103 protein-coding genes and 2 riboswitches (1 of these 105 only partly in view) are annotated in these 115,343 nt (G+C 42.9%); of the genes, 41 read left to right on the top strand and 62 right to left on the bottom strand.

Annotated elements, in window-relative coordinates; all coding sequences use genetic code 11:
• Positions 1-81: 81 nt before the first annotated feature.
• Entirely contained in the window at positions 82-2,919 is a 2,838-nt protein-coding gene (locus KXQ82_RS05390; RefSeq protein ID WP_219487135.1) for a glycosyl hydrolase, read from the bottom strand.
• Positions 2,920-3,015: 96 nt separating this feature from the next.
• On the opposite strand from KXQ82_RS05390, the gene KXQ82_RS05385 reads away from it, so the two are divergent.
• Positions 3,016-3,219, top strand: a complete 204-nt coding sequence (locus tag KXQ82_RS05385; RefSeq protein WP_219487134.1) for a hypothetical protein — start codon at positions 3,016-3,018, stop codon at positions 3,217-3,219.
• Between the two features lie 3 nt (positions 3,220-3,222).
• Here KXQ82_RS05385 and KXQ82_RS05380 read toward each other — a convergent pair whose 3' ends face one another.
• The 6 genes from KXQ82_RS05380 to KXQ82_RS05355 all read right to left on the bottom strand — a co-directional run bounded on the left by KXQ82_RS05380 (position 3,223) and on the right by KXQ82_RS05355 (position 12,217).
• Complete coding sequence (locus KXQ82_RS05380) at positions 3,223-4,452, bottom strand: oligogalacturonate lyase family protein (protein ID WP_219487133.1); 1,230 nt, start codon at positions 4,450-4,452, stop codon at positions 3,223-3,225.
• Between the two features lie 3 nt (positions 4,453-4,455).
• On the bottom strand, positions 4,456-5,268 hold the full coding sequence (locus KXQ82_RS05375) for a polysaccharide deacetylase family protein (RefSeq protein WP_219487132.1): 813 nt from the start codon (positions 5,266-5,268) through the stop codon (positions 4,456-4,458).
• Positions 5,269-5,332: 64 nt separating this feature from the next.
• On the bottom strand, positions 5,333-6,685 hold the full coding sequence (locus KXQ82_RS05370) for a rhamnogalacturonan acetylesterase (protein ID WP_219487131.1): 1,353 nt from the start codon (positions 6,683-6,685) through the stop codon (positions 5,333-5,335).
• Positions 6,686-6,706: 21 nt separating this feature from the next.
• Positions 6,707-7,975 (bottom strand): glycoside hydrolase family 28 protein, encoded by a 1,269-nt coding sequence (locus KXQ82_RS05365; RefSeq protein ID WP_219487130.1) that lies wholly within the window; start codon positions 7,973-7,975, stop codon positions 6,707-6,709.
• A 6-nt stretch (positions 7,976-7,981) separates the two neighbouring features.
• Positions 7,982-9,970 (bottom strand): alpha-L-arabinofuranosidase family protein, encoded by a 1,989-nt coding sequence (locus KXQ82_RS05360; RefSeq protein ID WP_219487129.1) that lies wholly within the window; start codon positions 9,968-9,970, stop codon positions 7,982-7,984.
• Between the two features lie 63 nt (positions 9,971-10,033).
• Entirely contained in the window at positions 10,034-12,217 is a 2,184-nt protein-coding gene (locus KXQ82_RS05355) for a glycosyl hydrolase (RefSeq protein WP_219487128.1), read from the bottom strand.
• 596 nt (positions 12,218-12,813) lie between these two features.
• Between KXQ82_RS05355 and thrS the strand changes: the two genes are divergently transcribed.
• The 4 genes from thrS (at position 12,814) to rplT (ending at position 15,975) form a co-directional block, all read left to right on the top strand.
• The gene (gene thrS, locus KXQ82_RS05350) at positions 12,814-14,745 is read left to right on the top strand and encodes a threonine--tRNA ligase (protein WP_219487127.1); all 1,932 of its coding nucleotides are present in this window, start codon (positions 12,814-12,816) and stop codon (positions 14,743-14,745) included.
• 1 nt (position 14,746) lies between these two features.
• Complete coding sequence (gene infC, locus KXQ82_RS05345) at positions 14,747-15,316, top strand: translation initiation factor IF-3 (RefSeq protein WP_219487126.1); 570 nt, start codon at positions 14,747-14,749, stop codon at positions 15,314-15,316.
• A gap of 33 nt (positions 15,317-15,349) precedes the next feature.
• A complete protein-coding gene (rpmI, locus tag KXQ82_RS05340; RefSeq protein ID WP_219487125.1) occupies positions 15,350-15,550 on the top strand; it encodes a 50S ribosomal protein L35 in 201 nt (66 codons plus the stop codon).
• An 80-nt stretch (positions 15,551-15,630) separates the two neighbouring features.
• A complete protein-coding gene (gene rplT / locus KXQ82_RS05335; RefSeq protein WP_219487124.1) occupies positions 15,631-15,975 on the top strand; it encodes a 50S ribosomal protein L20 in 345 nt (114 codons plus the stop codon).
• A 256-nt stretch (positions 15,976-16,231) separates the two neighbouring features.
• Here rplT and KXQ82_RS05330 read toward each other — a convergent pair whose 3' ends face one another.
• Both KXQ82_RS05330 and KXQ82_RS05325 read right to left on the bottom strand, forming a co-directional pair.
• Positions 16,232-19,177 carry a TonB-dependent receptor gene (locus KXQ82_RS05330; RefSeq protein ID WP_219487123.1) on the bottom strand — a complete coding sequence of 982 codons (2,946 nt, stop codon included), beginning with the start codon at positions 19,175-19,177 and terminating at the stop codon, positions 16,232-16,234.
• 37 nt (positions 19,178-19,214) lie between these two features.
• The gene (locus KXQ82_RS05325) at positions 19,215-20,129 is read right to left on the bottom strand and encodes a hypothetical protein (protein ID WP_219487122.1); all 915 of its coding nucleotides are present in this window, start codon (positions 20,127-20,129) and stop codon (positions 19,215-19,217) included.
• 450 nt (positions 20,130-20,579) lie between these two features.
• On the opposite strand from KXQ82_RS05325, the gene KXQ82_RS05320 reads away from it, so the two are divergent.
• Both KXQ82_RS05320 and KXQ82_RS05315 read left to right on the top strand, forming a co-directional pair.
• Positions 20,580-21,143 carry an acyl-CoA thioesterase gene (locus KXQ82_RS05320; protein WP_219487121.1) on the top strand — a complete coding sequence of 188 codons (564 nt, stop codon included), beginning with the start codon at positions 20,580-20,582 and terminating at the stop codon, positions 21,141-21,143.
• A gap of 135 nt (positions 21,144-21,278) precedes the next feature.
• Positions 21,279-23,195, top strand: coding sequence for a sensor histidine kinase (locus KXQ82_RS05315; protein ID WP_219487120.1), 1,917 nt, complete (start codon positions 21,279-21,281; stop codon positions 23,193-23,195).
• On the opposite strand, the gene KXQ82_RS05310 is transcribed toward KXQ82_RS05315, so the two are convergent.
• A complete protein-coding gene (locus tag KXQ82_RS05310) occupies positions 23,196-23,591 on the bottom strand; it encodes a hypothetical protein (RefSeq protein ID WP_219487119.1) in 396 nt (131 codons plus the stop codon).
• A gap of 194 nt (positions 23,592-23,785) precedes the next feature.
• Here KXQ82_RS05310 and KXQ82_RS05305 point away from each other — a divergent pair, with 194 nt between their 5' ends.
• The 3 genes from KXQ82_RS05305 to KXQ82_RS05295 are packed head-to-tail and all read left to right on the top strand — an operon-like array spanning position 23,786 to position 26,773.
• On the top strand, positions 23,786-24,520 hold the full coding sequence (locus KXQ82_RS05305; RefSeq protein WP_219487118.1) for a (Fe-S)-binding protein: 735 nt from the start codon (positions 23,786-23,788) through the stop codon (positions 24,518-24,520).
• Positions 24,521-24,575: 55 nt separating this feature from the next.
• A complete protein-coding gene (locus tag KXQ82_RS05300; RefSeq protein WP_219487117.1) occupies positions 24,576-25,958 on the top strand; it encodes a lactate utilization protein B in 1,383 nt (460 codons plus the stop codon).
• A 26-nt stretch (positions 25,959-25,984) separates the two neighbouring features.
• On the top strand, positions 25,985-26,773 hold the full coding sequence (locus KXQ82_RS05295) for a TIR domain-containing protein (RefSeq protein WP_219487116.1): 789 nt from the start codon (positions 25,985-25,987) through the stop codon (positions 26,771-26,773).
• A gap of 2 nt (positions 26,774-26,775) precedes the next feature.
• Here KXQ82_RS05295 and KXQ82_RS05290 read toward each other — a convergent pair whose 3' ends face one another.
• The 5 genes from KXQ82_RS05290 to KXQ82_RS05270 form a co-directional block, all read right to left on the bottom strand.
• Entirely contained in the window at positions 26,776-27,555 is a 780-nt protein-coding gene (locus tag KXQ82_RS05290) for a nucleoside/nucleotide kinase family protein (RefSeq protein ID WP_219487115.1), read from the bottom strand.
• Positions 27,556-27,574: 19 nt separating this feature from the next.
• Positions 27,575-29,476: a M56 family metallopeptidase gene (locus tag KXQ82_RS05285; RefSeq protein WP_219487114.1), complete on the bottom strand. Its 1,902-nt coding sequence runs from the start codon at positions 29,474-29,476 to the stop codon at positions 27,575-27,577.
• 11 nt (positions 29,477-29,487) lie between these two features.
• The gene (locus KXQ82_RS05280; protein WP_219487113.1) at positions 29,488-29,844 is read right to left on the bottom strand and encodes a BlaI/MecI/CopY family transcriptional regulator; all 357 of its coding nucleotides are present in this window, start codon (positions 29,842-29,844) and stop codon (positions 29,488-29,490) included.
• Positions 29,845-30,121: 277 nt separating this feature from the next.
• Complete coding sequence (locus KXQ82_RS05275) at positions 30,122-30,850, bottom strand: (Fe-S)-binding protein (protein ID WP_219487112.1); 729 nt, start codon at positions 30,848-30,850, stop codon at positions 30,122-30,124.
• A complete protein-coding gene (locus KXQ82_RS05270) occupies positions 30,847-32,181 on the bottom strand; it encodes an MFS transporter (protein WP_219487111.1) in 1,335 nt (444 codons plus the stop codon). The genes KXQ82_RS05275 and KXQ82_RS05270 overlap by 4 nt, the downstream gene beginning before the upstream one ends.
• 178 nt (positions 32,182-32,359) lie before the next feature.
• On the opposite strand from KXQ82_RS05270, the gene KXQ82_RS05265 reads away from it, so the two are divergent.
• The 5 genes from KXQ82_RS05265 to KXQ82_RS05245 all read left to right on the top strand — a co-directional run bounded on the left by KXQ82_RS05265 (position 32,360) and on the right by KXQ82_RS05245 (position 35,798).
• Positions 32,360-32,527, top strand: a complete 168-nt coding sequence (locus KXQ82_RS05265; protein WP_219487110.1) for a hypothetical protein — start codon at positions 32,360-32,362, stop codon at positions 32,525-32,527.
• 74 nt (positions 32,528-32,601) lie between these two features.
• Positions 32,602-32,961, top strand: a complete 360-nt coding sequence (locus tag KXQ82_RS05260) for a hypothetical protein (protein ID WP_219487109.1) — start codon at positions 32,602-32,604, stop codon at positions 32,959-32,961.
• A gap of 178 nt (positions 32,962-33,139) precedes the next feature.
• On the top strand, positions 33,140-34,156 hold the full coding sequence (porN, locus tag KXQ82_RS05255) for a type IX secretion system ring subunit PorN/GldN (RefSeq protein ID WP_219487108.1): 1,017 nt from the start codon (positions 33,140-33,142) through the stop codon (positions 34,154-34,156).
• A 70-nt stretch (positions 34,157-34,226) separates the two neighbouring features.
• Complete coding sequence (locus KXQ82_RS05250; RefSeq protein WP_219487107.1) at positions 34,227-34,544, top strand: hypothetical protein; 318 nt, start codon at positions 34,227-34,229, stop codon at positions 34,542-34,544.
• Positions 34,545-34,658: 114 nt separating this feature from the next.
• Positions 34,659-35,798 carry a putative sensor domain DACNV-containing protein gene (locus KXQ82_RS05245; protein WP_219487106.1) on the top strand — a complete coding sequence of 380 codons (1,140 nt, stop codon included), beginning with the start codon at positions 34,659-34,661 and terminating at the stop codon, positions 35,796-35,798.
• A 70-nt stretch (positions 35,799-35,868) separates the two neighbouring features.
• On the opposite strand, the gene KXQ82_RS05240 is transcribed toward KXQ82_RS05245, so the two are convergent.
• The 9 genes from KXQ82_RS05240 to KXQ82_RS05200 form a co-directional block, all read right to left on the bottom strand.
• On the bottom strand, positions 35,869-36,297 hold the full coding sequence (locus KXQ82_RS05240) for an SPW repeat domain-containing protein (RefSeq protein WP_219487105.1): 429 nt from the start codon (positions 36,295-36,297) through the stop codon (positions 35,869-35,871).
• 121 nt (positions 36,298-36,418) lie between these two features.
• Positions 36,419-37,462 (bottom strand): DUF6588 family protein, encoded by a 1,044-nt coding sequence (locus KXQ82_RS05235; RefSeq protein WP_219487104.1) that lies wholly within the window; start codon positions 37,460-37,462, stop codon positions 36,419-36,421.
• Positions 37,463-37,586: 124 nt separating this feature from the next.
• Complete coding sequence (ccsA, locus tag KXQ82_RS05230; RefSeq protein ID WP_219487103.1) at positions 37,587-40,037, bottom strand: cytochrome c biogenesis protein CcsA; 2,451 nt, start codon at positions 40,035-40,037, stop codon at positions 37,587-37,589.
• A 5-nt stretch (positions 40,038-40,042) separates the two neighbouring features.
• The gene (locus tag KXQ82_RS05225) at positions 40,043-40,453 is read right to left on the bottom strand and encodes a cytochrome c maturation protein CcmE domain-containing protein (protein WP_219487102.1); all 411 of its coding nucleotides are present in this window, start codon (positions 40,451-40,453) and stop codon (positions 40,043-40,045) included.
• 253 nt (positions 40,454-40,706) lie between these two features.
• On the bottom strand, positions 40,707-42,140 hold the full coding sequence (locus KXQ82_RS05220) for a Glu/Leu/Phe/Val family dehydrogenase (protein WP_219487101.1): 1,434 nt from the start codon (positions 42,138-42,140) through the stop codon (positions 40,707-40,709).
• A gap of 238 nt (positions 42,141-42,378) precedes the next feature.
• On the bottom strand, positions 42,379-42,588 hold the full coding sequence (locus tag KXQ82_RS05215; protein ID WP_219487100.1) for a CcmD family protein: 210 nt from the start codon (positions 42,586-42,588) through the stop codon (positions 42,379-42,381).
• Positions 42,588-43,253, bottom strand: coding sequence for a cytochrome c biogenesis protein CcsA (gene ccsA, locus KXQ82_RS05210; RefSeq protein WP_219487502.1), 666 nt, complete (start codon positions 43,251-43,253; stop codon positions 42,588-42,590). The genes KXQ82_RS05215 and ccsA (KXQ82_RS05210) overlap by 1 nt, the downstream gene beginning before the upstream one ends.
• A gap of 133 nt (positions 43,254-43,386) precedes the next feature.
• On the bottom strand, positions 43,387-44,577 hold the full coding sequence (locus KXQ82_RS05205; RefSeq protein ID WP_219487099.1) for a carboxypeptidase-like regulatory domain-containing protein: 1,191 nt from the start codon (positions 44,575-44,577) through the stop codon (positions 43,387-43,389).
• Between the two features lie 58 nt (positions 44,578-44,635).
• Positions 44,636-45,319: a heme exporter protein CcmB gene (locus KXQ82_RS05200; RefSeq protein ID WP_219487098.1), complete on the bottom strand. Its 684-nt coding sequence runs from the start codon at positions 45,317-45,319 to the stop codon at positions 44,636-44,638.
• Between the two features lie 91 nt (positions 45,320-45,410).
• On the opposite strand from KXQ82_RS05200, the gene KXQ82_RS05195 reads away from it, so the two are divergent.
• Positions 45,411-45,620, top strand: coding sequence for a hypothetical protein (locus tag KXQ82_RS05195; RefSeq protein ID WP_219487097.1), 210 nt, complete (start codon positions 45,411-45,413; stop codon positions 45,618-45,620).
• Positions 45,621-45,656: 36 nt separating this feature from the next.
• Complete coding sequence (locus tag KXQ82_RS05190; RefSeq protein WP_219487096.1) at positions 45,657-46,139, top strand: methylated-DNA--[protein]-cysteine S-methyltransferase; 483 nt, start codon at positions 45,657-45,659, stop codon at positions 46,137-46,139.
• On the opposite strand, the gene KXQ82_RS05185 is transcribed toward KXQ82_RS05190, so the two are convergent.
• From KXQ82_RS05185 to KXQ82_RS05165, 5 genes are all read right to left on the bottom strand, one after another.
• Entirely contained in the window at positions 46,136-46,561 is a 426-nt protein-coding gene (locus KXQ82_RS05185) for a hypothetical protein (RefSeq protein ID WP_219487095.1), read from the bottom strand. The genes KXQ82_RS05190 and KXQ82_RS05185 overlap by 4 nt on opposite strands.
• Positions 46,562-46,570: 9 nt before the next feature.
• A complete protein-coding gene (gene gldC / locus KXQ82_RS05180) occupies positions 46,571-46,900 on the bottom strand; it encodes a gliding motility protein GldC (protein WP_219487094.1) in 330 nt (109 codons plus the stop codon).
• A gap of 15 nt (positions 46,901-46,915) precedes the next feature.
• Positions 46,916-47,182: a hypothetical protein gene (locus KXQ82_RS05175; protein ID WP_219487093.1), complete on the bottom strand. Its 267-nt coding sequence runs from the start codon at positions 47,180-47,182 to the stop codon at positions 46,916-46,918.
• Between the two features lie 5 nt (positions 47,183-47,187).
• Entirely contained in the window at positions 47,188-48,555 is a 1,368-nt protein-coding gene (locus tag KXQ82_RS05170) for a DEAD/DEAH box helicase (RefSeq protein ID WP_219487092.1), read from the bottom strand.
• A 116-nt stretch (positions 48,556-48,671) separates the two neighbouring features.
• A complete protein-coding gene (locus KXQ82_RS05165) occupies positions 48,672-49,469 on the bottom strand; it encodes a hypothetical protein (protein ID WP_219487091.1) in 798 nt (265 codons plus the stop codon).
• Between the two features lie 530 nt (positions 49,470-49,999).
• On the opposite strand from KXQ82_RS05165, the gene KXQ82_RS05160 reads away from it, so the two are divergent.
• Entirely contained in the window at positions 50,000-51,331 is a 1,332-nt protein-coding gene (locus KXQ82_RS05160) for a dihydroorotase (protein ID WP_219487090.1), read from the top strand.
• Between the two features lies 1 nt (position 51,332).
• Here the strand turns inward: KXQ82_RS05160 and KXQ82_RS05155 are convergent, their stop codons facing one another.
• Positions 51,333-52,478 (bottom strand): hypothetical protein, encoded by a 1,146-nt coding sequence (locus tag KXQ82_RS05155; protein WP_219487089.1) that lies wholly within the window; start codon positions 52,476-52,478, stop codon positions 51,333-51,335.
• Positions 52,479-52,540: 62 nt separating this feature from the next.
• Positions 52,541-54,718 carry a penicillin acylase family protein gene (locus KXQ82_RS05150; protein WP_219487088.1) on the bottom strand — a complete coding sequence of 726 codons (2,178 nt, stop codon included), beginning with the start codon at positions 54,716-54,718 and terminating at the stop codon, positions 52,541-52,543.
• Positions 54,719-54,773: 55 nt separating this feature from the next.
• On the opposite strand from KXQ82_RS05150, the gene KXQ82_RS05145 reads away from it, so the two are divergent.
• Complete coding sequence (locus KXQ82_RS05145) at positions 54,774-55,472, top strand: TMEM175 family protein (protein WP_219487087.1); 699 nt, start codon at positions 54,774-54,776, stop codon at positions 55,470-55,472.
• A gap of 67 nt (positions 55,473-55,539) precedes the next feature.
• The gene (locus KXQ82_RS05140; RefSeq protein WP_219487086.1) at positions 55,540-55,872 is read left to right on the top strand and encodes a hypothetical protein; all 333 of its coding nucleotides are present in this window, start codon (positions 55,540-55,542) and stop codon (positions 55,870-55,872) included.
• A gap of 86 nt (positions 55,873-55,958) precedes the next feature.
• Here the strand turns inward: KXQ82_RS05140 and KXQ82_RS05135 are convergent, their stop codons facing one another.
• From KXQ82_RS05135 to KXQ82_RS05110, 6 genes are all read right to left on the bottom strand, one after another.
• Entirely contained in the window at positions 55,959-56,573 is a 615-nt protein-coding gene (locus KXQ82_RS05135; RefSeq protein WP_219487085.1) for a thioredoxin family protein, read from the bottom strand.
• A gap of 5 nt (positions 56,574-56,578) precedes the next feature.
• Positions 56,579-57,058, bottom strand: coding sequence for a TlpA family protein disulfide reductase (locus KXQ82_RS05130; protein WP_439650936.1), 480 nt, complete (start codon positions 57,056-57,058; stop codon positions 56,579-56,581).
• Between the two features lie 57 nt (positions 57,059-57,115).
• Positions 57,116-57,847, bottom strand: coding sequence for an SIR2 family NAD-dependent protein deacylase (locus tag KXQ82_RS05125; protein ID WP_219487501.1), 732 nt, complete (start codon positions 57,845-57,847; stop codon positions 57,116-57,118).
• Between the two features lie 70 nt (positions 57,848-57,917).
• Positions 57,918-58,487, bottom strand: coding sequence for a DUF6580 family putative transport protein (locus tag KXQ82_RS05120; RefSeq protein WP_219487083.1), 570 nt, complete (start codon positions 58,485-58,487; stop codon positions 57,918-57,920).
• A 47-nt stretch (positions 58,488-58,534) separates the two neighbouring features.
• A complete protein-coding gene (locus tag KXQ82_RS05115) occupies positions 58,535-59,623 on the bottom strand; it encodes a YncE family protein (RefSeq protein ID WP_219487082.1) in 1,089 nt (362 codons plus the stop codon).
• Between the two features lie 16 nt (positions 59,624-59,639).
• Positions 59,640-61,673, bottom strand: coding sequence for a TonB-dependent receptor plug domain-containing protein (locus KXQ82_RS05110; protein ID WP_219487081.1), 2,034 nt, complete (start codon positions 61,671-61,673; stop codon positions 59,640-59,642).
• A gap of 95 nt (positions 61,674-61,768) precedes the next feature.
• Positions 61,769-61,979: riboswitch (cobalamin riboswitch) on the bottom strand.
• A gap of 139 nt (positions 61,980-62,118) precedes the next feature.
• On the opposite strand from KXQ82_RS05110, the gene KXQ82_RS05105 reads away from it, so the two are divergent.
• Positions 62,119-63,003: an SRPBCC family protein gene (locus KXQ82_RS05105; protein ID WP_219487080.1), complete on the top strand. Its 885-nt coding sequence runs from the start codon at positions 62,119-62,121 to the stop codon at positions 63,001-63,003.
• A 20-nt stretch (positions 63,004-63,023) separates the two neighbouring features.
• On the opposite strand, the gene KXQ82_RS05100 is transcribed toward KXQ82_RS05105, so the two are convergent.
• Genes KXQ82_RS05100 through KXQ82_RS05090 form a run of 3 tightly spaced genes read right to left on the bottom strand, consistent with a single transcriptional unit; the run spans position 63,024 to position 65,891 of the window.
• Positions 63,024-64,127, bottom strand: a complete 1,104-nt coding sequence (locus tag KXQ82_RS05100; protein ID WP_219487079.1) for a DUF3810 domain-containing protein — start codon at positions 64,125-64,127, stop codon at positions 63,024-63,026.
• Positions 64,124-65,329 (bottom strand): energy transducer TonB, encoded by a 1,206-nt coding sequence (locus tag KXQ82_RS05095; RefSeq protein ID WP_219487078.1) that lies wholly within the window; start codon positions 65,327-65,329, stop codon positions 64,124-64,126. The genes KXQ82_RS05100 and KXQ82_RS05095 overlap by 4 nt, the downstream gene beginning before the upstream one ends.
• On the bottom strand, positions 65,319-65,891 hold the full coding sequence (locus KXQ82_RS05090; protein ID WP_219487077.1) for an RNA polymerase sigma factor: 573 nt from the start codon (positions 65,889-65,891) through the stop codon (positions 65,319-65,321). The genes KXQ82_RS05095 and KXQ82_RS05090 overlap by 11 nt, the downstream gene beginning before the upstream one ends.
• Positions 65,892-66,079: 188 nt before the next feature.
• Between KXQ82_RS05090 and KXQ82_RS05085 the strand changes: the two genes are divergently transcribed.
• The gene (locus tag KXQ82_RS05085; RefSeq protein ID WP_219487076.1) at positions 66,080-66,922 is read left to right on the top strand and encodes an energy transducer TonB; all 843 of its coding nucleotides are present in this window, start codon (positions 66,080-66,082) and stop codon (positions 66,920-66,922) included.
• A gap of 39 nt (positions 66,923-66,961) precedes the next feature.
• The gene (locus tag KXQ82_RS05080; protein WP_219487075.1) at positions 66,962-67,792 is read left to right on the top strand and encodes an energy transducer TonB; all 831 of its coding nucleotides are present in this window, start codon (positions 66,962-66,964) and stop codon (positions 67,790-67,792) included.
• Positions 67,793-67,835: 43 nt separating this feature from the next.
• Here the strand turns inward: KXQ82_RS05080 and KXQ82_RS05075 are convergent, their stop codons facing one another.
• On the bottom strand, positions 67,836-68,372 hold the full coding sequence (locus KXQ82_RS05075; protein ID WP_219487074.1) for a pyridoxamine 5'-phosphate oxidase family protein: 537 nt from the start codon (positions 68,370-68,372) through the stop codon (positions 67,836-67,838).
• A gap of 153 nt (positions 68,373-68,525) precedes the next feature.
• On the opposite strand from KXQ82_RS05075, the gene KXQ82_RS05070 reads away from it, so the two are divergent.
• From KXQ82_RS05070 to KXQ82_RS05035, 8 genes are all read left to right on the top strand, one after another.
• Positions 68,526-69,521 (top strand): Gfo/Idh/MocA family protein, encoded by a 996-nt coding sequence (locus KXQ82_RS05070; protein WP_219487073.1) that lies wholly within the window; start codon positions 68,526-68,528, stop codon positions 69,519-69,521.
• Positions 69,522-69,540: 19 nt separating this feature from the next.
• A complete protein-coding gene (locus KXQ82_RS05065) occupies positions 69,541-70,668 on the top strand; it encodes an XdhC family protein (protein WP_219487072.1) in 1,128 nt (375 codons plus the stop codon).
• Positions 70,665-71,240, top strand: coding sequence for a nucleotidyltransferase family protein (locus KXQ82_RS05060; protein ID WP_219487071.1), 576 nt, complete (start codon positions 70,665-70,667; stop codon positions 71,238-71,240). The genes KXQ82_RS05065 and KXQ82_RS05060 overlap by 4 nt, the downstream gene beginning before the upstream one ends.
• An 82-nt stretch (positions 71,241-71,322) precedes the next feature.
• Complete coding sequence (locus KXQ82_RS05055; RefSeq protein ID WP_219487070.1) at positions 71,323-71,730, top strand: response regulator; 408 nt, start codon at positions 71,323-71,325, stop codon at positions 71,728-71,730.
• 110 nt (positions 71,731-71,840) lie between these two features.
• Positions 71,841-72,899, top strand: coding sequence for a type III polyketide synthase (locus KXQ82_RS05050; protein ID WP_219487069.1), 1,059 nt, complete (start codon positions 71,841-71,843; stop codon positions 72,897-72,899).
• A gap of 1 nt (position 72,900) precedes the next feature.
• Complete coding sequence (locus KXQ82_RS05045; protein ID WP_219487068.1) at positions 72,901-73,395, top strand: isoprenylcysteine carboxyl methyltransferase family protein; 495 nt, start codon at positions 72,901-72,903, stop codon at positions 73,393-73,395.
• A gap of 84 nt (positions 73,396-73,479) precedes the next feature.
• Positions 73,480-74,619: a glycoside hydrolase family 88/105 protein gene (locus KXQ82_RS05040; RefSeq protein ID WP_219487067.1), complete on the top strand. Its 1,140-nt coding sequence runs from the start codon at positions 73,480-73,482 to the stop codon at positions 74,617-74,619.
• 89 nt (positions 74,620-74,708) lie between these two features.
• Positions 74,709-76,241 (top strand): malate:quinone oxidoreductase, encoded by a 1,533-nt coding sequence (locus KXQ82_RS05035; RefSeq protein ID WP_369412429.1) that lies wholly within the window; start codon positions 74,709-74,711, stop codon positions 76,239-76,241.
• 102 nt (positions 76,242-76,343) lie between these two features.
• Here the strand turns inward: KXQ82_RS05035 and KXQ82_RS05030 are convergent, their stop codons facing one another.
• The gene (locus KXQ82_RS05030; protein WP_219487065.1) at positions 76,344-77,033 is read right to left on the bottom strand and encodes a pseudouridine synthase; all 690 of its coding nucleotides are present in this window, start codon (positions 77,031-77,033) and stop codon (positions 76,344-76,346) included.
• A gap of 116 nt (positions 77,034-77,149) precedes the next feature.
• On the opposite strand from KXQ82_RS05030, the gene KXQ82_RS05025 reads away from it, so the two are divergent.
• Together KXQ82_RS05025 and KXQ82_RS05020 are read left to right on the top strand one after the other, a co-directional pair.
• Positions 77,150-77,749 carry a porin family protein gene (locus KXQ82_RS05025; protein ID WP_219487064.1) on the top strand — a complete coding sequence of 200 codons (600 nt, stop codon included), beginning with the start codon at positions 77,150-77,152 and terminating at the stop codon, positions 77,747-77,749.
• Between the two features lie 4 nt (positions 77,750-77,753).
• The gene (locus tag KXQ82_RS05020) at positions 77,754-78,110 is read left to right on the top strand and encodes a TfoX/Sxy family protein (protein WP_219487063.1); all 357 of its coding nucleotides are present in this window, start codon (positions 77,754-77,756) and stop codon (positions 78,108-78,110) included.
• Between the two features lie 5 nt (positions 78,111-78,115).
• Here KXQ82_RS05020 and KXQ82_RS05015 read toward each other — a convergent pair whose 3' ends face one another.
• The 3 genes from KXQ82_RS05015 to KXQ82_RS05005 all read right to left on the bottom strand — a co-directional run bounded on the left by KXQ82_RS05015 (position 78,116) and on the right by KXQ82_RS05005 (position 80,638).
• Positions 78,116-78,370: a YtxH domain-containing protein gene (locus KXQ82_RS05015; RefSeq protein ID WP_219487062.1), complete on the bottom strand. Its 255-nt coding sequence runs from the start codon at positions 78,368-78,370 to the stop codon at positions 78,116-78,118.
• A 322-nt stretch (positions 78,371-78,692) separates the two neighbouring features.
• Positions 78,693-79,652, bottom strand: a complete 960-nt coding sequence (locus KXQ82_RS05010) for an MBL fold metallo-hydrolase (protein WP_219487061.1) — start codon at positions 79,650-79,652, stop codon at positions 78,693-78,695.
• A gap of 2 nt (positions 79,653-79,654) precedes the next feature.
• Complete coding sequence (locus KXQ82_RS05005; protein ID WP_219487060.1) at positions 79,655-80,638, bottom strand: hypothetical protein; 984 nt, start codon at positions 80,636-80,638, stop codon at positions 79,655-79,657.
• A 138-nt stretch (positions 80,639-80,776) separates the two neighbouring features.
• Here KXQ82_RS05005 and KXQ82_RS05000 point away from each other — a divergent pair, with 138 nt between their 5' ends.
• Together KXQ82_RS05000 and metE are read left to right on the top strand one after the other, a co-directional pair.
• Positions 80,777-82,369, top strand: coding sequence for a peptide chain release factor 3 (locus tag KXQ82_RS05000; RefSeq protein WP_219487059.1), 1,593 nt, complete (start codon positions 80,777-80,779; stop codon positions 82,367-82,369).
• 71 nt (positions 82,370-82,440) lie between these two features.
• Positions 82,441-82,629, top strand: a riboswitch (cobalamin riboswitch).
• A gap of 188 nt (positions 82,630-82,817) precedes the next feature.
• A complete protein-coding gene (gene metE / locus KXQ82_RS04995; RefSeq protein WP_219487058.1) occupies positions 82,818-85,142 on the top strand; it encodes a 5-methyltetrahydropteroyltriglutamate--homocysteine S-methyltransferase in 2,325 nt (774 codons plus the stop codon).
• 53 nt (positions 85,143-85,195) lie between these two features.
• On the opposite strand, the gene KXQ82_RS04990 is transcribed toward metE, so the two are convergent.
• Positions 85,196-85,705, bottom strand: coding sequence for a DinB family protein (locus KXQ82_RS04990; RefSeq protein ID WP_219487057.1), 510 nt, complete (start codon positions 85,703-85,705; stop codon positions 85,196-85,198).
• An 80-nt stretch (positions 85,706-85,785) separates the two neighbouring features.
• Here KXQ82_RS04990 and KXQ82_RS04985 point away from each other — a divergent pair, with 80 nt between their 5' ends.
• Entirely contained in the window at positions 85,786-86,364 is a 579-nt protein-coding gene (locus tag KXQ82_RS04985) for a DUF4202 domain-containing protein (RefSeq protein ID WP_219487056.1), read from the top strand.
• Here the strand turns inward: KXQ82_RS04985 and KXQ82_RS04980 are convergent.
• Positions 86,361-86,600 carry a DUF1456 family protein gene (locus KXQ82_RS04980; protein WP_219487055.1) on the bottom strand — a complete coding sequence of 80 codons (240 nt, stop codon included), beginning with the start codon at positions 86,598-86,600 and terminating at the stop codon, positions 86,361-86,363. The genes KXQ82_RS04985 and KXQ82_RS04980 overlap by 4 nt on opposite strands.
• 12 nt (positions 86,601-86,612) lie before the next feature.
• Positions 86,613-87,914: a DEAD/DEAH box helicase gene (locus KXQ82_RS04975; protein ID WP_219487054.1), complete on the bottom strand. Its 1,302-nt coding sequence runs from the start codon at positions 87,912-87,914 to the stop codon at positions 86,613-86,615.
• On the opposite strand from KXQ82_RS04975, the gene KXQ82_RS04970 reads away from it, so the two are divergent.
• The 3 genes from KXQ82_RS04970 to KXQ82_RS04960 are packed head-to-tail and all read left to right on the top strand — an operon-like array spanning position 87,913 to position 89,573.
• Positions 87,913-88,050: a hypothetical protein gene (locus KXQ82_RS04970; protein ID WP_219487053.1), complete on the top strand. Its 138-nt coding sequence runs from the start codon at positions 87,913-87,915 to the stop codon at positions 88,048-88,050. The genes KXQ82_RS04975 and KXQ82_RS04970 overlap by 2 nt on opposite strands.
• Positions 88,041-89,330, top strand: a complete 1,290-nt coding sequence (locus KXQ82_RS04965) for a DEAD/DEAH box helicase (RefSeq protein WP_219487052.1) — start codon at positions 88,041-88,043, stop codon at positions 89,328-89,330. The genes KXQ82_RS04970 and KXQ82_RS04965 overlap by 10 nt, the downstream gene beginning before the upstream one ends.
• Before the next feature lie 3 nt (positions 89,331-89,333).
• Positions 89,334-89,573 (top strand): hypothetical protein, encoded by a 240-nt coding sequence (locus tag KXQ82_RS04960; protein WP_369412426.1) that lies wholly within the window; start codon positions 89,334-89,336, stop codon positions 89,571-89,573.
• Here KXQ82_RS04960 and rlmF read toward each other — a convergent pair.
• The 7 genes from rlmF to KXQ82_RS04925 form a co-directional block, all read right to left on the bottom strand.
• Positions 89,570-90,544, bottom strand: coding sequence for a 23S rRNA (adenine(1618)-N(6))-methyltransferase RlmF (gene rlmF, locus KXQ82_RS04955; RefSeq protein WP_219487051.1), 975 nt, complete (start codon positions 90,542-90,544; stop codon positions 89,570-89,572). The genes KXQ82_RS04960 and rlmF overlap by 4 nt on opposite strands.
• A gap of 9 nt (positions 90,545-90,553) precedes the next feature.
• Complete coding sequence (locus KXQ82_RS04950; RefSeq protein ID WP_219487050.1) at positions 90,554-90,937, bottom strand: DUF3037 domain-containing protein; 384 nt, start codon at positions 90,935-90,937, stop codon at positions 90,554-90,556.
• Positions 90,915-91,709 carry a HipA family kinase gene (locus KXQ82_RS04945; protein ID WP_219487049.1) on the bottom strand — a complete coding sequence of 265 codons (795 nt, stop codon included), beginning with the start codon at positions 91,707-91,709 and terminating at the stop codon, positions 90,915-90,917. Before KXQ82_RS04945 ends, KXQ82_RS04950 begins: the two co-directional genes overlap by 23 nt.
• A gap of 56 nt (positions 91,710-91,765) precedes the next feature.
• Positions 91,766-92,965, bottom strand: coding sequence for a threonine synthase (locus tag KXQ82_RS04940; protein WP_219487048.1), 1,200 nt, complete (start codon positions 92,963-92,965; stop codon positions 91,766-91,768).
• Between the two features lie 118 nt (positions 92,966-93,083).
• Positions 93,084-94,730, bottom strand: coding sequence for a M28 family peptidase (locus KXQ82_RS04935; protein WP_219487047.1), 1,647 nt, complete (start codon positions 94,728-94,730; stop codon positions 93,084-93,086).
• Positions 94,731-94,742: 12 nt separating this feature from the next.
• A complete protein-coding gene (locus KXQ82_RS04930; RefSeq protein WP_219487046.1) occupies positions 94,743-95,924 on the bottom strand; it encodes a TlpA disulfide reductase family protein in 1,182 nt (393 codons plus the stop codon).
• Positions 95,925-96,033: 109 nt separating this feature from the next.
• A complete protein-coding gene (locus KXQ82_RS04925; RefSeq protein WP_219487045.1) occupies positions 96,034-96,729 on the bottom strand; it encodes a DUF3826 domain-containing protein in 696 nt (231 codons plus the stop codon).
• A gap of 184 nt (positions 96,730-96,913) precedes the next feature.
• On the opposite strand from KXQ82_RS04925, the gene KXQ82_RS04920 reads away from it, so the two are divergent.
• Together KXQ82_RS04920 and KXQ82_RS04915 are read left to right on the top strand one after the other, a co-directional pair.
• Positions 96,914-98,374, top strand: coding sequence for a sialate O-acetylesterase (locus KXQ82_RS04920; RefSeq protein ID WP_219487044.1), 1,461 nt, complete (start codon positions 96,914-96,916; stop codon positions 98,372-98,374).
• Complete coding sequence (locus KXQ82_RS04915; protein WP_219487043.1) at positions 98,364-100,685, top strand: DUF5703 domain-containing protein; 2,322 nt, start codon at positions 98,364-98,366, stop codon at positions 100,683-100,685. Before KXQ82_RS04920 ends, KXQ82_RS04915 begins: the two co-directional genes overlap by 11 nt.
• Before the next feature lie 497 nt (positions 100,686-101,182).
• Here the strand turns inward: KXQ82_RS04915 and KXQ82_RS04910 are convergent, their stop codons facing one another.
• The 7 genes in view from KXQ82_RS04910 to KXQ82_RS04880 are tightly spaced (at most 58 nt apart) and all read right to left on the bottom strand, a layout consistent with a single transcriptional unit that may run on beyond the window.
• The gene (locus KXQ82_RS04910; protein WP_219487042.1) at positions 101,183-103,225 is read right to left on the bottom strand and encodes an aceric acid hydrolase; all 2,043 of its coding nucleotides are present in this window, start codon (positions 103,223-103,225) and stop codon (positions 101,183-101,185) included.
• A 1-nt stretch (position 103,226) separates the two neighbouring features.
• A complete protein-coding gene (locus tag KXQ82_RS04905) occupies positions 103,227-106,850 on the bottom strand; it encodes a glycosyl hydrolase (RefSeq protein WP_219487041.1) in 3,624 nt (1,207 codons plus the stop codon).
• 1 nt (position 106,851) lies between these two features.
• On the bottom strand, positions 106,852-110,175 hold the full coding sequence (locus KXQ82_RS04900; RefSeq protein WP_255563446.1) for a glycoside hydrolase family 2 TIM barrel-domain containing protein: 3,324 nt from the start codon (positions 110,173-110,175) through the stop codon (positions 106,852-106,854).
• The gene (locus KXQ82_RS04895) at positions 110,165-111,238 is read right to left on the bottom strand and encodes a mandelate racemase/muconate lactonizing enzyme family protein (RefSeq protein WP_219487040.1); all 1,074 of its coding nucleotides are present in this window, start codon (positions 111,236-111,238) and stop codon (positions 110,165-110,167) included. The genes KXQ82_RS04900 and KXQ82_RS04895 overlap by 11 nt, the downstream gene beginning before the upstream one ends.
• Positions 111,238-113,412 carry an alpha-L-rhamnosidase-related protein gene (locus tag KXQ82_RS04890; RefSeq protein ID WP_219487039.1) on the bottom strand — a complete coding sequence of 725 codons (2,175 nt, stop codon included), beginning with the start codon at positions 113,410-113,412 and terminating at the stop codon, positions 111,238-111,240. The genes KXQ82_RS04895 and KXQ82_RS04890 overlap by 1 nt, the downstream gene beginning before the upstream one ends.
• A gap of 48 nt (positions 113,413-113,460) precedes the next feature.
• A complete protein-coding gene (locus tag KXQ82_RS04885) occupies positions 113,461-115,041 on the bottom strand; it encodes a sodium:solute symporter family transporter (RefSeq protein ID WP_219487038.1) in 1,581 nt (526 codons plus the stop codon).
• 58 nt (positions 115,042-115,099) lie between these two features.
• Positions 115,100-115,343: the 3' end of a Gfo/Idh/MocA family protein gene (locus KXQ82_RS04880; RefSeq protein ID WP_219487037.1), read on the bottom strand. The gene runs 827 nt beyond the window's last position; only the last 244 of its 1,071 coding nucleotides appear in the window; the start codon falls outside the window, past its right edge; its stop codon occupies positions 115,100-115,102.

Genomic DNA, 115,343 nt, shown 5'->3' with positions numbered 1-115,343 from the left:
CTGTCCTGAACAGTCCTGTTTATTTATTAACAACAAAGCCCATGTTAACATGGGCTTTGTTGAATGCAGTATTATGGGCGGTTAAAATTTGAGGTATTCTACCGCTTCCAGCTTTACCGGGCCTAATAAGCCGGATGGTTTAGGTTCCCATCTTGCAGCATTAAACAGGCCATCCTCTCCTCTCGCATCGCGTGAGCGTGCGGGGAAGTTGGTATTGTAAAATATACGGTAAGGTATATTACGCCTGTCCATGTCTGATATACGGTTGGCCATCAGGTTTGATACGGTAACTTCAAGCTTATTATCAGTTTTTAATAAAGCGGCGGGTATAATAACAGAATAATCGGGGCCTATCAGCGTAGCCAGCTTTGTCCCGTTAAGGTAAACATCGGCGGTATGGTATACTTTGCCCAGATCAAGTTTAAAGGCTTTGGCCACATTAGCAGGCTTTGCGAATGAAATGGCATATTTGGCCGTGCCCGAAAAACGTTTCAACTCATCGCCACCAAAATCAGTCCACGATACCAGGTCTGTTTTTGTTACGGCGGCGGGCAATTCGGGACCGCCATTTACAAAGCTGACAGCCCAGTCGCCTTTAATTTCTGTTGCTTTTACAGATGGTTTATAGTAAGCATAAGCCTCTCCTTTTACCAGGGTTGACGATGTCTTCAAAATAGCGCTTTCACCGGGTGCTAATTGCAGGTAAACTTCGGTATCGCCTTGCGGTGATGTTTTGGTTTGCGCCAGGCCTGCGGTGGCCGTCATGGCGTTAAATACAGTAACCGATGTTGCCGATGCTGTTAAAGGCACCCATCCGTCAATTTTATTTATCCCTTTATTCACCACAAAATAACTGGTGCCGCCATCATATTTCCGGCGGTTAAATTGCAAGGCGCTTTCTACCATTTGCTCAGCGCGCACCTTGCTATAGCTTAACAGCTTAGCTGCATCTTCGCCTATTAAAAATGCACCTTTACCAATATCCGCTTTTTTGATACCTGCAGCAACATCTGTAAACTTCAGGGTAGCCAGCAGGTCTTTCAGCGCTTTGCGGTTAGCATCAAGGTTACCAAGCCCCGGCACATCCGCAGGAGCATTTTTATATATAATAATGTGCGCGCCGCTGCGGGCCAGATCTGCCAGTTTGCTAAAGGTTGCCAGCGGTATAAAATGGCAATCAGGTAATATTATGGTTTGATAGGCCGCGCCTCCGCTGGTTTTTATCTCTTTACCCGCGGCTGTAGTATTCAGTATTTGCTTATCGGATATATAATCAAACGTGTAACCTTTATCCAACATTAGTTGAGCGCAGGCTTCAAAACCCGAACCGATAAACTCGGGGCGCATAGCATCATAATGCTTTAACAGGCTGCGGCCCGGCTCGGAAAAGCTATCGAATATGGGGTAATATAACAGTACATCATTATTAGGTTTACCTTCCTGCAAAAACGACTGGCTGCGTGCAATATATTCGTTAAGGGCATGAAAATCGTTCCATTGCGGATCGGCAGGGGTTAAATGTACCGATGCGTAAAACAACCATCCCGGCCATGGCGCTGAAGGCGGCGAGTAAGCGATACCGTGATAAAACACATGGTTTACTCCACCCAGAAAATAGCGGTCGATAGAAGTTTTCACATCAGATAATGATGACGTAAAATGATCGCCCAACCATGTTGCCGACTCTGACGAGGCCAGCTGTTTCCCCGTTACGTGCGCTGCCGAAGTTGCAAACCTAAACCGGAGTGGCTCCACCCCTTCCGTTTCCGGGATATCAATAGCGCTGTACAGATCCAGTATATTTGATGGCGAACCATGCGATTGGTTGCGGATCAATGCGCCATGCCCTGCCGCCCAGGTATGCCATGGGATAGTGAAATTATCCAACAACATATCCGAAATGGTTTCGCGGTAATCGCATACTACACGACTGTAATCTTTATTTTCTTTGGAGAATAAAGCAGGTAAGTGTTCTAACAGATCGTACCCGCGACGCTTTTTAAATTCGGCAAACAGCTCGGGGGTGAAATTTGACTGGCCGCGGGCGTCATCAACTTCGTATGAATCATTAAAAAACGAACGGATACCCGTTACATTACCGGCCTTAAAAGCCTGGTCGAATTTATCGAGATATGTTTTTAATGCCGGTTGCGAAAAATGGTCGATAACAAAGCCCTCGCCACCCGGGGCGGCACGCTCAACCAATTTACCATGCCAGCCCATAAAAATACCGTACAGAGCCCAATCGCCGCCTTTGGGGGCTGTCCAGTTGAGTTTACCATTGGCATCAACTTTCGCGGTCAGGTTTACTATCTGTCCATCGGGGCCGTATCCCATTAAAGCCTGTAAGGGTAACAGTTTTGGGAAACGCACCTGGCCCAAAGCCCATGCCTGTAAGTTTTTGTTAGCGGCAAGTGGTTGCTGTATATCTGTGATGGCCGGAGCCTTACCCTCGGCAGTAACCATTGCTTGTTGCATGTGGATTATAGGCTGATTTAAAGATCCGCCACCTTTAACGGTGTATGCCTCCATTTCCATGTTCTTTGATGAACTTTCATCATCTATCCAGGGGCCGCCAAAAGGCCAGCCTGTAGCATTAGCCATATCAATACCCAGGCCTAAGCGTTTACCCTCTTGTATAGTAAAATTAAGCATGCTGATCCACTGGGGCGACAGGTATTGTATAAACTTACTCTCCTGCCCTTTTATACCATAAATTGGTGTTATTTCGAGGCCGCCTAAACCGGCATCATGGTATTTTTGCATGTTAGCGGTAAGGTCGGGCTGGTTAACCGCGCTGCCCTCCCACCACCAACGTGTCCAGGGTTTGGCTTCCCGCGAAATTACCGGCCATGATATTTGGGCAAAGCTTTGCATGCCGATGCCGCAACACAAAACAATTAATAAAGGTTTACGCATAATAATTTATGTAAAGGGTAATGTGATATTTTTATGATGATCAAAAAACTATAATTATCCGTGTATGTTATGAATGGGACTTAACTCATCAAAAAAATGAAAAAGCATATCATGTACACAGCCTTTGCAGTTGCATTATTTTTGACAGCCTGCCGTGGCAACCACGCCGCCAATGCCGGCAGGGATACTGCCGAAATGCATTTGCCCCAAACAAAATCGGTTGATACCACTAAGGCAACACAAACCGATCATAGCGGGAATGGGGGCAGCCAAACCGTACTGGATAGCGATAAAAAATAACAATTACTTTTTAGCTATCTCAACTGCATATATCTGTTCCATACCTTCAAAATTAGCGCGGAATATGATCCACTTTTCATCGGGCGAGAAATGTACATTTGGCTCCAGGTGATAGTTATGATTTTTCATCATCACCAATTTTTCCGATCTGAAACGTGTGCCATCAGGCTTAAACAGATAGATCCATTGGCCATCAGGTGCTTTAGCAACCTGACCCGGGTTTCCGCCATCGCCACAAAAAGTTTGTTCATCTTTTGATACATTAAAGTGGATAGACCACTCGTTACGGTCCATCTCATAAAGACGGTCTTCTTTACCTGTTTTCATATCAAAAGCAGCTAAAAAGAAAGTTTGGCCTTTAGGCTTCTGCAGATCGAACCATTCGCGGTTACCGCTAACACCAAAAAACTCGTGCCCGGCAATTTCATTAACCATGGTACGCACGTGCATCAAAGTGTTTTTGCCTGTTTTGATGTTGATGTTCCAGATACGGTCGTTCTTTTCCCAGGGGCCTTCGTGGCAATATGATAAAATATCCGGATCGGTAGGCGAAAACAACAGGTGGTTTGTCCATTCGTTCTCGCGGTGTATCTCTTTTATCTCTTTTGTTTTGATATTAACCGTATAGAGGGTATGCTCAATATGCGCCTCCCATATTCGGTTAAAGTAATCGTGCTTGGCAGGGTATTTAGCATATATCTCACGCTCCTGCTCGCCGGTTGCCTTTACGCAGGCTAAATAAGTACCATCGGCATTAATAGTACCTGCACGGCCCTTAAAAGCAGGATCGAACACGTATATTACCGAGTTTTTCTTTGTATCCACATTCACGGCAAAAACGGTATCGCCACCCTGGTAATATGCAGAGCGTGTTTTGGGACAAACCATTTCGCCGGCCATTTTACCTGTGTGGTGCGTTAGCTGCTCTACCTTGTTTGTTTTTAAATTAATGCTGAATAACTGGTTGCCCTGCTTTGTATTGCTGTAAAATACCATAAGGTCGCCTTCTGTATTTTTTTGCGGTACAAAACAATTGTTATTAAAGTAAAAGCTAGCCGCGCTGTCGCGTCCATTCACCAGGCGAACAACCTTATGGCCTGTAGCTTTATCGATCCATTCGGCAGGCATAATTTTGCCCCCCGTTTCCATTACCGGAATTTTTTGCGCTTTTACAGCGCCACCCAAGCACGTGATGCATGCTGTGGAGAGTAATAATTGGCTTAAAATTTTCATGACTTATTTTTTAAAAACAGGTGTAATATTCAATGCTTTTTCGGCATTGATATAGGTAGCAAGATCGCGCAGAGCGATCACTTTATAATGGTTATCTTTCAGGTACTTTAAATATTCTTCAAACAGTTCGGGTGGGGTATTTACCCAAACGTGGGCCTCATCCGGCACACCGTGAATGGTTAATACCACAATTTTACCATCTTTAGCCATATCGAGCGCATCAAACACCTGCTTGCGGTTTGTGGCCGACGTAGTGATACCCGGAACGAGATATGGATGATCTGCAGCAGGATCATAAGGCCTGTCAAAACCGGCCCGTGCAAACTGGTACCCTGCCGCCTTTAATACGCCAAAGGCTTTGGGACTTATATCATATCCGGGGTAGGCGAAACTTATTGGTTTTGGGATATGGTACTGGGCGCATTTATCTTCAATATATTTTAGTTCGGCTACAAAATGCAGGCTATCCATTTTATTAACATGCGTATGGTTTTGGGTGTGATTGCCTATCTCGAAACCCATTTTACTGAGCCCGGCTATTTGTTCCCAGCTCATGTATTTTGTTTTATCGCTAAAAGGCGGAGTAACAAACTCGCATACAAAGAAAGTGGCGCCAAAGCCGTACTTTTTCAATAATGGCCCCACATAAGTAGCATGGCTTAATACCGCGTCATCAAAAGTTAATACCACTACCTTATCGGGAATGAGCTTCTTTAGGACTTGCGCCTTAGCGGTTAGTTGCAGTAGCAGGGGCAGTAGCAGTAGTATACCGCTTGTCTTCTTTACAGATTTAAGTAAACTATTTGATACTGTCATAACTCTCCTATTTAAACTGCTACTGCTACTTAACACTGCTACTCTTTATTGCCATTTCTACTAATTAATTCCCATCCGGTTTAGCAAAGGTAGCAGCTCTTAATACAGCGCTTGGCGGACTAACAGGTACGCTGAAGGTATCCGGATCATCCGGGTGCGATGGATCGAAATGAGGTGCATCAATGATAAATTTCTCTAAGCCTAAGTGATTTGATTTAATGCCTTCTATCACCATTTTGGCAATTTCGTAAGCGCCGTATGGGTTAAAGTGGGTATTATCTGCTAAGGGTTTAGCACCTTGCCCCGGCCAGGTATTGGCAGGGTAATGCACCAACGCTTTTGTCGATCTTTCTTTACCCAAAGCGTTGTAAAAGTCGGCTGTCATGGCATTCACATCTATCATGGCTATGCCTTCATCCTGGGCTACTTTACGTGCAGCAGCAGGGAAATCGCCAAGGGTATTTACCACTTTGCCGGTAGTATCGCTAAAAGCACGGCGGCTGGTTGAGGTAACAACAACAGATATCATGCCTTTAGCCTTAGCCTGGGCGATGAAGTATTTAAAGCTTTCGGTATAGGCTTTCCATGCACCCGCGTTAGGGCCTTTTTCTTTCTGATCGTTATGGCCAAATTCAACAAAAAGGTAATCGCCCGCTTTGGCGGTGCTTAGCACCTTATCCAAACGGTGCGAGCCTTTAAAGCTGGCCAGGGTTAAACCCGATTCGGCATGGTCTGATATGGCTACGCCCGGTTTAAAAAAACGGGTAACCATTTGTCCCCATGATGCCCATGGCTCATCGTCCTGGTCAACCACAGTGCTGTTTCCCGCAAGGTAAACCGTGATCTGGTCATCAGCTTTAGCTATCTCAACAGCGCATACCGCTGGTTTTTTATTATTAAACTCAAGGGTAAGCTTATCGTCCCAATCCAGCTTTTTTAACTCACGGTCTTTTAAGCCAACTTTTACGCCCGCGCTGATCTCGGGTTTGCGGATATTTACTACAAAGGTTTTGGTAACAAACTCGCCCGGTTTGGTTTCTACTTTTTCGAGCATTAACCTGCGCGACTCGGCTTTTACCGTAGTTACGGTTGCTTCCTTAGCATCACCAAAGGTTACGGTAACTTTATAATTGCCTTCGGGTACATCAACCGAAAAAAAGAAGGGTTTATCATTGGTGATATAGCTTGCTTTTAGTGGGTCTTTACCGCCACGGTCAACCGCTTTAACGGTAGATTCGTTATCGAAACCATAGCCAAGTTCTTTGGTATAATTTGTTGATGGGGTAACCGAAGTATAGCCATCTTTCACCTTTCCTGACCCGAACTCGAACTTAAAACTGGTTTTCTGCGCGGATACCGAACCTGCCGCCAATAGTATTGCCGCTAACGCACCCGATAGTTTTGTGATGTGATTCATATATGCTGTTTTTCTCTTTTACTAATTCTGTTTCACTGTTTCAGGCTGATTGATGATCTGTTCGCCTTGCTTTATATTTAAGCTTAACCCGCTGTAATCCATATTGGTTACGTTGGTAACTTTTAAGCCTGTTTGAGCCTCAATATTGCAATCAATAAATTTGACATTGCTGATAGGGCTACCGTTTAATCCGGCCAATGAACCTGTTGATTTTGCCGTACCCGTTACGTTGATGAGTTGCACATCGCGCACAATAGGCAGTGGGTTTGATGGTGCTGATAAAGTACCGTGTGAGCTTGTCCAGTTCATGTTAAACTCGAACGCGCGGGTAACATCCTTTAGCTTGAAATTACGGAATACGATATGCTGTACCGTGCCTCCCCTGCTTTGCTGCGATTTAAACCTTACGGGAGCCCAGTTACCCTCGGCTACGCAATCGCGCACCTCAACGTTACGGATACCGCCCGATGTTTCGCTACCCATGGCAACGCCGCCATGGCCAAAGCCAAAGCGGGTATTCTGGATAACAATGTTTTGGCAAATGCGGTTAGGTACAGTATTGGTTTCGCGGCCCGCTTTTATGGATATGCAATCATCGTTCACATCAATGTCGCAGCGTGATACTGTTACACCATCGCAGGCATCAATATCAATACCATCGCTGCTGGGGATGTTATGCTCGGCGGTGATGGTGAGATCCTCAACCTTAACACCTTTGCAATACAATAAATGCAGGCACCAAACCGCCTGATTGTGGAGTTTTAATTTAGAAATGGTTACGTTATGGCAACCTTCTAAGCATATTAAACGCGGCTTGCCGGGTTTTGGAGTGGTTGTAATACCACGGTACACCGCGATATAATCCTCGCCCGAGCCGTCAATCATCCCTTCGCCCGTGATATCAAAATCAGCCAGGTATTGGGCGTTTACAAAGGCCGCGGTGAACATGCGTTCCACACCTTCAAAACTGGTGTGTATTTGTGGGTAATCAGCTGGGTTGAGCGAACCTTTTAATACGCCTTTGGCATCTATCAGCAGGTTAACGCCTTTTTTGAGGAATATGGAACCGCTGATAAAAGTCCCTTCGGGGATCTCAACAATACCGCCACCTTGTTCGGCCGAGGCCTGGTCTATGGTTTTTTGGATGGCGATGGTGTTCAGTGTTTTGCCATCGCCGATGGCGCCATTATCAGTAATTAGAAAGTGACGTTTGGCAGCAACATGAGGCTTATCGCCAAAAGGCAATAAAGAAACTATGGCGAGGCCCAATATGCTGAACGTTTTTATCATTGGTTATTAATTATAAGGGACGGTGATCACATTTACTGAACGTGGTGCCAACCTTACAAAAACCATATTGCCTGTTAAAGGCAAAGCTTCCATTACGGGTGCTATTTTTTTAGGTTCGGCAAGGGTGTTAAAATCCAACAAGTTTGCCGATGTTAAAGTTTCGCACGAACCTTTACCCTGCACAACAGTTTTACCACCGATATTTAGGTCAACATTCACCGATTGCGACGATGTATTTACCAGCTTTACTATAAGCTTATTGGTATTCTTGTCAATTACCGAGCTGGCATACAAACTATCCTTACCTGCCAATACTTTACCATCCATCAGCGTAGGCACCACGTCGGTACCTTTGTTGTTGGCGTATAGTTTTTGCACGTAGTAGTTAGGCGTAGCAACGCTGCGCAGGTTATCAAACCAAATAAGGTCGGGGCGCCATTGCCAAGCTTCAACGTGGGCCAATAGCGGGGCATAGCTTGCCATTTGTACCACATCGGCGTTGCGCTCCAGTCCGGTCATAAAAGCAGCTTCGGCCAGGGCGCTTACCCAGGTGTTCATTAATTCGCTTTCTTTGCCTTTTGGTTCTTTGATGTGCGCGGCGTATTCGCCGGCGAAAATTTTCGAGCTGTTACGGTCATAATTATCATAACGGGATGCGTTCTGGAAAAACCAATCCGGCGACTGGTAATAATGCTCATCTAAAAAGTTAGCTTTTTGCGCGCGCAGTTCGGTTTGCAGGTAATCAAATTTATCCCCGGAAGGTGATGGCCCGGAGCTGGTGACTAACTTAATACCCGGATATTTAGCATTAATGGCTTTGGCAAACAGCTTATAACGATCAAGGTATTGCACATCCCACTGCTCGTTACCAATACCCATCATTTTCAAATTAAATGGTTTTGGATGGCCCATTTTAGCGCGTAGTGCACCCCACTTAGTAGTAACGGCGCCATTGGCAAACTCCACCAGGTCGAGCGCGTCCTGGATAAAGGGGTTCAGTTCATCTAAAGTAGCTACCTCGCCGGTATTATACTGACAAGCCATACCGCAGTTAAGGATTGGTAGCGGCTCGGCGCCAATATCATCAGCTAACTGGAAATATTCGTAAAAGCCAAGGCCGTATGATTGGAAATAATCGGGAGCCGAACGGGCTGGGAACTCGGTGTTCCAACGGTTGATGATGAGTTCGCGGTCCTCAACATTACCTACAGTTTTTTTCCATTGGTAGCGGTTAGCCAGATCGCGGCCCTCAACGATACAACCTCCGGGAAAGCGTACAAAGCCCGGGTGCAGGTCGGAAAGCAGTTGCGCCAGGTCGGCACGTAAACCGTTAGGGCGGCCCTTGAATGTTTCCTGCGGGAACAGGGAAATCATGTCGATATCCAATACACCTTGTCCGGCGAAAGCCACACTTAACTGCCCTTTTGCCTCGGTACCTGTTGCCGTTATCGGGACGGTATATTTTGCCCATTTATTGGCAAAGCCCTGCAGGTCGGCCTCACCGAGACTGGTTTTGCCATCGGCAGCAAGCAACTTAATATGAATTTTCGTATTGCCTGTGCCTTTGCGTGCCAGTACAGAGAAGTTATAAGTTTTACCTTGCTGTATACCCACACCACGGAAACCTTCGTTAACAAGGCCATAGTAGCCTTTATCGCTTTTTACAGTCACCCTGTCAAAACGGGGGTTGTTAGCATTTTCGGTAGCGCGGTTGATGATGAGCGACGTGCCCTGACCGCCATCACCTTTAATTTCTTTCCATCCCATTAAGGGTTTGGCAAACTCGAATGAGCGGTTCTTTACCAGCTCGGCGTAAAGGCCGCCGTCGGCAGAGAAGTTAATGTCTTCGAAAAAGATGCCCCACATGGCGGGCGGTACTTTAACGGTGGGCTTATCAACGGCGATGTTGATGGTTTTGGTGTCTTGGGCCCTGGTTGAAAGTTGCAGTAGCAGAGGCAATAGCAGTAATAGCCGTGGTAATATTGTACGTTTCATAATTGGTGGTTATTAATTAGTGTCAATATTACGATTATTTTTCTTTTGTATCATTTTCAATTTTCAGTTAGTATCGATAGGTGGCATTTTTGTTTTTGAGATAATGATAAATTTTGTTTCCTGAGGCTTTAGCTTTAAGGTAACCGGCGTGTTGTAGTTGGTGTCTGTACCACTTTGTTGGGTCACTATATTTGTTTTTGGGTCCCATTCGTTTACCATACCTACGCCCCGTAAAGTGGCCGTAGTGTTTACCTCATCGGTCAAACTTTCGTTAAAGAAGAAGTATATATCGGCATCTTTAATAACGCGGTGGATGTATTTAAGGGCCGGGTTGGCGGTAGCGAGGCTAACATCAGAATATTTGATATATTTTGAGAACATCGACCTGTAATCATCTTTTCCAGACATGTCGGAATGGATCAACGAAAACATATCCGGCGAAACTTTTTGAGCATCCATAAAGCTTTTATCGTTCAGTAATTCAGGCGTTTTGCCAACAAACAATACGCGCCCTCCGTATGTGGTCATCGTTTTAATTTTTTCGATAACCGCATTTGAAAGCACAGTGACCGAAGGTATAACCAGTATTGAATACTTTGTACCGGATGCAGTTGTAAACGGACCATTGGTCACAGTCAGGTCTTTCGTTAAGGCCTCCTCACTCACAAAATCAAAATCGTACTGGTTATTTAACAGTTCCTCGCCTACCTTGATCAAACTTTCATTAGCGGCCTTATCGCCCATCCATAAACTTGTAGTGGGCATGTAAAGCGCCACCTGTGTTGCGGGGCGGCCCTGGCTAAGCACATAGCAAACGGTGTTGAGGTATTTTATTAATGCCGGGAAAGCCGCCTCACCCATATAACCGCGCAGGTTGGTTTGGCCGCTCCGTGCGGATGAGGATACGAACATCAACTCAAAAAGGTTGATACCGCGTACCATTTGCTGGTTGAGCACCCATTTGGCCTGCTCCACGTTTGGCGCTGGGCGGTATGCCGCGAAGCTTTCACTTAAGGCGCGCGGCTTATTATAAACGTGCGATACCGATGAAGCGAATTTTGAGAAGTTAGAAACAGTATCCGACCATATCTGGTGCCAAATGGCATCTACTCCGGGGATTTGCACGCCTTTCAGGTCTTTAAAGAAATCGCCGCCTGAACGTACAAACTGGGCCATGTTATCATCTTTATCCAAGTGTACCATGTACTCCATACCGTTGGCTTTGCACCAATCGCCTTGTAGTTTAAAGTAATTTTCGCCAAACATATCCGACCATACATCATAAAAATCCGCTTTGGCTTTTTGCTGTTCCGGGCTTGGATCGCGGAGGAAAAAGGTTGCTAAATAAGGTGTGATATCGTAACCTTTTTTGGCTTTAAATACTTCGGGCAGTTTGGGCGTCCATGGGGTATAGCTAAATGCGGGCTCATCTCCGCGGAAGCCTAAAACGGTTTTGCCAAACTCATCGCCAATGTATTTTTTGTATTCTTCTTCGGTCCAGTTTAAAAACTGTCTGGTGGCTTCGGGATTAAGGTAATCCATTAGCGATGCGCTACCATCTTTACCTTTGGTTGGATTATTTGCAGAGCGCGTTGGCGATGTTTTAAATTGAGACTGCGCAATGATGATCTCCCATTTGCCAGGCGGCGGCACAAAATCAATTTTTCCACCTTTTATCGCAACATTTTGCGTGACTTTAGTTTCGGGATTATAAGCAATGGCCGATAAGGCCGTGCCGTTAAGCGGTTCGCCGATAGTTAAACTGCCCCATACAAAACGTTGAGAGGTAAGCGCCTGCATTTTCAGTTCGGGTTTCAGCTCGCTGAATTTTCCGCCTGCAAAACCGCTGGGGTATTTACCCTCGTCGATGATCCAGATGTGCATGCCGCGCTTCTTGGCTTCTTCCACCGCCATTTTGATGGACTGGAACCATGCTTCGGAAAGGTATTTGCCAGCCATGCCATAACCCGCTTCGATGCTGACTGCGCGGAAACCTATTTCGTGGAATTTATCAAGGTCGCGGGCGATAACCTCGCGGGTCATGCTGCCATCCCAGCCCCAGGTAACGGCGGCGCTGTATTGCGATGGCGGGTTTAATAATTTACCGGATAGTTCGGCAACAGTCGGCATGTTGATCTTTTGCCATGGCGCCTGCGCCGATACCTGCGTTGCGAATAGCGAACAGCAAAAAGTAAATACTAATAACTTGCCCGTGGCTTTTAAGGAATATTTATACTGATGGGACATGGCAGCGTTAAATGTGGATTAGAAATTGCCGTTTCGCGGAGGAACACACAACCCCCGCGAAGGCAATTTTAATTCCGGGAAAAAGTTGAAACCTATCACAATACCACCTTTTTATTAACCCCGAAAAAAGACATTTACAATAATTAAGAACATACTATCCCCTATCAAAAAAAGGGCTATATCAATTTAAAAAAACTGGACTGATCGGTTTATTTTGTTGACGTCCCGATAACTATCGGGATTGGTTTATATAACAACAGGTTAAAAGTAGCAGATGCATTAAATATAGCCGTCCTGTTCCATCCTGATTGCACGGTTATGTAACTTTAATTTTACTTTGTTGCATTAATTAAACAAATGATGGAAAATGAGTGGTTAACTTGATTTTGTGTGGTCGGTTTTGCTGCCTGTCGCTTTAGGATTGCTTCGTTCCTCGCAATGACGTGATGGTGAGCATACCCATAATTACCTATCACATAAATCCGAAATCGAACATCCGAAATCCAAAATTCTACTGTATATTTGCACCTCAAAAAATCACCATTGTACGTGATTTGGTACTAACATATTATTAAACATTTAAATCATAGTTGTAGATGATTAACATTACACTTCCTGATGGTTCCGTTCGTGAGTATGAGCATGGAACTACCGCAATGCAGATCGCATTATCCATTTCTGAAGGTTTAGCCCGTAACGTTTTAGCCGCCGAAGTTAACGGCGAAGTTTGGGATGCCAGTCGCGCTATAGAGGCTGATAGCAACGTTAAATTATTGACCTGGAATGATGCTGATGGCAAAAACACCTTTTGGCACTCATCGGCACACTTATTAGCCGAGGCTTTGGAAGCCCTTTATCCCGGAACAAAATTCGGTATCGGTCCGCCGTTGAAAGAGCAGCCCGGCTTTTACTACGATGTTGATTTTGGCGACAGGGAGTTCTCGAGCGACGAGTTCAAAAAAATTGAAGATAAGATCATCGAGCTGGCTAAAACTAAGGAGGAATACGTACGTAAACCGATGAGTAAAGCCGACGCGATAGCTTATTTCACCGAAAAAGGCGACGAATATAAACTGGACCTGCTGAAGGACCTGCCCGATGGCGGCATCACTTTTTATACACAAGGTAACTTTACAGATCTGTGCCGCGGTCCGCATATCCCCAACACGGGTTTTATAAAGGCTGTTAAACTAACCAGCGTTGCAGGTGCCTACTGGCGCGGCGATGAAACCCGCAAACAGTTAACCCGTATTTACGCTGTTACCTTCCCTAAGGCAAGCGAGCTGACCGATTATTTGACTTTGATTGAAGAAGCCAAAAAACGTGATCACCGTAAGTTGGGTAAAGAGTTGGAGCTATTTGCTTTCAGTGAAAAAGTGGGTGCAGGTTTACCTTTGTGGTTGCCTAAGGGAGCTGCTTTACGCGAGCGTTTGGTGCAGTTTTTAACTAAAGCACAGGTAAAAGCCGGTTACGAACAGGTGATAACACCGCATATAGGCCATAAAAGTTTATATGTAACATCGGGCCACTACGAGAAATATGGGGCGGATTCGTTCCAGCCGATAAAAACCCCGCAGGAGGGCGAAGAGTTCTTTTTAAAACCTATGAACTGTCCGCACCATTGCGAGATCTATAAAACTAAGCCACGCAGCTACAAAGACCTTCCTGTGCGTTTTGCGGAGTTTGGTACCGTTTACCGTTATGAGCAAAGCGGCGAGCTGCACGGCTTAACCCGCGTACGTGGTTTTACACAGGATGATGCGCACTTGTTTTGCCGCCCCGACCAGGTGAAGGAAGAGTTTAAAAAAGTTATCGACTTAGTGTTATATGTTTTTGGAGCCCTGGGCTTTGAGGATTATACCGCGCAGGTATCCTTACGCGACCCGAACAACAAAACCAAATACATTGGCAGCGACGAGAACTGGGCCATTGCCGAAAGCGCTATTATTGAGGCTGCTGCCGAAAAGGGCTTAAGAACCATTGAAGTTGAAGGTGAAGCCGCGTTTTACGGCCCGAAACTTGACTTTATGGTAAAAGATGCGCTGGGCCGTAAATGGCAGTTAGGCACCATACAGGTTGATTATAACCTGCCTGAGCGCTTTGAATTAGAGTACACCGGCAGCGATAACCAAAAGCACCGCCCGGTAATGATACACCGCGCTCCGTTTGGATCGATGGAAAGGTTTGTGGCTGTGCTGATTGAGCACTGCGCGGGCAATTTCCCGCTGTGGTTATCGCCGGAGCAATTCACTATTTTGCCGATCTCGGAGAAATATGAAGATTATGCAAAAAAACTTTCAGAATCACTAAAAGATTCCGATATTTGCGGGCTTATTGATTTCAGGGACGAGAAAATTGGTCGTAAGATCAGGGATGCTGAAGTCAAGAAAATACCATACATGCTTATTGTAGGTGAAAAAGAAGCGGCTGAAGGGCTTGTTTCGGTAAGAAAACATGGCGAAGGCGACTTAGGCAGTATGACGATTGAAGAATTTACACAAAAAATAAAAAAAGAAATAACAGTATAACTTGGCTTTAAATAAACCTAATTTTAACAGAGGACCGAGGCTACCTTTCAAAAAGAAAGAAGCTGAACACAACATCAATCAATTTATCCGCTCACAGGAAGTTCGCTTAGTGGGTGATAACGTAGAAGTGGGTGTTTATTCATTAAAAGAAGCATTGGCATTTGCCGAAGAGCAAGAACTCGACCTGGTTGAAATATCTCCGAACGCAGTACCCCCTGTTTGTAAGATAGTTGACTATAACAAGTTCATCTACGAGCAAAAGAAAAAGCTGAAAGAGATAAAGAGTAACGCCAAGCAAACCGTTATTAAAGAGATCCGTTTTGGACCGAATACTGATGACCATGACTTTGAGTTTAAATTGAAGCATGCCATCAAATTTTTGGAAGCGGGCGAAAAGGTAAGGGCTTACGTACACTTTAAAGGCCGTGCAATTGTTTACAAAGAGCAAGGCGAAATATTGTTACTACGCTTTGCACAAGCATTAGAAGATGTGGGTAAAGTGGAGCAACTACCAAAACTGGAAGGCAAGCGGATGTTTTTAACCGTTACCCCTAAGGCTGCTAAAAAGTAATTGATTTACAATTAATATATATAAAACAGAGTTATGCCAAAAATGAAAACCAATTCCAGTGCTAAAAAGCGTTTTAAGCTTACTGGAACCGGTAAAATTACCAGAAAGAACGCATACAAAAGCCACATCTTAACCAAGATGTCGACTAAACGCAAGCGTAACCTTACCCACACCAGCTTAGTAAGCAATGCGGATATGGGTAACGTAAAACGTATGCTTTGTATCGGAAAGTAATTAAACAAATTTTTAACCAGGTATCAGAGTTTTAAAGACCATCATTAAATTGAGGCACTCGCTACCAAAATCGCAAGAAAATGCCACGTTCAGTTAACGCAGTAGCGTCAAGAAGACGCAGAAAAAAGATCATGAACCTCGCCAAAGGCTATTGGGGTTCACGCAGCAAGGTTTACACCGTTGCTAAAAACACAGTTGAAAAAGGTTTACAATACGCTTACCGCGACCGTAAAGCTAAAAAGAGAGAGTTTAGGGCTTTGTGGATACAACGTATCAACGCAGGTGCCCGTCAACATGGTTTATCATACTCTCAGTTAATAGGTAAATTAAACGCTAAAGAAGTTGGGTTGAACCGTAAGGTATTAGCCGACTTAGCGATGAACCACCCAACTGCTTTTAAAGCTATAGTTGATTCGGTAAAGTAAGCAATTACAATACTTTGTTAAAAGCCTCCTGAACATGTGTTTCGGAGGCTTTTTTTGTGGTTATTTGGCAGCCGTTAAGTATTGTCACTACGAGGCAAAAGAAACATACTGGTTGTGATACCCTACCGTTCTACCGAGCTTTTTGCCCGTACGGAACAACTTGAATTATCGTAAGTGCAGCATTTGGGTTCCATCCTAAACAAAAAGCGCATCCCGGATAACCGGGATGCGCCTCGATATAATGATATCTTAAGTACTAGTAGATAAAGCTACCATCGCCCCTACGTTGCATTTGGCGGCCGTTACGCATTGGTGTGCCGCTCCAGTGTTGGAAGTTTAAACGTATCCCAACTAAAAAGTAGCGGCTTAATGTGCTCGATTGGGTATTGGTATAGCCTGTTTCATTTATAGTTTGCTCAACAAAATTGTTTTGGTGCAGCAAATCGTACATATTAAATGTAACTACCAGTTGTCTTTTTTTGAAAAACTCCTTTTCTAGCCCTGCGTTTAATACTAATGGATTAGTGCTTAAACCTTGCAAACCGCTCACGTAGCTTTTAGAAGCATTGTAGTTAACCTGGAAAGTTTTCAGGAAGTACATGCGGCCATCAATTGCCAGCGAAGTGGTTTGCACCTGTGTGCTTGAGTTACCCCTTGAGCTATTTGCACCCGAGGTTGGCAATGAATTGAACGAGCGCGACAGATCATAACCAATGTATGGGTTGATCTCAATATTATCATTAGGGCTTATTCTGGGGCCAAAACGCTCATCAAATCTCCAGGTAGTGCTGTGGTACTCCTGCCCCTGGCTCATCCCAACATTATAACCATAAGTAACGTTACCATTTAACGACAGGTTGTATTTACGGTCATCAAGTTGTTTTGCAACATTATACCTTGCAACATACGAATGCGTACCATTAATGTTGATATAATTGGTTTGGTTAAAGTTAATATTAACCGGTTTCCCATTTTCCATTACCGTTCTAAACAACAAAATACTGTTTTGTGCAATTTGATTATTAACGAAAGAAGCATTAAAATTAACTGAGAAATTAAGTTTAGAATTGGCGATATAATTATTATAGCCTGCGCTAAGCGAATGTGTAAATGAAGGTTTCAGATTAGGGTTACCAACTATAATATTATTAGGATCTGTTGCATCGGTAAAAGGTTGTATCTCCTGGAAACTTGGCTCGGCATTAGATCCGGAATAAGCGAAGCTAAACCGTTCTGTACGTGACCATGAATACGCCAACCGGAACACCGGTATTAGCCTGAAATCGCTACGCGTTACGGGCAGGTTGTTTACATTGCTGGTATTAACTTTTACACCCTCCAATAAGGTTGGCACTGCTGTTAACCCCACTGATATATTGTATTTTACACCCGTGAACCTGTAATCCAGAGTCAATCGTGTTTCTGTAAATGAATAGTTATAGTTATTGCTTCTGGAAGCAACTTCAAGAGTACTGCCATTTGCTAATACAGTATCTACTGCTGCCTTGTTATCATATACTGAACGACGGGTCTGTCCATTAAAATCTATCCGCGATAGCTTGCCTATAGGTTCAGAATAGGTTACACTCACCCTTGATGTAGTATTGGCACTTGTCCGCTTAGTTATCAGGTGCGAGATCGAATCCTTTAACACATAATCTCTTGTGCTATCCTGGTAATAATGGGTATCATTATTGCTCTCTCGATTAGCTTCAGTAGTCGATTTGTTAAGGCTAAATTGCACAGATGCGTTTCTGCCTTGTTTTTTAAATATATGCTGGTAAAACAATAATCCACCATAATTGGGTGCGTTATTAACATTATCACTCATTGAATTTACTACAGGGTGCGAAAAACCCGGAGGAGGCGGGTAGCCGGGTACTACCTGCGTATAATACTGCAGGTTATCGGTTATATTATCAGTTGACGCATTAGAACCCGAATAACTAAATGTTGGTGTAAATTTAAGGAAGTTAGCACTATCAATGCTGTACTCTATGTCAAAGCTAAAATTGTGGCTACGGTTATTATTATCAGACGAGCCATTTTTACTGAATATATTAGGCCCATAAGTTGTTTTACGTAAACCATTGCTAATGCTTGTGGCATTGGTGTTGCTAAACCGATAAGCATAATTAGTATTCACCTGGATCTTTTTGCCCCATTGATCGCGGTAGCTGAGGGATGGATAACCTGATTGAGTTGTACCCGGGCTGCTGCCACGGCCTGCACCTGCACCAACGCCAGTACCGCCACCACCGCCATTAGTTGCACCACCGGCAATACCCGAAGAGGCCACACCATTCTGAGAGTTACGCAAATTACCTATAAAGTTAAACTGTTGGTTAGCATTTATACGCTGTACAGATAAGTTTGCATTATACCTGTCATCGCTACCATATTGACCGGTAAAACGCCCGGTGAGGCCAATTGACCGATCAGCACGTGTGGTAATGTTCAATATTTTCTGAGGGTCGCCATCTTTAATACCTGTTCTGGCGGCGGCATCGCCATAATCATCAACTATTTGTATTTTTTCAACAATATCGGCAGGCAGGTTTTTTATGGCTGTAGCTACATCGCCATCGCCAAATGCTTTACCATTTAATTTAGCTTTAGTTACCTGTTGCCCCTGGTGCGTAAGTGACCCATCAGATCCTACTTCCATGCCTTCCATCTTTTTGAGCAACTCATCAACGGTTGAGTTTTCGCGCACTTTATAATCGCTTGCGCGGTATTCTACAGTATCTGTTTTATAAGTTATACTTGGCACCCCATTTATAGTTACTGTTTTTAACATCTTGTTGTTCTCAATCATAATAATAGGATCAAGAATCAACTTTTTTACCGCATCATTTTGCAGGTATTTATTCACTTTTGTAACATAACCCATAGAGTTAATTGTGGTAGTAAATGTGGCAAGCTTTACATTGCGTAAAACAAATACACCATCGGCGTTTGTGCTGGTACGCAAAGTATCTAACTTTGAAGTAAGCAAAACCGTTGCCCCTATAATAGCGTTATCGCTCGAATCGCGCACTACACCACTCACCTCACGAAAGGGTAATGGAGGTAACACCGCGGCTTTTTGCTGTTGGGTGCTGCCTCCCCTGTTACGGTTTGCGCCACCGCCTCCGCCATTTTGCGCAAACACCTGGCTACACACCAGCAAAGCACTAATTATAAATAGAATTTTCTTCATCAGTAGTTAAGTTTAGGATTCATTAAATTATAGTTTACTACTTTTTTGCGGGTATATACTTCGCCCAAAAATCAGTAGCACTCAGGAGTTCTTCATTACCGCCGAAGCCGCCACCACCAAAACCACCGCCGCCGCCAAAGCCGCCACCACCGCCACCGCCGAAGCCACCACCGCCATTTCGACCGCCGCCACCACCGCCGCCGCCGTTGCGACCGCCACCGCCGCCGCCATTGTTACCGCCGCCGCCATTATTACGGTTATTATTACCATTACCCATTTGAATACCGTTAACTTTAATATTATAGGCAAACTCTTTAGGGTTAGTGGCAGAAATGTTAAGGAGTTTTAAAGGTATAGACAATTCAAAAAGAAAATCGGCCTGATCATCATAGTTCGCGGCAGCTTTAATGCCATACTCGTTATATATCGATATTAGTGTATCGGTAATGTTTTTGAAACCTAAAACACTTATTTCTTTTATCGACGCGATCGCGGTTTTACGGGCCGCGGCCGCTTCTGCAAGCGAGGCCGAATCTTGCACTGTAGTTTGACTGGCCCCACGCGGGCGGCGCAGGCCACGCATGTTATTGCGGTTTACAATAGGAAAGGTAACACTATACGCGCCTTCTTCTTTTTTCTTGTCGGCTGTATTTATGGTAAGCGTAACGCCACCACCCATTACCTTAGATGTATTGATCGCATCAGCGCTTTTTACAACCAGGTAAATGTTTTTATCATCGTTTGATAGTGTGTAATACAGCTTGGTTGTTTTATTATATGCGGCAAAAGTGTTTTCCCATTCGGCAAATTTACCGTCTATCTTTACTTTTTCGGGCGCCAGCACAGAGCCTTCCTGTGTATTATTAAGCTTTTGGGCATTGGAGTAAAAACCTGCAGCTACAAGTAAGGCAGTAAATGTTATTTTAATAAGGGGTAAAGTTTTAATTTTCATGTTTTAAAAAATCAGGTCATCAATTAAACCGTTTTATTTAACATCGTCTATAGTTTTAGTATTCTTTATTTTATACTTGTATAAACAAACAATGCTTTCTGATCCGGTTTTATTGGTTTTAATTATTAGATGTGAAATTACTACGAAGGTTTCATTAATATTTGAATGTCATACAAATGTTGCGTACTTGTATTACAATTGTTGCAAACACACTTATCTGCAAAGCCAAATAATAACCTCAAATATATAAATTACTATATTTACGAAGCGCTAATATTGCGTTATTAGCTATTTATAATTAATTAGTTATAAGCTACCACCACACTATAGCACCCTTTAAATTAGCGCCATTAAGCTCAACACACATAAATTTTGAGTATAGCGGTGATATTTATTTTTACCTTCATTGTAACAACTTTTGCTTAACACACCAATAACCCACAATTGAATATGGCAGAACCAATCCCATACAAACCCATCAGTTTTTCTGAAACCACTATTACCGAATTAATGATACCATCTTACTCCAATTTTGGCGGGAAGATACATGGCGGCATATTACTATCATTAATGGATAAAGTTGCTTATGTATGCGCCGCTAAACATGCCGGCAATTATTGTGTAACCGCGTCTATTGATACGGTTAACTTTTTAGAGCCTATTGAAGTTGGTGAATTGGTATCGGTAATGGCATCAGTAAATTATGTTGGTAAAACATCCATTGTAGTGGGTATACGCATTACATCACAAAACGTTAAAACAAGTGTAGTAAAACACACTAATACCAGCTATTTTACCATGGTGGCTAAAGACGAGCATAATAAACCTGTAGAGGTGCCGGGCCTTATTCTGGAATCGCAAATACAGGTTCGTCGTTTTATTGAAGCCATTAAGCGTAAGGAGCTACGCCAAAACTACCGTAAAGAGGTTGAATTAATGAAAGCATCGGTAAATTTTGAGCAATATGAAACCCTTTTAAGTGCAGAGCGTTGTTTGGTAACTTTTAATAGCTAACATCTTTTTAACCTCCTACGTAAAAACATTAATTAACAACAAATTTTTTTATTTTGAAATAATTATTTATTTCTTTACAGTACTGAATTATAGTGCTTTCTAAAATTCAGTAAGCACAAAACATCCCCTTGATTAATGAGTAAATTGTATTGGCTATTTTTAATTTATTTGCTGCCGCAAAGTGCTATTTGTGCTGGATTAAAAACAACCGATATTTCCTCGTTTGAACACGATACTACAACTTTCGCTAAGATAGATGAGATCAACAAAAAAATTTATACCACCTTTTTATCCGACCCAACAGGTGCCCGTAAACTCGCTGAAGCCCAACTCATCGCATCAAAAACAATAGGATACAAAAAAGGAATTGGCCAAAGCTTATTAAATATTGGCGTAACCTATTGGTCGCAATCTTACAACCAGATCAGTTTACTTTACCTGGATACCGCAATTCACTATATCTCAAAAAACGAGCACTCATTACTTTCCACCATTTATCGTCACACGGCGCGGGATTATATGGACCTGCGAAATTACGATAAGGCCAATGTTTTTTTAAATAAAGCAGAGTTTGAAGCCGGAACAGATGAATACCTGTTAGCAGAAATAGTAACCGAACGATCATTAATATTCGCACGCAAAAAGGAAACTGATCTTGCTGTAAACGAAGTATATAGAGCCCTTAAAATGGTCAGGCCTCTCCACAATACCGAAACCGAAGCCATATTGCTCGGGCGATTATCGTACATATATAGTAATGACACCCCGGGCAGAAATTATGACAAGGCGCTAAGCTGTGTCGATTCATCAATAAATTTAAGTTATGTTACTAACAATAAACGCTTAAGAGCAAGTTGCTGGGATACAAAAGCCTTTGTTTTGCTCAATCAGCATAAACCCGACGAAGCATTGCAATATGCCAACAAAGCCCTCGCGTTATCGGATAGTTTGGGTATTGCTGATATAACTACCCGGGTGTACAAGTCTATTATCAATATCTATAAAAGCAAAGGCGATACAAAAATGCTTTTGTTTTACCAGTACAACTATACTGCATTTCTTGAAAAGCAAGTTAAAACCAGTCAGCAAAACAGCTCACAATTGGTTGCCGATTATTTTGAGCTAAACGAAAAACTACGCAACCTGGAAGAGATAAACCATAAAGATGATGTGTATAACGTGGTGGTTAAATCGCAAAAAAACATCATAATTATCTTATCAGTTTCGTTAATATTACTTATTGTTGCGTTGTATGTGGTTTATCGCTACTATCGCGAGAAGCGGATATTAGCTAAAAACCTGAATGAACAACATTTGGCCACCATAGCTCAAACACAACTGATAGAGATACAGGCACAACACCTTGAGGAGCTTAACAGTTTAAAAAATAAACTGCTTTTAGTTATAGGGCACGATTTGCGTGGCCCCATAGGCAATTTAAGCAGCCTAACCAGCTTGTTTGAAGGCGGCCACTTACAGGAGGCAGAAGTGAAACAGGTAATGAGTTCGATAAGCCCGGTAGTTAAGGGTGCCGAGTTAACATTAAAAAACCTGCTTGAATGGGCCGAAAATCAAATAAAAGGCACTAATCTGCAAGCAACTTGTGAACACTTACAGCCTGTTGTAGATGAAATTGAAAATACATTTAAGTATTCCTTCGATCAAAAGCATATCACATTTACCAATGAGGTAAAGGCTGAGCATACTGTGTTTATCGACCCTAACCACCTCAAAGTTATTTTAAGAAACCTTATTAGCAATGCAATTAAGTTTACACCTAATAAAGGGCAAATATCCGTTACATCGCATACTATTAAAGACAAAATAACCATCAGTATAAAAGATACCGGGCGTGGAATGAACACCGAAGAAATTGAACGCCTATTATCTGTAAAAACGCATTTTACCAAGCCCGGTACACAAGGTGAAAAGGGCACAGGGATTGGTTTGTTGCTTTGTCGGGAGTTGATAGAATTAAACGGTGGCGAGCTATGGCTTACATCCGAAGTTGACCAAGGCACTACATTCTATTTCAGTGTATCAAATTGCTGATCAATTTTTAATATTATCCTCGTTTTCTGCTTCTTCCCTGTCAGCTTCAAGCTTGCTTTTCTTCAAATCTATTCTTATTAAAGCAAACAGGCTCATGTAAACATTGGCAACAAACACCAATGCGAAACCGGCAATAAGATAGCCACGCCAATCATCCAAAAGCAGTTTATAACGGGTTATCACCAACATAAGCAACGTAACATAGTGGCTAAAACAATATTCGCAGGTAAAAAGGTAGAAAAACTTACGGCCTAAAATGGTCTTGTTGTTATGGCAGCGTTTAATGCAGTATTCGCGCGGCTCCCTGAAAACTTCTTCATGAGTAACCGTCCAGGCTATACATGCTACAGGAATAGCCAATGTAAATAACCATATTAATTGTGTGCCAAGTGCCATGCCCTTAAAAGGATCAAACTGTTAAATAGTTTTAGAAGCGTGTTTTTATACAAATATTTTATGGCAAAAGTGTCATGCATACAGAATTTACATAAATGCTATAATAGGGTATAAAACTTGATGATTTAAGTTTATTTTTGCCCATCATTATTAATTGTCTGCCTAAAAACGGGCAAAATAACCATCCCATTATTATGACAGTTGGACTGTTTATACCATGTTACGTTGATCAATTTTATCCCGGTGCCGCTATAGCGTGTTTAGAACTGCTCGAAAAGTTAGGCGTTACGGTTGTATACCCTAAAAACCAAACCTGCTGCGGCCAGCCAATGGCAAACTCGGGTTTTGAGCATTTAACGCATGGCTGTAACGAGCTTTTCATTAAAAACTTTGCCGAGTTTGATTATATCGTAGCGCCATCAGGAAGCTGTGTGTTACACATCCGCGACCATTTGCATGATGATAAGAATCCCGACAAGGCAGCACACATCAGCAACCGTATATATGAGTTTACCAGCTTTTTAACCGATGTATTAAAGGTTGAATCGCTGCCATCAAAGTTTCCGCATAAGGTTGGCATGCACCAAAGTTGCCACGGGCAGCGGGGCTTGCACCTGTCGTCAATGACGGAATTGGTAGCCCCAACGTTTTCAAAACCGGGCAGTTTGCTTAATATGGTTGAAGGGATAGAGATCGTATCATTAAACCGGGGCGACGAATGCTGTGGCTTTGGCGGAACTTTTTGCGTTGCCGAAGAGGCAGTATCGGTAAAAATGGGCAAAGACCGTGTTGACGATCACCTGGAGCATGGCGCTGAATATATTACCGGTGTTGATATGAGTTGCCTGATGCATATGGAAGGCATACTTAACCGCCAGGGCAGCAAAGTTAAAGTATTGCATATTGCAGAGATACTGAACGGAAAGTAAAAGAGAAGCAAGAGGCAAGACTTCTTTTAGTTTTGACCAATGAACTAATAAACCAATGAGCGGATTAACAACTAAAGACCACGCCGAATTAGCGGAGATATTTAATAAAGACGAAGCACGTGTTGACTGGCATGATGAAACCTTATGGTGGATACGCGCCAAACGCGATAAAGCCGTACACAACATACCCGGTTGGGAAACCCTGCGCGAAACAGCATCGCAGATAAAGAACAATGTACTGTCAAACCTGAACCAATACCTTGTTCAGTTTGAAGCTAACGCGAAGGCCAACGGTATTACCATACACTGGGCAGCCAATGGCGCTGAGCATAATAAGATCGTACATGATATTTTAGTGCGGCAGGGTGTTAACCGTATGGTTAAAAGTAAATCTATGCTGACCGAAGAGCTGCACCTGAACGAATACCTTGCCGAAAATGGTATTGATGTGATCGACTCTGATCTGGGTGAGCGCATTGTTCAGTTGGCTAAAGAACCGCCAAGCCATATTGTACTGCCTTGTATCCACAAAAAGAAAGAAGAGATAGGCGAATTATTCCACCAGTATTTAGGCACGCCTGCCGGTAATGCCGACCCGCAGTTTTTAACTGAAACTGCGCGCCACCACTTACGTGAAACCTTTTTAACACGTAAGGTAGCCTTAACGGGAGTAAACTTCGCGGTGGCCGAAACAGGCGAGTTTGTAGTATGTACTAACGAAGGTAATGCCGATATGGGCGCCCACCTTGCCGATGTGCATATTGCCAGCATGGGCTTTGAAAAGATCATCCCCGAAAGGAAGCATTTAGGCGTATTTTTAAGGTTGCTGACCAGAAGCGCTACGGGCCAGCCCATCACCACTTATAGCAGTCACTTTAGCAAACCGCGCCCCGGCCAGGAAATGCACATTATCATAGTTGATAATGGCCGCAGTATTCAGTTAGGCCGGCCTGAGTTCCGCAACTCGCTTAAATGCATCCGTTGTGGCGCCTGTATGAACACCTGCCCGGTATATCGCCGTAGCGGTGGCCATAGTTACCACAACGCTATATCAGGGCCCATAGGGGCTATATTAGCGCCTAACCTGGATATGGAGAAATATGCCGACCTGCCCTTTGCCTCTACCCTATGCGGTTCGTGCAGCAACGTATGCCCGGTGAAAATTGACATACATGATCAGCTATATAAATGGCGCCAGGTTATTGTTAAGAACGGCTATGCTACCGCAACTAAAAAAGCGGGCATGAAGGTAATGACGTTTACGCTATCAAACCCGGCCATATACCATACCGGGGGCAAAATTGGCCGTTGGGTAATGAAACATGCACCGTTTGCCGTAAATAACAAATTGAACCCCTGGTACAAGCAACGCGATATGCCCGAGCCACCAAAAGAGTCATTCGGTGAATGGTATGCGAAGAACAGGAAGGGTAGTTAGAAGGTAACCGGGCTAAAGCATAAATTATGAAACCAGAATTATTTATTGGCTCATCAGTAGAAGGTTTAAGCGTTGTAAACGCATTAACTGAGAAGCTACATCACCGTTTTAATATTACATCTTGGGATAGCGGAGTATTTAATATTAGTGGAAATACATTAGACGATTTATTAATACAATTAAAAAAAAGTGATTTTGCGATATTTGTTTTTACACCAGACGATAAATCAATAATTCGAGAAACAGAGCATTCAACTGTTCGAGACAACGTATTATACGAATTAGGGCTTTATACTGGGAAGTTAGGCAGGAAGAACACTTTTTATTTGAAACCTGATAAAATGCCATCTGACTTCCATTTACCCACCGATTTAATTGGGGTAACTGCCGGCTCATATGATAGCACAAGAACTGACAACTTAGTTGCTGCTCTTTCACCATTTTGTAGTCAATTACAACGACAAATATTTGATCCGGAAAATTATTTCCTTAGCGGAAAATGGAACTTCAATTGGTCTGTTGAATCAGAAACTTATCCAAAAGAAAATAAGGAAAATGCATTTATTTTTCATTATAGTAATACTATAAAAGGGCAATATACAGGTACCGATGATTTGACTTACATTTTCAAAGGTGAGATTAAAGGTCAATATATAGAAGGCTTCTGGTCAAATAAATTGGGTGGGGCAACATATCATGGAACTTTTCACATTAAAATAGAACCATCAACAAAGATATTAAAAGGTGTTTGGACAGGATGGAGCAACCAAGGAATTGTAAAAGCAGGTGAATGTGTTTGGACTAAACTACCCTGAACTTATTTCTTCGCCAACACATAGGTTCCCGAAAAATCTGTCGCATTCATCAGATCTTGAAAATCACTATCTGCGGGTGAATCTCTGCGTATACTGCTTACACCAACTACCATTACCATACCCATGCCCGCCCTCGAAATTGTGCGGGGTGGATTTAATCTAATATTGTAGCTAAGCTTTGACGCATTATCGATATTTTGTTGAAGGTATTTTAACGGGATACTTAACTCGTAAGTGAGTACTTTTTTACTATCTATCCGGGTAACGGCAATTATTCCGGCGTCGTTGTAAACAGATATCACGGTATCCTGTATCTCTTTTATTCCTCTTACATCAATTTCCTTTTCGGCACTTGCGAGTTGCTTGTTCAGTTCATCCTGGTTAAACGGAGTATTTTCGTTTTTATCCTTTATGGCTTGAACTATCGGGAACCTGTCTTTAGGTAAAATAAACGGGAACGTTATTGCTGCAGGTTGGGCATTGTTCTTTTTATCTGAGTTTTTAATAGTGAACGTTACACCGCCTGATATGATCTTTTCAACAGTATGCACATCGGTTCCCTGAACTATTAGATAAAGGTTTTCCGCATCATTAGCAATGGTATAATAAATACCCGTGGCATGGTTAAGTGCCTGCAAGCCGTTAGCCCACTCGGTAGGCTTGCCATCAACTTTTATACCGGTGGGTGCAGGTATGCTTGCTGTTTGCACATTAGGTAGTTTCTGCGCATTGGCTATAGCGCAACTTATAAGTAAGGTAAATGCGCCAATGTATTTTTTCATAATTATGCCGCTTATTGGTTTAGTTTTTAGTGGTGATCAGTATTGCGCCGCTTTTAGCTTTATCGCCGTATTTCTTTTCGGCTTCGGCAGGCCCCAGGTTATTTACCGTTTGAATTTTATCAGCCGATAGCTTCTTCAGATCCTTTTGCGATGCTTCCCTCCCGTCAATAATCACGAGTTTATCAGTAAAGCTGATCGGAGTACTTGCTAACCTGTAACCCGGAACTGTTTTTACACTTATAACTTTTGAACCATAATTTACATTCGTCACCGTGCCATCAGCACTCACTTTGTAACCCGTCATGGCACGCAACAATGAGTCTTTGCTTTTTACACCATGCATATCTATTGCTACGCCGGTCAGTTTCATTTTAGCTATCCCTCTCAGCGTATCATTTTTGCCGTGCCCAACTACCACCACTTCATCAAGTTTATTGTAAACTGTATCGCCATTTACCTTAAACCTGCTTAATTTATCCCCTGTAATTACTACACCATTCACCTTAGCTATATTCAGTCCTGTAAGAGATTTTACGGCAATCATGTTATCCACTTTAACACCATTAAGTTTAATATTTGTTATTCCTGTTGGTTTACCATCATTCCACACAAAATTGGTAATGCTGTTCATTATGGTAACACCATATTGCTTGTGCATTTTTTCGTTAAATGCTTTTACCGGTTCCGAGTCCTCGTTACCTTTGGTAATAACAGATATATAGCCACTTTTTTCGGGATCATCGTTTTTTATTTTAGGATCTCTGTAAACTATCATTTTCAATATATCCTCGGGGTTAACATCAGCCAAGCCTTTCTGGCCAGACTTTACACCATTAATGTATATGGGTAATTCGGTTAAAGTTTTCTTCGCCGTATCAGCAAGGGTCAATATGTTTTGATGCGATGTGTCCGTTTGAATATAGGCGTGGCTAACCGCATTTAACAGTTGTATGTTTTTGCGGGTACCCGCTTCATTAAAGGTAATTTTGCCCACTTCTGATTTCAGCGCTTTTAAAATTTTAGCGCTGCTTTTGGTTACGCTGGTTAACTCGGCTTTAGATACCGTAAACACCAGTAACAACGCAACAACAACCGGCACTAACAACACGTACCGCGACAAGTTCAGTGCCGAAGATCTTTTAGCATTCATCATGATAATTCGTTTTTTAATGGTTGATAAATTGAAATGATTTACAATACTTTGCGATGCAGGCGTAAGGATCACATTAACTAAACTGTATTGATACGCCTTGCTATCCATGCCTTTCTTCAATATTTTACGATCAGTTATAAACTCGATGTTTTCGCGAACGGCCTTTTTCATTAGCCAAACGCCAGGGTTAAACCAATAGAATATGGTACTCAGTTCGGCTAACAGGATATCAATGGTATGCCACTCGCTAACGTGTACCTGCTCATGTAGTAAAATGGCCTTCATATCGGCAGCATCGTGCCTGGCGGGATTAATATAAATACTCTTCCAGAACGAGAAAGGACCTATATTATCATTAACCACCCGCACATCATGATCGTGAATATTGGCAGGGGTTGAGTTACGGTACATTTTATACATTGATAACAACTGCACCAGTAAGCGGCAGGCCAATAGCGTTACCCCTATCCAGAATATTACTTCTGCCCAATACCAGTAATCTGGCCGGGCAAGGGGTTTAACCAGGTTTTGCGCGGGTGTTTCAAGGCTGTACACTACTATTTGCACCGGGCGGGCCAATTGCTCGTGGCGTTGGGCAAAATCGTCAAGATTGATATTAGGATACACCGTAGCAAACAGCATAGCCGCAACCAGGTAAATACGGTTGAGGGTATAAAACGTGAGATGCCTGAGTACAAGGTAATATCCCGCACAAAACAGTAACAGTGCGATATTTACTTTCAGTAAAAAAACAAACATGGCTGGCATAGTGGTAAGTGTTAAGGTTTTTCAATCAGTTTGATGATCTCTTGCAGGTCGGCTGCGCTAATTTTCTTTTCGCTGGCAAAAAAGGCGACTAAGTCTTTGTAGGAGTTTTGGAAATAATCGTTAACAAAACCGCTCATAAATTGCTTTTTGTATTCCTCCTCCTTTATGGCCGGCATATAGCGATAAGTGTTCCCTATTTTTTCGCTTTTTAAAAAGCCTTTACGCTCCAAATTTTTAATAGTGGATGCCAAAGTAGTGTAGGGTGGCTTAGGCTCATTGATCTGATCGAGGAAATCTTTAATAAAACCCTGGCCCGTTTGCCACACCGCCTGCATGGCCTCTTCCTCCTGTATTGATAATTTCTCCATAACAATTACGATTATTTCGTAAAACTACGAACAATTCGTAATTATCAAAATTATTTAACAATTTTTAACGTAACATGCTGGTGACAGGGAAGATGTGATTAAGCTATTTGGTTTTTACAGCGGAATTGACTACATTATATAGATAGCCTGTTTTGAATAGTTACGTTTTTTGAAAGACTCTTTTTGAGCGGGAAGCTTGAACCTGTAAGTTTTGGGGAATACTTGCTTTATTAGAAATCCGGTATTATTTGAACAGCTGCACTCGCACATCTGCACATTAAATATTCCCCCAGCCACTGGCCAGTACATCGGCAAGGTGCATGGTCTTTAAAGGGATATTATTTTTATCGATATAGCCCTGCAAGTGTAACAGGCACGATGCATCTGTGGATATGATGTAATCGGCCTCAGCTTCCAGCGCATACTCTACCTTTTGCTGCGCCATAGCGCTTGATATGGCATCAAACTTAACAGCAAAGGTACCGCCAAAGCCACAACAGGTTTCGCCCTGCTTTAGCTCCACCAGGTCGAGCCCAAGCACTTTGGACAGTAATTGCCTCGGCTCCTCTTTAATTTTGCACTCACGCAAGCCTGCACAGCTATCGTGGTAAACGGCACGCCCCTCCAGCTCTGCACCAAAGTAGTCGCGTTTAATAACGTTAACCAAAAAATCGGATAACTCGTGGATATTGCCTTGTATGGCCCTGCATTTATTATGCACTGCCGTATTGGTAAACAGGTCATTATAATAGTTCTTCACCATACCGGTGCATGATGCCGACGGCGAAACAATATAACGGTTCTCGGAAAAATCATTTAAAAATTTACTTCCTGTTTCCTTAGCCTCATCCCAAAAACCGGCATTAAAGGCAGGTTGCCCGCAACAGGTTTGCTCGGGATTATATATAACATCGCAACCTGCTTTTTCTAAAACTTTAACCGTATTAAAAGCAGTTTGCGGATATAACTGATCAATAAAACAAGGTATAAATAACTCAATTTTCATGCGGTACGGTTAACATCGCTAAATTGAGAAAAATTACCGTCTTTCTTCTCTACCTTAAGCAAAGAAAGTAACAAAATTAATCCTACAATAAAAAAGCCACATAAGGCCAGGGTAGAGTTGCGCATGCTGCCCGTAAGCTCTTCGATGTACCCAAAGATCAATAAACCGGCAACAATGGCCAATTTTTCGGTAACATCATAAAAACTAAAAAATGATGCCGTATCGGGGATATCTTGCGGCAGATATTTTGAGTAGGTAGAACGCGATAATGATTGTATACCCCCCATTATTAAACCCACAACAACGGCCAGCAAATAAAACTGTGTGGCATTGGTGATAAAGTAAGCCGCTATGCAGGCAAATATCCAAACTACAACTACCCCGGCCAGTACCTGTATATTGCCATACTTTGATGATAGTTTTGACATGAGGTTAGCACCACCTATGGCTACTAACTGTATAATTAATATAATAGATATCAGGCCCGATGTTGGCAGGTGCAAAATTTTGGCGCCAAACCCCGTAGCTACCAGCATAATGGTTTGCACCCCCATTGAATAAAAAAAGAAAGCGGGCAAATAGCGCTTTAGCAAAGGCATGTTTTTAACCTTGTTAAATACAGTTCTCAACTCAATAAAACCACCTTTTATAATATGATGATTGTGCGCTACTGAGTTAGGGCTGCCTTTAGGCAATACCATAAAGGGTATATAAGCAAAGCCTATCCACCAGATACCCACCAATAAAAATGATAACCTTGCGGGAAAGCTGCCATCGGTTATGCCAAATGTTTTGGGCGACAGCACAAATACAAAGCATATCAATTGTAAAATAACACTACCTATATAACCAAAAGTAAAACCTTTTGCGCTTACACTATCCTGCTTATCTAAGGTGGCTATTTCGGGCAGGTACGAGTTATAAAATACAAAGCCGCCGCTATAACCAATAGCGGCAAGGCCAAAGCAAATGATACCAAACTCGAGGTGGTTAATATCAAAATAAAATAAGCCGCAACATGCCAGCGATCCCATCCAGGTAAAAAACATCATAAATGCTTTTTTATTCCCCCGGTAATCAGCTATCGATGTGAGTATGGGCAGCAGCAATACAATGAGCATGTAAGCCGCGGCCAAAACATAATCAGATAAGGCAGTATTTATAAAATAATGCCCAAAAAAGGCAACCTTATCTTTAGTAGCCGCGTTAGTGGTAATAATTACATAGTATGCCGGAAAGATGGTAGAAGTGATAACGAGGTTATAAGCTGAGTTTGCCCAGTCAAACATGGCCCATGATCTAATTATTTTTTTGTTATTTTTGTTACTCATACTTGTGATTAAAAGTATGGATTTTTTGCTACCTAAAAAATTTGAACGCTTTTATTAAACATAAGTGGCTCCAATTGCTATAATACGGCATTATTGAAGCTGATAAAAGACGTAGTGCAAAATGCGGCAATAAATTACCGCTTGTAATTACACAAATTAAAAAAGGAGGATGAATAGAATGGAAGCGCAAAAAGACCCTTTATTTATTAAAGCGACAGATAATAATGCTATCGCCCGGGTAAAATTAATATTACAATACATTAGAACAATAACAACTTATGCTCAGGTTGTTTTTTTTGCAATAATAACATTTATACTATTTTTATTAGGTATTATTGCAGTGTGAAAATTATTCCTTTCCTGATTAATTTTTCTATCTTTTAGTGACAATCGCTGCCCTCACTTTATTTAATATTTTTTTTGAAAACACTGATCAACCCCTGGTTTATTATTGGTTGTATTGTTGGAATTTGCATACTGGTACTAAGAAAGGTACATTACCCTTTGCCTTATTATGCAAATAACTACTTTACTGCAATTATTGCTATTCCTGTAACAGCAACAGCAGCCTTGTGGGTTATGCGGGTGTTTGTTTTTAAAACTAACTTATACCGCTTATCGGCCGGCCAGGTTATTTTTATTTTCGTGTATGCCACTTTGATATTTGAAATTGTTATCCCTCATTTCTTCCCAACATATACTACCGATTACCTTAATGTGCCATTATATGCTTTGGGTGGCATTTTCTATTATAAAATTATGAACAAGCCTATTATTTGAGGCTTTTTATGTAAATTTATTAACACAAGTACAGTAATTAATATCAATTTGATTTTTCAGGAAAAAAATATGTACTTTTAGAAAATAAAATATGGTTATATCATTTAAGTATGGTTTTTAATAGCCTGCTTTTACTAATCTAACTTAAATTAAACTCGAAAAAGGCATTGATTGAAAGATGAAGAAGCTGTTATTTCTTATCATTTTCATCGTATTTGGAAATTGCTTGGCTGTAGTAGCCCAAATTACCGCTTATTATGGTCCCGACTCAACTGAATTGGCTGCTTTTAAACGAGATTCCATTAAAAGTATTTCCTTAAAGCAATCCATCAACTTATCAAAAGCAAGACCCTTCCCCCTGCCTGCATCAAACATTAAGGAAGTTAAATTTTATCATCGCTACTGGCGCGATATTGATTTGAACGATCCGCAAAATAAAATAATGATACAGCCGGGTGCAACGCTTATTGAGGCAACGTTGGCAGCCTTAAAAAACGGTGTAATTACAGCTTACGACCCTACACCGGGCACCCCCACCAACCCTAACGGCGATTCTTTTTCAACACCGCTAACCTACCAGCAAATTATGTCGCAATTGGCCGATACCGTTTTGGTTGACCAGTTTGATAAGGACGGTAATAAAACAGGCAGCATACAAAAGGCAAATAACTTTACGCCCGATAAAGTAAGCGGTTTCCGTATAAAGGAAGACGTTTACTTTGATAAAGTACGATCGCGGGTAATTACACGCATTGTAGGTATAGCACCACTGTTAAAATTAAACCTCAGCAGCGGCGATAGCCTGGGTTCGCAACCTTTATGCTGGTTCAGGTTCAGCCAGTTCAGAAAAGTATTGGTTACTATGGAAATTGATACGTTAAATAAGAAAACAGCCATGAGTATGGATGATGTTTTTTTACAGCGCCGTTTCAGTTCAAAAATATTTGAAGAATCAAACCCGATGGGCAACCGCATAAAAGATTATGCTACAGCGCCGGCTGATATCCAAAAAGAACAAAACCGCATAGAGCATAAACTAATGGCCTATAAAGATTCCTTATGGGGTTATAGTTTATTCGATATTGAAGTGGAAGGCGCCCTGGTAGATTACAGAACAGCCGAGCGCTCAAACAGCGCTAAATACACTGCTAAAAAAACCGATTCAACGGGTAAAAGCACGCCTGTTATCAAATAAGCATAAATAATTCAAACAAAATTAGGGCTAACTTACTTGTAGGATTATAAACCTATTAAATAATTGAGCCATGAACAATCAACTGAATGACCATTTGGTGGATCTTCACCATAAGGTAGCCGCTTTAAAAGTTTATGATGATGAAGCAGGCAAAAAATTAAATACCTATTCGCATGAGTTTGGCAAAATGATCAATGAATTGCTGGACGTTGACACCCATACTTTTAATGACATCCACCTGGCGTATATTGAAAGCACTGTTAAAAATTGCAGCCTGGCCGCCAAGGGGCAATCAGAGCATGATCGATCTAAAGGATTTTATGACGGTGTGGGTGCGCTTAACAACAACATTAATGATAGCCTGGAATATTTCAGCGTTCATAAATAAGGTGTATTGCTGCTACAGCGAATAACACATTTTCGCCATATTTTAATGTTGCACATTGTTCTGATAATTATTTAAGCTAAATTTATTTCATCGCGTAAATAATAATGTTTTAATATGATATCAGAACCTACGTACCAGGCTGCCCGCATTGTAGCATCAACTATTGAGGCACATTTTGCGCATCAGCTACAGGCTATTGTTAGTACTGATGAAGATTTTGCGCCCCTGCCCGAAGCTTATTTAATTGAGGCTATTATTGATGTGGCCTTTTGGGCAAGTTTACGAAAGGAGGAAGGCCGTTCCCCAAAAATATCTATTGCCTTTTTATCCCCCGAAAAATCGGCACAACCGCTCATATTTGGCAAAAGACTAAAATTCACTACAGATATTATTGTAAAACTTGCCCCTGCTATTGAAACCCAGGGCATACACCTCGGCGTTTGGCATACAGGCGATGAGCTTTACATTTGGGGCACCACCCGCTTTGTACCCGGCTTTTGTTTCATCTGCGAAGTGATTGAGCCGGGGCTGCTGGTGATAAAGCACCGTCGCTTATCAGGCTTTGGCAAATTTGTAAACGTAGCTGTTTTAAAGGGCGACCAGATCAAAGTTATTGATGAGCGATCAAATGAAAAACCCGATTGCCCTGCAATGGTTACCTCATTATTAGGTTTTAACGATCCCTCATCATGGAACCGCTCTATGAATATACATGTTCAGTTAGCTGTGGCAATGCGCGCGCATGGGCGTGGCGGTATCTTATTGATTGTACCATCAGATGATAATAACTGGCGCGAATCTATCATATCTCCCATTACCTATCAGCTTACGCCCGAGTTTTGTGGCTTATCTGATCTGCTAAGCCAGGAAGTTTCGCGCCATGACCTGAGCACCTGGCAGGAAGAACTAAACCGATCTGTAGAAAACCTGGCCGGTTTAACCGCGGTTGACGGAGCTACCCTGATGAACGACAGGCATGAATTACTGGCCTTTGGCGCTAAAATAACCCGCTCGCCAAAAGGGCAGCGCATTGAACGCATTATGGTAACCGAACCTGTAATTGGTGTTGAGCCCCGTATTATCCACCCGGGGCAGGATGGCGGCACAAGACACCTATCGGCCGCGCAGTTTGTTTTTGATCAGCGCGATGCCATAGCGATGGTGGCCTCGCAGGATGGGCGTTTTACCATCTTTGCATGGTCGGAGTGCGAAGATATTGTACACGCCCACAGGGTTGACAGCCTGTTGCTCTAAACTATCATAAACTAAAAAAGTGCAATACCTTTTCGATATTGCACTCTCTCTATTTTCAATTCAAATTTTATTAAACCATCAGGCGGCCTTCATGCGCATCGGTTGATGTCATTCCGGCTTCAGGCAATTGCTCATGCGTTTTGGTTGTAAAAGGCGAGCCTTGTGTAAATATTGCCAGCAAAAAGAACAATGCGCCTAACAAATGGTGCGGCCAGTGTACTTTTGATGTAAAGCTGTATAAACCAGGGCCAACCAATAATAAAAAGCCCGCAAACATGGCCAAAAGCAAATTCATTTGCATTGGGAATACAGGTACTATGCCTAATTTACTATCGCTAAAAACAGCGATAAGCATTAATAAGATACCCATTAAAACAGGGATAAAATAAGATGCGCCACCTATATCAACAAAACCAAACACCCATGGTGATGTAATTAATAAAAGGCCGCCTAAATACTGTATCAGTACGTAAAATGTAGTTGGGATAAATGGTTTCATTGTTAGCTCGTTGTTTGTTTTGATAACAAAAGTAATTATATCTGCGCTTTGTTTCCAGAAAAAAATGAAACAAAAAAAGCCCCCGTGTTAATCGGGAGCTTTTATATGTTTTTGCTTGTTGTTAGAAACCTAAACCAATACCAACGTTACCCGATTGATATTCAGCAAAGCTGTATGAACCGTATAATTTCAGGAAGAATAAACTTACCTGAAAACCAACATCAGCACGCATGCTACTTGTACTTGCGGCCGAACCACTGATGCTAATAGGATCAGCATAATTAGTATAAGTTGGTTTATTTGTAGCAAAGTTAACACCAGTTACAAAAGGAAAATTCCCTTTTAAACCAACATCTGTTGAACTCGCTAAATATCCTACTGAAACAAACGGTGTGAAAAACAATAATTTCTTAGATAATATAGCTTGTGCACTCCAACCGCTAAAGTGACCTTGTAGTGATTGACCCGGGATTACCACATTATCATCCTTTCTAACATCCATTGGTTTTTCGTAATCCAATCGCGAATAGCCGATTGCCAGGGCCAAATCGAAAGGCATTACATGTCCGGCTGCACCAAAGTCTTCAGAAAAATTGTGCTTTAATCCAATACCAAACAAACCGAGAGATCCAATATCATCACTTAATTTGGTTGTTGGTATAAAGCGTAATGATACATCTGTATTCTTTATTAAGCCAACTGTTAACTGTACTTGCGGAGCTGGAATGTATTGAACAACACCCTTTGGTAAAGCAGTAGTGTATTTGCCACCAGTGGTTTGATCTGTATAGGTTATTGACGGAGTAGCAGCGTCCTTATCACCACCAAAAGTAGGAGCAATTGATGGGCTGCTTGACGTAATGTTTGACGACAAGCCCAGCTTAGCTACATCATAAGTTTTATCACTGTTAGGTACAATACTTGCAGAAGCACTTATTCTTAAGTTAAAACGCAATGTTTTTAGTGTTTTGGCCGTATTAGTCCAACCACCGTTTAAGCTGTTTCCAAAGCCTTTGAAAAGTGGGTTAGTGTAAGCGTTTAATAACTTATTAACGTCACCTGGGCCACCTTTAAATAGGTCGTTAATGCCATCATTGCTGTTTTGGGCACTTGCTTTTGCGCTAACCAGCGCGGCCAATACAATTAAAGTAAAGATTTTTTTCATATGGGTTTAATTTAGATAAAACTAATATTATGGGGATAATACTAACGAACAGGCGGTTAAAGATACAAATATCTTTAACAAGTCATATTTAAATTTAAAAAAAACAAAATGAAATTTTATTAGTTTAAACAGCTTTAAATTCTTTGTTTCTCCTGAAAATAGATAATAAGAAACCGATCACCATAATAATAGTACCACTCCAAAAGAAATTGATACAAGGAAAATTTATGGCTTTTAATACAATATAAGGCTTTTTACTTTCGGGTTGCTGATAAACGGTTATTTCTACCTTATTGTCTTTAGGCAGTATTTTGCTAAAACGAAGTTTGATACCCAAATCTTCCACCTTACGTGCAAAATCAAAGCCATTACCGCCTTTTATCATATAAATAGGTTCGCTTTGATAAGTTTTACCATGCGATATAATTTCAAGCTTTGCCCCTACTGATACATCATTCTTTTCGAGGGTAATATTCTCTAACCTGGCATTTGCATTCAGCGCCTTTAAAACAATCAGGCCATCGCGGTAACGTATGGTATCGCCTATAGCAACCTCGTGTGGTACTGGTGGATCAAAGCTTTTATCGTCGTTTGTATCTTCGTGGCCTTCGTCTGGCTTCACATCATCAAGCTTAATGTTGGCCATGCTAACGTGTGTATACAGGTCATGAAACAGGTAATGGCGGGTATCGGGTGTTGCAACAAGCCCAAATTTACTGTTAGCCTGGGCGTTAGGTTTTAAAATAAACTCTTCTTTTACTTTACCATCCTTACCCATCAGTTTATAATCAACCTTAAAGTAATGATTTGGCATCGCTATCGAATCGGCAATATACGTGATCAGGTAATCGCCCATTTGCACCGGCTCATTTTTATAGAGCATCAGGTTTTCTCGCGGATTATTGGTTTTATTAAACTCAGGGTTAAAGTTCTCTCCGGTGTTATTAATAGATGCCACCGTGCTTGTACCCGCTGCTATAACCGCGCCAACCAGCAACAAACCAAAGCCAATATGCGCCACTGCAGAGCCTGCAAGCTTGGTTTTACCTTTTAACACTTCGGCCAGTATTTTGGCGTTGGCCAATACAGAGTAAATGGCGGCTATCATCAGCACGGCATATATCCAATGGCTTTTATAAATGCCGGTTACATAAATAACCAATGCGCCTACCAAAACCGCAAATACCAGGTAAACTATTGATGTAATGAAAAAGCGCGTACTTTCGGTTTTTTTGTATTTTAAAAATTGGCTAAAGCCTGCCAGCAAAGTAACAATTACAGCAAAGCCGCTTTGAAATACATTATAAAAATTGATCTTATCTGTTGGCGGGGCGGCATGTGTACCAAATATTGCATTCCAAACAGGTATTGAGGTAACTACCACCAATTGCATACATGATAAGCCTAAAAAGCAGGCACCAACAAACATCCAAAACTCTCGCGAATATGTTTCTTCCTCTTTTTTTGAGATGGGCAACTCTTTACGGCGAATGATGAGCAAGGTTGCCGCAATGGCCAGGAATATCAATACATCAACAACCAAATGCCAAAACATACCTAAGTCCGTAAACGCGTGTATCGAAGTTTCGCCAAGGATACCGCTGCGGGTAAGGAATGACGCGTAAAGTACCAGCACAAAGCTGATCAGTACTAAAAATGTAGCCGTAAAGTATGCGTGACCGGAGTTTTTGTAAACAATTAGTACGTGTACCGCGCCTATCAGGGTTAACCAGGGGATGATCGAAGCATTCTCCACCGGATCCCATGCCCAAAAACCATTAAAGTTAAGCGACTCATAAGCCCAAAACGAACCCATGATAATACCTGTGCCCAATATCATCACCGAAAAGAGCGAGTAGCTGATGGCAGGCTGCACCCATTCTTTATAGCGTTTTTGCCACAAACCGGCTACCGCGTAAGCAAACGGCACCACCATTGATGCAAAACCTAAAAACAAGGTTGGCGGATGTATTACCATCCAATAGTTTTGCAATAAGGGGTTCAGTCCGTTGCCATCTTTAACAAAACTTAAATAGTTTGGTGATTTGAATATCGGTCCATCTATAACTTCGCGAAGCAAAATAAATGGAGAACTGCCAAAACGGGTACCAAATATATTAACACCGATGAGCATGGATGATAGCAGCGTTTGCGATAGGCCAACAATGGTCATTACGCTATTCTCCCATGATCTTGCTCTCCATATCAGCACATTACCTAATACAGCTTGCCAAAATGCCCACAGCCAGAAGCTCCCCTCCTGCCCTTCCCAGTAGCTGGAAATGATATAGTAAACAGGTAATGCTTTTGATGAGTGTGCCCAGGCGTAATGGTACTCAAAATAATGATTGTAGATAATAAAAAACAAGCAACATCCAATACCGATAACCGATATACTGTTTAGCCAAAAGCCAATGCGGCCCAGGTTATGCCATGATTTATCTAACGGGTTTTTGTTTACCGTTGCAAAATAGTAGCTGATGGTTGATAGCAGCGCCGAGCCAAACGCAAGTATGATAAATAGCTGGCCCAAGTGGCCGGGGAAAAGGTGTTCGCCTTTAAAATCTGTATCCATTAAAATTAAATAGCGGCCTGTTTGGCCTTGTATTCGGTAACCTCAATCTTATCTTGAGTGTATTTAGAAGGGCATTTCATTAATATTTTTGAAGCGTGAAACTCGTTACCTGCCATTTGGCCGGTTAACACTATTTGCTCCGAGCGTTCAAAATCCTGTGGCTTTGAGCCGATGAAAACCACCTTACACTCTTTGCCTTGTTTATCTGTCATAAAAAAAGAAAAGTAATTGGCATCCTTTGTAGGATCGTAAGTCAACTCCTTTTTCTTATTCAAATGCCCAACTACATCTAAGGGCGTGCCGGTTTGTTTGGCATCAGTAAAGCTACCGTAAGTACTTGATTTTGAGTAAGTAGATATAATAACAGCTATTGCAATAGCGATAACGATAATTCCAAATATTGAACCTTTTTTCATTTGCCGACTTTATTTCTTGAAAGGGTTTGCAAAAATACAAAACGTGAAGCTAATAATGCTTATTGCAAGCGTTATATCTTATTTAGAATTATTCTAAGAAAAGAAGCAAGAGACAAGTAACAGTTATCAAGACAAATCCCCGACTTTGCATGAATGAATGCATAGTCGGGGATTGCTTCGTGCCTCGCAATGACGGGGTGGAAAGTTATTTTTTTTTAAATCCGAAATCGGATATCCGACTTCTGATATCTATTTACGGCCAAACGCCCAAATTCTGGTACGATACTGCTATTTTATTGATAGCGCCTACAAAGGCAGCAGTACGCATGGTATCAATTTTAGGATTGTTTTTCCATGTTTCGCGTATCTCGTGGTACGAGCGTATCATGGTATCTTCCAAACCGGAGTTTACCAATTCAAGCTCAGACGCACCTTTAATAATGGTGGAACGCTGTGTTGGTGATAACGACATACCCGTAATGCCTTCAACCATGTTTACCAGATTTTGGTTCGAGTTTTCTTCAAACCTGCGGCTCATACGGCCAAATGCCACGTGCGACAGGTTTTTTAACCACTCAAAGTAAGATACCGTTACACCGCCCGCATTGGCATACATATCGGGTATAATAATACCACCCTTAGCATAAAATATTGCTTCAGCTTCGGGGGTAGTTGGGCCGTTGGCACCTTCGCAAATAATTTTCGCTTGTATCCTCGCTGCGTTTTCTTGGGTTATCTGGTTCTCTAAAGCGGCCGGTATCAAAATATCGCAGGGTTGTTCTAAACCTTCCATCGAGTTTTTAAACTCTTTAGCGCCCGGATAACCTAATATTGACCCTGTTTGTTTGCGGTGTACAAATACCGAATCAACATCGAGGCCGTTTTCGTTGTAAACAGCGCCTTCAAACTCGCAAAGGCCAACTATGGTAGCGCCAAACTCCGCTAAAAATTTAGCCGAGTGGTAACCCACGTTACCTAAACCTTGTACAATAACTTTTTTACCTGCCAGGCCTGGCGTAAGGCCAAGTTTTTCCATGTCTTCGGCTACATTAACACACTCGCGGGTGGCAATAGCTACTCCGCGGCCTGTTGCTTCACGGCGGCCGGCAATACCATGCAGCGCTAACGGCTTGCCGGTAACACAACCCATAGCATCTAACTGGCCAGGATTCATGGTTGCATAGGTATCGGCTATCCAGCTCATTTCGCGTTCGCCCGAACCATAATCAGGTGCAGGTACGTCAATGCTGGGGCCAATAAAATTCTTTTTGATCAACTCTACTGTATAACGGCGGGTAATGTTTTCCAACTCGGCAACAGTATAGTTTTTAGGGTTAATTTTGATGCCGCCTTTTGCACCACCAAATGGTACGTTTACAATAGCGCATTTGTAGGTCATGAGGGCCGAAAGTGCCATCACTTCGTCTTCGTTTACCATCTCGCTGTAGCGGATACCTCCCTTGGTTGGGCTTTGGTGCTGCGAGTGCTCAATGCGCCATGCATCAATCACCTCAAAGTGGTTTCCTTTCCTTATGGGGAAACGAAAACGGTATACACTGTTACATGATTTTATCTGATCGAGCAGGCCGGCCTCGTGGTTGGTAAACTGGGCCGCATAGTCGAAATTTTTACATACATCCCCGAAAAAATGGGTTTCTTCTTCAGCAATAATGCTACTGTTAGACATAAAATTGGTATTGAATAAATTAATGAGTTCAGTAATGTTCCTGCAAAGGTGAATGAATTTATATCAATTGTGCAAATCAATACTTTGATGCTATCGGGGGTAAAGCATCAACGATTAGCTTAAATCAATGTTTAAACAAGATAGCGTTATTTTTTGAACCAATAGCCTTGTTAGTACAATTTTAAAATAATGTAAAAAACAGGCTTAAAATGAGGTTGAAATTACAATTTTTACAATTTCAAGGCTTGTTTTGATCTTCAAGTTTCTTTACACGGCGCTCAATAGCGAACAGGAAAATAGCCAAACCAACAAAAACAATAGCGATAGTTGTTATCACCACGTATATTTTACCCGAACTGCGCATGGTATCTGCCATTTCAACATCAGCCTGTGCAAAGATCGCGGTGTATGTAAACAGAAAAACAAGTAAACAGAATATCTTTTTCATTAGTTTATAGCGTTCTTTTTATATTCAATTAAACGGATACGGTAGCGAAGGGTGGCTATCCAGATACCTATCAGGCTCCAGCCAATAAATGCGGGATATAGTACCACACGCATGCTGGTTACCAGGTCGTACTTACCAAAGGCCGGGTTACCACCGTTACCGGGATGCAATGAATCAGTCAAGCGCGGTAATACAAATATCAGCACCAGCATTATCGGAAAAGCGAAAATATTGTAGATGGCAGATATTTTGGCGCGCTTTTGTTCTTCATCCATGGAGTTACGCAGCACCAGATAAGCGCAATACAATAAAAATGCAATGGCAGCGCTGTTTTGTTTTGGATCGCCGCTCCAGTACTCGCCCCAGGTGTATTTGGCCCACATCATGCCGGTTACCAATCCCAAAGCGAAAAACATGATGCCTGTATTAACGCACTCAACAGCGGCAAGGTCGTATTCTTCTTTACCTGTATTGAGGTACATAATGCTGTAAAAAACAGATATTACCAATACGGTTAACATGGCCATCCACATGGGTACGTGAAAATACAGGTTACGTATGGTTTCATGCAGTATGGGCAGTGTTGGTACATCGAACAAAAAACCCGATATCATGGTGTAAAACACCAGTACAACCGCTAAAACCTTCCACCATGTTTGGTAAATAAACTTCATATGATCATTATGCGTTCAGGATGCAAATGTATTTAAAAGAGCCAAGAATCGAGAGTCAAGAATCAAGAAATCTCATATGCAGTTCTGTCTTGCTTCCTGTCCCTTGATTCTTGCTTCTGATTAGTTATTTCTTATCTCCCGGCGCGTAATCAACCGGCAGCAGGTCGGCAATATTATCATGGCTCCAGGCACCTTCGTACAGTGTGGCTTTGTTTGAAACAATAACACCATTGGTATCAAAAAAAGCATAGGGCTGGTACAGGGTAATTATGGTAGATGCATAGTTAGGCATATTCAAAGGTCTGTAAACCATACTTTTCCCATCATTATCAAACTTACGTTTATAAACTACGTAAAGGCAATCAGGAAAGGTTATACCAAATACGCCCGGTTGGTCTGTCTTTCTAAAAATATCATTTGCCGATAGTGGCTGTTTGATCAATGTTTCGTGATACCGGTTCAGGTTATACAACTCTTTCCAATGGTTTGCCGAATCTATATTGTTCTGCGCAATAAACTTGTCGATGTTTTTTACAATGACCACCTGCGGCGGGCGTTCTGTATTTGGTTTTCTTATTAACTGGTAAATAACAAAGCCCGCACTATCCAGGTTATTCCCAAGTAAAGAGCGGTAAAAATGCATGCTTGAGCCGTAAAATGCATCTTCTCGCTTTTTTTTCCAGGCGGCTACCTGTTTTTTGCTCCCCTTAAGATCTTCAAACTGGTATTGCCCACCGTATGATATGATCTGGTTAATATCATCAAACTTAAAACCTCCCAACAGGTATTTTATGCGGTAACCCAAACTTTTGTTTTCAATAATGATAAACTCGTCGGCACGGCCTACTAAACTTTTCTCGTATGGATGATAATACAGATCAATATCTGTTGGATTAAGTATTTTACACTTTTTAGCATTATCCGATGTACCTAAAAAGTACTTGGTAAACATTTTAAAATTTTCGGGCGAGAAGGGGTGCCTTACAATATTAACCGTTTCCAGGTTATTGTTTTTAAGGTGCATCTCAATGTTAAGATTGATAGGTTTAGCGCCTACAAGTATTGTTTGGTGATAGCTTTCGTACCCCACAAAAGTAACAACAATCTCATATTGACCGGGCTTTACATCGTATAAGGTAAAAGAGCCATTGGCGGCTGTTGATGTGCCAAAGGTAGAGTTTGTTAAAAACACGCTCGCCTTCACTAACGGGCCGCCAATATCAGTGCTGGTTACCTTACCGGTGATGTTAACGGTTTGTGCAAAAGCCAGCGTAGGCAATATAAAAACCAGTAGAAGGCAATGTAAAAAGCGCATGGATAAAAGTAACAGTAAAAAGTGCCGTTTAGTATTTAAGTTAAGTAACAATTAAGTGTTAATCGCGCCACAAATAGGGGAATAATAACAACGATGTAGCAACCACAATGATATTAATAGCCAGCAGTGCCCCCATATCCTGGTAATTAAGGCTACGATCTAAACCATCCATAGCGCGCTTGCTCATTTTTATTAGTACCAATATAACCGGTATAATAACCGGGAAGCTCAAAATAGCCATCAATGTACCGTTATTGCCTGCTTTTGAGGCTATAGCCGATATCATGGTAAATACGGTTGAAAAGCTAAAGCTCCCCAAAAGTACAGTGATGAAGTAATAAAGATGATCCTGAACAGGGTTTTTAAAAAACAAACTGTATATAATTAAAGCCAAAACACATAGCAGCGTCATCAGCAAAATATTGTAAATAATTTTTGACAAAATGATGGCATGCGGGCTTGCTATAGTATAATAATACAACAACCGCCCTTTGCTTTCCTGCAAAAAGCTCTTGGCTATGGCATTTACAGCGGCAAATAGTATAATTATCCAAAACAGGATATTCCAAACTATGCCATAGCCGATGGCCTGGCTAAAACCCGGATTAAGGTTAAAAGCCATGTAACAAACAAATACTGTTGATACGATATAAAGCAATACGCCGTTAAATGCATACTTAGACCGCCACTCCAGCACGATCTCCTTTTTTAATAAATGTTTTGTTTGATTTATTAAATCCATGAAGCGCAAATATACGTTTTTATAAAAGCTGAAGCCACAGGTTTAATTAATGGTATAGTTGTTGTTTATGATATTATAAATAAGTACTACGATGAAAACGATAGAAGACTATATTGCCTGCTACTGCTTGAACGCAAAGTGTTCAAACTCCATATATAAATATAATACAACTGCGATAACTTTTATATCGTTAGAGAAATCGCTAATGTCTCAAACCTGCTGTACTAAATGTGGCTCGGTACTTAAATCGAAAATAGACCTGGAGATAGAAGAGCAATTGCGCGAACTGTTGGCAAGTTAAGCTATTTGAAAGGTAAAATATTGCTATCTTAGTGATATGCCTCAAATTTACCATAACACACCTGTGGGGATATGCCGTATTACCGAAACTGACGGGGCTATAAGCAGCATATCCATTTTAGATAACCCGCAGGAAATTGAGCAGGAGCCAACTCCCCTACTACAACAAGCCACCCAACAACTAGATGAATACTTTGCAGGAGAACGAAAAACGTTCGACCTGAATATCAAGCAGCAAGGCAGCGATTTCCAGCAGGAAGTGTGGAAAACCTTACTCAATATTGGGTACGGCAAAACAATAACATACGCACAGCAGGCAAACATTATGAATAACCCCTTGGCCATTCGCGCCATAGCGGCAAGCAATGGCAAAAATCATTTATGGATAGTGGTACCCTGCCACCGGGTAATAGGATCAAACGGTACACTTACCGGGTATGCAGGTGGCCTTTGGCGCAAACAATGGCTATTAGAACATGAGGCCAAAGTACTGGGTATTGGCCAAACCAAGCTTTTCTAAACCGCTGTTGCCTTTACCTGGTGTTTTACCGGCCTATCGGCAATAGCGCCACCTACCGAAAGAAACGCGCCTGCAAATAAAATATACCAGCCGTATTTGTACTTAATGGCATGGCTTAGCGCATTAGCCAATCCCTTAAATGGTAAAAAGCTAAAACTGGTATTCACTTTAAAAATGGCAGCACCGAATATTAACGCGATAAGCAATAAGCTGGTGATAGATGCTGTTTTTGTTAAAGCACGTTGTTTTAAAGCCACACCCAATATACCAACTACGGCCATTAATAAAACAACGATCCCGTAAGGTTTGCTTAAATCGAACAGGTTATAGTTGAATAAATGAAACGGGCGTAACAGCGGGCAATAACAGCCCGCTATAATAAATACAAAGCCCAAAAATGTAATAAATGAACTAATGCGCATGAGCCAAATTTATTGTTTTATTTCCATTTTATCAGCAAAGTGGGCGCAGTAATCGCGCAGGTCTTCAACAATATTGGTTTCGCCGGTGGCGCGTAAAAAGCTGTCGCCCATGGTTTGCAGGGTTTCGTAAAAAAAACGTTTCATCTCGTCAACAGGCATATCTTTTGTCCAAAGGTCTATACGTAACGAGTTTTTGTAGTTGTGATCCCACAGGGCCAGCATCATTGATTTTACGGGTACGGCTTCTTTGTTTTGCGAATCGGTTGATTCCCAAAGGATATTTTCCGGAACATTTTTATCGTCAAGTTCGATAGTGAGTTTGATCTCTGCTTTTTTCATTGTAAAGTTTGCGGGTTATTTAACCAATAAAAGTATTACGGCAGTTAAGGCAATAAAGCTCAACTCCACCAGCCATAGTTTTTTGGTTTCGGGAAAAAAATTGCGCAGCATCATATCCAGGTAGAATACAACAATGGCGAAGAATAAAAATATAATTGTAATTGTACCCTTCCAATGCTGAAAAGGGCTATTGGGTATTTGAATGCCATAAATAAAAACGTAAGCGGATAAAACCAGCAGCAATGCCGTTGCAATATTGAGCGGGGTAATTCTAAACTTCATTACTGCTATCCTCGTCTTCTTCTGTTTTCTTTTTGGGCGGCGGCTTTTTTGCCGGGCCTGTTATTACGTGCTGCTTTCGCGGGATCAGCTTTGGCCCTGCCTGCGTCAAACTTTTTGCGCTGGTTCATGGTCTTCTTTTCGTGGAAAGCCCCCTTAAATGTAGGGTCATCCTTACGTTTCTGATCATCTATCTCCCTGTTCTGATCCTGGCGCTCCTGGTAAGGCGTTTCGTCAACATAAACATCGGCGGGCAAAGATAGTACAGGTATCTGTTGCCTGATGAGTTTTTCTATCTTGCGAATGTAATATTCTTCGTTAGGGGCACAAAAAGTAATGGCCTCGCCGCTTTGAAAAGCACGGCCTGTGCGGCCTATACGGTGCACATAATCTTCATAAACCACAGGTACATCAAAGTTAATTACATGGCTCACATCGCTCACATCGATACCACGCGACGCTACGTCAGTAGCTACTAATATCTTCACTTCGTCGTTTTTAAACGCGTTGATAGAGTTTATACGTGTGTTTTGACCCTTGTTAGCGTGCAGTACTCTCACCTCCTTCTCCCCAAATTTGCGCAGCAAAAATTTATACACATCTTCAGCCGCATAGCGGGTCTTGCAAAAAACAATGAGCTTCTTAATATCCTCGGGCTGATCCAGCAGGTATTTGAGTGTATTGATCTTGGTTTTTACGTTCGGCACCATATATAAACGCTGGTTTACCGTTTGGGCAGGTGTGGCCGGTGGTGTAGCTTCAATGGTAGTTGGAAACTCCAAAAAGTTTGACGACAGCTCATTGATCTTATCCGACATGGTAGCCGAAAACAACAGGTTTTGGCGCTTGCGCGGAACAACTTCCAATATCCGGTTGATCTGTGGCATAAAGCCCATATCCATCATCTTATCGGCCTCGTCCAATACAAATACCTGCAGCATTTTGGTCACAATGTGTCCCGCAAGGTAAACATCCATTAAACGGCCCGGGGTTGCAACAATAATATCAACACCTTTATCTATCAGTTCCTTTTGTGTTTTTGGCCCTAATCCGCCGTAAAGGCAAACAATACGCAGGTCGGTATATTTTGAAAACTCGCGGGCATTTTCTTCTATTTGTAAAGCCAGTTCGCGGGTTGGGGCAACCACAAGGGCACGCATATCATTACCCTGAGCATATTTGAGCTTCATAATAATGGGCAGCATGTAAGCAGCGGTTTTACCTGTACCTGTTTGTGCAATACCCATTACATCCTGGCCGTTCATTATCGGCGGAATGGCTTTTTGTTGTATGGGCGTAGCTTCGGTATACCCGGCATCGGCAATAGCATTCAGTATTTGCCGGTTAAAGCCAAAATCTTCGAAGGTTACAGACATAGCGGCAAAGGTAAGGTTTTTAAAGAGAGTCAAGAATTTAGAATCAGGAAACAGGATAGCTTGTTTGAATATCGAATGATGGATGTTGAATTTTGAATAAAGAAGTGGTGTAGCTACTACTTAAGCCTAAATAGTGTCATTTCTTTTTTTATGGCATCAATATCAGCATAAAACCCCTTCATGCCTACATAGATATGCTGTTCGTCCTTTATAGCAATTGAGCGAGGATTAAAGCCATACCAAAATAGATTATCCAAAATCAATTCTTTTTGAAAGTTTCTGACCACATAAAAGCGTTTAAATGTGGCAATACATATATCATCTTTGTAAACAGCTATAGTACGAATAGCATCATCGAAATCAAGCATTTTGATAACATTGAAAACTGTATCGTGGTGTTCCAGTTTGTAGATCGCACCTTTGTTAATACCCATGTGTGCCAAACCCTCAGTAAAATACAACTCCCCCTTGAAGGCAAATACATTATTGATATTCCCTGCTTTTATTCGTAAAAACTCTCCTTTTGGGGCAAGAGTATTTGGGGCAACAAACCTCATATAGTCTGATATCTTATCCTTTACAAAGCCCTCTTTTCCATTGACATTAAATGTTGTTTCGCTCCTATTACTATCAGGCTGATAATATAACCCACCACCCCATTCTCCAAGGTTCAATGCCACAAGTTCGCCATGTGGTAGTTTATACTTTGTGTAAGATCTATTTCCCGTATCTTTTGATAGCTGAAGTTTTCCCTTTTGTAATGATACTTTAACAAAACTTAAAACAGATCTGTTATAATCATACCATTCCGTACTTTTATTTACAGGAATCGGCACTTGAATAAAATCGTTTTGTGAATATGTTTGACCAAAGGAATTAAGGCGGAATAAAATAAATGCGATAAGGACGGTCATTTTCACAATGATGTTATATTTGGAAAGTAAATATAGAATATATTTAATTATGGAATACCTATTTTACAACGTTAAAACGTCATATATCAGGCCAAAATTTCGTATTTTTGTATTGGATAAAACGAAGGAAAGAAGCGCTTATCAAAATGTTAAAATATCCATATTCACCCATGCTTTTAACCAACTTTGTCATTGCGAGGAACGAAGCAATCACTGAGAAAGATGGCAAACTAAACATGCGTGCTACCTGTCTCAGTGATTGCCACGCTATCGATCGCAATGACATGGTGGATACCTATTTTTACCCGCCTACACTGTTATTGGTAACAACGGCGAGCGCCAAGTGTGGAATACCCATTTTTACCCATGTCGCTCCATTGGCGCACTTATTAGATAAATTACAAAATTGACAATAAGCACCTGAAAACCAGTTAAAAATACCCAAGTTTACCCAAGAGTAATACCCATTTTCGATAAATACATTATGAAAATGGCAATTCACAACCAAAACAACATCCATATTTATACCCATGACCATCTTAATAAAACAAGCCACTATAGTTAACGAGGGCAAACAATTTGTAGCCGATGTATTTGTAAAAGATGGTTTGATAGAACGGATAGACAGCAGCATTAACCAGGCTGCCGATAAAGTAATCAATGCCGAAGGCCTGCACCTGTTGCCGGGCATGATTGACGACCAGGTACATTTCCGTGAGCCGGGTTTAACGCACAAGGCCAATATTTTTACCGAATCGCGGGCGGCGGTGGCGGGTGGGATCACTTCTTTTATGGAAATGCCCAATACTGTACCCAATACGCTTACACAAGCTTTGCTTGCCGATAAATATGATATCGCGGCTAAAACATCGCTGGCTAACTACTCATTTTTTATGGGTGCCAGTAATGATAACCTGGACGAGGTTTTACGTACCGATGCCGCCAATGTTTGCGGGATAAAGGTTTTTATGGGATCATCAACCGGGAATATGCTGGTAGATAACCGCGATACTTTGGAACAACTGTTTGCGCAGTGCCCTATGCTTATCGCAACGCATTGCGAGGATGAAGCAACCATAAAAAGCAATATGGCGCATTACAAAGAGTTGATGGGTGATAACATCGGTATTGAAATGCATCCCATCATACGTAGCGCCGAAGCCTGCTACCTATCATCGAGCATGGCGGTGGAACTGGCTAAGAAAAACGGTACCCGCCTGCATATTTTGCATATCTCGACCGAGCGTGAAACACATTTGTTTGATAATACTATCCCGCTAAAGGATAAAAAGATAACTGCCGAAGCCTGTGTACACCACCTGTGGTTTAGCGATGCGGATTACGCAACCAAAGGCAACCTGATAAAATGGAACCCTGCCGTTAAAACCGCCCAAGACCGGGATGGTATTTTTAAAGCCGTACTGGATGGCCGTATCGATATCATCGCGACGGACCATGCCCCGCACACTATTGAAGAAAAAGCAAAATCATACTTAGATGCCCCATCCGGTGGGCCATTGGTGCAGCATGCCCTCCCCGCCCTGCTCGAAATGTACCACCAAGGCAAGATGAGTTTAGAACAGATCGCAGAAAAAACCGCGCATAACCCAGCCATTTGTTTCAATATAGAAAAACGTGGCTATATCCGCGAAGGTTATTGGGCCGATATGGTTTTGGTTAACCTTAACTCGCCCTGGGCGGTAAACAAACAAAATATACTATACAAATCTAGATGGAGCCCGTTTGAAGGGCAGGTTTTCCAATCAGCTATTCAACATACCATTGTATCGGGTAATTTGGTTTGGAGCGGCGGTGCGATAATTGACGACATTATGGGAAGCCGCTTAGCTTTTGGCAATTAAGTTAATTCCATTTTATCCGGGTAAAACATCCGCTATTTATTACGATAATCCCATGTTCAAATTCACCCGATTCGCCGTAATAGCTATAGGTTGTTAATACTGTATCGCCAAAGGTATTTGTTATTACGTTATGCATGTACACGTTTTTATCGAGCAGGGGATCTGCTATGGTTAGTACGTTATTAGCAAAAGTTGCCAAAAACGTAAAGTTTTGCCAGTTGGTAATAAAATACTGTTGCTCCTTTAATTTAAAAGTTGAAAACAACTGAACGCCGGAATAAGAAAACACTTTTTTTACTTCGTCAGTACTATTTACCTGGGGTAAAGGGTATTGTTTTAGGGGTAGTTTATCAGGGTCGGCAATTTCAACCAGGTTAGCAGAGCCCACTATGTGCCCCAGAGTAGAAAGTACTTTATACTTGCCATTATCCTTGTAAACGGTAACCGCACATGTGGCTTTAGTAAAATAGGTTTTATCTGTTTGTTTATTGCAAAAGTACACATTGCCGCCAAATTCGCCCCGGCAATCGGCATAGCAAATGTATTTGTCGTCTTCAAACAATTTGGGCCTGCCCAGTAAGGGGAAATGCTTATTATATTTTATCCATTTGTTGTTATTAAACTCGTAGTAGTCATTTTTATATACAGCAAGTAATTTACCATTAACAAGCCAATGATAATTAAAGCGCTGCGTGTTTAACATCTTCTCGAAAACTGTATCGCGCTTCAGGTTGGCCACCTGCAAGCACATAAACATACCCGGCTCAAACAGGGTAATAATCCTGTCGTGGTAGATCACCGAATAAGAAAGCGGGAAACTTTTAGGCCCAAAGGGATTGAGTTGGGATAGCTCTTTACTTTTTAGGTTAAGGCCATTTTCGGCAAATTTAATGGTAACACCACTTAAGCCAATCGGATAAAACCCGCTATTTATTGAAGCGTTGTAATCTATTTTTATGTACTTAACAAAATTCGCGTATCGCTTACTGGTATCAATACTTGCCGGGATAATGATCTTTTCGGGCGGTATAAATTTTCTTTTCTGGCGATGAGCCGTTACGGTATCTCTTGTATCTATTTTAAGTTGCGCCGCCGATTGAAATATTACTGCAAATACTAAAACAGCAAACAGGAGTATTTTTTTCATGAAAAGAATTTAGGTTACATAAACCTAACCATTTTTAACTGATGTTAATAATTGGAATGGCGTTACTCTCCCGGATGATAGGTACGCTCCGCATGCTTTAATACATCTTCCTTATAAAACAGCACATCTTTAAACTGCCCATCTATATACATCTTTGCCTGGTCGGTGTAGTTTTTAGATGCCGGATCGAACGACTGCCCCCCTGTGATGATGGATTTTGCTTTTATCCGTTTACCAAACTCAACCGCGGCAACAAAGCTGTTGCCCGAGTAACCGTAACGCTTTTCGGTACCCGGCATTTGCTTACTTACGTAAGACGGCAATTGCCCGAAGGCCGATGATACCTGCCCTACCGGCATACTTGGTTTCTTATCATCAAACACACCATCGGCGGGGCGTTGGTAGCGGTTAATATTGCCCCATGGTACGCGCCATGTGCCATATTTGTTTTCCAGCTCTTTCACCACTTTTAGCAGGTAATTTAATTGCGTTTTTAAATTGGTATTTTTAGCCATAGCGGCAATACGGTCGGTAGCATAGGTACCTTCTTCAACCGTTTTAGCACGTGGTAATTGTTCTGCCATCATGGCGTTGCCCCATAGTACCGCCAAAGTGGTAACTACCGATGTTGTTGACGCCCGCTTATCCCATGCCTGTAATTCTTTAAAAAGGTCGGCGTAGTCGTCTTTAAATTTATCATCGCTTTGCTCATAAACAGTAAACAGGGGTGGCAGCATCACATCAAAAGCTGCTAAATGCTTATCATATCCTTTGGCTATCAGGCTGTCCAGTGTAAGTTTCTTTGCTTCTTTTAACAAGCCTATGGCGGCTACGCCTCTAAAATTTTGCCCATCAGGCGCCATGTAGGCCGGGTACTGGTTTCTATCAGGACTACTCTTACCTGCCGCGGCATAAGGAGTAGCATTACAGTTTTGGATAAAGCCCGATTCAGGATCGTAAACGTGAACGATCTCATCCAATTTATGGATACCCTGCCATTCTGTTGCGGGGGTTGTACCGTCAACAGGTAAGGTCCAATCGATTTTGGGGTCACGTTTGGGTACAAAGTTGCCATACCATAGTGCTGTATTGCCTTTATCATCAGCATAAACCGTGTTATTGGTAGCGTTTGATACCAGGCTCATTGCCGCTTTGTACTCATCAAATGTTTTGGCTTTGGTTATCTGCCATGATTCTACCAGCGCGGGTAATGAACGATTGTTAGCTTTCAAGGTCAACCATTTACCATCTCGGCTGCCCATTACCGGGCCATGGTGCGTATAATATGTAGTAAAGGTATATTGCTGTATTTGGCCGTTCTTTATATACTTAACTATCTCCTTTTTTGATGTGACGGGCCTCTGCTGGTTGTTGTACAGATAGGTCCAATCGTTGCCGCTTTTGCTTATGGCTTCGGCATACAGATCGGCAACATCTGCATTGCTTGTGGTATGCATCCAACCACAATGCTCATTAAAGCCCTGGTAAACGAAGAATTGCCCCCAGGTTACCGCACCGTAGGTGTGTAAGCCCTCCTCGCTGTTTAGCTCCACTTCCGAGCGGAAGTAAAAAGGCACATGCGGATTAATGTACAACATCGCGGCCCCTGTTGCCGATTTTGATGGCGCGATAGCAAACCCGTTCGAGCCGGTCTCTATCAAATCATCGTTGGGTTTATAACGGTATCCTGATAGTTTATCCTTGCCGTAAAACCGTTCTACATCGCCTACCGTGGCACCGCCCGTTATGGTTGCCCCTACGCTACCATCGGTAAACATAAGCGCATACCAGGGCTTAAAATAAGTCAAAACTTCGGGTTTAACATCAGGGTGCTTATACAGGTAATAGTTCACCCCATCCGCGAAAGCATTCAACAGATTTTTGAAATAAGGCTGGCAAACCTGGTAATCTTTTATAGCATCAGTAGTGTCTTCGGCAAGGCGCATCAGCAGATCGTTATAAACAGCACTTTCGCCATCAGCCTCGGCGGTACGGCCCAATACATTAAGGTAATTACGCTCAACACCTTTAAAGTTATCTTCACACTCGCTGTAAAGCAGGCCAAAAACAACAGCGGCATCGGTTTTGGCATAAATATGTGGTACGCCCCAGTTATCGCGAATGATGGTTACACTTTTTGCTTCAGCCTCGCAACGGGCAATATCGGTTTTAGATAATCTCTGCGCAAAGGCAAACACGGGCAACAGCAAACACCATAAAAAACCAATTTTTAACCGCATAACAGTATTCTGATTAGAAAATGTAAATTAGTAAAAAATCAACATTATCAAGCACATGCAAGACAAAGAACTTAAACACGAATTTGAATTAGAGCGTGTTATTCTTTTTAGCGATGCGGTTTTTGCCATCGTTATCACCATTATGGTGTTAGAGTTAAAATTTCCTGAAGGCCTCAGACATGCCGCGACAGAAGAGGTGCACAAGTTAATGATAGAACTTGCGCCAAAGTTTATAGCTTACGCCATTAGTTTTGGCCTGGTGAGCGCCTTTTGGCTGCGGCACCTTAAAATTTTTAAAACCTTGCGGGATTATGATGTGCCCTTGGTGGTACTTAACCTGGTATTTTTATTTATCATATCGTTATTCCCTTTTGCTGTTTCGGCAATTACAAGTTCACTCTCGCCGGGTAATTACTGGAGCTTTGATATTTATGTCACCATTATATTGGGAGCCACTTTGATACAGACATTAATTGTACAATACCTGGTTAAACATAAAAACAGGTTGTGCTTTTTACCCGCGGAGGTTGAGGATACTTTGAAATGGAAGGTACACAGGTTAAATGTATTTATTATCCCGGCAGCATTTGCCATATTGATAGCCTTTAACTTTTTGGGGTTACAACAGTGGGTACCATACATTATAATGCTGCAGGCCATTATTTTAAAAAGGACACAAAACAAGTATTACCCTAAAGCTTCTACATTAGCCAGGTTGTTAAAAAATAAAGAAGAGCAGGAGATTTCCGTTTGAAGACATTTTCTCGTTTTGCCGATTTGTTTATATTTGATTATCAATTAACTAAAACCACATTAAAACAATGAAAAAGTTTTTATTACTATTTGTTATGGCCGTGTCCATGACTGCATCCTTTGCAGCGGCAAATTTAACCGGCGGTAAATTAACCGGCTATATTGACGACTCGATGTGCGCGGGTAGCGAGAAAAGCATGTGCAACAGCACTAACCGTGTTACCTGTGCCCAAAAATGTATTAAAAGCGGAGCAAAAGCCGTATTGGTTGTAGGCGATAAAGTTTACAAAATATCAAATCAAAAAGCAGTTGTAAAATATGCAGGTAAAAATGTGACTATTGAAGGTAAAATTACCGGCGAAACTATTGAAGTGACTAAGGTTACTGAAGTGAAAGTATAAGTCAAAAGTCAAAAAAGCGCAAACCGATAAATCGGTTTGCGCTTTTTATTATCAATTTGCACATCTGCACATTTGCACATTTAATATCACGCTCCTTTTTTCCATTTAATGGAGCAGCCAATGGCTTTGGTTGTAGTGGTTTCTACAGTCTTACCACCTATCAACGCATTTACTGCGTTCTCAACATATTTGGTATGGTTAGGGTTTACATTTTCGGTATCATCATCAATAGCGCCAATGTATTTAACCACGTTGCCCTTGTCTGTTTTTTGCAGCACAAATACATGCGGCGTGGCTTTAGCACCATAGGCGCGGGTAATATTTTGCGTTTCGTCAATGGTGTACGGAAAAGTGTATTTCTTTTCAGCAGCGAGCTTTTTCATGTTATCAAATGAATCAGCAGGTTCGCTAACAGGGTCATTAGGGCTGATGGCGATAACAGGATAACCTTTTGAAGCGTACATTTTATCGAGCGCTATAATACGGCTTTCGTAAGCTTTTGCATAAGGGCAATGGTTGCATGTGAATACCACAATGTACCCTTTTGCCGATGTGTAATTAGCCAGCGATACCATTTTACCATCTACGCTTTTCAGCTTAAAGTCTGTGGCAATATCGCCAACTTTATAACCAGGGGTGTCGGCTGTAAAGGCTACCAGCCCTGTAACAGCAATCATTAATACAGCAAGGAACTTTTTCATGATAATTATTTATTGGTTTGATATAATTTGTTTAATTCATTATATGTAAACTCCTGCTCGTAAAACTTACGGATGTGCTTTTTATTATTCACAACAAGTGTTCCTGGCAAGGCGCCACTCCAGCTTTTGTCAATACCATCAATAAAAGACTGCTCATTAGTTTTATCAGCTAAAAAAACATCTGATACTAATTTACGGGTTTTAGTGAAGGTTTTTACTTCGCCCAGTTTAGATTTGAAATCCATACTAACCAACAATACCTTTACAGGTTGCTTTTTATAAGTGGTTTGTAACTGGTCAAAATTTGGCAGCTCTTTTACACATGGCCCGCACCATGTTGCCCAAAAGTTTACAATATACACTGTATCCGGGTTGCTCATCCGTTTATTCAATTGTTGTATTGATAACAGGTTTACTGTTTTTGATTGTGCGAAAGCACCCGAAAAGAAAGATAAAAACAAGACAGCAGAAAATAGTCGTTTCAATAACATATTATGCAAACGTTTAAAAATCCGATTTATGCGAAAGTAATAAAATGCTTGCTAACTATTCATCAACCCGGCTACCAGCATTGGTACGCCAATAGTTGCCTTCTCTTCAATTTTGATGAGATGGCTAACCCCGCTAACCGGTGGTATTTTAGGATCGATGATGTATTTGGGAGCATCATTTGGTACATAATTGATGAGGCCCGATGCCGGATACACGGCAAGAGAAGATCCTATCAAAATTAAGATATCAGCATTTTTGCAAATATCCACAGCTGTTTCTATCATGGGAACAGCCTCGCCAAACCAAACTACATGCGGGCGCAACTGCGAGCCTAATTTACATTTCTCACCCATTTTAAGTTCCCAACCATTAATGGGATAAGTAAGCGAGGGCCTTTTGCTGCTTTGCGACCGTGTAATTATCCCATGTAAATGCACAACATTAGTTGAACCTGCCCGTTCGTGCAGATCATCTATATTTTGGGTGATGATGGTTACCTTGTATTTCTGTTCCAGTTTGGTTAAAGCGTAATGCGCGGCATTAGGTTCGGCTTCCAAAACTGCTTTGCGGCGCTGGTTATAAAAATCCTTCACCAACCCGGGGTTGATAAACCAGGCCTCAGGTGTGGCCACATCTTCAACATTGTACCCCTCCCAAAGACCATCGCTGTCGCGGAAGGTTTTTAGGCCGCTCTCGGCGCTGATTCCGGCGCCTGTTAGTATAACGATGTGAGCCCCCTCCGCCCCCTGAAGGGGAAACTGATTAGCATACTGTTCTTGCATAGCCATAAAATTAAGCATAAAAAAAGCGATGGGTAAACCCATCGCTTCCTAATAATATTGGTAGTTGCAGCTAAACTGCGAGTTCTTTGTTTGTTTGCAATACGGTGTACTTGCTTTTAGCTAATTCAAAACTACCGAATAACAAAGCGCAAAAGAACAGGTTACCGTAAATCATTTTGATCTCGAACGGTATTGCCGCTGCTAACGATTGCATGTACCCTGTTAAGCCCGGAGCATACAAGGTGCTGCCAAAAGTCATGTCGGTAAGTAACCAATGCGCGGCAACTGCAACTACAGAAGCTAAAACAACATTCAGTACGTTCACTTTTTTAATTATCGTACCAATAAACACCATTACAGCAAAACTGATATACACTGTCCACCAGCCCTGATAAAGGCCGGCATGGTTATACTGAAAATAATTGATCAACAGATCGCTTATCAGCAAAACAGCTAAAGGCACCAAGTAAGCTTTCCATTTATCCGAAAAGTAAGCGCCTCCAAATAAAGCCACAGCACCAACAGGGGTAAAATTGGCCCAGGTTACAATGTTGCTTACGTTTAACATGCGTGTAGCAGCAGCCAACACGATCATTAAAACAAGTACGCTATTACGAATATTGATTTTCTTTAGTGACATAGTTTGATATAAACTGTAAAAATAGGCATTAATACCTAAAGTTAAAATTACTTGTTTACAAAAACAACTTTGCCCGGATCAACACCTGTTGTAAGACTGTATTCTTTTTTACCTGCTTTGTCGAAAGCATATATGGTACCATTAGAGCTATAATTTTTTGCATCGGTAACAAATATTTCGCCCGTAAGATCGTCTGCTGCCAATGCATACGCTGCTGTAAAGTTGGTGCCATCAGTAATAAAATTGGTTGTACCGCTTGTTTTGGTTTTAACATTATAGGTTAATACCTGTGTAACGGCAGAACCTGTTGAATAACTGGTTGACAGGTAGTAAGCGTTATCGCCGCTTATAGAAAAAGGGCCAGGGCCGAAATCGGTTTTAGATGTAACCACATCGGTAGTGCTATTTATAATGGTTAAACTGGCGTTTGATACTAAATAAACACCGTAAGCATTTACAAAAACATCACCATAACTGTCAACAGATATGGCATAAGGATTATCTCCAACCGTAATAGTTTTTATAACAGTTAATGTTGCCAGATCGATAACCGAAACTGTTTTATCCACATTGGGCGAACTTAATCCACCGCTATTAGCAACGTATAGTTTGCCATTGCTTACTCCCATTTGTTCCGGGTTGCGGCCCACGGTAATGTACTTGCTTACCGTTAACGATGCGGTATCAATAACAGCCACTGTACCATCATAAATTGTAACAAAGGCATTTGCTTTATAGAACGCCAGGCTACGTGGGTGTAACGATGTGGTACCATTTAAAAAGCTAAGTGTTTTAATACTTTTTGCAGTTTTAGCATTTACCACCTCAACCGTACCCGAACCATCAACCGTGATATACATTTTAGCACCGTATATTTTAGCATCATTACCTGTTGTACCTAAGGACCTGCTGTTTGCCGAAGCGAAAATATCCGCGCTTAATACTTTCGAGGTATAATCATAATAGGTTAAAGTACCCGCACCGCTCGGAAACTGCCCTTCATTTAAAACATAAATACCTGCACGTTGCGCGGTAGGGGTATCAACAGGCGCATCTGTTTTATCTTTATTACAAGATACCAGCGTGCCGATAAGACCTAACGCGATAACTAAATAACTGATTTTTGAAGTTTTCATAAAATATTGCTTGTTTTTAAATTGTGATTTGAAATGTTAGCCTGAACGAACGCCCCGGCATTGGATAATTACTGATAACGTTGTAGTTTTTATCGAAAAGGTTATTTACCTCTACAGAGGTGTTAATGGAGTTTTGTCTTATTAAAAAATGACACCCCAGTGAAAGATCGCTAACAGAGTAACTCGATAAATAATTAGCAGCAGTGTTATCACTGCTGCGGTAACGGGCCGATGATAGCACCTGGTTGTAATACAGTTTAAAAGCGTGATAATCTGCCCCGGCGTTTAGCGCCAGGGTATGTACAGGCACATAAGGTATTTGCTGTAAATAATAAGAGTCGGTTGGGTTGGTTACATCCAGCGCTTGCTGGTAAGTATAGCTTACTGATAATAGTCCTTTACATTGTGATGCGATATTAGCCCTGCTTTTCAGGTTAATATCCAAACCTTTGATATCAACAGTACCCAGGTTCATTGCCGATGGCGTGCTTTGCGAACGGGCAGGTATAAATATGATCTTATCATGAACGTTATTGTAATAAGCATCCGCGGTAAGCGTAATGTAATCCAGCAAACCCAGGTTAGTTTTACTGTAGCTGGCACCTAAATTAACCTGGCGGTTATACTCGGGCTTGAGCAATCTTGGCGCCACAGCGTAATAGTATTGCTCTGCAAAGGTTGGATTGCGGTAAATAGCTTTGTAAAATGCCCTCAGCTGAAAATCGGTCGTTTTGAATGGTTGTATTGATGCAATAATAGTAGGTGTAAATTTTGAGCGGGATACAGCTGCAGGGCCAACCTGTACATCATCATTAATGTAGGTATTCAACAAGTTAGCCTGCAAATGTAATTTACCAATACTTACATCAGTAGCCAATACATTAAAAAGGCTCAACCTTGTAGGGAAGGCATAGCTATATACGTCCGAATTAAGATCAGAAACATCAACATCCGAGGCGTAAGAAACCTGCCAGTTACGCATTATCCGATAGGCAACCACTACTGACTGATAAATTTCGCGCTGGGTATAGCTTTCATCAATGTAGCCTTTTACATTTAAATAAGGCGAATTGAAGTAGTTGAGATAGCTTTGTGTTAAACGGGTATTTATTTTAACCTGAAAACTGTTTGATGCGGCATGCTCATAGCCCGCCTGTATAAAGTAATCGCGGTTATGCAGGTATTGGTCGGGCAAAATAGCATTGATGATGTTAGGCCCGGGCAGCCCCCTATCCGAATGATAGTAATTAAGACGAAGGCTAAATTTGGCGCTATCATTCTTTGTCCAAAATAAACCGGCATCAAATTGCTGTGCATCCACCTGGTCGTTCTGGCGTGTAGCAATGGTATCCGCACCGGTATTTATTGCTTTATATTTGTAGCGGCCGTTTGCCAGTTCTTCCGAGCCATTAATAATAAATGCCCAACGGTTGCTTAACCGTTGCTGCCATTGCATATATGGGTTAAACAAGCCAAATGAACCACCTTTTAGGCCTACGGTGATTTGATACGGTTTAGTAATACTTAATACCGGGATAACAGTTTTTACAGATAACACACTGGCCGACGAAAACGCCCGGGCTGTTTGGCATACATCAGCCGGTTGCGCATTGTATAATGCTATTGAGCTAATGTTATTGAGATTAAATTTGCCCAGGTCTATCTGCCCGCTTTGTGCATCGTTCAGTTGTACACCATCGTACAGCACGGCAACATTATCGGCCCCAAGGCTACGCACCGATACCGTTTTTAGCCCGCCTATACCGCCGTAGTCTTTAATATTTACCCCTGCAAAATTTCGGATAGCATCGGCTACATTGTAGGCGCTGTTGCGGATAAAATCTTTAGCGGTAATTTGTTGTGATGGTGCTAGCGTTTGTACCTGTGGAATAACAGAGGTGCTTATTTTAACTTCTTTTAGCTTTTTAGCGGTATCTGTTTGGGCAAACGATTGTTGACTGCTTATAAAAAAAACAAAGGCAGGTAAAATGTAGCATGCTTTTATAAAGCATGAAAACAAATTTACGTACCGCAGTATTAGTTTTTGCATAGCATTTAAACCAACAGCAAACAGTAATAAAATCAGAATGGAAATACACTTTGCGAAAAGGCATTCACACTCAAGCTTCTATCCCCGAAAGCAAGAATTGTATAACGCTAAAGGCAGGTATTCTGGCTCATCCTGTGTTGATGTCTTCCCATCCTTTTTACAGACAGTGACTTTGTAGTTCAACTAAACCATTACCTGTTAAAGGTTTTGGCCGGACTTACAGCTGCGGGACAGCTCCGGATTTACACCGGATTCCCTTTTAATCCCCTCGCCGAAACGAAAGGAACCGAAAGCGCTGCAAATGTAGGAGAAGAATTGAGATTGCAAAAGCTATTATTTGATTTTGCTTATATTCTGATGCCGACACACACCCTGTATTAAATAATTTAATTATAATGAAACTCTATGTGGTTTAAATGGTTAATATATTATCAACAAATAAATTATGGAAACTACGGCATTACACCAACCAGTACATACAAATGAGCAAACTACTCCGCCAATCAATTTAGCATGGCAGGAGCGTTTTGCATCCGTCGCGATAGGTACAAAACTTACCTTTTCGGGCGCGTACAAATTATTCAGGCATCCTTTTACAAGCGCCATCAAAATATTTGCCGGTGGTTATTTAATACAAAGGGGCATTACCGGGCATTGCGATGCTTACGCTAAATTGGGCAAGTTAAGTACCGAGCCTGTTAACGTAAACATCAGGTATAACTTTACGGTGAACCGTCCACGCCAGGAAGTTTATGATTTTTGGCGACAGTTAGAAAACCTGCCGTTATTTATGACACACCTGGATAATATCCAAAGCATTACAGATACCCGATCACATTGGGAAGCTAAAGTTCCGGGAGGCTTGGGTAATATTACCTGGGAAGCCGAGATTGTGAATGATGTGAATGGTTATGTGATAGGCTGGCAATCGGTACCCGGATCTACCATTGATAATGCGGGTAAAGTTGAATTTGAAGACGCTGCCGATGGGCAATATACCATTGTTAAGGTAGTGATAAGTTACCTGCCGCCTGCGGGTGGTGTGGGTATGGGAGTAGCCAAACTACTTAACCCTATCTTTGAAAAACTGGTGAGAAAAGATGTACTGAGGTTTAAAGATTATATGGAGCTGACCTACCCGAACAATACTATGCAAAACGATGCCGATAGCATTGATATGATCATTATCGAAGAGGTATCACAACCGGAAGCTGATGCCATTTTTATTGTGGAATCAGAAAACAATGAAACAGTTGAACAGGAGCTTGCAAACGAAATAGATGCACCGCCGATTGACAACCAAACAGATAGCCGCGCCACCAATATATAAACACTGTATGGGTTTTTGAATTAATGAGTCTGCAAAATTGCAGGCTCATTTTTTTTGTACCAGGCCATCGTTAATCTAATCATGCGGTTATAGGTGCGCAGGCCATGTGGTTGGTTATTGGCCTTTAAAAAGTGATCGTAAAATATACCGCTCAGGGTACCGGTGCGCCCTTCAAAGCTTTGCCAGTAGAGGCGCTCGGTTTTAAAATCGTTTAATACGGCTGGAGATATACAGGCTTTCAAAGCTTTAAAGTTAACGTTATCACGGCTGCGGATACTGCGCATAAATTCATCCACACCTAAATAATAGGCTGAGTATTTAAGCAATTTGTTTCGCGATGATATCCCGGCCAAGAAGCCGACAAAATCAGCCTCATCCTCGGCGCCAAAACCCATTTGGTGGCTTAACTCATGCGTGGTGGTTGCAGGGCGCATAAATACAGGCATCTGATAGTTTACCTGAGATTCACCTGTAAAAGGGTTGTAATAACCAGCCGTTTGCAGGTAATTTGTGGCCCAGGTAAGCATAGCTGATTTTGCCTTGGGGCGATAACTCACATAGTTTACCGATTGCTTTGAAAGAGCGGCAATAGCCTCTGCCCCATTTTGATAGATGACAGCATTAGTTACTTTGAGGTCGCTGTTTGTTAAGTATGACCGGTACAGGTTAGCGCTATCTATCAGTTTAGCGGTAACAGCTTCAATATCGTTTATGGTATAGGATGTATCCTGTAAACCTAATCTTTTGGCTGCCGACGGGCGGTAGTAATTCAACCCCCAAAAAAGGTAGAACACAAGGTATAAAACCTGGATTGTCACGACTATTTTGAGTAGATAACTAAAGAACTGTTCGAACTTTTTAATGAATAAAAACCGGATGAGTTGTACGATGGCAATTAAGCCTGACAAAATGAGAACGATATAAAACACATCGCCAACGCTGAACGGGATAAAATTAAAGAGCAGGTGTAATATGTTACAGATGACCGGGTACAATCCTTCTGAATACCAGCTTTCAATAAAGTTTGGGAAGTTTTCGATGATGCTTAAAAGCAGGGCCAGCAAAAAAAGAACAGCAATGGTTATCAGCCTGTGCTTTATGGTTTTGCTCAGTACCAATTTCATAGATCGGTAGTGGTCTTATGGAACTTGATCTTCAGTTTGATTTCTTTTAGCTTCGATTCACTGTCGCCATACCATTCCGGGCCGTTAACAACCAATGCGATGGCTTTGCGGTTCATGGTATCGCTGCGGCCACGTATCACACGGATATTGCTGATGCGGCCCTGGGTATCTACCAAAAACTTCAGTTTTACCTTACCTGTTTCTCCGGTTGGCAGTACTGCTTTATCGTTCAAATACGCTTTGTAAGCTTTCCAACCGAGTTGGGGTTGCGCATCGTGAATATCGGGCGGGCGCATTTTGTGAGTCACTTCAACTTCAGTGAGCGTACTGGCTGCCTCATCCAGTTTAACTTCCAGTTTACCGGTGCCGTTCACCAATAGTTTTTTGGTATCATAGCCCATCATTTGTACCGTTACCGAATCCTTATTGGCTTCTATTGGTAAAAAGAACTCGCCGTTACTATTAGCCAGCACTTTGGTATTTGAGCCTTTCACAATAATGCGTGCTCCGGGTATAGCGTGGCCCGTAGCATCGGTAACTGTACCTGCTATTTTACCTTCAACTTTTTCTTTTTGGAATTGGGTTACGGCTATTGATGTAATATCGGCTTTGCTTGCATCAACGGGTGCTTCCACAACTGCTACCACATCTGCACTACCGGTTGGTTCATCAACCCTTTGAGTTACTATGTGTTGGCGTCGCGATGAACGTGTATAGCTATGCGATGCCCTGTTGGCAACCAAATTCTCCGCTACATCAGGTAACGCATCACCCGCTATTAAAGGTTTTGATAAGCCGGGTTGCCTATCCTTCGGCAACATAGCAGGCGAAAGCCTTGGGCCTTTAGCTATGTCGGGTTGTTTTTTCAACATAGTTGCCTGCTGCTTTTGAGGCTCCTCTCCTTTCGGCGAAAGCCATAGCCAACCCAGCGTTATCGCGATAAGCAAGGTAGCGGCAATTGGCAGCACGCGCCACAAAACCAATATGGGCTTTTTCTTTTCGGAAACCCTGTTGTGCAAGCGGCCCCGCAGATCGGCAAAGTTAGCTTGCTGATCCGATGCCGATGCCTCATACCCTTCCAACGCCTCTGCCAAAAACGGATCGTCTTGTGCCTGCCGCTCCAGTTGGTGCATAGCGCGGGCATCAAGTTCGCCGTTAAGGTACTTGCGTATTTGTTCGCTATCGGGTTGGTTAATGCTCACGGTTCTTTTCTAAACAGATCTTCAAATTTCGTTTTCCATTCTGGATATTGCTTTTCACTTCGTTAATGGCATATCCGGTTTGGGCAGCTATATCTTTATAACATTGTTCATCGGTGTAAAACAAGTCTACACATATTTTTTGCGGTTTGGGCAGCTTTTGTTTACAACGCTCCAGTGCCGCCATATCGTCTTCACGGTATACATTAACAGGATGCATTTCTTCGGCAAATTCCATAAACTCATCCAAAGGTTGCTCCTGTATCTTTTTACCCGACCGCAGTTCCATCAAACAAAAATTACGGCTCAGCATATATAACCAGCTTTTAAAGTATTTGATTTCGTGCCGGTTTACTTTAACCACCAGTTCCTCAAATATCTGCATTACGGCATCTTTGCTTAGCTCTTCATCCTTCAAATATTTTAAGCAGACCCCATACACCAGGTGCATGTACTTTTCATACAGGCGCGCAAGTACTGCCATATCGCCTGTTTGGCGGTATTGGTGGAGCAGTTGTTCGTCGTCGGTATGATCCGGTTTATTGGCGCTTTTTAAAAAGATCATTTAAGGCAGCAAAGTAATTTTTTTTTATCGCTTATGGAAATCCTCTTTTAAGATGCATCCTAACTGTAAAAATCCATAACCATGAAGCCGGATAAATTAATGAGGAGCGCTTTTAACAACGATACTTGAAAGAGCCTGCAAATCCCTAAGCGAAACCAACAGATTATTAACCTATTAAACTCAAAACCATGTTTGGATCAAAATTAGATATTATGAAAAGCGGATGGCTTAACCTTGTTTTTGCCAACCGCAACCAGGCTTACGGCGCCTACCAGTTACGTAAGGATAATGCAAGGAATACCAATAAGGCAATGCTCATCACGCTGAGTGGTTTCCTATGCATGGTTGCAGTACCGACCATTGCCAATATGTTGACCGGCTATACGCCCCCGCCTATCGAACGAAAAATTGATATTGATAATAAAATTATTAAAATAATTCCGGAGATAACAAAACCCATCAAGCAATTAAAAGAACAACCCGCACAGCAATTAAAAAACAAAACGATAGAATACAAGGAATATAAACCGGTAGAAGATATTAAAGCGGCTAACCCACCTACAGATGTACAGGTATCCAAGGCAGAGGTAAGCAACAAAACAATAGAGGGTAACGAAAAAGGAGCCATCAATACCGGGCAGCAAGCCGGTACTAACCTTGGCCCGACTACAAATGGCACAGGCGTCTCGGAAAATACTACTGAAGGCCCTGGCGAAGTTTTTGTAACCGCTGAATTTGAACCTACCCCTATTGGTGGCATGGAGAAGTTTTACACTTTTTTAGGAAGTAAGATACGGTATCCAAATGCTGCAAAAGAATCGGGCACACAGGGCCGTGCCGTTATCACATTTATTGTGGAGAAAGATGGCAGCCTTACCGATATTAAAGCAGTGCGCGACCCGGGCAACGGTTTAGCCGACGAGGCTATACGGGTACTAAAACTATCGCCTAAATGGAAACCGGGTATGCAAAATGGCAGAGCGGTGAGGGTGCAATATACTATCCCGGTAAACTTTAGTCTTGGCGACTAATTATTGATCATTAAATATTAACCACTAAACTTTAAGACCATGTTAAAAGATAAAATAGACATTATGAAAAGCGGCTGGCTCAACCTTGTTTTTGCCAACCGTAACCAGGCTTACGGCGCTTATCAGCTGCGTAAGGAGAATGCGCGGAATACCAATAAAGCGCTTACCATTGCCTTAACATTATTTGTTGTGGTGCTGGCATCCCCAACTATTGCCAATATCATTAAGGGATACATCCCGGCGGCAGACCCCAAACCAGTGAACGTTGAGAATATCGTGCTACCACCGCCACCAAGTATTGAAAAGGTTATCCCTCCGCCACCAGTGCACGAAGCACAGAGGCCACATAATGACATGGTGCGCTTTCCGCCACCCGTTGTGCGGCCAGACCCCGAGGTGAGCGAAACCCCGCCTACTGATAAAGATCTGGAAAAAGCAGATGTAGGTTCTAAAACTTTAAAAGGAGAGCTTGGCAACCCCATTACGGTTGATGAACCCGTTGGACCTGCAGAAAAAGGGCCATCAATTACCGAAGAAGATGCCAGCATACATAACGTTGGCACTATTGAGGTTGAACCTATGCCAATTGGCGGAATGGATAAATTTTACAGCTTTTTAGGCACTAAAATAAAATACCCGAATGCCGCAAAAGAAATTGGCACACAAGGAAAAGTAATACTCTCTTTTGTTGTAGAAAAAGACGGTAGCCTCACTGATATAAAAGCTGTACGCGATCCCGGTAACGGGCTTGGTGATGAAGCGATAAGGGTATTAAAACTTGCCCCACATTGGATTCCTGGTATTCAGAATGGAAGAAAGGTGCGGGTGCAATACAATATACCTGTAAACTTTAATCTTGATAACCAATAATGTTAAAATAATAGCGATGGTTTAAACCCATCGCTATTATAAATTATACAGTGATCTTACCTTCTACAGAATCGTCCAAGGTCTGGCCTGTTACCAAACCGGCAATCATCTTAGCAAAAGCTACTAAATTACCATGCTTATTATCCCAATAATAACCTTGTGTTGGCGATACTTTTACAATGCTGATCCGTGGATCATCCTCTCCTTCGGTAAACCAGACTTTGGCCAATGGTTTCCAAAGTTCATGGATCTTGGCCTTATCAAAGCTGATCTCGGCAATACCATAAATATTTAAAAAGCCTGAGTGTGCCGATGCCTGGAAAAACAGGTGGACCATGGGGTCTTTTTCAATTTCTTTATTCATATCGCTATCCTTAGCGCTCAGGAACCAGAAGTTACCCTCATCATCAATTTGTTGCACCGCCATTGGTCGCGCTGAAACAGGCAGGCCCGTTTTAATGCTCGTGCATAAAAATCCAGTAGATGCCTTTTCGGCTATTTCTTTTATTTTCTTTACCGCGTCATTACCTTCCAATGGCTGGCGGGTGTCTTCGGGTTGATTTCTGTTAATCGAGTCCATAATTAGTTTTTCATATTAGTTATATATCGTCAACCCAAAAACACCTTAATTGTGTGAAATAAATTTAACTTTTAAGAAGTATTGTAATGAGATTGTGAGGTTGGCGTTCACATCAATTTTATACATTTGATCATCCAAAGTCGAAACCAAATCATGAAAACCAAAATACGCTGGGGAATATTAAGCACCGCCAAAATTGCACGCACACAGGTAATACCAGCCATGCAGCAAAGTAAACTTTGCGAAGTAACAGCTATTGCGTCGCGCGATGGGAAAAAGGCTGAACAAACGGCAAAAGAGCTGGGTATACCCAAGTTTTATTCAAACTATGAAGCGCTTTTTGCCGACCCTGATATTGATGCGATATACAACCCACTACCTAATGATATGCATGTTGAATATACGTTACAAGCCTTGCAGGCAGGTAAACATGTACTGTGTGAAAAGCCCATCGCTTTGAATGCGGAACAGGCACAACAATTAGCCGATGCCGCTAAACAATATCCACAGCTCAAACTGATGGAGGCTTTTATGTACCGCTTTCACCCGCAATGGCTAAAGGCCAAGGCTTTGGTTGATGAAGGCATTTTGGGCGAGGTTAAAACTATCCAGGCATTCTTTTCTTACTTTAATATTGATGCGGCTAACATCCGCAACAAGCCTGAAGCAGGTGGCGGCGCTTTAATGGATATTGGTTGTTATTGCATTTCGTTCCCGCGCTTTATTTTTGGTGGGGAGCCAAGGCAGGTAGTCAGCCTGATTGACCGCGACCCAATAATGCATACCGACCGGATCACATCCGCCATATTGGATTTTGGCGATGGGAAAAGTGCGACTTTCAGCTGCTCAACCCAAATGGAGCCGTACCAGCGTGTAAATATTTTCGGTACAAAAGGCAAGCTCGAAATTGAGATACCTGTGAACGCCCCTGCCGATGCGGCGGCTAAAATGTGGCTACAGGTAAATAAAGTAATTGATGAAATAACTGTTCCGGCAGTAAACCAGTACACATTACAGGGCGATGCATTTTCTCTTGCGATACTGAATGATACACCTGTACCTACCCCATTAACAGACGCCATAAATAACATGGCAGCCATTGATGCCATATTTAAAAGCGCAGAGCAAAAAACATGGATTAAATGTTAAATTTGTTTTCACGCCATAAATGAAAGAACTAAAAGACATAGTTAAAGCTTATGATACCGCGCTTAAAACTGGTAAACAAACCGCTTTGGCTACCGTGGTATTGGTAGAGGGCTCGGCCTACAGGCGTGCCGGTGCACGCATGCTCATTACCGAAGATGGCGAGCTTACCGGGGCCATAAGCGGCGGCTGCCTTGAAGGCGATGCCTTGCGCAAAGCTCGCCTGGCCATGGCGCATCAGCAACCCATGCTGGTTACTTATGATACCATGGACGATGATGATGCAAAGCTGGGCGTTGGACTGGGCTGCAATGGAATTATCCATATCCTGATAGAACCTGTTCATAATGCCCAGCCGAATAATCCGCTTGCGCTTATAAAATCGGTATTAAGTAAAAGGCAGAATGCGGTGTTGGTTACTATATTCTCCTTACAGGATAGGAAAGCCGATCAGCCTGGAACTTGCTATATGCTTACTGATGATGAGCAGATACAAAGTACAGTAAGGGATGCATCGTTTAAAAGCACAATAAACAAGGATGCGACTGAGGTGTTAAATCAAGGCGTATCAAAAACCAAAACCTATACCGCAGGTGTTGAGTACACAGGCTTTGTTGAACTCATAAAACCTGCTGTTTCACTGGTAATTATCGGGGCCGGTAACGATGCTATACCATTAACACAAATGGCGGCCATTTTAGGCTGGGAAACTACTGTTGTTGATGGCCGCCCGAATTATGCTTTGGCGGAACGTTTCCCTCAAGCAACACGGGTATTAGTGGCTAAGCCCGAACAGGTTTGCGCGCAATTAACATTTGATGAGCACACGGTAATGGTACTCATGACGCACAATTACAATTACGAATTAGCGCTATTGAAACAGATATTGCCTTTAAACCTGCCCTACCTGGGCATACTCGGCCCAAAGAAAAAACTGGAACGTATGTTAGGCGAACTGGAAGATAGCGGAACAACAATTACTGACCAGCATTTAAAAAGTATTTATGGCCCGGTAGGTTTAGATATTGGTTCGGAAGGGGCCGAAGAAATAGCTTTATCAGTAATTGCCGAAATTAAGGCGGTTTTGTCACAGCGAAATGGTTTATCATTAAAATATAAGTCGGCCACCATTCATGCAATTAGCCAATGATCGGGCTGATCATTTTAGCCGCAGGCGAATCGAGCCGAATGGGGCAACCTAAACAGCAATTACCATATAAAGGAAAAAGCTTATTGCAACATGCAATGCATACGGCGCTTTCATCGGTTTGTAAACCTGTTGTGGTTGTTTTGGGTGCTTACGCCGACGAAATATCACGTGAAATTAAGAGCGAGCCTGTTACTATCATTCACAACCAAGAATGGCAGGAAGGTATGGCATCATCAATTCGGTTGGGTATTGCTGAATTAGAAAAGGATCCACAAATATCAAGCGTCGTGATTATGCTTTGCGATCAGCCTTTTGTTGATACCACACTGGTAAACGAACTGGTAAACCAGCAAAAAAATACCAGGAAAGGCATTATTGCTTGCTCCTACAATGACACTATTGGTGTACCCGTATTGTTTACCCGCATTTATTTTGAGCGGTTAATGCTATTGCAAGGGACCGAGGGCGCAAAAAAAATATTAACGCAGTATCCGCATGATATGGCTGTTATTCCGTTTGCGCCGGGGAGTATTGATATTGATACACAATCGGACTATGATAATTTGATGTAACATTTACGTAAAAACACGCAAAATCATTAACTTTCATAAAAATTTCATTTTTACTTGTAAATTTGTGATAATTAATTAGTTGATGATGTATAAGGCCCTTGTAATTGATGACGACCCGATCTTTCAGTACATAGCTGAAAAGATATTTAAAAAAACAAACTTGTTTATTGAGACCGGTTGTTTTTTAGATGCCCGTTCTGCATTGGATTTTTTGGACAAAAACAAAGAGAATGTAGAATTATTACCCGACATCATCCTGCTTGATCTGTACATGCCATCGCTTAGTGGTTGGGAATTTTTAAATCGTTACGATGAAATGTGCGATACCTTAAAGAAAAAGATACCTGTTTATATCCTTACTTCATCTGTTGATCCTAAAGAAATAGCCCGCTCAAAAAGCCACCCGTCGGTTAAGGCCTTCACATCAAAACCTATGACTTTTGAGTTTGTACACGATCTGTATAGAGACTGCAAATTAATAGCAAGCTAAACACCATTTAGCAGTTTCTGTCGTTTATTATATTGTAAATTAGCCTCTGGCATAAAACAATCAGTGTTTATACCGGTTGATAATATACATTTAATAAACCCGCCTCATTAATGTCTTTTATTGCAGCAGTTTCAAAAATTGAGCTCCCCCACAAAGTTAGCCAGCAGGATGTAAAGAACCAGGCACGCGAGATGTTCATGGTTGACTTCCCTCAAGTTGATCGCCTCATACATGCTTTTGACAATACGGAGATCATATCCCGAAACTTTGTTAAACCACTGAGTTACTATGCCGAAAACACCACTTTTGAGCAGCGTAATGATGAGTATAACCAATGGGCATTGCATTATTCTGTCGAGGCAATAGAGGCTGTTTTACCCAAAGCCGGAATAAAAAAAGAAGATATAACCGATATTATATTTGTATCGACAACCGGGCTTGCTACGCCAAGCATTGATGCGCAAATTATAAACCAAATGCATTTAAACCCACATATTAACCGCCTGCCACTTTGGGGGTTAGGTTGTGCTGGCGGTGTATCCGGAATGGCAAAGGCCAATACATTGGCAAAGGCCAACCCCGATGCTGTAGTTTTGTTGATCGCGGTTGAATTGTGTTCGCTTACGCTGATAAAAAACGATTACAGCAAAAGCAACTTTATAGGGTCGAGCCTGTTTTCTGATGGCATTGTGGCTTGTATTGTAAAAGGGGATAATCATCCGGCACCAGCCAAAAAAATAGCTTACAAAGCAGCAAGCAGCAAATTATATTATGATTCGTTGGACGTGATGGGCTGGCAATTCCAGGAAAAAGGTTTTAAAGTGGTATTCTCAAAAGATATACCTACTTTCATTCACGAGAATATACTTGCCGATATTACTGAGTTTCTGTCAAGGCATAACTTAACTTTAAACGACATTAAGAATTTCATTTTCCATCCGGGAGGTAAGAAGGTTTTAGATGCTTACCGCGATGCCTTAAATATCGATGGCGATTTTCTAAAAAACACCCGCGAAACCATGAACGATAATGGCAACATGTCGAGCGCTACTGTTTTATACGTGCTGGAAAAATTCATATCGCAAGGTTTTGAAAATGGTTATGGTTTGATGCTGGCTATGGGGCCCGGTTTTTCGAGCGAGATGGTTTTACTGGATATGAAAAACTAACATGATGGTATTTGTACTCTTTATTTCATTTTTAATAGCCCAACGCCTTTTCGAATTGCTCATATCATCGCGAAATGAAAAATGGTTACTGGCTCAAGGCGCTGTAGAGTATGGTAAAGAGCATTACCCTTTTATGGTATCCATGCATACATTGTTCATCATTTCGGTTATCGGCGAATACATCTGGCGGGGCGATACGGGTGTTAACTACATCCTGTTAGTATTATTTTTCATCCTTATAGGCATTAAAGCTATCGTCATATCAACTTTAGGTTATTACTGGAATACTAAAATATACAAAGTGCCCGGTACACGCCCTGTTGCCACCGGGATTTACAAATATGTAAAGCATCCCAATTATATCATCGTGATCTGCGAAATAGCTATTATACCACTAACCTTTCACCTGTATTATACAGCCCTCGTTTTTACGCTATTAAATGCCGCCATGCTTACTGTTCGTATAAACAAAGAAAACCAAGTATTGGCAATGTAAAATCAGACTAAAAAATTAAGGATAGAATTAGGCTGGTTATTTGCATTATGCATTATATATTAGCCTGTCAATTAAACCAATTTTATGCTTCCTAAAAAAATTGTGCTCCCGTTTTTTGCTGTTTTGTATACACTCGGTGTATCTGCGCAAAGTACTGACACTACGTTTCAACCTAAAAACATTTTAAAAACAATGGAACGCGTTGCCGATTGGCAAATAAACACGTGGAAAGAAAAAGGATCAAAATACCCTAAATGGGATTGGACGAATGCCGCCTGCTATACCGGCATGATTGACTTAAGCAAAATGAGTAAAAATGATGCCTACCTGAAATACCTGCTTAGCGTTGGTAATGATGTAAACTGGAACACAGGGCCACGCCGTACTCATGCAGATGATTATTGTATAGGCCAAACCTTTGCCAACCTTTACATGCTGTATAAGGATGATAAAATGATAGCCAAATTCAGAGCGCAGGCCGATAGTATTGTTACGGCACCTCATACAGAATCGTTAGAATGGAAAAACCGCATCCAAACACGCGAATGGGCATGGTGCGATGCAATGTTTATGGCTCCTACCAGTTTAAGTTATCTTTCAACCGCTACGCATGATTATAAATACCTTGATATTGCTACCAAACTGTGGTGGAAAACCTATGATTACCTGTACGACCCGGCAGAGCACCTTTACTTTCGTGATGGCAGTTATTTGAATAAAAAAGAAAAAAACGGGCAAAAAATATTTTGGTCGCGCGGTAATGGCTGGGTATTGGCCGGCCTGGTACGGGTGTTAGATAATATGCCGGCAAAATATCCGGAAAGAAAGAAGTTTATTTCGCTTTATAAAGATATGGCGGCCAGGATAGCATCGTTACAACAACCTGATGGCAGCTGGCATGCCTCGCTGCTTGATCCGGAAAGTTTTCCTGTAAAAGAAACCAGCGGAACAGGTTTTTACACTTATGCCCTGCTTTGGGGATTGAATAACAAAATTCTGGATAAAAAAACATATTGGCCTGTAGTTGAAAAAGCATGGGCCGCGCTGGAAAGCTCGGTTCACCCGGATGGCATGCTTGGCTATGTACAAAAGGTAGGCGCATCGCCTGATAAGGTTGATGATAGTAGTACCGAAGTATATGGAGTTGGCGCGTTTTTATTAACCGGTACACAGTTATGCAAATACGTAGAACATAACGGCGTCCCAAAAAACAAGAAAAGGTAAGCTAAATAGGCATCATAACCAATTTGTCATTTTATTACAAATAAAGCCATTTTCTTGCCATTGTTTCTATAAAATCAACTTATCTTTGTATTGTTAATAAGAAAAAGATGAGTAAGAAAACTATCTCTGCTGCTGCTGACCCTGATGTTGTGCTGATCGGCGCAGGAATTATGAGCGCCACTTTAGGTGTGATGCTCAAGGCTTTACAGCCCGACCTGACAATAGAAATTTTTGAAAGACTTGATATTGTAGCCGGCGAAAGCTCGGATGCATGGAACAACGCAGGCACCGGTCACTCGGCCTTATGCGAGCTAAATTATACCCCACAACTGGCCGATGGCTCGATAGAGACCGCGAAAGCTGTAAAAATTGCCGAACAATTTGAAGTATCTAAAGAGTTTTGGGCATATCTTGTTGAGCAAAACCTGGTTGGCAAACCTGAAGAATTTATTAGGAGCATACCACACATGAGCTTTGTTTGGGGTGATGAGAATGTTGACTACCTGAATAAACGCCATACTGCGTTAGAGCAATTCCATTTGTTTAAAGGTATGCAATACTCCGAAGACCCTGAGCAATTGAAAGAATGGATGCCTTTGGTAATGGATGGGCGTGAGGAAGGCCAAAAAGTTGCTGCTACACGCATGGAAATTGGCACCGATGTTAATTTTGGTGCTTTAAGCGGGCAATTATTTAAATACCTGAACAAACAACCAGGTGTAATAATGCACATGAACCACGAGGTGCGCGACCTTAAACAGGATGCCAACAAAAACTGGGAAATAACGGTTAAAAACTTAGGTAACAAAAAGAAACGTAAGCTTAAAACCAAGTTTGTGTTTATTGGCGCCGGTGGCGGCTCGTTGCTGTTGCTTGAAAAAGCAGCTATACCCGAAGGAAAAGGTTTTGGTGGTTTTCCCGTTAGCGGACAATGGTTAAAATGCACCAATCCTGAGGTTATTGAACAACACCAGGCAAAGGTTTATGGTAAAGCATCTGTTGGTGCGCCACCAATGTCTGTACCGCATTTGGATACCCGCATGATCGATGGCCGTAAAGAGTTGTTGTTTGGCCCTTATGCAGGCTTTTCAACCAAGTTTTTAAAACATGGCTCGTTGCTGGATCTTCCGTCATCTATCAAAGTGAATAATATCCGCCCCATGCTTTCTGCGGGTTTAGATAACCTGCCGTTAACCAAATATTTGATAGACCAGGTACGCCAATCGCCGCAAGACAGGTTAGAAGCCCTTAAAGAATATTGCCCTACTGCCAAAATGGACGACTGGGAACTTGAAGTTGCAGGCCAGCGCGTACAGGTAATTAAAAAAGACCCCGAGCATGGCGGCATACTAGAGTTTGGCACCGAGGTAGTTACCGCAGGCGATGGCAGCATAGCTTGTTTATTAGGTGCATCGCCGGGTGCATCAACATCGGTATCTATTATGCTTGGCTTATTAGAGCGTTGCTTTGCAGGAAAACTATACACCGAAACATGGCAATCAAAATTACGCGAAATGATACCATCATACGGAAAATCATTAGCAAAAGATGAGCAGTTGCTGGAAGAAACACGCGCCAGAACAAGCGAAATTCTGGAACTGGTTGAATTAGAAACAGCTTAATAAGTTCGTTATTATATTTAAAGGGCAATTTGCTGATGAGGCAGGTTGCCCTTTTTTGTTATGATTCGTAAAGATTGGACAACTTTTAAAAAGTTGTCCAATCTAAGTCCTCCACCCCATCAGCTCCATTACCCTCAAAAATTCAGGTTGTAAAGGCGCATTTATAATAATGGCATCGTTTGTAACGGGATGGCAAAAGTTAAGTTGCGATGCATGCAGCAGCATGGTTTCCATTTCCCAGCGCTCTTTAAACAACTTGTTTTGCTTATTGCAACCGTGGGTTCTATCGCCAATAATGGGGTGAAATATATGTGCAAAGTGTTTACGTAGTTGGTGCATGCGGCCGGTTTGAGGCTTGGCCTCCACTAATGAGTATCGTGATGTTGGGTGATTACCTAAGGGTACATTTAACTCGGCGCGGTTAAGGGTTTTGTAGCGGGTCAGGGCATCTTGCAAAGTACCATTCTCTTTGCGTAAGGGATAATCTATTTCTTCGTCATCAGGCGTGTGCCCACGTACTATAGCGAGGTAGGTTTTAGCCACACAGTTTTCCATAAACTGTACCTGCATGGCCTTCTCTGTATCTTTATCCAAAGCAAACAGCAATACACCGCCGGTTTTACGGTCCAGCCGGTGTGCCGGGAAAACAGTCTGCCCAATCTGGTCGCGCAAAATTTGCAGGGCAAACTCACTGGCATCCGCGGCTATGGATGAACGGTGTACCAGCAGCCCGTGGGGCTTGTTAATAGCTATAAGCTGTTCGTCCCTAAATAAAATATCTAATACAGGCATATCGCCGCTAAGGTAGGCCTTTGTTTTATTTTATAAACAAACTGATCTTTTATGCGTTTAGTTATAAAATTTGAAACCTTTATTTACTTTTACCCAATTCAACAAATAAACCGGCTATGAAAAAGATCGCTATACTACTTACCTTAACATTAGGCACAACATTATATGCTTCGGCACAATTGATACCCAGCTTCCAGTTTGGTGTTAAGGGCGGATTAAACCTGGCACAAATATCAACCGATGGCAGCACAACCTTTAGCAGCGATAACCGTGCGGGCTATAACGTAGGTGTTTACGCACGTATAGGTGCCTTAGGCCTCAACCTGCAACCCGAAGTTTACTATGCCAGCAAAAGCTCGAAGGTTACCGATGGCGCGGGTAATACCAATACCGTAACCTTTAACAGTATTGATGTACCTATCCTTTTAGGTTATAAATTTGGAGCATTTGGTATTGGTGGCCGTTTAAACTTTGGCCCTGTGGTGTCATTCCTGCTTACTAAAGACCAAAGCTTTAGCAGCGCTTTAGGTAGTGTTGCAACAGGCCGTAATTACCGCGACCAGGATTACGCATTGCAATTTGGTGCCGGGCTGGATATCAAAAAACTATCTATCGACCTGCGTTACGAAAAAGGCCTGAACACCTTGAACAGTAACGACAGCAATTACCAGGATAAACTAAACCTGTTTAACCTGAGCTTAGGTATCGGATTCTAGAAAAATGGCATACGACCATCACCTGGCCGACAGGCTGCGCGAGGCACTTATGGATTTGCCAAACGTAGAAGAAAAGAAGATGTTTAGCGGCGTTACCTTTATGGTAGATGGCAAAATGTGCATTTGTGTAAGCCACGATAATTTATTGTGCCGTATAGGCCCTGATAAATTTGAAGAAGCTTTAGAAATGAATGGTTGCCAGGCTATGATAATGAAAGGCAAAACCATGAAAGGTTACGTGTACGTAAACCCGGAAGGTTTTAACACCAAAAAAGAGCTTGACTATTGGATAAACCTGTGCATTGCTTATAATAGCCAGGCAAAGCCAACTAAAAAGAAGAAAGCAAAAAACACAGATTAAGTTTATTATATGATGGCGTGTTCTACGTCATCATATTGATACATATCGGCATTGTTGTTTAGCATAGAAACTACCAGGCCGCCTGTAAAGCCTACAAGCTCATCAAATTTATTGGCGGCGTTACCGCTGAGGTTTTTAACCGAATTGCTTAATTTTTCACGATTTTCGCTGCCTTTACGTGGCGCAAATAACATACCTAATGTAATTCCTGCGGCTACTCCTGCAAGTAAAAGTGCTGCTGATTTTGAAGTACTGCTCATAACTTTATTAATTGTAACTTATAATCTGGTTTAATAGTTGCTTATTATTTACAACAACGCAATTTACTTAATTGTAGTGTAATTTACAAAAAACGCGCGCTGCGTTTTACCAAAATGACAATATTCATACCAAAAAGTGATACCATTATGCAAATTCGATAATTACATAACCACCTTATTGGATTATAACCCTTTAATTTTACGAAAACTTGCAGAAAAAAGTTGCAGCGAGCAGGGCATCATTTTTAGCGATGCGTATTTAGTCCATCAGATTTAGAAAGCAAATCCATAAAACGATGAGCACATTTGGGGAAATTACGCATCAAAACTGCAGGAGTTTGCCCTGTTGCGGATAGATAAGTTTTAAACCCAAGACATTCAGATCTGCTAATTGCTTTTTGATAGCCGGTATATGGTTACCGGCAGGTTTTAGATGCGTTATCACTATCGGGAAGTTTTTTAGCGCACCCGTTCCTGTAAGGGTAGAAAGCGCTTTCATCTCGTTCATCAGCAAACGTGGGGTAAGATGGCCGAAAAGTGATTTATCGGGCTGCTCATTAGGGAAGGATACTTCTATCATTATGCCCTTTAATTGTTGGGCTTTAGTAAGCGGCGCAACAGCCTCCCAAAGCTCCTTCATCCGAGTTGATTTTTCGATCTCATCGGCACCGGTATCGCCAAGGTAAAGTATGTAGTTATTATTGTTCCCTACCAAAAAAGCGGTGCTCTCGTAAGGGTTACCATGGCTTAAGGTAAAAGCTTTTACCGTCATGGTGGTATTATCCAGTGGAGTTTCCTTTCCGGGGATAAGCGCTGTGTAATGGTATTTGTTAAGCGCGGGTTTATCACCATCACTACCAAAATTAGCCCAGTTTTTCCAGGTGAAGTAATTATCGCGCAGCACATTGAGGGTGTATTGAAGTCCGTATACATTCTTCGCTGTATCGTCTGGTGAGTTCATGATCATGCCTGCCACATGGTCAAGGTGCGCGTGCGATATGCAATAGCCTTTGATGTATTTGCGTAGTACCGTTTCTTCATTAACAGTGAATATTTTATTGCTGATGGCTTTATCAATGCCTGCACATATGGTTCCGGCATCCAGGCATACATAAGCGTTTGAACCTGTTGGTGCCATCATGTAAGATGAGAGGTTGCTTTCATCGCCGCCGCCGAGTACGCCGAGGGGGATTACTTTGAAGGTGGATTGAGTTTGGGCGAGGGCGTTGGTTAGGCAAAATAAAATAATTATTAAGGGGAACTTTTTCAAAACAAACTTCATAATTAGTACTTCTCGTAATAATAAATTGACCGCGAAAACAATTCCCCATCTCTATAAAACAAGCTGTCAGTCACCTTTCCCACGTCATCATAAACATATTTTGTAGTTTCTATTCTTAGCTTTCCAGTATAGTGAGACTCTAAAATAATCTCAATCAACTGTCCCAAATGATTAAAGGTAAGTTTCTCCATTCCCATTTCCCCTTTTGGCTCTTTAAAAAATTTCTTTACCCTGTTTCCCCATCTATCATAAAACACATCTTCATCCGTAATTTCCGTTCCTTTCATTTTTGAAATATCAATATAGCTTTTATGGTGCCCAATTAAGGTATCCCCCTTAAGTGCATAATTCCAATCCTCTTTTTGGGTATAAGTGGTGGTAGGCGTATAATTCATAGATCGTAATTTTATCAATCTTCTTTTAGAATCATAAATATTATCACAATCTTCCATCAATACATGTTCGATAGGTGTTATTTTATCGTAGTCATAAAGCGTGTAATAGGATTTGGAATTAACGATATCACCCTTTGTGTTGAATTTATTTAATATTTCAGTAAAACTCGTATTTACAACTGATGGAGAATGGTCATAGAAGGTGTGCCTAACGTTATTGTTAAACTTATCATAATAATATCGGTTAGCTCTATCTTGTGTTGTATCAGAAATAATGTAGCCTTTCGAATTATATAAGTAAACATAATTCAAATAAGGTTTATTTTCATAGTACCGTGAGTAACCTATCAAATATCCTGCTTTATTAAAATCGGTTTTATAGAGCGTATCCTTGACTTTTTTATCAAGGAACTGGATCCTTATTTCGATAACACTTTTTATATGATTAGATACAATAATGCTTTTTTGCTTAATATCGTAATTACGACTGTCAATCGTCGTAAAAAATCGTCTGTCTTGGTGCAAATATTCCTGGGCAAATAGCTTGTTGCAAAAACAGCTTAATATTAATAGTAAAATCAGTTTTTTCATTACTGACGTTAAATGTAAATATTTTTTCATTAACAGCAATCTATCCAATACCATCCTAATCCGTGAAATCAAGCTTATAAATTATTATCTTTGCACCCTCATTAAAAACAGGCTGCATATTGCTCCGCAAACGCGTTTATGGTTTATCCCGAAATAGAAAGAAGAAAAACATTTGCCATTATTAGTCACCCCGATGCCGGTAAAACTACGCTTACCGAAAAGTTTCTACTTTTTGGTGGCGCTATAAATACCGCGGGGGCCGTAAAACGTAACAAGGCCAACCAAAGCAATACTTCCGATTTTATGGAGATCGAGAAGCAACGTGGTATATCGGTTGCTACATCGGTAATGGGTTTTGAGTATAAAGATAAACGCATCAACATTCTGGATACCCCCGGCCACAAGGATTTTGCCGAAGATACCTACCGTACCCTGAGCGCTGTGGATAGCGTTATTTTGGTGGTGGATAGTGTAAAAGGTGTGGAAGAGCAAACCCAAAAGCTGATGGCCGTTTGCCGGATGCGTAATACGCCTGTAATTATCTTCATCAATAAAATGGACCGTGAGGGTAAAGATACCTTTGACCTGTTGGATGAGATAGAGAAAGAACTAAACATTAGCCTATGCCCCCTATCGTGGCCTATTGGTCAGGGTTATACTTTTAAAGGGGTTTATAATATTTACGAAAAGCAACTCAACCTGTTCGACCCTGATAAGACCCGCATCACCGAATCGCTGATAGAGGTGAGCGACCTTGACGACGAAAAGCTTACGCGCCATTTAAAGCCAAAAGAGTTATCTACCTTAAAAGATGACTTAGAGCTGGTAGGCGGCATTTACGGCGAGTTGGATAAAGACATGTACCTTGAAGGTTTGCTGGCCCCGGTATTTTTTGGCAGTGCTATCAACAACTTTGGTATCCGCGAAATGTTAGATACCTTCATCAACATCGCGCCAAGCCCTAAAAGCCGCGAAGCTGAAACCCGCGAAGTATTGGCTACCGAAAAACCTTTTACGGGATTTGTTTTTAAGATACATGCCAACCTTGACCCTAACCACCGCGACCGCATAGCTTTTTTGCGGATAAGCAGCGGTAAGTTTGAGCGTAACAAGTTTTACTACCATACCCGTTTGGAGAAAAAGCTGAAATTCAGCAACCCGATGGACTTTATGGCCAACGAAAAAAGCCTTGTTGAAGAAGCCTGGCCTGGCGATGTTGTTGGATTATATGATAGCGGCAACTTTAAAATTGGCGATACGCTTACCGAGGGTGAGAAACTTCAGTTTAAGGGCATCCCAAGCTTCTCTCCCGAGATATTTAAGGAAGTAGAGAACCGTGACCCGCTCAAATCAAAACAACTGGAGAAGGGCATACAACAGCTTACAGAAGAGGGCGTGGCCCAGTTATTTGTTCAACAGCCGGGTAACCGCAAAATTATTGGCACCGTGGGCGAACTCCAGTTTGAAGTAATCAGTTTCCGTTTGGAACATGAGTATGGTGCAAAGGCCGCCTTCAGGATGCTGACCTTTAAGCGCTCAAGCTGGATCACATCTACAGATAAAAAGAAACTGGGCGAAATTATGCAGCGCCGCTCGCACAATATAGCTACTGATAAAGAAGGCAACCCGGTATTTTTAGCCGACAACGATTTTATGATCAACCTGGCTAAACGTGATTTTCCCGAGGTGGAGTTCCATACTACATCAGAACATAAAAAGGAAAAACAATAGCCAAGATTAAACAGTTCAGATTTACTGGCCCCAATTATATATATTTGCTGCCAGTAAGTTCTTTACTTTATTCTTCATCAACCGGTATAGGTTTTACTCAGGTAAATTAATAGGGAATCGTGTGCAAATCACGAGCTGTCGCGCAACTGTAAGTAATACAAAAGGTTTTTGCCAATTAAATCCACTGTTTGTTATTTAACAAATGGGAAGGAGGCAAAAATATTACAAGTCAGGAGACCTGCCCACACCGAATTGACAATGCTTTCGCGGTATAAAGCAATGGTCTGGCTTGATCTGTTAACTCAAATCTGTTTATGCGGTATTGAGTTAAAAGCGTATATTTTTTTAATATATCAGCACTCCCCTATCCATACTTTTTATTGTAACACATTGCGAAGTTTAGCTAAAAGAGCTTTTAACCGATTTATTCATTTAATCATTAAAAGTAATGCTAACGCAAAATTTGGGCTATCCGCGAATTGGTAGCCAGCGCGAACTAAAAAAGATCTGCGAAAACTATTGGGCAGGTAAAACAGGGTACAAAAATGTGCTCTCGGTAGGTAAAAACATCCGCCTGGAAAACTGGCAGATACAAAAAGAGGCGGGCATAGACCTTATCCCCTCGAACGATTTTTCGTTTTACGACCAGGTATTGGATCACTCCCTAATGTTTGGTGCAATTCCTAAACGGTACAACCCCGTTATGCTGAAAGAAGGCGGCACCGAACTTGATCTTTATTTTGCAATGGCCCGCGGCTATCAAAAAGACGGCTTGGATGTAGTAGCAATGGAAATGACCAAATGGTTTGATACCAATTACCATTACATTGTACCCGAGTTTTATAAAGACCAGCGGTTTAAACTCTTCTCAACCAAAATTATTGATGAGTTTTACGAGGCTAAGCAAGCAGGCATTATTACCAAACCGGTATTAATAGGTCCGGTATCATATCTGCTGTTAGGCAAAGAAAAAGAAGATGGCTTTGACAGGATAGACCTAATCAGCAACCTGTTGCCCGTTTATTTCGATATCCTGAAAAAACTGCAGGACCTGAATGCTGAATGGATACAATTTGATGAGCCTTTTTTGGTGCTTGACCTCACCGAAAAGGAACAAAACGCATTACGCGATGTATACCAACAGATCAGAAAAGCGTTTCCAAAATTAAAAATAGTATTGGCCACTTACTTTGAGCAGTTGGGTGCTAATACAGCTTTGGCTGCATCATTACCTGTAAATGCATTGCATATTGATTTGGTAAGGGCACCGCAACAATTAGACGAAGTGATAGCCCAATTGCCAAAAAACGTCATATTATCATTGGGAGTTATTGATGGGCGAAACATCTGGAAAAATGATTTCGAGCAATCGCTCGCTATTATCAAAAAGGCGAAAGAAAAACTTGGATCAAATCATATCTGGATAGCGCCATCGTGTTCATTAATACATTCGCCCTGCGATCTGCGTAACGAAAAGAACGAAGAGGTTTTAACGCCTGAACTTAAACAATGGATGGCTTTTGCCAAACAAAAGATACATGAGGTAATGATGCTTAAAAACCTTTCATCAGATGATCCGGGAGTTAACTATCAATACCAACTGGCCGAAAACAAGTATGCCCATACCAACAGGAAGATATCTACACTGATACATAATGAGGTAGTTAAACAACGCGTAAGTAGTTTAATGCCGGAGCATAGTAAGCGGGAAAGCAATTTTGTCATCCGTAGGGATAAACAGCATAAGCTATTTAGCTTCCCATTTTTCCCAACAACAACTATTGGCTCGTTTCCGCAAACTACCGAGGTTCGGAGCTGGCGCTCACAGTACAAAAAAGGTACAATAACCGAGCAGCAGTACATCGACCTGGTAAAAGAAGAAACTGCTAAAGCTGTAAAATGGCAGGAAGATATTGATATTGATGTGTTGGTTCACGGCGAGTTTGAGCGGAACGACATGGTTGAGTATTTTGGCGAACAGCTGGACGGCTTTACGTTTTCGCAAAACGGATGGGTGCAAAGTTATGGCAGCCGCTGTGTTAAGCCACCCATTATTTATGGCGATGTATCAAGGCCCGAGGCAATGACGGTTCAATGGTCGGCTTATGCACAGTCTTTAACAACAAAGAGAATGAAGGGCATGTTAACCGGCCCTGTTACTATTTTACAATGGTCGTTTGTGCGAAATGACCAGCCACGCTCTGAAACATGTACACAAATAGCACTGGCTATTCGCGATGAGGTTTGCGATCTGGAAAGCGCCGGGATCAAGATCATACAAATAGATGAGCCGGCCATACGCGAAGGTTTGCCCTTGCGTAAACAAGACTGGGAATACTATCTGGAATGGGCTATCAGGGCGTTCCGGATTTCGCAAAGCGGCGTCCAGGATGATACGCAGATACATACACACATGTGCTACTCGGAGTTTAACGATATCATTAAAAACATAGCAGACATGGATGCAGATGTGATCACGATAGAAACATCGCGCTCACAAATGGAACTCTTGGATGTTTTTGCCGATTTTAAATACCCAAATGAAATAGGGCCCGGCGTTTACGACATCCACTCGCCACGCATACCTGATAAAGATGAAATGATAACCTTACTTAACAAGGCAAAAACGGTTATCCCATACCACCAACTTTGGGTAAACCCCGATTGTGGCTTAAAAACACGGGGGTGGGATGAAACCAAAATTGCCTTAACAGAAATGGTTGCTGCTGCTAAACAAATGCGGGAGAATATTATGGCGCCTGCCCTTGTGTAGGTTATAATGCAACTGCTGTGCGTTTATGGCGTACAGCAGTTTTATATATCTTATTACTTTTCGTACAGTACTTTAACCGTCACCAGCAATTGCCCGGTATGTCGCATAATATGCTCGGCAGAGTGAAATAGCAAACCAATTACCGTTGTTGGAATTTGCGCCCTGCCCAAACCACGAAAATGGGTTAACGTTGCTTCATCCGTTTTACTCAATTGCTCAAGAGCGCGATCAACCTGCTCACCAAATGCCTGTACCATTTTTTGCCTAATATCATTATCCAGATAAGCTTTCCCTTCGTTAGCCAAATAGTGAAGCTGATCGGCATTAAGCGCCTCTCCTCTGGCATAAGTATACAGGCGATCAAGTACGCCGGTCATATGTTCGAGATGAAAAGCGGGCGATGCCATACCTGCCGGTTTTTCCCAAAGTAAGGTATCGGGAAAGCCTTGCATCAAGGCACTTACCTCTTCGCGGGCTTGCAGCAGCGCATGGGCAACAGGTTGCAACAGCGGCGAAACGCCTGCTATGGGGCCGCGTTGCCATACTTCGGGTTGTGTTGACATAACTTCTATTTGAATAAACAAATGTATAATGGTTACTGTTAAGGTGTGAAACTAAAGCATAAAATTGCTTAATTTGAACAATGGATAAGTTACAAATCGCATTCGACCTGTTTGACAGGTATAACCAACAGGACCCCAATTTTGTGATATCGAACGGGCAAACCTACCCTGCCGAATATTTTTATGCCCTGCAGTTATATAACTGGGTGATCAGGCTTGAAAATAAGCCGAGTGAAAAGCTGTTACTGGCATCGCGCAGCCAGCATATTGGCCGTTGGGAAATACCGCGCAGCGATTACCCGATGAACAAACCCGGTTACTTAACCTGGCGCAGTGATTTGGGAAAATACCATGCAGAAAAAGCAGGAGAGCTAATGTTAGAGGCCGGTTATGATGAAGAGTTTGTTGGCGATGTAAAACGCATCATCCTGAAACAAAAGATAAAGCTGAATGCTGAAGTACAAACCATGGAGAACGCTCTATGCCTTGTGTTCCTTGAATTTCAGTTCGAAGATTTCCACCAAAAGCACAGCGAAGAAAAGCTCATCCACATCCTGCAAAAGACATGGAAAAAGATGAGCGAGGCCGGCCACAAGGCAGCTTTAACGCTTAATTACAGTGATGCAAGCAAGGCAATCATTGCAAAAGCACTGGCTTAAACTTTTTTAGCCGGCTCAGGTTTGGCACCACGCAGGTGTATAACCAGTCCGTTTAAAAAGTTACGGAGTATCTGGTCGCCGCAAGGCTTAAAATTGGGATGGTCGTCTGCGCGGAATATAGCGCCTAACTCTGCTTTGGTGGTATTAAAGTTAACGAGTTTTAATATCTCGATAATATCATCATCGCGCAGTTGCAGTGCCACGCGCAGTTTTTTCATTATATCGTTATTGCTCATATCGGTATTCTTTTAGCTCGCTATTTCGATCTTTACTTTCTTGTTCTTTATTTTCTCGTTCTTCAGCACATCAATGGTTTTGGTAATCAGGCTGCGCTTAACCGCCACGTACGACGAATAGTCGAGCACTTCTATCAATCCCAATTCATCCTTGTTTAGTTTGCCTTTTTGCAACAGCAGCCCAACAATATCTACCTTGTTCACCTTGTCTTTTTTGCCTGCGGCAATATACAAAGTTGCCCAGGGTGTTGGCTCAGGCAGTTTATTTTTAGTGGGAAGGGGTTCTATTTCGTATTTGGCATCTAAGAAGTCGGGGTTTTCATCGGGTGTAAGCAACAGGTAAGCGGTGCCTTTGGCATGCATACGCGCGGTACGCCCGTTGCGGTGGATAAAAGCCTCCTTGTTATGCGGCACCTGGTAATGGATGATGTATTCAATCTCGGGGATATCCAATCCACGCGAAGCAAGATCAGTGGTGATCAATAATCTGCTACTCCCGTTACGGAATTTGATAAGGGCCTTTTCCCTGTCCTCCTGCTCCATTCCACCGTGAAATACGTCGTGTATCACACGCATATCCCAAAGCAGTTCGCTGATGCGGTCTACGGCGTCACGGTGGTTGCAGAATACCAGGGTAACCTTGCTGCCAATGGCGCAGATGAGCGAAAACAGTGTTTCCAGCTTTTCATCAGGCTCGCTGATGATGGCTTTGAGTTGCAATGCCGACGCACTGGTATCGCGCCTCAGGAAATTGAGTTGTATGGGTTCCTTCACTCCTGCAAAAGCAGGGATGTTATCCATTTTGGTAGCCGAGGTGAGGATACGGCGTTTAAGGCCAACCAGGTCGCGGATGATGAACGACATATCATCCTCAAAGCCAAACTCCAAAGCCTTGTCAAACTCATCAAGCACCAAAATTTTAATGGCATCAGTTTTAAAGTTGGAGCGTTTGATGTGGTAAGCGATACGGCCCGGCGTGCCGACAAGGATTGCAGGCGGCTGCGAAAGGTTATTTCGCTCCACCTTGGTATCATGCCCGCCATAGCAACAGTTTATTTTGAAACCTGTGCCCATGGCTTTAAACACCTGCTCTATCTGCAAAGCCAGCTCGCGGGATGGCACCATGATGAGTACCTGCACATCGGCTACAGCCGGATCAAGCGTTTTTAAAACAGGGAGCAAAAAGCCCAGCGTTTTACCGGATCCTGTTGGCGATAGCAGTACCATATCCTTCGCCTTATCGGCATTAAGGGCAGCATGCTGCATTTCGTTCAGTTCGGCGATATTGAGTTTTGCGAGGGCTTCTTTTATCATGATCGCTGCAAAGGTAAGGTTTTTGAAGGCGCAATTAGCATGTAGCGATGGGTTTGAAACCCATCGCTACGAAATGGTTGAAGCCATATTGCCAACTACTCGTGGCAAAGCGTTACCTTTGCAGCAATGTGGTTAGAGAAATTAAAGCTGAATAAGCAAATGGTGCGGTCGGTGACCGAGGCGGGGTATTTAACGCCAAAGGAGATACAGGCAAAAACAATGACCCGTATTATAGGCGGTCAGGATATTATTGCTGTTGGACCCGAAGGCTGCGGAAAAACAACGGCGTACGTTATCGGGGTATTAACCCGCTTAAAATATGGTGTGGAAGAAGCGCCGAGAGCGTTGATCTTAGTTCCCGACAAGGAGCGCGTTTTAGAGGTTGAGGAGCACTTTAACCGCCTGAACAAAAATGACAGTATCCGTATTGTAACCTTATATGCTACTCCCGGAATTGAAACACAAATGAACGCTTTGGCGGATGGTGCCGATATTGTGGTTGCTACACCCGACAGGGCACGTGCCATATACCTTAAACTTGGTTTGAACCTCAACAAGATTATCATGTTTGTGGTGGATGATGCCCAGGCAATAGTGAAACAAGGTTTGCAGTTACCGGTTGTTGAGCTGGCTAACAGCATACAAAAATGCCAGCACCTGATCTTTACCGAAGTAATGCATAGTAAGCTGGAGTTGATGATAGACCCGTTTATGAATGCTCCGGCTATAATTGAGGTAGAGGAATTAGTTGAAGCTGAGGCCGAGGTATACGAGCAAACGCTGTTTAATGTAAACAACTTCAAAACCAAGATCAACCTGTTGAATTTGCTTTTGGGCGAGCAGCAGGACGGCAATAAAACGGTGGTATATGTAAACACCCGCTTAACTGCCGAAAAGTTATACAACAGCCTTTACCAGTCAGTAAAAAAACACGCGGCTCTATTAAAGCCCATCTTTTTTGAATCGACGGGTTTTGAGCACATGTCGGACTTTTGCGAGCAGGATACTTACTCGATACTGATCGTAGCGAATGAATTGAATGCAGATACCGATCTTTTCCGCATCAATACCATCATCCATTTTGAATTACCGGTGGAGAAGGAAACCTTCATCCAACGCGTTGTAAAACGAGAGGAACAGCAATTGGAGGTACTTACTTTTAGTACTGATATTGAACTGGCCGATGTAAAACGAATTGAACAGGCTACCGGTAAAAAAATGACCGTGGTTGATCTGCCGCATAACCTTATCATCAGTAAAGAGGTAAAGGATACAGACAAGAAAAAGCCGGCATCAAAAAGCGATGAGCCCGAACGCGGCGCAGCCTTTCACGAAAAGAAGGCGAGTAATGCCAAAACTTATAACCTTAGCGCGGGTACCAAAGCTAAGATGAATAAAAAGAAGAAACACGGATAAACAATGATGATAGAACCATTTGATATTGAATTAGGTGCCGTAACCTATTCAGTTTTCCCCGAAGAAGATGACATGTACACTATTTTTAAGGATGGTGTAGAATACCTTAAGATACAGAAAGATACCGAGCAGCAATGGATAAAGCTCGACAGCGAAACTGAACTACCAACTTTTGAAACCGATGCTGAAATAAACCTGATCGGCAAAGAGATCATCATTTACCAGGCTGAAAACCAGGGTTAGTCTTTAACCGGCGCCCAGCGTTTGGCCCTCCACTCCTGCTGCTTAGCTTCGTCTAAAAAAGTCCATGCCACTACACGGCTTACCTTTTGCCCTTGCGACATGTTGATGGTTTTTACATCGGCAGCCTTAAACCAGTGCAATGTGCGGTAAATAGCTTCGAGGGAGTCTTTTTTAGATACCAGTGTTGTGAACCAAAAACAGCTATCAGGTATTTGAGCGCTTTGCTCTATCATGCGGTTGATAAATGCCGTTTCGCCGCCTGTTGTCCATAGTTCAGCTTTTTGTCCGCCAAAGTTTAACAGTTCTTTCTTTTGCTCTTTACCGAGGTTACGCCATTTAGTGAGCGTACCGGCCTGCGCTTCTTTTAGCGATGCGTGGAAAGGCGGGTTGCATATGGTAGCATCAAAAAACTCGGTGGATTTGATGATACCGGTAAATATAATACCTGATTTTGATTGTAAACGGGCCTCAACTTTATCCGCAAGGTTTTTGTTAGATGAGATGATCTTATTTGCCGATTCAATAGCCACCGGATCAATATCCGAACCAACAAAGTTCCAGCCGTAGCTGCGGACACCTAATATGGGGTAGATAGCATTGGCACCGATGCCGACATCCAATATATTCACCTGTTTGCCTGGTGGGAAAGCCCCTCCGTTGCTTTCAGCTAACAGATCGGCCAGGTAATGGATATAATCTGCACGGCCTGGTATAGGCGGGCATAAAAAGCCCTCGGGGATATCCCAATGGTTAATATTGTAATGTACCTTCAGCAAGGCTCTGTTCAACTCCTTTACAGCATCGGCATTGGTAAAGTCGATGGTTTCAATTTGAAATTTATTCAGGCCCACAAACTTACGCAACGCAGGATCGGCCTTCACCAATTTTCCAAACTCGTAGTTACCCCGGTGCAAGTTGCGTGGGTGCAGGTTATCTTTTTGAGCGGGTGTTTCTTTTTCGGGTTGGGGCATATCGGGTAATTATAGTACTAATTGGCTATGCAACTTTGACAGCGTTTCGGCGGCATCCTTACAAAAACCAGGGTGAACTTTTGAGCATTGTACCACAGTACTGCGGGTAGCAGTTAGCCAGCGAAAACGCGAGGCTATATCCAGTTTACCTATCGGCCCGCCTTGTGCACTGCCAATACATATCTGCTCAAAAGCGCATAAATGTTCTTTGACTTCGGCAATATCCAAATCGATAGACAAGGCCTTCAATCGTTGCTCATCCAACGCAAAAACCGCCTGTAAAAACTTTTGTTTGGCACAGTATAACACCACGCCCACATTCAGAAACTCCTCGCGCTCTACCCTTGGTACAACGCGGATCACGGCGTACTCAAATAAGGTTTTCTCTTGCATTTTGGGCTTCTTTTACAAAAACTTCGGTATTCGCTAAGCGCGATGTTAAGTATTTTAAATAAGCGGCGCGATGTTCTTCCGCTGTAGCGAATGGCGAATCTTTTACCAGCCAGCTATCAGGTATCAGGTCAACAACCGAACTAATAAACTCATCGCTTAGTTTTGCTTTAAAATCGGTATCCACACTTTCCAGCTCGCTTGCATAAGGTAATAGCACATGGTCTTTAACCAAAGCGAACGGGCGCAAAGCCTGCTCCTCCCAATTTTGCCATGAGTGGTGAAAATACATCGATGCGCCATGGTCTATCAACCATAACTCCTTATGCCATAACAACATATTGGTATTGCGGCAGGTGCGGTCCATGTTGATAAGCAGGCAATCCAACCAAACTATTTGCGATGCCGGCAATGGCTCAACTTTGGTCGTAATAGGATCAAATGTGATGGCGCCGGATAAATAATGCAAGGCCAGGTTAAGGCCAACACTCGCTTTCAGTAAGTCCTGTATCTCTTCATCAGGCTCGGTGCGGCCAAAGGCTTCATCCAGGTTGGCAAATACAATTTCGGGCACTTTAAAGCCTAATTTGCGGGCTATTTCGCCACCTATTATTTCGGCGATAAGCGCTTTTGGCCCCTGCCCCGCCCCGCGAAACTTGAGCACGTACAGAAAGTCATCATCAGCCTCCGCAATAGCGGGCATAGAGCCCCCTTCACGCAAAGGCGTAACATAACGGGTAACGTTAACGGTTCTGAGTTGTAATTGGGTATCCATATCCTGCAAGCCCGAAATTAGCAATAATAATCAGCTTTTCGGAACCAGCGGCATCGTTACCCTTCTATCTCAATGTTTTCGAGGTACTTATAACCATTGCCGGTGTTGATGAGCAATACCCTTTCGCCGGGCTTTATCCAGTTGCCTGCCTTTAGCTTTTTAAAGGCTTGCCATAAAGCCGCGCCTTCGGGTGCTATCAGCATACCTTCGTTTCGGGCTACCTCATTTACGCCGGCATTCATTTCGGCATCGCTAATGTTTAAGGCAGTTCCTTCGCTTTCGCGGAGCACACGGAGTATTAACTTATCTGCATAAGGTTTAGGTACACGTAATCCATTAGCAATGGTGAAACCACCATCAACAAAGTTTGAAGTACTTTCTCCCGCAAGGAAAGCCTGAACAATACCGTCGCAACTCTCAGATTGCACAGCAACCATTTTAGGCCGCTTGCTGTCTATCCAACCCAATTGCTCCAATTCATCAAAGGCTTTCCAAATACCGATGAGGCCTGTACCGCCGCCGGTTGGGTAAAGTATTACATCGGGCAATTGCCAATCAAACTGTTCAGCAATTTCGTAACCCATAGTTTTTTTACCTTCAAGGCGATAAGGCTCTTTTAATGTGGATACCTGGAACCAGCCATGCAGCAAAGCATGCTCGTTAACCAACCTGCCGCAATCGCTGATGCTGCCATCTATCTCTACCAATTCTGCTCCGTATAAGCGGCATTCGTCTTTAAACACTTGCGGTGTTTGGCGGGGCATATAAACAATGGCATGCATACCTGCTCGTGCTGCGTAAGCTGCTAAAGCTCCGCCTGCGTTCCCGGCTGTAGGAATAGCCAATTTGGTTAATCCTAACTCTTTTGCTTTGGATACGGCAGCGCTTATACCACGCGCTTTGAATGAGCCTGTCGGGTTGCCCGACTCGTCTTTCCAAAAGACTTCGTTACCCGATGCGTGTTTTTTGAAGTTACCTATCGGGATAATCGGCGTAAAACCTTCACCAAGTGTAACTATGTTTGTTTCATCTATTACAGGCAAAAACTCTTTATAACGCCACATGGTAGCAGGTCTGCCATTTAGTATACTTTTACTTAAACCCGTTGGAAGATGATATTTAGCATATAATGCTGATTTGCAATCAGGGTTGGCGCAAACTGTATTAATTTCGTGAGCCGAATGAATGGTGCCGCATTCAGGGCATTCTAAATGACTGATCAGCGACGCGCTCTCAACAACAACTTCTGTATCCATAACAATTTATTATAACCTATTATAATTAATTATAACGTTTTTAGCATTTCGTTATAATATAAAGCTATAATAAATTGTTATGGTTTAAAGAATTTGTATCATAAAAATTGCATTGGGTTTACTTTTTTGCAGGTGTGCTAAAGATATCGTCTTTGTTCCAAACCGGCTTTTTAACATCCTTTGCTATTAGGTATCCTATCAAAAAGTTGAGCTGGGCATATTTCTTTCCGGCATCAAAATCAAATACCCCATTAATATCGTCCTGGGGCTTATGGTAGTATTTAGCGCGCCATGGGGCAACAATATCGGCAAGGTTATTTTTACCATCGGCGGTTTTATTCCCGTATTTTACGTGCAGGGCAGGTATACCCTGTACTACAAAGCTATACTGATCACTACGGGTAAAACGGGCCTGCTTTGGTTCCGGGTCGGGCTCGACTGTTATTCCCATGTATTTGGCAGCCTGATCAACCTGTTTGCTGAGCGATGAATGCTCAGCCCCCAAAGCAGTAATAGACAGCAGTGGCGCAATAATAGTAGGCATGTCCGTATTTACATCGGCTATCATGCTTGCTTTAGGCACAGTTGGGTATTTTGCAAAATACCCCGATCCCAGGTCGCCCATTTCTTCGCCGGTTACCATTACCACTAAAATGGAGCGCTTAGGTTTTACTTTCATGTTAGCATAAACTTTGGCTATGCCCAATAAACTGGCAACACCCGAAGCATTATCATGCGCCCCGTTATAAAGTGAGTCGCCTTGTACGGGTACACCAAAACCTAAATGATCCAAATGCGCGCTATGTACTACATATTGATTTTTTAGTTTAGGATCAGAACCCGTTATCTTCCCTATAATATTATAGCTCAGCATGTCCTTATAATCAGAATGATAAACAGCATTTATACCTGCTTTCAAATCAAATGATTGCGTTTTGCCTGATTTGATGAGCGACAATACATCTTTCAGGTCTTTACCTTCCTGTTTCATCAGGTCCCCAAACGTTTTGCTGTCAAGGTTACCAAATAATTTCACTTGCATAGAATAAAAACTGCGCGACACTGAAACTTTACCCTTAGCATCCATTACACTATATGCAGGGCGGTTAGCGATACCGGGAAACCTGCCCGAAGTATCGGCCAATGCAATAATAACGCCTATCGCGCCATGCTCAGTAGCAGTTTTTAAAATTGTGGTGGCATTTGAAACATGCGCCATAACCGACGACGGAAAAGCATCCGGTGCACCACGGGTTATTAATACAACCTTCCCTTTAACATCAATGCCCGCATAATCATCGTAACCTAATTTAGGTTCGCTTACCCCATACCCTGCAAATACAAGCTGACCGCTAACATTAACATCAGCCAGTTCGGCATTAGGTGTTATTGATATATTTTTGCCTACTGTTAAAGTAACATCGCCCGCGTTGGTTAATGTTGCTGTGGCGCCTTTTTGAGTTGTTGCCTTACGTAGGCGTACTGTTTGCAGCCAAGTTCCATTCTCGCCGGCAGGTATAACTTTAAGCAACTTTAATCGCCCGATCACGTAATCAACAGCCATTTGGTATCCTTCTGTGCCTGGCATTCGGCCTTGCAGTTTATCATCAGCCAGGTAGGCAATGTCTGCCTTTATTTCATCAGCTTTTACTGTTTCAAAAGCTTGTTTCACATTAGGGCTTAATTTTACCTGCTGTGCAAAGCTTACCTGTACGGCTAAAGCCGAAAAAAGGGTCATCAGACCCTTTAATATCTTATTCATCATAAAAACCTCAGCTTATTTTTCCATTGTTTGAGGAGTAGTTTTACCGCTACCCGATGGCGTAGTTACCTGGGTTAGCTTATCAACCAATGCCTGGCCAAACAGGTTTTTACCTATGATTTTGCCATTAGGATCTAACAAAAAGTTTTGCGGGATAGCCTGAACACCGTAAAGTGTTGACACTTCGTTTTTCCACCATTTCAGATCAGATACCTGCGCCCAGTTCAAACCATCAGTTTCAATGGCTTTAAGCCATGCTTCCCTTCCGTTTGGCCTGTCTAATGATACACCCAAAATGGTAAAGTTTTTGTCTTTGAATTGGTTAAAAGCTTTTACAACATTCGGGTTTTCACGACGGCAAGGACCGCACCATGATGCCCAAAAATCGATCAATACATATTTTCCTTTAAATGATGATAAGGCAATAGCTTTACCATCTTTATCATTTTGCGCAAACTCGGGCGCTTGTGCTCCTATGGCTACCAATTTTAATTTAGGTATCATCTCTGCATAGCGTTTACCTGTTTTGCTTTCTTTAAGTGCAGGCGAAAGCACATTGAATATAGGCTCAAGATCGCTCGCTTCAGGATAATATCCAACAACAGTTTGCAAATTATCCAAGCTCACCTGCGACGCGGGGTTTGCTTTAATGAATTTACCGGCTATCACTTTTTTCTCGGCATCAATATCATTTTCCCTTTTATCAAAAGCGGCGCTCATTTCGGGCGTAAGCTTATCTTTAGGTACTGCTGTTTCCTCAGCATAAAGCGCTTTCATTTTATCATTAGAAGCCTTTAACGCTGCATTAAGCTTTTGGTTATCTTTATTTAAAGGCGAGCCTGATATAGTGGCATTATAAACAGAATCTGTTCCGCTAATTTCAGCAGAGCCCGGTTCAATATATAAACCTAACAAGTCCACGTTCCTTGTTCTTCGCAAAGCTGCAAGGGTTTCGCCGGTATGCCCTATCAATAAACTACCTTTTACAGCAGCAGGTATAGTACCTTTAAACTCGAAGGTGCCGTTTACAATATTTACCGAATCTGTGATATTTTGCGAATCAGCAGAGTAAAGTAAAAAAGCTTTTGCAGGTGCGTTAACGTTCTTTACCGAACCCTTTAAAGTATATGCGCCAGATTGTGCCAGTACCGCTACTGCGGGAAGCAACAGCATGGCCAGGGAAGTGATTTTTTTCATTGTGCGTTTAATGAGTTAATGTTAGCCCAAATTAGCAACAAAAAAGCAAAATGCCAAAGAAACACCCAAAATCTGTTACTTTACTGACAAGTATTCACATCAACCTCAGTTAATTCGCATCAGGTACTGCCGCTTTCTTTGCTTTTTGCGCATCGGCATATGCTTTATACATGGCATGCCAGTTGCGGCCGCTATCCGTAAAATAAGCTTCTATTTTGGTTTTGTAGATCTTAAAAATGGTTGATATCTGGTCGACATTCTTATAATCAATAGCCTGCTCGCGGGCTGCTTTCAGGTTGGTCAATATCACAGCTTCGTCTTCCTTCGTCAGGTTCGGCACAATCGACTTATAACCATTCATAGTAAAGGCCACTTTGCCAATAGTGTATTTATCCAGTATTACTTCTATCTGGTCATCTGTCAGGTCTTTTCTCAATCCGGCCATCAGGTTTTCGTGTACACTTTTGGGTATGGTTGAGTTAATGATCACCTGGCGCTCCAGTTTATTAAACACCTTACCTGTAATGGGGTTCATACCTTCGGGTACCAGGGTATAATCGTGGGTATTATTCCAGTCGCGCACAGCGGTGAGGTGTGTAATAATCAGTTTAGTAACACGGTTTACCTTCGCCGTATCGCTCAGGTGTAGTTCAGCAACAAACGAAGCAGCCCTTACATCCGGGTCGCCTTTTGATTTCCCGTCGGCGGGTTTAGTTTTCGCATCACCATTATTTTGTGCGAAAGTAAATATTGGCAATACGGCAAATACCGTAACCATCAGTAAAAGTACAATGCTTTTCTTCATGATGTGTTTAGCTTATATTGGTTTTTAATTATAGGCTAATGTATCGGGCATTTGCAAGGCATCACTAAAACAACTTAGCACATCACTATACAATATTATCCTATTTAAGTACCAGCCATCAACTTATAGAAAATAATACTATAAATTTGATACAATACCAATAAACCATTATTCTGCTTATTATATGAACACCATTAAAAGTCCGGCTATGCTTTTAAGCCTGATATGTCTTTGTCTGGCTAGTCAGCTGGCAAATGCACAACCCAAACTGGCAGCTTTATTTACCGATAACCTGGTGCTGCAGCAACAATCAACCGTGCAGGTTTGGGGCTGGGATAAACCAGCGGCCATCATCAGCTTAACCAATACCTGGGATAAAAAGATATATAAGGCCACAGCTGGTGCCGATGGAAAATTCATCATCAAAATAGCTACGCCAAAAGCAGGCGGCCCGTACGCGCTCACTGTTAGCGATGGTAAAGCCATTACCCTCGGCAATATCCTCATCGGCGAGGTTTGGATCTGCACCGGCCAATCGAATATGGAGCTGCCGATGAAAGGTTACAAAGGCCAACCCAACTATGGCTCTAACGAAGCCATCCTCAACTCCGAGAATAAGAACATCCGCCTGTTTACCGTGCCTCGTGCATCAACAACAACATTACAGCAGGATGCCAAAACAAGCAAATGGTTAGAGGCCAACCTGGAGTCGGTATCCGATTTCAGCGCTACAGGTTATTACTTTGGCAGGATGCTGAACAAGATGCTTAACGTACCTGTCGGACTCATCAACTGCAGCTATAGCGGCTCATCTATACAGGCATGGATGGATGCCAAAACATTGGGCGCCTTCCCCGAAATTAAAGTGCCTGCCCCAAATGACACCATTAAAGAGGTAAGCCGCACCCCTACCACCTTATACAACGGCATGCTTTCTCCCGTTATGGGTTATGGCATTAAAGGAGCCATTTGGTACCAAGGCGAATCCAACTACAGCGAACCCACCCAATACAGCAAGCTTTTCCCAACTTTCGTGAGCATGCTGCGCCAGCAATGGGGCCAGGGTGATTTTCCTTTCTATTATTGCCAGATAGCACCGTACGATTACGCGCAACTAAAACCCTTTAACAAAGGCGGCAAATACAACTCGGCCTTTGTACGCGATGTGCAACGACTGCAAGCCGACAAGATACCCAACACTGGCATGGCCGTATTGATGGACATCGGCGAACAGGCCACCATTCACCCTCCGCATAAACAACAGGGTGGCGAGCGCATGGGTTTGCTGGCGCTGGCTAAAACATACGGACTAAAAGGCTTTGGTTTTGAAAGCCCGGCTTACGATAACCTCACCATTAAGAACGACCAGGCCATCATCAAGTTCAAGAACGCGTTTAATGGCATCACCGCCAATTTCAAAGAACTCACCACCTTCGAGATAGCAGGTACCGATAAGCACTTTTATCCCGCCAAGGCGGTCATATCAGGCGGCAGCTCTATCACGGTAACCTCGCCGGATGTGAAGCAACCCGTAGCCGTGCGTTACGCTTTCCGCGATTATGTGATGGGCGAATTGTTTGGCACCGATGGCCTGCCGGTTTCCTCTTTCCGTACCGACGATTGGGATTATAACGATGCGCAGTAGAAGAGCCATATTGCTATTGGCGTTTATACTGGCCTCCTCCCGTTTGTTCGCGCAAACGGAGTTAGGCAGGTATAATGTAACCTGGACCAGCCAAAGCAAAAGCTCGGCCGAAAGCATGCCCTGCGGTGGCGGCGATATTGGCCTTAATGTTTGGGTAGAGAACGGCGACCTGCTCATCTACCTCAGCAAAAGCGGCACGTTCGATGAGAATAACACCATGCTCAAATTAGGCCGTCTTCGCGTAAAGCTAAGCCCTAACCCCTTTGCGGGAAAAGACTTTAAGCAGGAGTTGGTTTTACACGATGGCTGTATCAACATAACTGGTGCCGATGGTAAGCTTTCGGCTTCGGTCAACATTTGGGTGGATGTCTTTCAACCCGTAGTGCATCTCAGCATCAAGAGCAATCAACCCATCACCACGCAAGCCGCCTACGAAAGTTGGCGTTACCGCGACAGGCAGATGAAAGGCAAAGAGAACAACCAAAGCTCCTGGAAATTTGCCGCGTCGCCTATAACCACTACTTATTCCGACTCGGTCAGCTTTGCGGGCAACACCGTTCAATTCTATCACCACAACCGTGATAGTACCATGTTCGACGCGACGGTTAATGAGCAGTTCATGCAATCTGTAAAGGGCCAAATGTTCAACCCGCTCAAAAATCTTACGTTTGGCGGTTCCCTTAGCGGGGACAATATGGTTGCAAGTGGAAATGCGACCGGCACTTACGCAGGTACCGATTTCAAAGCATGGCAACTTAAAAGCGCTAAGCCTGTTAACCAGCAACAGTTACAGGTTTGTCTTTACACGCAACAAACCCCCAATGTTAAAACCTGGCGATTGGGTTTGAATAAAGTTATTCAAAAAGCTAAGACGGCAGCTACGGCAAATAAAAGAACGCTCAACTGGTGGCACCAATACTGGCAGCGCAGTTTTGTAAATATTCATCCCGGCAAGGTACAACCCGATAACGAACCATGGCAGGTTGGTCGCAATTACCAGCTGTTCCGGTACATGCTCGGCTGCAATGCCTACGGGCAATACCCTACCAAATTTAACGGCGGCCTGTTTACTTACGACCCGGTTTTGATGGATACCACCTTCAAATTCACACCCGATTTCCGTAACTGGGGCGGTGGTTTGATGACGGCGCAAAACCAACGGTTAGTGTATTTCCCCATGATCAAAAACGGCGACGGGGATATGATGAAACCCCAGTTCGATTTTTACCTGCGCTCGCTTGGCAATGCCGAACTGCGCAGCCGCTTTTACTGGAACCACGCCGGGGCCAATTTTGTTGAGCAACTCGAAAACTTTGGCCTGCCTAACTACGCTGAATACGGCAAAAAACGTCCTGCTGGTTTTGATAAAGGCATGGAATACAACAAATGGCTCGAATACGAATGGGACACCGTTTTCCAGTTCTGCCTCATGATGCTCGATGTGCAGCAATACTCAGGCAAAGACATCCACCAATACATTCCTTTCATCGAAAGCTGCCTCACCTTTTATAAAGAACATTACGAGTATCTTGCCCACCAGCGTGGCGAAAAGCCGCTTGATACCAACGGGCACCTCATCCTTTATCCCGGCTCAGCAGCCGAAACCTTCAAGATGGCACGCAACTCAACCAGCACCATCGCGGCATTGCAGACCATCTTAAGCCGTATCCTCGAATTGCCAAATGGCTATTTAAACGCTGCCAGCAAAGCCAAATGGCGCACCATGCTTTCGCAGATACCACCCATCAGCCTGGCGGAGTTCAAAGGCAAACAAACCATCGCCCCTGCCAAATCATGGGAGCGACTTAATAACACCGAATCACCACAACTGTACCCCGTATTCCCATGGCACATCTACGGCGTGGGTAAAACCGCATTGCAAACGGCCATCAACACCTACCAACTGGATACTAATGCTGTCAAATTCCGCAGCCATGTAGGTTGGAAGCAGGATAACATCTTCGCCGCCGACTTAGGCTTAACCGATGAAGCCGCGCGCCTCACTACCCTCAAATTGAAAGACTCCGGTCGCCGTTTCCCCGCCTTCTGGGGGCCGGGCTTCGATTGGACACCCGACCATAATTGGGGCGGCAGCGGCATGATAGGCCTGCAGGAAATGCTCCTTCAAACCAATGGCCGAAAGATCATCCTCTTCCCCGCCTGGCCCAAAACCTGGGATGCCCACTTCAAATTTCATGCTCCTTACCAAACTACTGTTGAAGGGACGGTTAAGAATGGCAAGGTAACCGACTTGAAAATCACCCCAAAAAATCGGATGAAGGATGTGGTCAATATGCTAAATAAGCTTTAACTATTTTGCCATTTTCGCAATACAAATCCTGAAAATGATGGGTATCCTTGGGTATTCTTGGGTATTTTCAATTAAATTCTACACCAAATTTTACCAATTTGATATTTTTACCTTCATTTACGTCAGTGTACCACTTAAGCCAAAACAAGGGTATTTATGGGTGTTTTATCAACACGTCTTTGCGAGGCACGAAGCAATCCTAAACATTACATTCACGCCAGACATAACGCTTAACGCCTATCGCATACCTTTCTATCGAAGATTGCTTCGTGCCTCGCAATGACGCGAAAAAACACCCAGGGATTTATGAGGATCTTAAATTAATCCTTTCGCTGGCGCAAGCGTCACGCTTGTGACCACGACGATAGGTAGCAAGGCGGAAAAGTAAGATTTATTTCCTCTCATTTGCTCCCCATCCTTTAATCCATACAATGTACGAATTTTCCGCGGCATTCTCAAGTCAAATCAAGCTCACATCTTACCTCTCCCATCTTACATCACTTGCTCACCGGTATCCACGTTTCCATCTCCACATGCCCCCTGTTACCCCAGGCAAAATAAGGGATCAGTTGCACATTCACTGTGCTTACATCTTTGCTGTTCACATCCCTGTAAAGCTGATTTTTCCAAACCGTATTTTTAACGGTGGCTTTGCCATTCAATCCCACCAAATTACTATTCGCAATAACTATCTTCTCCGGCTTCAGGTCAACATTTTCTGAGAGCGACAAGCCCAGCACCTTAGCGCCTTTTGGTATCCCTGCCGATTCCACACAATATACCATCGGGCCGCGTTTTACGGCTATTTGGTTACGGGTTTCTTCAACCAACGGATTGGCTTCAATCAGGTTTACCGGCATGGCAAGGTTTAGTTCTACCTGGTCGCCGGTGCTCCATTTGCGGCGCAGTTCGGCGTAAGTTCCGGGCGTTAAGGTTACCAATCCTGCGGGTTTGCCGTTTATATTCAATTTAGCCTCTTTACACCAGCCCGGTATCCTGAAAAACATCGAGAACACAGATTCAGGGGCCTCGTTTACCGTAAACTTAATTTGCCCGTTCCATGGGTAATCTGTTTGCTCGCTTATCTTTAATGGACTGCCATTCTTTAGCGTGGTAGCGAGGTTATTGCCCCCATACAGGTTAAACCATATTCCCCTGTCCGACAGGCTATAAACATAGCTACCCAGCTCGGCAATGGTACGTACCACATTCGGCGGACAGCAATCCGAGTAGCCAATATAACTCACCCTATCCTTCGACCAGCGTTGCTGGAAAGGCATATCATCCGATACGCTCAAGGGGTTGGTATACAAATATTTAGTCCCGCTAAGGCTAATACCCGAAAGCATCCCATTATACAAAGTCAGTTCCATAATATCAGCATACTTGGCATCGCCTGTTAATTGCAGCATACGCCAGTTCCATAACACATTGCCCACGCTGGCGCAGGTTTCATTATGCGCAGTAAAGTTGGGCAATTGAAAATCACGACCGTAAGCCTGGTGCACCTGCTGCACGTCTTTCAATAGGTACGATGTACCATCCGGCGAAACGCCGTCGTAAACCGCGCCACAGCCTCCTGTAATATACATTTTGCGGTTCACTACATCGTTCCAAACCAAGTTAAGGGTATGCGTAAGCGAAGTATCGCCGGTCTCAGCAAAAACATCTGCAGCCCCCGCGTACAGGTAATTGGCCCTCACAGCATGCCCCATCGCAGCGGTTTGCTGGCGGAAAGGTATCCTGTCCTGGTTATCATCTGTGCCGTCTTTCATCAATCCACGTATGTCGATCAGGTTTTTGGCCAGCTCCAGGTATTTGGGATCTTTAGTTGTACGGTACATCTCTACCACACCCATATAATGCGATGGGCAAATGGCGTTCCTCGCCAACTCCGGCGAAGCTGTTTTATAAAATCTGTACAGGTAATCAGTAGCCTTAATGGCGATGTTCAGAAAATCCTTTTTACCCGTAACCCGGTAATGGATGCAGGCCGCCGTCATCAGGTGGCCCAGGTTGTAAGTTTCAAAATTTAACCTGTCTTCAAAAGCTTTTGCCTTGTCGGGATTTTTATGTTCATCAATTAATGTTGGTGTATGGATATAGCCATCTTTACGCTGCGCCTTACCTATCAGCGCGATGGTTTTATCCAGTTCGGCGCCAAGCTTAGGGTCTTTATTCACAGCATAAATGGCCGTCATGGCTTCCATCAGCTTATAAAAATCACCATCCTGGAACGGCGGCCCAACATGCGAAGCAGTATCCAAACCGGCCGCCGAAGCAAAGTTTTGCGTGGCGTGCCCCTGTTTAGGGTCGGTATATACATTCCACAGGTGCGGTATCATCGAATCGCGACAAGCCTTAAAACGTTCTGCCCAAAAGCCTTGTGTCCATTGCACGTTGTCCATATTTAAGCCGCTCAGCTTAGCATACGGGCTTTGCGAGGTATTTACCAGGCTATTGCTTTGCGCAGAGGTGTTCTGGTTGTTCAGCAACAGGGCAAAACCTGCTGCCAAAAACATTTTGAAGCTTGTATTCATGTCAATTATTTTTATCTATTTCAACTACCCTCACCGGGCCAAACAAACCTGCGGGTATTAAAGGTTTGCCCTCTAACCTGAAAGGGGCTGTGGTATTTGTAACCCGTTTATCTTCGGGCAACGTATGGTCTTTTATCAGTCGGTTATGCCAGGTGTTGGTTACTTCAACATGCACCTTATTGTAGCCGTTATGCAGCGCCCCGGTGATATCTACCATATATGGCGGCGACCAGGCCGTACCACAAAAAACACCATTTATAGTTACGCTGGCAATATTCGCGAAAGCGCCCAGGTCGAGCCATAGCTTGCGGTGCGCAACCAGGTTACTGTTCCATTTTACGGTTTGCATATAATCTGCCGTGCCCGAATAATATTTTATGGATGGGATATCGCTCTTGCTCCAATCCGTCAACCGTGTAAATAAAACAGGCTCGGCAGGGCCGCCAAATGCAGGATCGAACTGAACGGACCACACGCCATCTAAGGAACGTACCGTTTTAAACTCCGACCAGTTCCTGCCCCTCCTCGATTCGCTGTGCGCAGGGTTACGTAATACAATAAAGTATGAACCATTGTGCTCAAGGCGGATGGTTAAACTGGTGCGCCCGCCCTCATTCGTCCAACCGCTGGCCTGGTAAGTTTCGCCTGTTACAGCATCCCACATTTCGGGCACTTTGTTGGCTACGCGTAACGACAGGTTGATAATACGTTGGTTATCCTGCTGATTGGCTATAAAGTAAATATCAGTACCATCCGTTGTAACACGATGTGTCCAGGCAATATCTTTGGCGTATTGTTGCAGCGTATCGGTAACGATCACATCACGTTCCAAACCTAAACTACTGAATGTTTCTTCGTTAAAAGGCGCTTTAATGATGCGGTTGCTTTGCAGCGATGCCTGCAGCTTAACGCCATTTACCAATACAGTAGCGCCGTCGTTTACTAATTGCTGAACTTTAGCTAAAACTTCTTTCGACATTACATCTCCATTTGGCGTCATTTTGCCTGCGCCCGGCAACACCAGCAACTTATAACTTGCGCCACCCGGCAATACAATACGGCCATCCTTCACTGTAGCTAATCGCAACAAGGCGTCAGTATTGAACGAATCATATGCATATCCCCGCAAAGGGTTCACCCAGTTTTCGGCATCCGCCATATTTGCAGATGATGTTACACCATCCGGTATTACACGCATCGGTTCACCCTCATTCTGTAACCGTTTGGTTTCAGTTGCCACAGCATCGGCACCAAATATGCCGGGCATGGTATTCACCAACCTGTCGGGCAATACAGCACGGCTTGGCAATTCTTCGCCGCTAAATACCGCGATATCGGTAACAGGCTTGCCCAATTGCAGCAGCGTTTGGCAACGGGCCAAATAATCAATAAACGCCTTGCCGGGCTTCCACCAGGTTTGGCCGGGTTGAAAGAACAAGCCTACCCCATCCAGCGTCATCCCGGGTTTGCGGTCAGGCCATGGGTTGTGGTTAAACACATGCAGCACAAAACGGTTAATACCGAGGGCAAAATTGCGGTCGGCCAACGTTTTCAATGCACCGGGATATTCGTCCCATGCCATACGTACTTCGGTAAAAGCCTCGGCTTGTATCAATGGTTTACCATAAATATGTCCGCCCGAAATAGCGTCTAAAATATCATTTGGCTTATCATGCGTAGGGCTGCGCAGCCAAAACTCGCCCATGGGTATATCAGCTTCTTTAAAATGCAGCATACCATCGCTCAGCATGGTTGGGGCAACGCTTTCAGCACTAAAAACAGCGCCTTTTTCATGCGCCAAACCGGCCATAATGTGAAAGAAATTATCTACCAGCAATTCTGATATCGTTTGCCTCACATCGTGCAAAAACCTTTCGGATAATTCTACGCTTTCTAAAGGCACCCCCGCCATCGCAGGCAAATACGGTGTTGGATCGTACCCACGACGTTTGGCAAACTCTTGCCTGAACATCGGTGTCCAGTTCTGGCTACCCGCCTCCCAGCTATCAACGTGAAATATTTTGAGCACACGTGCCGCCAGATCAGGCCCTGCCTGACGTATCGCTTCGGCATACCAGCTATTAAATTGTAGTTTTACCGCATCGGGGTTAAACTTATCGCACTCTAAACCTTTGCCCGCACCACCTGTTTCATTTTTATGCCCGGTTGATGTGTGGCCCATGCGCAATACCACCCAATCGCCGTAAGGGGCGTTCCAATTCAAACGGCCACGGGCATCCATAAAGCGGGTAATGTCAGTTAGTTCGTCCATCTGCACACACTCATTATTGGGTATTTGCGCTTTGGTAGTTTTAGTGCCCACGCGCCATACTTCGCCGTTCTTACCTTCGTATTGGTTAATTTGTGGCGCGCTGTATAAAGTGATGCCTTGTATTTTCAGGTTCGGTTTCCATTTTGCCGATTCCAAATCTTCGCTGCCCGGTTCTGTACCCGGCTTCTCATAAATAAACCTGAAAAACTTTGCCGATACAGGTGTAATGGCATAAGTATTTGGCGCATCGCCATCCTGCCATCCCGAACGCGGAGCCTCAAGCTTAGCATACGGGATAAAGTGTACGCCATCATAACTGATCTGTAAGGCCAGGCGTTGCGCCTCATAATTATTCCCATTGGTGTGGATGGTGATTGAACGGCAGGTAAAAGGCAGTGCAAAGGAATATTGTATAAAGCAGGCCGTATCACTGCCAAAGCTTTTTTTATTGCCTTTTTGGGCAAGGTATTGCGGACTCTCGCCCCTTTTGTTTGTACTCACCGTAACGGCTGTATTTTCGGAAGTAGCATCCTCTCCCGCTTTAAGCGGATAAGCATACACCGCCACATCACGGTAATAACCTTCGTTTGTTGGCGGTAAAGCCAGGGTATCGGCAACCTGTCGCCCGCCATGTACTATGGTTTTGCTCCAGGTTAGTTTCTGCATGGACAGCTCCGGTGTTATCCACGGGCCACCTGCTACTGCAAAGCCATCCGCATCATGCATGGCTATCTTTACGCCTAACCTGTCGGCTTCGCTCATGGCAAATTTTACCATTTGCCACCATTGCGGGCTGAGTGTTTCAACAGGCGGGTTCATCAAAGGCGGGTTATCTGCCCCTTTTATCGTCATTAAATATGCTCCGCCTATGCCTGCATCCTTCATGGCTTGCAAATCAAGCGTTATCCCTTCGCGACTGATAGCACCTTTGTTCCAATACCAAAACACCCATGGTTTAGCCGCTTCGGGCGGATGAATAAAGGTTTCACGCATTTCCGAATGATCGGTTACGGGCTGGATAGGTACATAAGTATTTTCGTCCGGCTCATCGTTAAAGGAGCGGTAATGGTGCCTGCTGCGCCCACGACTATGTTTAGATTTTTTTCCTTTGGATGATTTGCTGCTCCTGGAACTGCTCTTACTTTTTTTGCTTTTGCTGCTGCCCGATGATTTGGACTTATGGCTCGAACTTGATTTATGAGAAGAACCCGACTTATGCGACGAACTTGAACTGCTTGATTTTTTCTTTGGTTTTTTATGCTGTGCAACAGCACCAAAAACCACAAAGAAGCAGAGCATTACTACTAAAATAACCTTTACAGGCCGGGAAAAATATTGTACAAAAAAACGCATATTAAAATTTAATTTTCGTTGCCAGCGTACCTGCATCCGCAGGTTTTATTTGGGTTGGCAATATATAAAAAGTATAGCGATAAGGTTTAGCCGTAATTTGATATTGTGGCAAAGGTGCCGCCTGTTCGCTCCAGCTATCGTTGCCGCCAACACCCATTTGTATCAGATCAATATTCAAAATTACAAAACCGGCGTCTTTCAACTTGTTAGTATGCCGCGCGGCTACAATATTTTGTTCGGTATACGGCCATGCGCTGATGCTTAATAAGCTATCCGCAACCACCATCAATCCGTTGTTCTTTTTATCATTCAGATACATCCACCGCACATCCGTATGGTTGCCATTCTCTTGCGGAACTACGTAGGGTTCATCAAATTGAGCTAAAGGCAACGTATAAATTCCCGCATCAAAACCTGTGCGCCTGTCAATATAATTCTCCAACGGACCGCGGCCATACCAGGTTATATCATCATAGCTTTTCGCGATACCGCCTTGCATCCCTACTTTGGGGATGTTTGGCAAATCGGCGGAAGCTTTTAAACTGTAATCAACCTTTATCGCACCACTACCATTAACTGTATAAACTACCTGCACCGTAGCTTTATTGTTGATGAGGCTGTAATTACTCGTTACTTTTAAAATATCTTTTTGCATATCCTGCTTGAAACTTATCAGCTTCAATTCAGGATTGTACCAAACGGCAAGTTTCTTGTCCGCTTTCCATCCCCTATGGTCGTTATCTGTGGCTGGCCGACTAAAATGAGGCAAAAATGGAGCAAATACCTGCTCAACACCGTTTAACCTGTAAGATATTAATGCCCCTGTACCTGTATTGAACTGCACCGAAAAACTTTTTCCGGCTACACCAAATTCTGGGGCATCATTGCTTAAGATCATACTCAATTCCGGGTAATTTTCCTTTACGGGATTCACAACCGCCAAGCCAGTCAACGCGAACTGGTCATGCGCCAACTCAAAGCCTTTGCTTGCCCAGGGCTTATCTTCGGCCAGCATAAATTTGATATTGGCCAGATACTCTGCTCCCGCTTTTAATTTTGGCAGGTATGATGCAATACTCATCACGGTATCGTGACCCGCAGGCAGGTTAATGGCCGGTAGCATTTTATCAGACACTACATTACCGTTCTCTAACACCTGTAAATTCACCAGGTACTCTCCCAACGACGCTACCGCATTATGATTGATGATCTTTATCAAACCTTTCTTTGCATCAACCAAAGTACACTCCGCAGGTTGAAACACGTGCTTGCACTCATAAATAGCTGCCTTCGGCCTGCCGTCTGATGCTACAATCCCTTTTATAGTAAAATCATCAAAATAACGCTCACCATAATCGCCACCATAAGCGTAATACTTCACTCCTGCCGAGTCGGTCTTCAGCAAGCCCTGATCCTTAAACTCCCAAATGCCCGCGCCGATGATACGTTTATTGGCGCGGAACGCATCCCAAAACTCTTTTAAATTACCATTGCTGTTACCCATGGCATGCGAGTACTCCACAAAAAATATCGGGCGCTTGTCGCCGTTATCCTGGTTGGCCAGCAACGGTACCGTAAACAGACCGGGGTACATTCTACTGATGATATCCACATAAGGTTGATCTATTGGGTTGCCCAGTCGGTGCGAATGGTCGTTAGGTTTAAGGTATCTCGCATCACCCGGCTCAATATAACCCTCTGCTTGTGGTGTGCCTTGCGCAGGTTCGTAATGAACCGGGCGGGTAATATCAAAATCGTGCACCCAGCCTGCCATAGCTGCATGGTTTGGCCCGCGGCCCGCTTCGTTGCCTAAACTCCATATTATAATGCTTGGGTGGTTCTTATCGCGCATTACCATACGGGTAACACGGTCCAGGTATGCGCCCGTCCACATCGGATCGTTGCTCAGTTTTGAGCCGAGACCATGGGTTTCGAGGTTCGCCTCATCTATCACCATAATGCCGTACTGGTCGCACAGGTCGTACAGATACGGATCCATCGGGTAATGGCTGGTGCGTATACAGTTAAAGTTGAACTGCTTTATGGTTTTTACATCACGCTCGATAATCTCACGGGTAAGCGCCTTACCCAAAATCGGGTCATGATCGGGACGGTTAACGGCATTCAGATAAGTCACCTTTCCGTTGATGAGCAGCTTGCTGTCCACCTTACTAAACTCGATACTTCGGAATCCTACATGGCAGCTTTTAGCCTCCACCAAATTACCGGTAGTATCCACCAGCGAAAGCACTAACGTGTACAAATTAGGTTCCTCGGTACTCCATTTCTTCGGGTTCTTAATATTCGCCTCCATCAGCGCGAACTTGGCATTGTCCAATCGCGGGTATATTTCATTGATGATACTTTCTACGCTCCTGTCTAAAGGTTTTTCCAACAAGGCTGCTCCGGTTATGGCATCATACAATTGCGCTTTTAAATGATAACCGTATACCTGCGCCCCGGTCAAATTCTCGATACGCGGGCGTAACTGAAAACGCACGTCTTTATATTCCTTATCTAATTTGCCTTGCCAAAAAAAATCGGCAATGCGCAGCTTTGGTTCGGCCAGCAGCATTACCTCGCGGTGTATACCGCTCATGCGCCATTGATCCTGGTCTTCCAAAAAGTAACCATCGCTCCAACGGATCACCTGCACCGAAACTATGTTTTCTCCCGCCTGCAAATAAGGCGTTATGTTAAACTCGGAGTTCATAAAACTATCCTCGCCATAACCTAAAAACTTGCCATTAACCCAAACCTTAAAGCCCGATGATACCCCGCCAAAGTGCAGGGTGATATTCATATCTTTCCAGTTTTGCGGAATGGTAAATGTGCGCTGAAAACTGCCCACACCGTTCATATCCTGCGGTACATGTGGCGGGTTTACCGGGCGGAAAGGGTACACCGCGCTTTTGTATATCGGCTTGCCATAACCCTGCATTTCCATGCTCGATGGTACGGGTATCTGTTTCCAGCCATGTACACGGTTTTTGTAAAAATCTGTCGGCGCATCTGATGGTTTCTCAGCAAAGGAAAAATCCCACATCCCGTTCAAACTCATCATCCTGCCCGACTTTTCCCTGTCCAGGGTCAGGGCATCCTTCACACTGCTAAACGAGTAAGAAGTGGTGCGCGATTGATCGCGGTTAATACCAGTAACCTGTGGGTTTTCCCAGGGCTCGGCATTAAATATGGTGGGCGCTACGGGCACCGCGGCCGGGGTTTTATCCACCAGTTGCGCGCGTAAAGCTAAAGGCAATAAAAACATTGCCCCAAAACCTAAAAAACTCACTTTACTTTTTATACCCATAACCTTATATCTCATTCAAAAACTCATCCTTAAAACTAAAACCCCAGCCTGCCCTGTCGTGCGGCCTTGCCATGCCATTTACAATTTGCAAAGGATGGTCAATTAGCGGGTCTATCCAATCAAACGACTCGGCACCTACCCCGTTCGGAATAGTGCACAACAGCGGGATATCATAATCCTTATAATAATGCGGTAACACCGGTATATTAAAGCTTGCCGCCAAAGCCGCGCTGTCGCGCCAGGCTTCAACACCGCCTAAGCGCAAAATATCGGGCTGCCAAATATCGATAGCGTTACGGCTCAACAATTCCCGCAAAGGTAAAGTAGAGTACTCACGCTCGCCCATAGCCAGTGAAATTCCGGTTTGGTTGCGCAGCAGCTGGTAACCCTGAAAATCGGTGTGATTTATCGGCTCCTCAAACCAGCGTATATTTAAAGATCTGGCGGCGTTGGCCAAAGCTATTGCTGTGGGTATCGTCATCCCCTGGTTGGCATCCATCATAATTTCAATATCGTTACCAACCGCTTCCCGCACCAGTTTCAATCTTTCCAGGTCTTCACGCCAGTCGGGTTTGCCTACTTTTATTTTTACCGCTTTAAAACCGCGCGACTTGTAATCACTTACCTCTCCTATCAATTCTTCTACCGAGTAGGATATCCAGCCACCACTGCCATAAATAGGTACTTCGGTACGGATCGTGCCCAATACTTTCCATACCGGCTGCCCCAGTATTTTGCACCATGCATCCCACATGGCAATATTAAAGGCCGCCTGTGCCCAGCGATTTATCCCTTCATGGCCAAAATACTCGTTGGCATGGTTCAGCTTTTCAAATACCCTAACGGTATCATGCACCTGCTCGCCAATAATCATTTCACCAGCGTCTTTCAATGCCCCGGCAATAGCATTAGGGCTGTATTGGAAGCTTAACAGGTACGATTCACCAACAACACCTTCTTCGGTTTGTATGCGCACTACCAGGAACGAAATTTCCGTCAGCGTATGCGTAGCATCGGCAATAGGCTTGTTCAATTTAGCCTTTGCCGTGTAAACCGAGTAATTTTTAATACGATGCATTATTTGCCTGAGTATGTTACGGTATATGCTGTTCCTTTGGCTATTTCCAATTCGTAAACGCCGTTACCAACGCTTTTAACAGTCCCATTATCTGCCTTAGGAGTGGTTTTGCTGCTAAAGCGCAAAGTGCCTGTACCTACATCACCTTTTACTTTAATTTGGGTAGTGCTGCAATACACATCAATATTGCCGTTTGGTGTTGGTACGCTGCCCTGCATCCACTGCAGGCCGCCCAAATTTGGCTCAATGCTGTAAGTGCTATAGCCCGCCGATAATGGCTTTACGCCAATGTAGTACTTACCCAACAGGTAAATCGGGCTGGCACCCCAGGCATGGCACAAACTTTTACCGAAAGGCCTGCCGTACATGGCATAAACATCGGCTCCACTTTTGGTAGGATTATACTCTTCCCAAAATGAGGTAGCACCCAGCTTTAACATGCCGCCCCAGTAGTCTTTCATTTGCTTTAATACATAACCCTGTTCGCCCATGGCACATAATGCTTCCAACTCGTAAAAGCGCATGTAGGGGGTAGTTATTTTTTGAATGTTATCATTCAGCAATACATTTTGCTTTACATCCTGTTTTTGCTGCTCGGTAAAGTAATTAAAAAATATACCGAACATGTTGGAATAGCGGGTAACATTATCTGTTTGTTTACCATCAACCCTGCTATGTACCAGCGCGTGTTTTTGATCATTCCAGTACAGGCTAAATATTTTGGTTTTCAAATCAGCGGCCAATGCACCATATTTAGCCGCGTCTTCGGCATTGTTGTTTTCTTTCGCGCACAGGGCCATAGTTTCTAAACTCCGGCACAGCAGCATTTGTTCAAAGCTTACCTCGCCTTTTTTGCTCAGGCCATCGGCCCAGTCAATAAACACCCAATCGCCGGCAAGGCCAACCATCAGGCCGTCTTTATCGCGACGACTAAGGCAGTAATCCATCAGGCTTTGCATGCGCGGGTAAAACTGCTTGATAAAAGTTTTATCTCCGGTATACTGGTAATAATCATAGATACCCAAAAACCAGTAAAAGGTATAATCCATAATGGTGTTGATATGGCTGGTTACAGGGTCTTTACCGCGCAGGGCCAGCATGGTACGGCTCACTGTAGGCGAGTCGAAGAACGAATAGTAATTCATCAGATAGCTTTGATAAGCATCACCCGACCATACCCATCTGTCCCTTTTTATCCCATCGATAAAAAACTCCCGGGTTGCTAAGTGGAGCGTGTATTTCGATATATCGTATATCTTGTTCAACTCATTATCCGAGCATTTAAAGCTGCCGCGTTCATTCAGCGGAGCGTATTCAAAAAGCATCGAAACATCATCAACCTTTACGTCGCCATCAAACTGTACGTTCACATAGCGGAAAGCTTTGGATAACTCCATCACGCTGTCCTTTTTGGCAGGCTCGTTAATTGTAAGTTCATCCAACGTTTCGCAATGTTCTGCCGACATCGCTTCTTCTTTCGATTCTCCATAGTAAATATGCAGCATTCCTTTGCCTTTTAAACCATGCAGTTTTACAAAGCCAAAGGTTTCTTTACCAAAATCTAAAAAGAATGACTTTGCAGTTTTATCCGTTTTTACCGCCTTCACCGGCTCGGTAGGTAGTTTGTATTTTGATGGTGGCGATAAGGGGTTGTTAAAGTTCCAGGCACCGGCATTGAGGTAACTCGTTCCCGATTTATCGGATACCTTGCCTGTAGCGTCAATCCATTCCTTATCCTCAAAAGTAACCAGCCACGAGGCATCAGTTACCACGGTTTTGCCTTGTACAAAAACGGCAGGCACCCTATCCTGGCAATATACCTTGAGGCTTAGCGTATGGTGGCCGGCAGGCATGGTAATACTTTTCGGATAGCCCACAAAAGCTTTGCCATCAATCTTCACATTATAAATGCCTTCCACGTGTAGTTTCAGTTCTTCAGTGGCAGGAACATCAAAATCCCGGTGAAACTCTACCAGTACATAATGGCTGTCCATTTTCCACAATACAGGTAAAAACGCGCCACGGTCTGTACGGCGGTTTTGCATGCGGTTACTGGCCCAAACCTCAAAATCTCCGGGATAATATATCCATGTGGCTTGTTTTGGCGCTTGTGCGGATGCGAGGTCAGTCCCAACCAAACCAAGCGCTAATAAAAAGTAAAAAATCTTCTTCATAATTTATTAAATCTTCAAATCAAAAAAATCAAAATCGAACATCCGAAATCAATTAAAATATATATACAGCACTATCATGATCAGCGTTAACAGCAGCCATGAAAATTTAACCTTGCTGGTAACAATAAAGGGGTGTTTAGTTTTTATATCTTCTACATAAACCTGTGGTGACGGATCGAGCAGCGATATCAATACCGCGATAATAGTCAGCACCGCGAATACGTAAAACGACAGCATTAAATAATGCGGCCAGAATGGGTGCGTGGCTACGGGCAATACCCACAGGTACATTACACCCGTACCCAAACTCAGTATAGAACCACCCGACAATACAAAGTTTACTGCCTTGCGGGATGTACGTTTCCAGAACACGCTGAGCAGGAACACCACGGCCAGCGGCGGTGCGATAAAACCCAATATCGATTGAAAAACATCGAACAGATTAAGGTTTTTGATGCTATCGATAGCCAGCGCCATCCCTATAGCGAACAAGCAACCCACTATCACCATTACCCGGCCCATCTTGATAATTTGCTCGTTAGATGCCTTCGGGTTAATTTTCTTTACGTAGATATCCATGGTGAACACAGTGCTCAAAGCATTAAGAGATGAACCGATAGTGCCTACCAAAACTGCGATAAGCACAACAATAACCAGCCCGTTCATTCCCGGCGGGAATAGGTTGGTTACCATGGTCATGTATGCCTCGCTTGGGTCTTTTAAATGCGGGAACAGGATATAACACAGTATCCCCGTGAGGATAAACAGCGGCAGCGACAATATTTTTAACCAACCGATAAAACTTACACCAAGTTGTCCCTGCTCTAAATTCTTGGCCCCTAACACCGATTGCACCATGGCCTGATCGGTACAGAAAAACGCGATGGCCGACACCGGATAGCCTAACAAAATAGCATACCATGGATATTTAGGGTCGCTGGCCGGGTGTATTAATTTCCAGTAACTTTCCGGCACTGCATGGTACATAGCTGATATGCCGCCAACTTTTATTAATCCTAAAATTGTCAATGTTAACGATACGCCGATGAGCAGCAACATTTGAAATACGTTTACTTTGGCGATGGCTTTTAAGCCGCCGGTAAAGGCGAATAACCCCGCGAAGGAAACGAGTACGATAACCGACTCCCACATGGGGATGCCCAACACCTGCCTCACCAATAACCCGCCCGCGAACAGCCCTAACGACAGCCACGAAATGAGCATTTTTACCAGCGCGTACCATGCTAAAATATTGCGCGTAGAATCGCCGTAGCGGTTGCCCATAAACTCGGGCATGGTGCTTACCCTTGCTGCCAAATACCTCGGCGCAAAAACCAGCGCCAGCAACATTAAAAACACAAAGGCATACCAATCAAAATTGGCTCCTACAATACCTGTGCTATAGCCGATGGTTGCAAAAGCCAGTAACAAACTCGGACCAACATTGGTACCCCACATGTTAAAGCCGATGCTTGCCCAGCCTAATGATTTATTAGCCAGAAAATATGTTTCGCCCTCTTTACGGCCCACAAAACTGGCGCGGTAGCCAATGATGATAAGGATGACCAGATAGGCCACCACAATGCCGTAATCCAGCGAGGTAAGGCGGTTAACTATGCTGTTGTTCATTTAGTTATTGAGTTGTTTAATTATTAGGTTATTGAGTTTCAATTATCAAACTATCCGGTTAGGGGGTTAACTGATATGATCTTAAAATATCCGCTATTTTAACCGGTTGGCCTGTCTGCAATGTTTTATCCATAGCCTGTAAAAGAGCTACTGTGCCAACCCCTTCTTTAATATCAGGGTAGGCGGTTTCGCCGCTTTCTAAGCAATCGGCAAAGTATTCCAAATAGTTTTGGTACTCTCCCGCATGGTGGCTTTGGCCCTCAAAACGGAAGTAATGCTTAATGGTACTATCGCCCCAAACC

This window comes from Mucilaginibacter rivuli (assembly GCF_019391655.1).
Classification (GTDB): Bacteria; Bacteroidota; Bacteroidia; order Sphingobacteriales; family Sphingobacteriaceae; genus Mucilaginibacter; species Mucilaginibacter rivuli.
The sequence above is the reverse complement of the archived record's forward strand: the minus strand, read 5'-3'. Positions and strand labels throughout refer to the sequence as shown.

Coding starts and splice junctions, on each gene's coding strand:
- KXQ82_RS05390 (WP_219487135.1), bottom strand. CDS start 2,919: ATGCGTAAACCTTTATTAATTGTTTTGTGTTGCGGCATCGGCATGCAA.
- KXQ82_RS05385 (WP_219487134.1), top strand. CDS start 3,016: ATGAAAAAGCATATCATGTACACAGCCTTTGCAGTTGCATTATTTTTG.
- KXQ82_RS05380 (WP_219487133.1), bottom strand. CDS start 4,452: ATGAAAATTTTAAGCCAATTATTACTCTCCACAGCATGCATCACGTGC.
- KXQ82_RS05375 (WP_219487132.1), bottom strand. CDS start 5,268: ATGACAGTATCAAATAGTTTACTTAAATCTGTAAAGAAGACAAGCGGT.
- KXQ82_RS05370 (WP_219487131.1), bottom strand. CDS start 6,685: ATGAATCACATCACAAAACTATCGGGTGCGTTAGCGGCAATACTATTG.
- KXQ82_RS05365 (WP_219487130.1), bottom strand. CDS start 7,975: ATGATAAAAACGTTCAGCATATTGGGCCTCGCCATAGTTTCTTTATTG.
- KXQ82_RS05360 (WP_219487129.1), bottom strand. CDS start 9,970: ATGAAACGTACAATATTACCACGGCTATTACTGCTATTGCCTCTGCTA.
- KXQ82_RS05355 (WP_219487128.1), bottom strand. CDS start 12,217: ATGTCCCATCAGTATAAATATTCCTTAAAAGCCACGGGCAAGTTATTA.
- thrS (WP_219487127.1), top strand. CDS start 12,814: ATGATTAACATTACACTTCCTGATGGTTCCGTTCGTGAGTATGAGCAT.
- rpmI (WP_219487125.1), top strand. CDS start 15,350: ATGCCAAAAATGAAAACCAATTCCAGTGCTAAAAAGCGTTTTAAGCTT.
- rplT (WP_219487124.1), top strand. CDS start 15,631: ATGCCACGTTCAGTTAACGCAGTAGCGTCAAGAAGACGCAGAAAAAAG.
- KXQ82_RS05330 (WP_219487123.1), bottom strand. CDS start 19,177: ATGAAGAAAATTCTATTTATAATTAGTGCTTTGCTGGTGTGTAGCCAG.
- KXQ82_RS05325 (WP_219487122.1), bottom strand. CDS start 20,129: ATGAAAATTAAAACTTTACCCCTTATTAAAATAACATTTACTGCCTTA.
- KXQ82_RS05320 (WP_219487121.1), top strand. CDS start 20,580: ATGGCAGAACCAATCCCATACAAACCCATCAGTTTTTCTGAAACCACT.
- KXQ82_RS05315 (WP_219487120.1), top strand. CDS start 21,279: ATGAGTAAATTGTATTGGCTATTTTTAATTTATTTGCTGCCGCAAAGT.
- KXQ82_RS05310 (WP_219487119.1), bottom strand. CDS start 23,591: ATGGCACTTGGCACACAATTAATATGGTTATTTACATTGGCTATTCCT.
- KXQ82_RS05305 (WP_219487118.1), top strand. CDS start 23,786: ATGACAGTTGGACTGTTTATACCATGTTACGTTGATCAATTTTATCCC.
- KXQ82_RS05300 (WP_219487117.1), top strand. CDS start 24,576: ATGAGCGGATTAACAACTAAAGACCACGCCGAATTAGCGGAGATATTT.
- KXQ82_RS05295 (WP_219487116.1), top strand. CDS start 25,985: ATGAAACCAGAATTATTTATTGGCTCATCAGTAGAAGGTTTAAGCGTT.
- KXQ82_RS05290 (WP_219487115.1), bottom strand. CDS start 27,555: ATGAAAAAATACATTGGCGCATTTACCTTACTTATAAGTTGCGCTATA.
- KXQ82_RS05285 (WP_219487114.1), bottom strand. CDS start 29,476: ATGCCAGCCATGTTTGTTTTTTTACTGAAAGTAAATATCGCACTGTTA.
- KXQ82_RS05280 (WP_219487113.1), bottom strand. CDS start 29,844: ATGGAGAAATTATCAATACAGGAGGAAGAGGCCATGCAGGCGGTGTGG.
- KXQ82_RS05275 (WP_219487112.1), bottom strand. CDS start 30,850: ATGAAAATTGAGTTATTTATACCTTGTTTTATTGATCAGTTATATCCG.
- KXQ82_RS05270 (WP_219487111.1), bottom strand. CDS start 32,181: ATGAGTAACAAAAATAACAAAAAAATAATTAGATCATGGGCCATGTTT.
- KXQ82_RS05265 (WP_219487110.1), top strand. CDS start 32,360: ATGGAAGCGCAAAAAGACCCTTTATTTATTAAAGCGACAGATAATAAT.
- porN (WP_219487108.1), top strand. CDS start 33,140: ATGAAGAAGCTGTTATTTCTTATCATTTTCATCGTATTTGGAAATTGC.
- KXQ82_RS05250 (WP_219487107.1), top strand. CDS start 34,227: ATGAACAATCAACTGAATGACCATTTGGTGGATCTTCACCATAAGGTA.
- KXQ82_RS05245 (WP_219487106.1), top strand. CDS start 34,659: ATGATATCAGAACCTACGTACCAGGCTGCCCGCATTGTAGCATCAACT.
- KXQ82_RS05240 (WP_219487105.1), bottom strand. CDS start 36,297: ATGAAACCATTTATCCCAACTACATTTTACGTACTGATACAGTATTTA.
- KXQ82_RS05235 (WP_219487104.1), bottom strand. CDS start 37,462: ATGAAAAAAATCTTTACTTTAATTGTATTGGCCGCGCTGGTTAGCGCA.
- ccsA (WP_219487103.1), bottom strand. CDS start 40,037: ATGGATACAGATTTTAAAGGCGAACACCTTTTCCCCGGCCACTTGGGC.
- KXQ82_RS05225 (WP_219487102.1), bottom strand. CDS start 40,453: ATGAAAAAAGGTTCAATATTTGGAATTATCGTTATCGCTATTGCAATA.
- KXQ82_RS05220 (WP_219487101.1), bottom strand. CDS start 42,140: ATGTCTAACAGTAGCATTATTGCTGAAGAAGAAACCCATTTTTTCGGG.
- KXQ82_RS05215 (WP_219487100.1), bottom strand. CDS start 42,588: ATGAAAAAGATATTCTGTTTACTTGTTTTTCTGTTTACATACACCGCG.
- KXQ82_RS05205 (WP_219487099.1), bottom strand. CDS start 44,577: ATGCGCTTTTTACATTGCCTTCTACTGGTTTTTATATTGCCTACGCTG.
- KXQ82_RS05200 (WP_219487098.1), bottom strand. CDS start 45,319: ATGGATTTAATAAATCAAACAAAACATTTATTAAAAAAGGAGATCGTG.
- KXQ82_RS05195 (WP_219487097.1), top strand. CDS start 45,411: ATGAAAACGATAGAAGACTATATTGCCTGCTACTGCTTGAACGCAAAG.
- KXQ82_RS05190 (WP_219487096.1), top strand. CDS start 45,657: ATGCCTCAAATTTACCATAACACACCTGTGGGGATATGCCGTATTACC.
- KXQ82_RS05185 (WP_219487095.1), bottom strand. CDS start 46,561: ATGCGCATTAGTTCATTTATTACATTTTTGGGCTTTGTATTTATTATA.
- gldC (WP_219487094.1), bottom strand. CDS start 46,900: ATGAAAAAAGCAGAGATCAAACTCACTATCGAACTTGACGATAAAAAT.
- KXQ82_RS05175 (WP_219487093.1), bottom strand. CDS start 47,182: ATGAAGTTTAGAATTACCCCGCTCAATATTGCAACGGCATTGCTGCTG.
- KXQ82_RS05170 (WP_219487092.1), bottom strand. CDS start 48,555: ATGTCTGTAACCTTCGAAGATTTTGGCTTTAACCGGCAAATACTGAAT.
- KXQ82_RS05165 (WP_219487091.1), bottom strand. CDS start 49,469: ATGACCGTCCTTATCGCATTTATTTTATTCCGCCTTAATTCCTTTGGT.
- KXQ82_RS05160 (WP_219487090.1), top strand. CDS start 50,000: ATGACCATCTTAATAAAACAAGCCACTATAGTTAACGAGGGCAAACAA.
- KXQ82_RS05155 (WP_219487089.1), bottom strand. CDS start 52,478: ATGAAAAAAATACTCCTGTTTGCTGTTTTAGTATTTGCAGTAATATTT.
- KXQ82_RS05150 (WP_219487088.1), bottom strand. CDS start 54,718: ATGCGGTTAAAAATTGGTTTTTTATGGTGTTTGCTGTTGCCCGTGTTT.
- KXQ82_RS05145 (WP_219487087.1), top strand. CDS start 54,774: ATGCAAGACAAAGAACTTAAACACGAATTTGAATTAGAGCGTGTTATT.
- KXQ82_RS05140 (WP_219487086.1), top strand. CDS start 55,540: ATGAAAAAGTTTTTATTACTATTTGTTATGGCCGTGTCCATGACTGCA.
- KXQ82_RS05135 (WP_219487085.1), bottom strand. CDS start 56,573: ATGAAAAAGTTCCTTGCTGTATTAATGATTGCTGTTACAGGGCTGGTA.
- KXQ82_RS05125 (WP_219487501.1), bottom strand. CDS start 57,847: ATGCAAGAACAGTATGCTAATCAGTTTCCCCTTCAGGGGGCGGAGGGG.
- KXQ82_RS05120 (WP_219487083.1), bottom strand. CDS start 58,487: ATGTCACTAAAGAAAATCAATATTCGTAATAGCGTACTTGTTTTAATG.
- KXQ82_RS05115 (WP_219487082.1), bottom strand. CDS start 59,623: ATGAAAACTTCAAAAATCAGTTATTTAGTTATCGCGTTAGGTCTTATC.
- KXQ82_RS05110 (WP_219487081.1), bottom strand. CDS start 61,673: ATGCAAAAACTAATACTGCGGTACGTAAATTTGTTTTCATGCTTTATA.
- KXQ82_RS05105 (WP_219487080.1), top strand. CDS start 62,119: ATGGAAACTACGGCATTACACCAACCAGTACATACAAATGAGCAAACT.
- KXQ82_RS05100 (WP_219487079.1), bottom strand. CDS start 64,127: ATGAAATTGGTACTGAGCAAAACCATAAAGCACAGGCTGATAACCATT.
- KXQ82_RS05090 (WP_219487077.1), bottom strand. CDS start 65,891: ATGATCTTTTTAAAAAGCGCCAATAAACCGGATCATACCGACGACGAA.
- KXQ82_RS05085 (WP_219487076.1), top strand. CDS start 66,080: ATGTTTGGATCAAAATTAGATATTATGAAAAGCGGATGGCTTAACCTT.
- KXQ82_RS05080 (WP_219487075.1), top strand. CDS start 66,962: ATGTTAAAAGATAAAATAGACATTATGAAAAGCGGCTGGCTCAACCTT.
- KXQ82_RS05075 (WP_219487074.1), bottom strand. CDS start 68,372: ATGGACTCGATTAACAGAAATCAACCCGAAGACACCCGCCAGCCATTG.
- KXQ82_RS05070 (WP_219487073.1), top strand. CDS start 68,526: ATGAAAACCAAAATACGCTGGGGAATATTAAGCACCGCCAAAATTGCA.
- KXQ82_RS05065 (WP_219487072.1), top strand. CDS start 69,541: ATGAAAGAACTAAAAGACATAGTTAAAGCTTATGATACCGCGCTTAAA.
- KXQ82_RS05060 (WP_219487071.1), top strand. CDS start 70,665: ATGATCGGGCTGATCATTTTAGCCGCAGGCGAATCGAGCCGAATGGGG.
- KXQ82_RS05055 (WP_219487070.1), top strand. CDS start 71,323: ATGATGTATAAGGCCCTTGTAATTGATGACGACCCGATCTTTCAGTAC.
- KXQ82_RS05050 (WP_219487069.1), top strand. CDS start 71,841: ATGTCTTTTATTGCAGCAGTTTCAAAAATTGAGCTCCCCCACAAAGTT.
- KXQ82_RS05045 (WP_219487068.1), top strand. CDS start 72,901: ATGATGGTATTTGTACTCTTTATTTCATTTTTAATAGCCCAACGCCTT.
- KXQ82_RS05040 (WP_219487067.1), top strand. CDS start 73,480: ATGCTTCCTAAAAAAATTGTGCTCCCGTTTTTTGCTGTTTTGTATACA.
- KXQ82_RS05030 (WP_219487065.1), bottom strand. CDS start 77,033: ATGCCTGTATTAGATATTTTATTTAGGGACGAACAGCTTATAGCTATT.
- KXQ82_RS05025 (WP_219487064.1), top strand. CDS start 77,150: ATGAAAAAGATCGCTATACTACTTACCTTAACATTAGGCACAACATTA.
- KXQ82_RS05020 (WP_219487063.1), top strand. CDS start 77,754: ATGGCATACGACCATCACCTGGCCGACAGGCTGCGCGAGGCACTTATG.
- KXQ82_RS05015 (WP_219487062.1), bottom strand. CDS start 78,370: ATGAGCAGTACTTCAAAATCAGCAGCACTTTTACTTGCAGGAGTAGCC.
- KXQ82_RS05010 (WP_219487061.1), bottom strand. CDS start 79,652: ATGAAGTTTGTTTTGAAAAAGTTCCCCTTAATAATTATTTTATTTTGC.
- KXQ82_RS05005 (WP_219487060.1), bottom strand. CDS start 80,638: ATGAAAAAACTGATTTTACTATTAATATTAAGCTGTTTTTGCAACAAG.
- KXQ82_RS05000 (WP_219487059.1), top strand. CDS start 80,777: ATGGTTTATCCCGAAATAGAAAGAAGAAAAACATTTGCCATTATTAGT.
- metE (WP_219487058.1), top strand. CDS start 82,818: ATGCTAACGCAAAATTTGGGCTATCCGCGAATTGGTAGCCAGCGCGAA.
- KXQ82_RS04990 (WP_219487057.1), bottom strand. CDS start 85,705: ATGTCAACACAACCCGAAGTATGGCAACGCGGCCCCATAGCAGGCGTT.
- KXQ82_RS04985 (WP_219487056.1), top strand. CDS start 85,786: ATGGATAAGTTACAAATCGCATTCGACCTGTTTGACAGGTATAACCAA.
- KXQ82_RS04980 (WP_219487055.1), bottom strand. CDS start 86,600: ATGAGCAATAACGATATAATGAAAAAACTGCGCGTGGCACTGCAACTG.
- KXQ82_RS04970 (WP_219487053.1), top strand. CDS start 87,913: ATGATCGCTGCAAAGGTAAGGTTTTTGAAGGCGCAATTAGCATGTAGC.
- KXQ82_RS04975 (WP_219487054.1), bottom strand. CDS start 87,914: ATGATAAAAGAAGCCCTCGCAAAACTCAATATCGCCGAACTGAACGAA.
- KXQ82_RS04965 (WP_219487052.1), top strand. CDS start 88,041: ATGTGGTTAGAGAAATTAAAGCTGAATAAGCAAATGGTGCGGTCGGTG.
- KXQ82_RS04960 (WP_369412426.1), top strand. CDS start 89,334: ATGATGATAGAACCATTTGATATTGAATTAGGTGCCGTAACCTATTCA.
- rlmF (WP_219487051.1), bottom strand. CDS start 90,544: ATGCCCCAACCCGAAAAAGAAACACCCGCTCAAAAAGATAACCTGCAC.
- KXQ82_RS04950 (WP_219487050.1), bottom strand. CDS start 90,937: ATGCAAGAGAAAACCTTATTTGAGTACGCCGTGATCCGCGTTGTACCA.
- KXQ82_RS04945 (WP_219487049.1), bottom strand. CDS start 91,709: ATGGATACCCAATTACAACTCAGAACCGTTAACGTTACCCGTTATGTT.
- KXQ82_RS04940 (WP_219487048.1), bottom strand. CDS start 92,965: ATGGATACAGAAGTTGTTGTTGAGAGCGCGTCGCTGATCAGTCATTTA.
- KXQ82_RS04935 (WP_219487047.1), bottom strand. CDS start 94,730: ATGATGAATAAGATATTAAAGGGTCTGATGACCCTTTTTTCGGCTTTA.
- KXQ82_RS04930 (WP_219487046.1), bottom strand. CDS start 95,924: ATGAAAAAAATCACTTCCCTGGCCATGCTGTTGCTTCCCGCAGTAGCG.
- KXQ82_RS04925 (WP_219487045.1), bottom strand. CDS start 96,729: ATGAAGAAAAGCATTGTACTTTTACTGATGGTTACGGTATTTGCCGTA.
- KXQ82_RS04920 (WP_219487044.1), top strand. CDS start 96,914: ATGAACACCATTAAAAGTCCGGCTATGCTTTTAAGCCTGATATGTCTT.
- KXQ82_RS04915 (WP_219487043.1), top strand. CDS start 98,364: ATGCGCAGTAGAAGAGCCATATTGCTATTGGCGTTTATACTGGCCTCC.
- KXQ82_RS04910 (WP_219487042.1), bottom strand. CDS start 103,225: ATGAATACAAGCTTCAAAATGTTTTTGGCAGCAGGTTTTGCCCTGTTG.
- KXQ82_RS04905 (WP_219487041.1), bottom strand. CDS start 106,850: ATGCGTTTTTTTGTACAATATTTTTCCCGGCCTGTAAAGGTTATTTTA.
- KXQ82_RS04900 (WP_255563446.1), bottom strand. CDS start 110,175: ATGAGATATAAGGTTATGGGTATAAAAAGTAAAGTGAGTTTTTTAGGT.
- KXQ82_RS04895 (WP_219487040.1), bottom strand. CDS start 111,238: ATGCATCGTATTAAAAATTACTCGGTTTACACGGCAAAGGCTAAATTG.
- KXQ82_RS04890 (WP_219487039.1), bottom strand. CDS start 113,412: ATGAAGAAGATTTTTTACTTTTTATTAGCGCTTGGTTTGGTTGGGACT.
- KXQ82_RS04885 (WP_219487038.1), bottom strand. CDS start 115,041: ATGAACAACAGCATAGTTAACCGCCTTACCTCGCTGGATTACGGCATT.